The sequence below is a fragment of the Calyptranema fuscum S582 genome (genome assembly GCF_055793305.1).
Genome location: NZ_JBSLYH010000011.1, coordinates 1 through 115,343, shown reverse-complemented (window position 1 = coordinate 115,343; position 115,343 = coordinate 1). Strand labels below are relative to the sequence as shown.

At 48.6% G+C, this 115,343-nt stretch carries 95 protein-coding genes; 51 read left to right on the top strand and 44 right to left on the bottom strand.

The window, feature by feature from the left end:
* The first annotated feature begins 134 nt into the window (after positions 1 to 134).
* The 4 genes from ACR6Z4_RS10150 (at position 135) to ACR6Z4_RS10135 (ending at position 3,878) form a co-directional block, all read left to right on the top strand.
* Positions 135 to 530, top strand: coding sequence for a DUF4346 domain-containing protein (locus ACR6Z4_RS10150; protein WP_479717142.1), 396 nt, complete (start codon positions 135 to 137; stop codon positions 528 to 530).
* Between the two features lie 102 nt (positions 531 to 632).
* A complete protein-coding gene (locus tag ACR6Z4_RS10145) occupies positions 633 to 1,382 on the top strand; it encodes a precorrin-2 C(20)-methyltransferase (RefSeq protein ID WP_479717141.1) in 750 nt (249 codons plus the stop codon).
* A 270-nt stretch (positions 1,383 to 1,652) separates the two neighbouring features.
* Positions 1,653 to 2,786 (top strand): hypothetical protein, encoded by a 1,134-nt coding sequence (locus ACR6Z4_RS10140; protein WP_479717140.1) that lies wholly within the window; start codon positions 1,653 to 1,655, stop codon positions 2,784 to 2,786.
* A 60-nt stretch (positions 2,787 to 2,846) separates the two neighbouring features.
* The gene (locus ACR6Z4_RS10135; protein ID WP_479717139.1) at positions 2,847 to 3,878 is read left to right on the top strand and encodes a bifunctional heptose 7-phosphate kinase/heptose 1-phosphate adenyltransferase; all 1,032 of its coding nucleotides are present in this window, start codon (positions 2,847 to 2,849) and stop codon (positions 3,876 to 3,878) included.
* A gap of 1 nt (position 3,879) precedes the next feature.
* Here ACR6Z4_RS10135 and ACR6Z4_RS10130 read toward each other — a convergent pair whose 3' ends face one another.
* The 3 genes from ACR6Z4_RS10130 to ACR6Z4_RS10120 all read right to left on the bottom strand — a co-directional run bounded on the left by ACR6Z4_RS10130 (position 3,880) and on the right by ACR6Z4_RS10120 (position 11,514).
* Positions 3,880 to 4,530: a sugar transferase gene (locus tag ACR6Z4_RS10130; RefSeq protein WP_479717138.1), complete on the bottom strand. Its 651-nt coding sequence runs from the start codon at positions 4,528 to 4,530 to the stop codon at positions 3,880 to 3,882.
* A gap of 607 nt (positions 4,531 to 5,137) precedes the next feature.
* Entirely contained in the window at positions 5,138 to 7,198 is a 2,061-nt protein-coding gene (locus tag ACR6Z4_RS10125) for a hypothetical protein (RefSeq protein WP_479717137.1), read from the bottom strand.
* A gap of 149 nt (positions 7,199 to 7,347) precedes the next feature.
* Positions 7,348 to 11,514 carry a hypothetical protein gene (locus ACR6Z4_RS10120; RefSeq protein WP_479717136.1) on the bottom strand — a complete coding sequence of 1,389 codons (4,167 nt, stop codon included), beginning with the start codon at positions 11,512 to 11,514 and terminating at the stop codon, positions 7,348 to 7,350.
* A gap of 839 nt (positions 11,515 to 12,353) precedes the next feature.
* Here ACR6Z4_RS10120 and ACR6Z4_RS10115 point away from each other — a divergent pair.
* Together ACR6Z4_RS10115 and ACR6Z4_RS10110 are read left to right on the top strand one after the other, a co-directional pair.
* Positions 12,354 to 12,800 carry a type II toxin-antitoxin system VapC family toxin gene (locus tag ACR6Z4_RS10115; protein ID WP_479717135.1) on the top strand — a complete coding sequence of 149 codons (447 nt, stop codon included), beginning with the start codon at positions 12,354 to 12,356 and terminating at the stop codon, positions 12,798 to 12,800.
* A gap of 13 nt (positions 12,801 to 12,813) precedes the next feature.
* The gene (locus tag ACR6Z4_RS10110; RefSeq protein ID WP_479717134.1) at positions 12,814 to 13,365 is read left to right on the top strand and encodes a type II toxin-antitoxin system VapC family toxin; all 552 of its coding nucleotides are present in this window, start codon (positions 12,814 to 12,816) and stop codon (positions 13,363 to 13,365) included.
* A 194-nt stretch (positions 13,366 to 13,559) separates the two neighbouring features.
* On the opposite strand, the gene ACR6Z4_RS10105 is transcribed toward ACR6Z4_RS10110, so the two are convergent.
* The 5 genes from ACR6Z4_RS10105 to miaB form a co-directional block, all read right to left on the bottom strand.
* The gene (locus ACR6Z4_RS10105; protein ID WP_479717133.1) at positions 13,560 to 13,694 is read right to left on the bottom strand and encodes a hypothetical protein; all 135 of its coding nucleotides are present in this window, start codon (positions 13,692 to 13,694) and stop codon (positions 13,560 to 13,562) included.
* A gap of 274 nt (positions 13,695 to 13,968) precedes the next feature.
* On the bottom strand, positions 13,969 to 14,418 hold the full coding sequence (locus ACR6Z4_RS10100) for a DUF4383 domain-containing protein (RefSeq protein ID WP_479717132.1): 450 nt from the start codon (positions 14,416 to 14,418) through the stop codon (positions 13,969 to 13,971).
* Between the two features lie 494 nt (positions 14,419 to 14,912).
* Entirely contained in the window at positions 14,913 to 15,425 is a 513-nt protein-coding gene (locus ACR6Z4_RS10095; RefSeq protein ID WP_479717131.1) for a hypothetical protein, read from the bottom strand.
* Positions 15,426 to 15,956: 531 nt separating this feature from the next.
* Positions 15,957 to 17,078, bottom strand: coding sequence for a D-alanine--D-alanine ligase family protein (locus ACR6Z4_RS10090; protein ID WP_479717130.1), 1,122 nt, complete (start codon positions 17,076 to 17,078; stop codon positions 15,957 to 15,959).
* Positions 17,079 to 17,444: 366 nt separating this feature from the next.
* Positions 17,445 to 18,797: a tRNA (N6-isopentenyl adenosine(37)-C2)-methylthiotransferase MiaB gene (miaB, locus tag ACR6Z4_RS10085; protein ID WP_479717129.1), complete on the bottom strand. Its 1,353-nt coding sequence runs from the start codon at positions 18,795 to 18,797 to the stop codon at positions 17,445 to 17,447.
* Positions 18,798 to 19,318: 521 nt separating this feature from the next.
* Between miaB and ACR6Z4_RS10080 the strand changes: the two genes are divergently transcribed.
* From ACR6Z4_RS10080 to ACR6Z4_RS10065, 4 genes are all read left to right on the top strand, one after another.
* Entirely contained in the window at positions 19,319 to 20,413 is a 1,095-nt protein-coding gene (locus ACR6Z4_RS10080) for an amino acid ABC transporter substrate-binding protein (protein WP_479717186.1), read from the top strand.
* A 362-nt stretch (positions 20,414 to 20,775) separates the two neighbouring features.
* Complete coding sequence (locus ACR6Z4_RS10075) at positions 20,776 to 21,960, top strand: amino acid ABC transporter permease (protein ID WP_479717128.1); 1,185 nt, start codon at positions 20,776 to 20,778, stop codon at positions 21,958 to 21,960.
* 103 nt (positions 21,961 to 22,063) lie between these two features.
* The gene (locus ACR6Z4_RS10070; RefSeq protein WP_479717185.1) at positions 22,064 to 23,278 is read left to right on the top strand and encodes an amino acid ABC transporter permease; all 1,215 of its coding nucleotides are present in this window, start codon (positions 22,064 to 22,066) and stop codon (positions 23,276 to 23,278) included.
* A 186-nt stretch (positions 23,279 to 23,464) separates the two neighbouring features.
* A complete protein-coding gene (locus ACR6Z4_RS10065; RefSeq protein WP_479717127.1) occupies positions 23,465 to 24,244 on the top strand; it encodes an amino acid ABC transporter ATP-binding protein in 780 nt (259 codons plus the stop codon).
* A gap of 223 nt (positions 24,245 to 24,467) precedes the next feature.
* On the opposite strand, the gene ACR6Z4_RS10060 is transcribed toward ACR6Z4_RS10065, so the two are convergent.
* From ACR6Z4_RS10060 to ACR6Z4_RS10040, 5 genes are all read right to left on the bottom strand, one after another.
* A complete protein-coding gene (locus tag ACR6Z4_RS10060; RefSeq protein WP_479717126.1) occupies positions 24,468 to 25,292 on the bottom strand; it encodes a DUF3800 domain-containing protein in 825 nt (274 codons plus the stop codon).
* Between the two features lie 279 nt (positions 25,293 to 25,571).
* A complete protein-coding gene (locus ACR6Z4_RS10055; RefSeq protein WP_479717125.1) occupies positions 25,572 to 26,660 on the bottom strand; it encodes a HAMP domain-containing protein in 1,089 nt (362 codons plus the stop codon).
* A gap of 52 nt (positions 26,661 to 26,712) precedes the next feature.
* Positions 26,713 to 28,080: an SET domain-containing protein-lysine N-methyltransferase gene (locus tag ACR6Z4_RS10050; RefSeq protein WP_479717124.1), complete on the bottom strand. Its 1,368-nt coding sequence runs from the start codon at positions 28,078 to 28,080 to the stop codon at positions 26,713 to 26,715.
* Between the two features lie 39 nt (positions 28,081 to 28,119).
* The gene (locus ACR6Z4_RS10045; RefSeq protein ID WP_479717123.1) at positions 28,120 to 29,529 is read right to left on the bottom strand and encodes a hypothetical protein; all 1,410 of its coding nucleotides are present in this window, start codon (positions 29,527 to 29,529) and stop codon (positions 28,120 to 28,122) included.
* A gap of 460 nt (positions 29,530 to 29,989) precedes the next feature.
* Positions 29,990 to 31,123 (bottom strand): P-loop NTPase, encoded by a 1,134-nt coding sequence (locus ACR6Z4_RS10040; RefSeq protein WP_479717122.1) that lies wholly within the window; start codon positions 31,121 to 31,123, stop codon positions 29,990 to 29,992.
* 199 nt (positions 31,124 to 31,322) lie between these two features.
* On the opposite strand from ACR6Z4_RS10040, the gene ACR6Z4_RS10035 reads away from it, so the two are divergent.
* From ACR6Z4_RS10035 to purB, 3 genes are all read left to right on the top strand, one after another.
* Positions 31,323 to 33,086, top strand: a complete 1,764-nt coding sequence (locus ACR6Z4_RS10035; RefSeq protein ID WP_479717121.1) for an ABC-ATPase domain-containing protein — start codon at positions 31,323 to 31,325, stop codon at positions 33,084 to 33,086.
* A gap of 224 nt (positions 33,087 to 33,310) precedes the next feature.
* The gene (lipA, locus tag ACR6Z4_RS10030) at positions 33,311 to 34,198 is read left to right on the top strand and encodes a lipoyl synthase (RefSeq protein WP_479717120.1); all 888 of its coding nucleotides are present in this window, start codon (positions 33,311 to 33,313) and stop codon (positions 34,196 to 34,198) included.
* A gap of 264 nt (positions 34,199 to 34,462) precedes the next feature.
* Entirely contained in the window at positions 34,463 to 35,758 is a 1,296-nt protein-coding gene (gene purB / locus ACR6Z4_RS10025; protein ID WP_479717119.1) for an adenylosuccinate lyase, read from the top strand.
* 66 nt (positions 35,759 to 35,824) lie between these two features.
* Here the strand turns inward: purB and ACR6Z4_RS10020 are convergent, their stop codons facing one another.
* Positions 35,825 to 36,400 carry a TMEM175 family protein gene (locus ACR6Z4_RS10020; RefSeq protein WP_479717118.1) on the bottom strand — a complete coding sequence of 192 codons (576 nt, stop codon included), beginning with the start codon at positions 36,398 to 36,400 and terminating at the stop codon, positions 35,825 to 35,827.
* A 243-nt stretch (positions 36,401 to 36,643) separates the two neighbouring features.
* Between ACR6Z4_RS10020 and ACR6Z4_RS10015 the strand changes: the two genes are divergently transcribed.
* Both ACR6Z4_RS10015 and ACR6Z4_RS10010 read left to right on the top strand, forming a co-directional pair.
* Positions 36,644 to 37,282: a hypothetical protein gene (locus ACR6Z4_RS10015; protein ID WP_479717117.1), complete on the top strand. Its 639-nt coding sequence runs from the start codon at positions 36,644 to 36,646 to the stop codon at positions 37,280 to 37,282.
* A 12-nt stretch (positions 37,283 to 37,294) separates the two neighbouring features.
* Positions 37,295 to 38,071, top strand: a complete 777-nt coding sequence (locus tag ACR6Z4_RS10010) for a pentapeptide repeat-containing protein (RefSeq protein WP_479717116.1) — start codon at positions 37,295 to 37,297, stop codon at positions 38,069 to 38,071.
* Positions 38,072 to 38,154: 83 nt separating this feature from the next.
* Here ACR6Z4_RS10010 and ACR6Z4_RS10005 read toward each other — a convergent pair whose 3' ends face one another.
* The 5 genes from ACR6Z4_RS10005 to ACR6Z4_RS09985 form a co-directional block, all read right to left on the bottom strand.
* The gene (locus ACR6Z4_RS10005; RefSeq protein WP_479717115.1) at positions 38,155 to 38,565 is read right to left on the bottom strand and encodes a hypothetical protein; all 411 of its coding nucleotides are present in this window, start codon (positions 38,563 to 38,565) and stop codon (positions 38,155 to 38,157) included.
* 433 nt (positions 38,566 to 38,998) lie between these two features.
* Positions 38,999 to 40,666: an MBL fold metallo-hydrolase gene (locus tag ACR6Z4_RS10000; RefSeq protein ID WP_479717114.1), complete on the bottom strand. Its 1,668-nt coding sequence runs from the start codon at positions 40,664 to 40,666 to the stop codon at positions 38,999 to 39,001.
* Between the two features lie 556 nt (positions 40,667 to 41,222).
* Positions 41,223 to 42,965: an SBBP repeat-containing protein gene (locus ACR6Z4_RS09995; protein WP_479717113.1), complete on the bottom strand. Its 1,743-nt coding sequence runs from the start codon at positions 42,963 to 42,965 to the stop codon at positions 41,223 to 41,225.
* Between the two features lie 635 nt (positions 42,966 to 43,600).
* Entirely contained in the window at positions 43,601 to 44,356 is a 756-nt protein-coding gene (locus ACR6Z4_RS09990; RefSeq protein ID WP_479717112.1) for a hypothetical protein, read from the bottom strand.
* A gap of 356 nt (positions 44,357 to 44,712) precedes the next feature.
* On the bottom strand, positions 44,713 to 46,446 hold the full coding sequence (locus ACR6Z4_RS09985; protein WP_479717111.1) for a D-Ala-D-Ala carboxypeptidase family metallohydrolase: 1,734 nt from the start codon (positions 46,444 to 46,446) through the stop codon (positions 44,713 to 44,715).
* Positions 46,447 to 46,781: 335 nt separating this feature from the next.
* Between ACR6Z4_RS09985 and ACR6Z4_RS09980 the strand changes: the two genes are divergently transcribed.
* The 3 genes from ACR6Z4_RS09980 (at position 46,782) to ACR6Z4_RS09970 (ending at position 49,992) form a co-directional block, all read left to right on the top strand.
* A complete protein-coding gene (locus ACR6Z4_RS09980; RefSeq protein WP_479717110.1) occupies positions 46,782 to 47,564 on the top strand; it encodes an HAD family hydrolase in 783 nt (260 codons plus the stop codon).
* A 174-nt stretch (positions 47,565 to 47,738) separates the two neighbouring features.
* Complete coding sequence (locus ACR6Z4_RS09975) at positions 47,739 to 48,287, top strand: Uma2 family endonuclease (RefSeq protein WP_479717109.1); 549 nt, start codon at positions 47,739 to 47,741, stop codon at positions 48,285 to 48,287.
* A gap of 88 nt (positions 48,288 to 48,375) precedes the next feature.
* Positions 48,376 to 49,992: a DUF2079 domain-containing protein gene (locus tag ACR6Z4_RS09970; RefSeq protein WP_479717108.1), complete on the top strand. Its 1,617-nt coding sequence runs from the start codon at positions 48,376 to 48,378 to the stop codon at positions 49,990 to 49,992.
* A 132-nt stretch (positions 49,993 to 50,124) separates the two neighbouring features.
* Here the strand turns inward: ACR6Z4_RS09970 and ftsH4 are convergent, their stop codons facing one another.
* The 3 genes from ftsH4 to ACR6Z4_RS09955 all read right to left on the bottom strand — a co-directional run bounded on the left by ftsH4 (position 50,125) and on the right by ACR6Z4_RS09955 (position 53,442).
* A complete protein-coding gene (gene ftsH4 / locus ACR6Z4_RS09965) occupies positions 50,125 to 52,002 on the bottom strand; it encodes an ATP-dependent zinc metalloprotease FtsH4 (protein WP_479717107.1) in 1,878 nt (625 codons plus the stop codon).
* A 373-nt stretch (positions 52,003 to 52,375) separates the two neighbouring features.
* The gene (locus ACR6Z4_RS09960) at positions 52,376 to 52,567 is read right to left on the bottom strand and encodes a DUF2949 domain-containing protein (protein WP_479717106.1); all 192 of its coding nucleotides are present in this window, start codon (positions 52,565 to 52,567) and stop codon (positions 52,376 to 52,378) included.
* A 404-nt stretch (positions 52,568 to 52,971) separates the two neighbouring features.
* Positions 52,972 to 53,442, bottom strand: a complete 471-nt coding sequence (locus ACR6Z4_RS09955; RefSeq protein WP_479717105.1) for a hypothetical protein — start codon at positions 53,440 to 53,442, stop codon at positions 52,972 to 52,974.
* Between the two features lie 347 nt (positions 53,443 to 53,789).
* Between ACR6Z4_RS09955 and hetZ the strand changes: the two genes are divergently transcribed.
* The 3 genes from hetZ (at position 53,790) to ACR6Z4_RS09940 (ending at position 59,041) form a co-directional block, all read left to right on the top strand.
* Positions 53,790 to 54,932, top strand: coding sequence for a heterocyst differentiation protein HetZ (hetZ, locus tag ACR6Z4_RS09950; protein ID WP_479717104.1), 1,143 nt, complete (start codon positions 53,790 to 53,792; stop codon positions 54,930 to 54,932).
* A 250-nt stretch (positions 54,933 to 55,182) separates the two neighbouring features.
* The gene (locus ACR6Z4_RS09945) at positions 55,183 to 55,959 is read left to right on the top strand and encodes a PatU (RefSeq protein WP_479717103.1); all 777 of its coding nucleotides are present in this window, start codon (positions 55,183 to 55,185) and stop codon (positions 55,957 to 55,959) included.
* A gap of 790 nt (positions 55,960 to 56,749) precedes the next feature.
* Positions 56,750 to 59,041 (top strand): transglutaminase TgpA family protein, encoded by a 2,292-nt coding sequence (locus tag ACR6Z4_RS09940; RefSeq protein ID WP_479717102.1) that lies wholly within the window; start codon positions 56,750 to 56,752, stop codon positions 59,039 to 59,041.
* A gap of 109 nt (positions 59,042 to 59,150) precedes the next feature.
* Here ACR6Z4_RS09940 and ACR6Z4_RS09935 read toward each other — a convergent pair whose 3' ends face one another.
* Positions 59,151 to 59,645: a pentapeptide repeat-containing protein gene (locus ACR6Z4_RS09935; protein WP_479717101.1), complete on the bottom strand. Its 495-nt coding sequence runs from the start codon at positions 59,643 to 59,645 to the stop codon at positions 59,151 to 59,153.
* 145 nt (positions 59,646 to 59,790) lie between these two features.
* Entirely contained in the window at positions 59,791 to 61,464 is a 1,674-nt protein-coding gene (locus ACR6Z4_RS09930) for an ABC transporter permease (protein ID WP_479717100.1), read from the bottom strand.
* 109 nt (positions 61,465 to 61,573) lie between these two features.
* Here ACR6Z4_RS09930 and ACR6Z4_RS09925 point away from each other — a divergent pair, with 109 nt between their 5' ends.
* From ACR6Z4_RS09925 to ACR6Z4_RS09895, 7 genes are all read left to right on the top strand, one after another.
* On the top strand, positions 61,574 to 62,704 hold the full coding sequence (locus tag ACR6Z4_RS09925; protein ID WP_479717099.1) for an ABC transporter ATP-binding protein: 1,131 nt from the start codon (positions 61,574 to 61,576) through the stop codon (positions 62,702 to 62,704).
* Between the two features lie 239 nt (positions 62,705 to 62,943).
* A complete protein-coding gene (locus tag ACR6Z4_RS09920) occupies positions 62,944 to 64,665 on the top strand; it encodes a GAF domain-containing sensor histidine kinase (RefSeq protein ID WP_479717098.1) in 1,722 nt (573 codons plus the stop codon).
* Positions 64,666 to 64,768: 103 nt separating this feature from the next.
* Entirely contained in the window at positions 64,769 to 66,070 is a 1,302-nt protein-coding gene (locus ACR6Z4_RS09915; protein WP_479717097.1) for an FAD-dependent oxidoreductase, read from the top strand.
* A gap of 33 nt (positions 66,071 to 66,103) precedes the next feature.
* Positions 66,104 to 67,750, top strand: a complete 1,647-nt coding sequence (locus tag ACR6Z4_RS09910; protein WP_479717096.1) for an ATP-dependent nuclease — start codon at positions 66,104 to 66,106, stop codon at positions 67,748 to 67,750.
* Between the two features lie 72 nt (positions 67,751 to 67,822).
* Positions 67,823 to 69,241, top strand: coding sequence for a cytochrome P450 (locus ACR6Z4_RS09905; RefSeq protein ID WP_479717095.1), 1,419 nt, complete (start codon positions 67,823 to 67,825; stop codon positions 69,239 to 69,241).
* Between the two features lie 526 nt (positions 69,242 to 69,767).
* Positions 69,768 to 70,616, top strand: coding sequence for a hypothetical protein (locus ACR6Z4_RS09900; RefSeq protein WP_479717094.1), 849 nt, complete (start codon positions 69,768 to 69,770; stop codon positions 70,614 to 70,616).
* Complete coding sequence (locus ACR6Z4_RS09895) at positions 70,613 to 71,776, top strand: phosphotransferase (RefSeq protein WP_479717093.1); 1,164 nt, start codon at positions 70,613 to 70,615, stop codon at positions 71,774 to 71,776. Before ACR6Z4_RS09900 ends, ACR6Z4_RS09895 begins: the two co-directional genes overlap by 4 nt.
* Before the next feature lie 118 nt (positions 71,777 to 71,894).
* On the opposite strand, the gene ACR6Z4_RS09890 is transcribed toward ACR6Z4_RS09895, so the two are convergent.
* Entirely contained in the window at positions 71,895 to 72,779 is an 885-nt protein-coding gene (locus tag ACR6Z4_RS09890; RefSeq protein ID WP_479717092.1) for a tetratricopeptide repeat protein, read from the bottom strand.
* A gap of 334 nt (positions 72,780 to 73,113) precedes the next feature.
* Between ACR6Z4_RS09890 and ACR6Z4_RS09885 the strand changes: the two genes are divergently transcribed.
* A complete protein-coding gene (locus ACR6Z4_RS09885) occupies positions 73,114 to 74,553 on the top strand; it encodes a hypothetical protein (protein ID WP_479717091.1) in 1,440 nt (479 codons plus the stop codon).
* 392 nt (positions 74,554 to 74,945) lie between these two features.
* Here ACR6Z4_RS09885 and ACR6Z4_RS09880 read toward each other — a convergent pair whose 3' ends face one another.
* The 4 genes from ACR6Z4_RS09880 to ACR6Z4_RS09865 all read right to left on the bottom strand — a co-directional run bounded on the left by ACR6Z4_RS09880 (position 74,946) and on the right by ACR6Z4_RS09865 (position 76,425).
* Complete coding sequence (locus tag ACR6Z4_RS09880; protein ID WP_479717090.1) at positions 74,946 to 75,818, bottom strand: helix-turn-helix domain-containing protein; 873 nt, start codon at positions 75,816 to 75,818, stop codon at positions 74,946 to 74,948.
* A gap of 18 nt (positions 75,819 to 75,836) precedes the next feature.
* The gene (locus ACR6Z4_RS09875; RefSeq protein ID WP_479717089.1) at positions 75,837 to 75,980 is read right to left on the bottom strand and encodes a hypothetical protein; all 144 of its coding nucleotides are present in this window, start codon (positions 75,978 to 75,980) and stop codon (positions 75,837 to 75,839) included.
* A 142-nt stretch (positions 75,981 to 76,122) separates the two neighbouring features.
* Complete coding sequence (locus tag ACR6Z4_RS09870) at positions 76,123 to 76,245, bottom strand: hypothetical protein (RefSeq protein WP_479717088.1); 123 nt, start codon at positions 76,243 to 76,245, stop codon at positions 76,123 to 76,125.
* A gap of 9 nt (positions 76,246 to 76,254) precedes the next feature.
* A complete protein-coding gene (locus ACR6Z4_RS09865; protein WP_479717087.1) occupies positions 76,255 to 76,425 on the bottom strand; it encodes a hypothetical protein in 171 nt (56 codons plus the stop codon).
* A 241-nt stretch (positions 76,426 to 76,666) separates the two neighbouring features.
* Between ACR6Z4_RS09865 and ACR6Z4_RS09860 the strand changes: the two genes are divergently transcribed.
* Positions 76,667 to 76,834 carry a hypothetical protein gene (locus ACR6Z4_RS09860; protein ID WP_479717086.1) on the top strand — a complete coding sequence of 56 codons (168 nt, stop codon included), beginning with the start codon at positions 76,667 to 76,669 and terminating at the stop codon, positions 76,832 to 76,834.
* Here the strand turns inward: ACR6Z4_RS09860 and ACR6Z4_RS09855 are convergent.
* Positions 76,807 to 77,253: a cupin domain-containing protein gene (locus ACR6Z4_RS09855; protein ID WP_479717085.1), complete on the bottom strand. Its 447-nt coding sequence runs from the start codon at positions 77,251 to 77,253 to the stop codon at positions 76,807 to 76,809. The genes ACR6Z4_RS09860 and ACR6Z4_RS09855 overlap by 28 nt on opposite strands.
* Positions 77,254 to 77,454: 201 nt before the next feature.
* Positions 77,455 to 78,306, bottom strand: a complete 852-nt coding sequence (locus tag ACR6Z4_RS09850) for a tellurite resistance TerB family protein (protein WP_479717084.1) — start codon at positions 78,304 to 78,306, stop codon at positions 77,455 to 77,457.
* Positions 78,307 to 78,377: 71 nt separating this feature from the next.
* Here ACR6Z4_RS09850 and ACR6Z4_RS09845 point away from each other — a divergent pair, with 71 nt between their 5' ends.
* Entirely contained in the window at positions 78,378 to 79,490 is a 1,113-nt protein-coding gene (locus ACR6Z4_RS09845; RefSeq protein ID WP_479717083.1) for an AraC family transcriptional regulator, read from the top strand.
* Between the two features lie 182 nt (positions 79,491 to 79,672).
* Here ACR6Z4_RS09845 and ACR6Z4_RS09840 read toward each other — a convergent pair whose 3' ends face one another.
* On the bottom strand, positions 79,673 to 80,005 hold the full coding sequence (locus ACR6Z4_RS09840) for a hypothetical protein (protein ID WP_479717082.1): 333 nt from the start codon (positions 80,003 to 80,005) through the stop codon (positions 79,673 to 79,675).
* Between the two features lie 694 nt (positions 80,006 to 80,699).
* Here ACR6Z4_RS09840 and ACR6Z4_RS09835 point away from each other — a divergent pair.
* Positions 80,700 to 81,128 carry a response regulator gene (locus tag ACR6Z4_RS09835; RefSeq protein WP_479717081.1) on the top strand — a complete coding sequence of 143 codons (429 nt, stop codon included), beginning with the start codon at positions 80,700 to 80,702 and terminating at the stop codon, positions 81,126 to 81,128.
* Positions 81,129 to 81,204: 76 nt separating this feature from the next.
* Here the strand turns inward: ACR6Z4_RS09835 and trpA are convergent, their stop codons facing one another.
* The 4 genes from trpA to ACR6Z4_RS09815 form a co-directional block, all read right to left on the bottom strand.
* On the bottom strand, positions 81,205 to 82,002 hold the full coding sequence (gene trpA / locus ACR6Z4_RS09830) for a tryptophan synthase subunit alpha (RefSeq protein WP_479717080.1): 798 nt from the start codon (positions 82,000 to 82,002) through the stop codon (positions 81,205 to 81,207).
* Between the two features lie 107 nt (positions 82,003 to 82,109).
* A complete protein-coding gene (locus ACR6Z4_RS09825) occupies positions 82,110 to 82,415 on the bottom strand; it encodes a DUF3007 family protein (protein ID WP_479717184.1) in 306 nt (101 codons plus the stop codon).
* Positions 82,416 to 82,540: 125 nt separating this feature from the next.
* A complete protein-coding gene (ndhL, locus tag ACR6Z4_RS09820) occupies positions 82,541 to 82,768 on the bottom strand; it encodes an NAD(P)H-quinone oxidoreductase subunit L (RefSeq protein WP_479717079.1) in 228 nt (75 codons plus the stop codon).
* A gap of 87 nt (positions 82,769 to 82,855) precedes the next feature.
* Positions 82,856 to 83,665: a nuclear transport factor 2 family protein gene (locus ACR6Z4_RS09815; protein WP_479717078.1), complete on the bottom strand. Its 810-nt coding sequence runs from the start codon at positions 83,663 to 83,665 to the stop codon at positions 82,856 to 82,858.
* A gap of 145 nt (positions 83,666 to 83,810) precedes the next feature.
* Between ACR6Z4_RS09815 and murG the strand changes: the two genes are divergently transcribed.
* From murG to ACR6Z4_RS09730, 17 genes are all read left to right on the top strand, one after another.
* Positions 83,811 to 84,896, top strand: coding sequence for an undecaprenyldiphospho-muramoylpentapeptide beta-N-acetylglucosaminyltransferase (murG, locus tag ACR6Z4_RS09810; protein ID WP_479717077.1), 1,086 nt, complete (start codon positions 83,811 to 83,813; stop codon positions 84,894 to 84,896).
* A 156-nt stretch (positions 84,897 to 85,052) separates the two neighbouring features.
* On the top strand, positions 85,053 to 85,286 hold the full coding sequence (locus tag ACR6Z4_RS09805; RefSeq protein ID WP_479717076.1) for a hypothetical protein: 234 nt from the start codon (positions 85,053 to 85,055) through the stop codon (positions 85,284 to 85,286).
* A 551-nt stretch (positions 85,287 to 85,837) separates the two neighbouring features.
* Positions 85,838 to 88,399, top strand: coding sequence for a response regulator (locus ACR6Z4_RS09800; protein WP_479717075.1), 2,562 nt, complete (start codon positions 85,838 to 85,840; stop codon positions 88,397 to 88,399).
* Positions 88,400 to 88,491: 92 nt separating this feature from the next.
* Positions 88,492 to 90,204, top strand: coding sequence for a circadian clock protein KaiC (gene kaiC / locus ACR6Z4_RS09795; RefSeq protein ID WP_479717074.1), 1,713 nt, complete (start codon positions 88,492 to 88,494; stop codon positions 90,202 to 90,204).
* 58 nt (positions 90,205 to 90,262) lie between these two features.
* Positions 90,263 to 90,595 (top strand): circadian clock KaiB family protein, encoded by a 333-nt coding sequence (locus ACR6Z4_RS09790; protein ID WP_479717183.1) that lies wholly within the window; start codon positions 90,263 to 90,265, stop codon positions 90,593 to 90,595.
* 43 nt (positions 90,596 to 90,638) lie between these two features.
* On the top strand, positions 90,639 to 91,013 hold the full coding sequence (locus tag ACR6Z4_RS09785; RefSeq protein ID WP_479717073.1) for a circadian clock KaiB family protein: 375 nt from the start codon (positions 90,639 to 90,641) through the stop codon (positions 91,011 to 91,013).
* 250 nt (positions 91,014 to 91,263) lie between these two features.
* Positions 91,264 to 94,989 (top strand): PAS domain S-box protein, encoded by a 3,726-nt coding sequence (locus ACR6Z4_RS09780; RefSeq protein ID WP_479717072.1) that lies wholly within the window; start codon positions 91,264 to 91,266, stop codon positions 94,987 to 94,989.
* A gap of 121 nt (positions 94,990 to 95,110) precedes the next feature.
* On the top strand, positions 95,111 to 95,488 hold the full coding sequence (locus ACR6Z4_RS09775; protein ID WP_479717071.1) for a response regulator: 378 nt from the start codon (positions 95,111 to 95,113) through the stop codon (positions 95,486 to 95,488).
* Between the two features lie 657 nt (positions 95,489 to 96,145).
* Positions 96,146 to 97,870, top strand: coding sequence for a response regulator (locus tag ACR6Z4_RS09770; protein ID WP_479717070.1), 1,725 nt, complete (start codon positions 96,146 to 96,148; stop codon positions 97,868 to 97,870).
* A gap of 275 nt (positions 97,871 to 98,145) precedes the next feature.
* Positions 98,146 to 98,583, top strand: a complete 438-nt coding sequence (locus tag ACR6Z4_RS09765; protein WP_479717069.1) for an ATP synthase subunit I — start codon at positions 98,146 to 98,148, stop codon at positions 98,581 to 98,583.
* A gap of 58 nt (positions 98,584 to 98,641) precedes the next feature.
* Positions 98,642 to 99,406, top strand: coding sequence for a F0F1 ATP synthase subunit A (gene atpB / locus ACR6Z4_RS09760; RefSeq protein WP_479717068.1), 765 nt, complete (start codon positions 98,642 to 98,644; stop codon positions 99,404 to 99,406).
* A gap of 166 nt (positions 99,407 to 99,572) precedes the next feature.
* Positions 99,573 to 99,818, top strand: a complete 246-nt coding sequence (atpE, locus tag ACR6Z4_RS09755) for an ATP synthase F0 subunit C (RefSeq protein WP_479717067.1) — start codon at positions 99,573 to 99,575, stop codon at positions 99,816 to 99,818.
* A gap of 146 nt (positions 99,819 to 99,964) precedes the next feature.
* Positions 99,965 to 100,396: a F0F1 ATP synthase subunit B' gene (locus ACR6Z4_RS09750; RefSeq protein WP_479717066.1), complete on the top strand. Its 432-nt coding sequence runs from the start codon at positions 99,965 to 99,967 to the stop codon at positions 100,394 to 100,396.
* 38 nt (positions 100,397 to 100,434) lie between these two features.
* On the top strand, positions 100,435 to 101,004 hold the full coding sequence (locus tag ACR6Z4_RS09745; protein ID WP_479717065.1) for a F0F1 ATP synthase subunit B: 570 nt from the start codon (positions 100,435 to 100,437) through the stop codon (positions 101,002 to 101,004).
* Positions 101,004 to 101,558, top strand: coding sequence for an ATP synthase F1 subunit delta (gene atpH / locus ACR6Z4_RS09740; protein WP_479717064.1), 555 nt, complete (start codon positions 101,004 to 101,006; stop codon positions 101,556 to 101,558). Before ACR6Z4_RS09745 ends, atpH begins: the two co-directional genes overlap by 1 nt.
* Before the next feature lie 117 nt (positions 101,559 to 101,675).
* Positions 101,676 to 103,193, top strand: a complete 1,518-nt coding sequence (gene atpA / locus ACR6Z4_RS09735; protein ID WP_479717063.1) for a F0F1 ATP synthase subunit alpha — start codon at positions 101,676 to 101,678, stop codon at positions 103,191 to 103,193.
* Between the two features lie 84 nt (positions 103,194 to 103,277).
* Positions 103,278 to 104,228, top strand: a complete 951-nt coding sequence (locus ACR6Z4_RS09730; protein WP_479717062.1) for a F0F1 ATP synthase subunit gamma — start codon at positions 103,278 to 103,280, stop codon at positions 104,226 to 104,228.
* Positions 104,229 to 104,431: 203 nt separating this feature from the next.
* Here ACR6Z4_RS09730 and ACR6Z4_RS09725 read toward each other — a convergent pair whose 3' ends face one another.
* From ACR6Z4_RS09725 to ACR6Z4_RS09705, 5 genes are all read right to left on the bottom strand, one after another.
* Positions 104,432 to 105,385 (bottom strand): pentapeptide repeat-containing protein, encoded by a 954-nt coding sequence (locus ACR6Z4_RS09725; protein ID WP_479717061.1) that lies wholly within the window; start codon positions 105,383 to 105,385, stop codon positions 104,432 to 104,434.
* Positions 105,386 to 105,592: 207 nt separating this feature from the next.
* On the bottom strand, positions 105,593 to 106,009 hold the full coding sequence (locus tag ACR6Z4_RS09720) for a DUF1824 family protein (protein WP_479717060.1): 417 nt from the start codon (positions 106,007 to 106,009) through the stop codon (positions 105,593 to 105,595).
* A gap of 236 nt (positions 106,010 to 106,245) precedes the next feature.
* Complete coding sequence (gene ppk1 / locus ACR6Z4_RS09715) at positions 106,246 to 108,405, bottom strand: polyphosphate kinase 1 (RefSeq protein ID WP_479717059.1); 2,160 nt, start codon at positions 108,403 to 108,405, stop codon at positions 106,246 to 106,248.
* 54 nt (positions 108,406 to 108,459) lie between these two features.
* Complete coding sequence (locus ACR6Z4_RS09710; RefSeq protein WP_479717058.1) at positions 108,460 to 108,666, bottom strand: hypothetical protein; 207 nt, start codon at positions 108,664 to 108,666, stop codon at positions 108,460 to 108,462.
* 293 nt (positions 108,667 to 108,959) lie between these two features.
* On the bottom strand, positions 108,960 to 110,225 hold the full coding sequence (locus tag ACR6Z4_RS09705; RefSeq protein WP_479717057.1) for a lipid-A-disaccharide synthase-related protein: 1,266 nt from the start codon (positions 110,223 to 110,225) through the stop codon (positions 108,960 to 108,962).
* A gap of 558 nt (positions 110,226 to 110,783) precedes the next feature.
* Between ACR6Z4_RS09705 and ACR6Z4_RS09700 the strand changes: the two genes are divergently transcribed.
* On the top strand, positions 110,784 to 112,304 hold the full coding sequence (locus tag ACR6Z4_RS09700; protein ID WP_479717056.1) for an amidohydrolase family protein: 1,521 nt from the start codon (positions 110,784 to 110,786) through the stop codon (positions 112,302 to 112,304).
* 76 nt (positions 112,305 to 112,380) lie between these two features.
* Complete coding sequence (locus tag ACR6Z4_RS09695; protein WP_479717055.1) at positions 112,381 to 113,001, top strand: flavin reductase family protein; 621 nt, start codon at positions 112,381 to 112,383, stop codon at positions 112,999 to 113,001.
* 92 nt (positions 113,002 to 113,093) lie between these two features.
* On the opposite strand, the gene ACR6Z4_RS09690 is transcribed toward ACR6Z4_RS09695, so the two are convergent.
* The 3 genes from ACR6Z4_RS09690 to ACR6Z4_RS09680 all read right to left on the bottom strand — a co-directional run bounded on the left by ACR6Z4_RS09690 (position 113,094) and on the right by ACR6Z4_RS09680 (position 115,274).
* On the bottom strand, positions 113,094 to 113,759 hold the full coding sequence (locus tag ACR6Z4_RS09690; RefSeq protein WP_479717054.1) for a cobalt-precorrin-8X methylmutase: 666 nt from the start codon (positions 113,757 to 113,759) through the stop codon (positions 113,094 to 113,096).
* Positions 113,759 to 114,553 carry a DUF1868 domain-containing protein gene (locus ACR6Z4_RS09685; protein ID WP_479717053.1) on the bottom strand — a complete coding sequence of 265 codons (795 nt, stop codon included), beginning with the start codon at positions 114,551 to 114,553 and terminating at the stop codon, positions 113,759 to 113,761. Before ACR6Z4_RS09685 ends, ACR6Z4_RS09690 begins: the two co-directional genes overlap by 1 nt.
* Before the next feature lie 418 nt (positions 114,554 to 114,971).
* Positions 114,972 to 115,274, bottom strand: a complete 303-nt coding sequence (locus ACR6Z4_RS09680; RefSeq protein WP_479717052.1) for a DUF3288 family protein — start codon at positions 115,272 to 115,274, stop codon at positions 114,972 to 114,974.
* Positions 115,275 to 115,343 lie beyond the last annotated feature (69 nt).

Here is a 115,343-nt window from a genome sequence, read left to right as displayed (position 1 = left end):
CGGTTTTATTAAATCCACGATCCTTAGTATTCACACGACTAGATTGGTGAATAGGTTTGCACAGTTCCTAAAGGAACTGTGCAAACCTATTCAAAACCCGCTCATCGTCTACCGTTTGTCCATAGATTGCCGATATGAAACCGATTACACAGCCAACTGCTGCCGAATTAACCCAGCTGGATGATAAACTTTCCAACCGCTACATTGAGCTTGATCCAAACGGTTATTTCTTGATTTATCTCGATCGCGACGCCGGACTCATCTGCGCCAAACATTACAGCAACGTGATTAACGACAAAGGGCTGGCGTGTGATTCCGTCACCGGCGAACCCCTACCCTGCACCGGAAAAATCGAACGCACCCCCACCGCTAGTTTTTGTGGCAGAACAGCAAAAGAACTCTGCATCCAAATTTTTGAAGAAACCAAGCCCTGCCCCATCAGCTATCTCGACCATGCCGCATACCTCGGACGAGAATTCATCCGTGCCGAAATAGCCCTGCTGAATGGACAGGACTATATCCAGGATTAAGCCGTGGTATTCATGTGATGCATGTCATGATGTTTTGTTGCGCGGGCGACGCCCGCGCAACAAAACATCATGACTATTTTAGGATTACCCAGGATTTAAGCCATGCTAGGTACGCTCTATGGCATTGGGGTTGGACCCGGTGACCCAGAATTGATCACGGTTAAGGGGCTACGAATATTGCAACGTGTCCCCATTGTCGCATTCCCAGAAGGGCTGAACGGTCAACCCGGCATTGCCCAAAGGACGATCGCAGAATGGCTGCAACCCCACCAAAAACAATTGCCGCTCCAGTTTCCCTATGTTCACGATGAAACCGTTTTAACTCAGGCATGGCAGGTAGCTGCCGCAACGGTATGGCAACATTTAGCCGCAGGGGATGATGTTGCCTTTGTCTCCGAAGGCGATGTTAGTTTTTACAGCACCTTTACGTATCTCGCTCAAACCCTGCAACACCAGCATTCAGAAGCGATCGTGCAGACCATTCCGGGTATCTGTTCACCTCTAGCTGCCGCCGCTGTCTTAGGCATTCCGCTGACGATCCTGGCGCAACGATTGACCATTTTGCCCGCGCTTTACACGGTTACAGAATTGGAAACCGCGCTGAGTTATTCAGACGTAGTCGTTTTAATGAAAGTTAGCTCGGTTTATGAACAGGTGTGGCAGGTTTTAAACCGGCATCATCTCCTGCAAACGAGTTATGTGGTTGAGCGGGCAACCCAACCCCAGCAAAAAATCTATGCCGACCTGAGCGATCGCCCGCAACTGCAATTACCGTATTTCTCCATCCTGATTGTTCAGGTCAGCCCTGGTAAAAAATCGATAGACAGCACAGCAGCCCCTATGGCTAGATAAGCCTGCAACTTTTACCCTCTTGTCGTAGTCTTTAAATCAGATTATTGAACATGACAGGCTTGCTCAATACAGCGGTGTGCAAGTTCGTTAAGTACAGAATCCGTCCAGTACAGAAACAGTGTTGTGGGGCGCGAAGCGCCCCACAACACCGGACTGAATCAACCCCCAAAGCAGCAAATAGACTCGAAACCTGCTTTTAGTATCCTTTCCCCTCATGCTTCGCTATCCTGAGATAGAATTGCTGAGATTTGTCATTCACGTTGGGAGCCTATGTCCTACCCCCAGTTCGCCAAATCACTCCCTGCCAACCTGCGTCAAAACCTGCGCCAACCGACCTGGATTGCCACGATCGCATCCATCGGAATTCACGGGGGGTTGTGGGTCGTGATGCCGTTATTGCCGATCTCGGCGTCTCAGCTAGAAGAGCCAGACGTCCCTACGCCGGTTAGTTTGTTGGAGTTGACCCCCCAAGAAAAAAGTCAATTACCCGATATCTCAACGCCTGATTTTGTGCCACCCAGCGCCACCTCTGATTCCGACTTATTTTCGTTGAACCCTATTCCCAGCCCTTTTCCGCCCATTCCCACCCAACCCAACCCTTTCTCGACGATTCCCAGTCGTCCCCCGTCGTCGTACTATTCTTTTCCTCCCTACGTTCCCCCAGCACAAACGCGACCCCGCACCACGATTCCTACCAATCCATCCCCCAGCGCCACCCCTACAGTTAGACCATCGGCTTCAGCCACTCCCAGTCCCAGTCCTACTCCCACTCCCTCCACGACTCCCAGTCCGACAGACACTGTACAATCATCAGATTTAGATGGGCTAACGACGGGACGCACCTCCACTCCCAGTCCTAGCGCCACCCCCAGTCCTGGCGCTACGCCACAGCGATCGCCTGAAGAAGTCCAGGAAGAATTAGTCGCTAGACAAAACGAGATGCGCCAATTGCTGGCGTTAAACGAAGAAGGGAGTGGTGAAACCGAAGGCAGCTCTAGAGTAACCGTCTGGCTTCGAAGACTGCAAGAAGAAGAAATTTGGCAACCTACTGGAGACGAAAACAATCTGTATCCTGGGCCTCAGAGAAAGAGTTTACCCCCAGAAGTGTTCCCTGACCTTGCCTGCCAACTCCGCAATGTCAATAGTGCAGAAGTTTGGGTGGGTCTGATTTTGACGCCTGAGGGAGACCCTGTAGAAGCCCCCGATCTGACGAATCCTGAATTACTCAAGTCGTCTGGGTATGGCGTTTTTAATCAGAAAGCGATCGACCTGGTCTCCGATCTTGAAATCGATGTGGATGATGATCTGGCTCAGTACGGAACAAACATCCCCTATTGGATCAAAGTAGTTTTTCAGCGGCAAGATGGGTGTCGTCCAACGGGGTCTGGAGACTCCGCAGGCTAAACCAGCTACAATATAGCCTGTCAATTTCAAGCCACAGCGGGCAATGCTCTTGATTTACGCATGACCTTAGATACCACATTTGCGGCTGATCTTAAAACTCACGCTGACCAATTGCAGCAGTTACTCGATCGCTTTTCCCAGGCAAAAGTTCTGGTGGTGGGCGATCTGACCTTAGATGAATTTCTCACCGGGCAAGTTGAGCGGGTGTCGCGGGAAGCTCCCGTATTAATCTTGCGGCATGAAACTACTCGCCAAATTCCGGGGGGTGGAGCCAATGCTGTCTATAACCTGGCAAAGTTGGGGGCTCAGGTCAAAGCAGTCGGGCTATTGGGCAAAGACGAACAGGGTAACGCCCTGCGCAGCATTTTTGAGACGGCTGGCATTGATACGCAAGGAATTTTGGTAGATAGCGATCGCCCCACGGTTACCAAGACCCGGATTTCTGGGCATGCACGCCAATCTGTAACGCAACAAATTGTTCGCATCGATCGCAAATCAGACGACCTTCCCGACATAGACCTGCAACTGCAACTGGCTGACTATATCCAACACCATAGCCCAACGGTCGATGCCGTCGTCTGCTCGGATTACGGCGACGGTACACTGACCCAAGCGGTTATCCAGGCGGCGTTGAGCCACACTCGCACCATTGTAGATACACAAGTTGGGTTGGCGCGATATGTCGGAGCCACGCTGTTTACCCCCAACCTGCCAGAGGCAGAGAAAGCGGTAGGTTATCCGATCACCGATGCTCAGTCGCTGCACCAGGCGGGGAACGATTTGCTGGCATTGACTCAGGCAGACTATATTCTGATTACTCGCGGGGAAGATGGCATGAGCCTGTTTGCCAAAGATGGCTCGGAACAGGTGATCCCGGCTTTTAATCGCACCGATGTGTTTGATGTCACGGGTGCAGGCGATACGGTTGTGGCGGCGTTGACACTCAGTTTGATTGTTGGCGGTTCAGCTTGGCAGGCGGCAGTGTTGGGAAATTTAGCCGCCAGCATTGTTGTCCGTCAGTTTGGTACAGCAACGACGACGGTTGCCGACATGAAGACAGCGCTGCAATTGTTGTTAGACGACCTTGCGTAATCTAGTAAGCCCCGTCCTTAAACACAACAACTTTGATCGTTTTCAAAATCAGCACGATGTCATACAGGGTTGACCACTTTTCCTGGTACGCGACATCCATTTTGACGATATCTTCAAAGTCTTCGACGGTTGAACGTCCGTTTGCCTGCCATTCTCCGGTAATCCCAGGCTTCACCAGCAACCGCTTGAAGTGATGAGGCTTGTAACCCATAACTTCATCGACGGTGGGCGGACGGGTGCCAACCAGACTCATGTCTCCCTGCAATACGTTCCAAAATTGGGGCAGCTCGTCTAAGCTAGTGCGACGCAAAAACTTGCCAACTTTAGTAACACGGGGATCGTTACGATTCTTGAAAATATTGCCCTTTGCCTGATTGTGAACCAGATGTTTGAGGCGATCGGCTTCAACAACCATGGATCGGAATTTCCAGATGCGGAAGGTGCGCCCATTAAACCCACAGCGAACCTGACTGTAAAAAATCGGACCGGGGTTGTCGAACTGAACGGCGATCGCAACTGGGATTGCAACCAGAGCCGTCATCACAAGCCCCACTAATGCACCCACAATATCAACTAAGCGCTTAACTCTACTCGTCACTGAAGGGTGAACTGATTTCTCGTCGGGTGAGAACTCATGAGGACGAGCCAGCATAGGAGGAGAACTGAAAAATATAGGAGAAGAATTAGAGGTAATCATTGCGTTTCGCCATTGGCTCCTCTATGGATTAGGGAGTTTATGTATTAATAACCCCTTCCCTGCAACTATAAGTGTCAGTCTCTCGTAAAGATAGAGACAGGGCACGAGTTTGCTCAAACTTTCACCTGAGCAGGACTTTTATAAAGTTTCGATGTATTTCCGTATTAATACGGCATCCTGTAACAAATGTGCTAGGCAAAACAACGCATTACCTGTTCCAACGGCATAGCATGAGGCTATAAGTGTTACCAACTAAGCTATCTAGGTTTGCAGTCACGCTCATCATCCAGTATCACCTCGCTGCTGTGATACATCGGTATGGCACTACGGATACCAAAAGATCGGAGGATGGCTACATACGTTGATCTAGCTCTATGTACTCATAATCAAGCAGGAACCGTATGGAAAAGCGGCGCGCTGCGCCGCTTTTCCATACGGTTAAGTTCAGAAACAGTGTTGTGGGGCGCTCCGCGCCCCACAACACCGTACGGCATCAACCCATACAGTGCTATATATGCCTTTTTCATAAAGAGCGATCGCTCTGTAAAAACACAGACTCGTTTTATGAGGTTGAGAGTGGCTGAGGTTTACCAGTCTGAGTTTGACGAGCCGTAGTGAGCAGTGCAGCTAAATATCGCTCTAAATGGTGTCGCTGATTAGGATTGGGTAAATACGTTTGTTGATTTAATTTATAAAACAAGGGGGCAGCTAGTATTTTCTCGTAGTCAGGATTGTGTTGTGAATCTTGAGTCAAGAGTGCCATCTCAGTATCAGCAAATACGAGACCTGCGGGCAACTGTCCCTCTAGAAAAGCCATGATTCTAGACCGATCGACTGAGATATTAATGCCCTGTTGCTCCAGCTGATGCAAGATGCTGTCAACCGTCAGCGGCTGATCGGCAAAGACTTTGATTAACGCTAACAACAAACCATAGTCATTCTGGTGAGCGCGAGAACTTGCCAAAATCTGGGGATAAAACCACGCCACTGCCAGCCCATAGGCAGCTCGACTACAGGTCAAGAGACTATTGGAAGACATGGCATAAACCTGGGTATAGGTGTCTTGAATAATGGTGGCATTGGGGAGTTTTTGGCGTAACCAGCGGGCGATCGCGCCTAAAGATGCCGTCCCTCCAGTACATAAGACCTGTCGCACCTGTGAAATCGAGACACCCATGTGACTGAGCACCGCATTTAACTCTCGATTCAAGCGCTGCACATAGGGCAAAAACACGCGACTGCCCAAGTCTTGCCGAGTGATTGTGAGCGTTTGGTTCCCCATGCGCAAGGTAAAACGATCCTGGTGTTGCAAGCTCACTTTCAAATGTCGGGCTGCTTCTAATAATCCCTGTCCCAAAGGTGAACTATTTAAGCGCTGTTGCAACTGCTGGCGAATTGCCAGGTCGGGTTCACCCGGAGATGGGAAGGTCAGTTGGTCTAGCTTCAAGGCTTGCCATGCCAGATGTTGGGGTTCAAGAGTATTGGGTTGCCAGTGCCAACCATCCACAAATGTCCCAGATGTAGCAAATTGCCCAGTCCCAAAGGTATAGGTCAGATCCGTTACCTCTGCGTCTTTGGTTTCTAAAGACTGCGCCTGTTTCAACCAGGCAGGATAGATCAGTTGGCAAATGATGTCTTGATCGATAGCATGACCGGCGTAGTCAAAACTCCGGCTAAAAAAGTTTCGATCGGTCAACGATTGGAGGTGATCGGGCAGATCGACTATGACCATTTCCGTTACGGTAGCTCCGGCATCGATCACCAGAGTGACTCCGTGCCAATCAATATGAGGTAAGGGTTGCTTATGGGGAAGACCCGGTGGCAAGACCCAAGCCTGCCCTTGCTCGTCAGGAAAACCCGAAAGCAAAGCAGCGATCGCATCTTCTAAAAACACAATTTGTGTCGGCTGATCCACCAAATCTGCTGCCAAAATCGCTTCTCGTAAATTGAAGCGATAGGCATCTGACCAACCCACCGGACAACTGATTGCCACACCCGTCAGCGATCGCAACGCAGTTTGCAAGTCCTGTGGCGCTAGACCTACTGCATTACAGGCGATCGCGGATGACGCGCTACTATCTGCGCCCGTATTTGTGGGATCTGTATCTGTGGGATCTAGGGGATCTGTAGAGTGGGTAACGGGATTGAGGATTGGGTTAAGGGTCGCCACCAATCTTTGCACCACAGACTGCACGACCCAGAGAGGTAGTTGCATTTGCTCTGACCATTGCAAAATCGGCTGCCAACTTAGGGTTGGGCGCGAATAGTAAGGAATCCCTGCATTTAAATACGCTTTCCAGTTGCCGAGCGATAGCAGGGCAGAGGCAGTCTCGGGTTCCACATCCATCGGTGCTGCACCAGACTCTTCTGCTAATCCGGGCGGCTTAAGGGCGATCGCCAGATCCTCTGCTTTGGTTGCCAGCAAGGATTGCTCCGCAGGGATGCTAACTTCCGTTGGGAGGCGAAACCATTTGTCTGAAGAGATCTCTGAGGGTGCTTCACCTTGCTCAGCGTCAGCCGCAGCAATCCCTGTTGGCATAGACCAGTAAATCGGGTGTAGCTCATGCGTCTTAGCATTTAGCAAAACCGCCGAAACGCCTGTGGTGCCAATATCAACACCCAAATACCACAATGACTCACGCCCCGCTTGCGGCGCTTCAGACTGCGGTGGCAGCGCACCTGCATCAGAGATGTCTAATTGGTTTGAGCTATCGACTTCGGTTACTTCGTCTGCCAGGGCAATAGCCTCAGGCTCAGGCGCTACCGTCGCCGCTAGGGTGTTTTTTTTTGGGAACTGGGGTCGGATGCAGAGTCATCCTCTTCGGGCACAAACAGTTGCCCTTCAGGCGTAGTCGTAGGGCTCTCAGGAATATCTGCAAAGGCACTCTCTAAGGTGAACTCATCCGCGCCCTTGTCACCTGGGGCATCCGTTATGGGTGTAGTAGATGGATCGGCATCGGGAAGGGCTTCAAACAACCGATCCAAACCTTCTAATGTGAAGGCGTTAGTATCTTCTGAAGCGGGGGTTCCCAGGCTATCTAAACTGGCTAGCGTGCTGTTTTCGACTTCCGCAAATAAATCTTCAATCGTAGGGTTCGTAAATGCAGTTGCGTCTGCCTCTGAACTTGCTGAAGGTGCTTCAGGTAGATCAGCCATCAAATCATCTGCAAATAAACTGTCGGGTTCATCCGCTGCGAACAGATCGTCACCCGTTGCGCCCATAAACGATGCCTCAGACGCAGATGCATCTGCCCCGGTGGCAGCAGCAAAATCATCCAATGTCAAATCGACTGGCTCTGACACAGACGGAGCCGCAAATAATGAATTGGGCGATTCCGTAGCAAACAGGTCTTCGATCGTCGAACCGAGCGGATCTGAGGAGATTTCAGGCGAGGTTGAAATGGCATCGGCAAAGTCGCTCAATGGCGACTCAGGCGTTTCAGATACCATTTCTTCCGCAAACAGATCCTCTGTGTCACCCGTGGCAAACCAATCTGCGATCGTGGAACTGATTGTATCGGTAGGAGATGGGGGTTGTGGGGAGGGGAGTTGGGACGGGTCTAAAATGGCGGTCGGCTCATCATCAGCACTGGGTTGGGCGATCGCCGCAGGTTCTTCAAAGCCAAACAGCATCTCATCATAGTAAGAGTCATCTACATCAAACTCTTGTGAGATAAAAGCAGGGGCTTCTTCGGTATTTAATTCGGCATCCAGGAAGCCAGCCAGACTATCCTCTTCAGCCTCTAATGCAAATACCTCCGGTTCAGACTCCTCCGGTTGAGATGCCTCCGCTTCAGGTACCTCCAGTTCAAACATCTCCGCTTCAGGTGCCTCCGGCTCAAATGCTGCCGCTTCAGGTGCCTCGAATTCAGGAGCCCCTACTTCAGGTGCCTGCGATTCCAGCAGATCAAAGAAACCAGCTTCAGAATTTTCCTCAGCCTCCTCTCCAAACAGGTCTGCCGCTTTCAGCCCTTCTAGACCGGCTAAGGAATGATCGATATCATCTGATGACTCTGTGCCCAATGGGCTGGCATCCGGCGACAGGTCAAAATCTGATGGGCTTTCTGTTATCCCCAAAGACGCTAGATCTTGCGCCAAAGCTTCGCCTAGGAAATCTAAATTTTGCTCCAGTTCATCCGGCTCTACATCGGGTTGTGATCCCTCCAGGGAGTCCAACTCAGATGCCAGATTGGATGCGCCTACATCTTCCAGACCAGAGTCAAAGGTGGCGGCACCTGAGTCATCCGACTCTTCTTGCAAGAAAGCTTCAAGCGCCATGAATTCATCAATCGTAGACTCATCAACGGCTTCGGACTCATCAACGGCTTCGGACTTGTTAACAGCTTCGAACTCATCCGAGACGGCAAATACGTCAGCCAGGGCAGAGTCGTCTACAGCAGCAGTGTCAGCAATATCAAAGGTATCAGACAGGTCAGACGCGATCGCATCACTCTCCGCTTCGGGGCTTGCCGCTGGCTCATCCAGGTAAAGGGTTTCGCTGGAGTAATCACTTGGGTCTAAATCTTCAGACAGCAAGAATAATGCTGAATCCAGATCGCTCTCGTTGACCCGCTCGGTTAGAGACGCCTCGGTCGGTTCAATCGCGGGACTCAATGTATCCGCCGTCATCTCCAGATCGGCAGCTTCACTGGGAATTTCTTCTAATTCTAAAAGGGCATCCTCATCGTCATCGGCAGCAGTGCTTGCCGCATCCTCAGGGGTCGGTTGGGCAGGTTCTGCCATCGACCAATCTGACGCCGCCCACTCACTATCATCCACTAACGACGATTCTGGCGTATCAGAAAACAGTGCATCCTGCCAGCTTTCTAGACTAGACAAATCAGAGGTCAACTGTTGCAGCGCATCAGAGGGCAGACGCAACTCTCCGCGCCCCTCTTCTGGGGAGGCTTCTGTTTCCTCGATCAAGCTTTCGTCGGGTGATGCCGGAATGTAGTCTTCACCGTCAAGCCCAATATCCGTCTCAGACGAGTATTGCAAGGCTTCCATTAACTCAGCACTGGCTTCGGCTTCGGGATCAGGAATACCGATGAGTTCTGAAAGCGAGGTGACGGATTCAATTTCGTCTAGGGGAATGCCATCCGTCATGCCATCCTCTGCGGCGAGGGAGGGTGCTGCCCGTTCTGATGAGGCTTCCAGGTTCATCAACTCACCTGTATCGGCGATCGCGGTTGACCCTTCTTCAAACAAGAAGTTTTCTAAGGATTGCGCCATCACCTGGGAAACCTCGTCTAACGGCGCGATTTCTGCGGCTTGGGTGCTATCGGGAATGCCACCAAACAGGTCTGCTTCGGTAAAGATGTCGGCGTCCAGAGGGGGACTATCTGTTTGTGAAGGAACGTCGGTCAACTCTGGGGCAACGGCAGAAATGGCTTCGGCAATGTGTTGGTCAATCGGACTGGCGAGCGACTCGGTATCGGCATCGGCTCCTGAACCGGCAATGCCAAATAGACTTTGATACAGATCATCGAGTTCACTGGGAACCGCTTCTGTAGGGGCGATCGCCTGATTTTGGTTGGCAGTTGATGATGGAGCGGCATCATCTGCCTGCAAGTCATCGGTTAACTGATTCAGCAGATCAAAGGCGGAGTCTAAATCATCGGGCGACGATGGCGACAGCGGGCTGCCCTGAATGCTGGTGAGTTCTTCCAGATCCGTTTGAATTTGCGTCAGATCATTGTCGAACTGAAAGAAGGTGAGATCGTCATCATCACTGGGCAGGGTGGTGAACGGTTGGTTGGCTTGCAAGAACGTGAGATCGTCTTGCAAACTAGACGCGTCGATATCTGCGGGCGAACTTAACTCAAAATCACTCAGATCCAAATCTGCCATCTCGGCATCACTGATGATGCGGGGAATCGGGCCGGATGGCGGTTGCAGGATAGTTGCCGGACCACTATCGTCGATGTTGCTGATCGGGAAGGGTGGCTCTTTGAGGTTGCCAATTAACGGCAATGACGATTTAGCATCGTAGGGCGATGGCTTGGGTTCCGCCAGAGGTGGGGTGGGTTGCCAATCATCGGTTTCGATGGACGATTGCAGATAGGTCGAGGCTTCTCGTCCCAATTGTTGCGCCAAACGGTTGACCAGAGCAGCAAACATGGCTTCGCCTTGCTGACCCAGACTATGCATTTTGTCTAAGCCCTGACCCAGCGATTCTTGATAACTCTGGATATTGTTTTGCAACGAGTCAAAAATCACTGCCAGGGTTGAGTCTAGCTTGAGAACCAGTTGATCCGACTGTGCCTGGATCATTTGCAAATGTTCTAGCCGCTGCGATGGGCTGAGCATTGGCGGTTGGTAACCAGAAACGCCCTCTGTCAGTTGAGGAGCCGGATCGCCCATAAGAGAGCGATCGCGTAAGGACTGAGCTTCCAAATTAACTAACATTTGGGCAACTTGTCCCGTCAGATTTTCCTGCAATCTGCCCATCAACGACTGGAGAAAGTCAGTAATAATCTGTTGTTGATTAACCTGCTGCTGGGGCAACGAATAATGCTGTCGTTGGGCTTCTAACAGCCGAATTTCTTGTGCCAACGCTTCTCGCCGTTGCTGCATCACCTCAATATCTTGGCGCAGAGGCTGCATCACATTCGAGCGGAGGTAGTTCATTTCTTGCAAGACAGCTTGCAACACTTGCTGGGCAGACTCTGCCGCCGCTGCCGCCTGCATCGCTTGATATTGACCCGCCGATGGGGCTGACGGTGGGAAAAAACTGCTCCCAGGGCTGATTGCACCAAACCGCTCTGCCTCCGCCAATTGCTTTTCCAGGAGAGCCAGATAGCCGCGAGTTTGTTCTAAAACGTCTCGATGTTGTTCGAGCGCTTGAGACGTGACCCAAGGCATCCGAGGAATCGGTCTACCCAATACCTCGTTGATTTGGTCAATCATTGCTTGAATTTGGGCTTTCTGAGAGGTCACAGTAAAAATCCCCTGACAAGAAAGTTGTCGTTATAAAAGCTTGAAAGCGTAACTACTGCTACTGCATAAATATTAATTGAGATTTCCCCAGGAGCGCAGCAAATTTAACCCAAATCAGATAGATTTGCCGTGTTTTCAACGGGGGTTTCTCAAACAAACTCATCGCATTATCGCCTCATTAGACTCTATCGGAGATAGCAGGTTTGAGGTTTGAAATTATTGGGCGAGGTTATGATGCCGTGCCACAAAATAATTGACGATACCATCTTTTGAGAAGAGCGATTACAAGTTTAGTTGAAGATTGCTCCGATCAAGTCCCTGACACTGTCAGAATCAACCTTTTGCAATATTTTTTGACACAGACCAGAGAGACAGATTAGCAAGAAGATTTGACCATCAACAGCGTCTACCTACGGATATCTGGATTCGTATCCGGTAGGGATCAACAGAAAATTTTCAGGTGGAATTCGCCAACGGAATTCTATGGAGTCTTTGCTGAGGGTAGAGCACACAGACTTACGAATTTCCAATCTTCGACTATCTTCAGGAAAAGTGGGACTGAAGCAACAAAAATATACTTAGAGTCGTATGACTTGCGATCGCCTGCCGCATGTTACAGCCTATTCATCTAGTACACCAACTTAAAAGTTTTAGAGGGGGTGGAGGGGGTAAAACCCCCTCTTGGGGGCGCAGCCCCCAAACCCCCATGTTGCAAAATTTCGTGTTTGCAACACTAGCTCAAACTGTTTAGGAGAAACTGTTATAGAGCCGTCAAGTTTTGCTCTCTCATGCTTTTATGCTTAAACTGGAGGAAGGCTAGCTTATTAAAAGGCGCTAAAGTGCAAGAACTCAACGGCAAACCTCTCGTATTTCTAGATACGAATGTTGTAGCTTCTTATCTGCGTGGTGAGTCGCCCAGCTCGCATCTATTCTCTAGAGAGATAATCGAGAAAGTTCATCTTGCAATTAACCCGATAGTACTTCAGGAGCTTTTTTTCCTTGCTGAAGCTCGTAAACATCCTGAAGTGTTTAATGAGATTCAACAAGAGGTTAGGCTTTTACCCCTAAACTTTGAGAAAGCTGAAGAGTATCTTAAACAGGCAGCAAACCTTCGTAATCGAATTGCCCATTCCAATGATGTTTTGATTTTAAGTAGTGCGTCGGATTGCGACTATTTTGTAACTTATGATAAGGCATTAAAAAGTACACTGATTTCGCTGTCAACTGGTAAGCCTGAAGTTGTGACACCCGAACAGCTAATATCTCAACTTACAAGCAAGGTCTAAAGGTAGATCAGGCGTGAAGGTTTACATTGACACAGGTGTTTTTATAGACTATCTCAGCGCACAAGCAATCGCTGGTTCAAGCTTGCGATCTACAGATCGCCGAGGACGTACTCCCAAAAAGCTATTTGAAGATGCAGAAAATGTTCTTAAGAAAGTAGCTTCTTCACACATAGCAGCGACATCGAGTTTAACTTACTATGAAGTTGAAGAGGCTTTGTTTAAGCAACTTACCTCAGTTGCAACAGGTATGGCAAATGCAAGTACAATTCGAGTTCTTGCAGCCCGTTCTATCGTCCCGCAGACTATTACAGCAGTGCGTTTTTTTAGCATTGATGTTCTTGATCTAACTTCTACAACAGTAGAAGAACAGTTAAGTAATGTGGAGTTATATGTTCGGGGTATACGAGCTGCCGATGCACTTCATGTTGCAAGTGCTATTAACTTTGATGCGGAAGTTCTAATTTCTGTAGATGAGGATGTGCTTAAACTAGATGGTATTATTACCAACAAAAGTGGAGTCCCTATCAAGTTTTGTGATACAGACATTGCGCTAACAATTTTGTAACGGGCTAACGTAGACCCATGCACCCAACCGTTCGAAGGTTACCCGTTTGATGTTTAAATCAATCTGCGGTGGGTAATGGGTGATATTGGGATACTCAGGCTTTGATGAGAACAGCTCTCAGATTGCCAATTGACTTCAGCTTTAATTAGGCAACTGTGATCTGACGATGAACAAACTGCGATCGCTCTATTTCCTTACGTAAAGCGATCGCAGTGACAGAAAAACAGAAGGAATCGATCATCTGCCGTCAGCCATGCCATTACCTGACTGGTCTCGGCACGAGCCAAATGCAACGCATCAAATGTCCCCAACCCTCGCTGGACTAACATACCCGCTCGAACCTCAATGGCTTCATCTACCGCAATTTGCAGAGTTACTAAGGCAGCGAATGCCAGAGGCTGAGATTTCCGCTCCGAATCGCGAGTTTGATTAAGTTCGAGTGCGATCGCGAACCCAGACTTGCAAAGAAATCCATTTGATTTTTAGATAAACTTGTGCTCATCTACCAGGCTGCGATCGCGTATCGAACCGAGTTATGAAATTGCAAATCGTGCCTATACTCGACACCTCCTGCCTGATTTAAGCAAATTACTAGAGCAGTCTCTAGGGATTTCGCTGAGGGGTATCGCTAGCCAATTCCAAAAGTCCCGGTGAAGCAATGAATCCATAGTAGAAGGCTATAGCAGCGCTCAAACCATGCAATAAAACATCACTTCCGAAGATTGGCACTGTACCGAAAAGTGTGTTGGCATAGGGAATGAGCCCTAGTACAGCAAACAGCCCATAGAACACGGCGATCGCTCGACTATAGGTGCGAGCACTATCTAGCGAGAGGGATGCTGCGATTCCCAACAATCCAGCAACAATGCGAATGAAATTATGAATTCCATTGGTAGGAATAATTCCTGCAATGTAACCATATCCCATGCTGTAGGCATCACTTACTTCAGAGGTGGCTGCCGTATAGTGAACTAGTCCTGGAATAAGTCCCATAATTCCAAGTCCAACAAAAAAGATGCCCGCAATTAAGGAAAAATACTGTCCTGCTTTCATGGTCAAATTCTCCGTGTTTAGCTTAGGTTTAATCGTTCAAGATTTGAATATTCAAGATTCAAATCAGCTGCACTTTCGTCTGTACTTTAAGCTAATCGTTTGAATTTATTAGCTCCTCTGACTAGGGGGATAGATTACTGATGAAACACAGAACGGACTTAAGTTTGAAAGTGCTGAGGATCTCAATCGCCGTTTCAGGAGGTTGCCAATGAAGCCTTGCGGATTGGTAAATTTAGGATGGAAATATTCGCAGATTGGCTACACTTTTGAAGTAGCAAATACGTTGATGGCAGCAGTTAATTGACTCTACAAAGTGAACCTGGGTAGTGGTATTTAGGTAATGGTTTTTTGTTACGCAGGCAACACCCGCGTAACAAAAAAATCATTACTTTTTTATGACTGCTTGGATGAATAGGTAACTGCGATCGCTTTACTTGTTGGCGTAAGGCGATCGCAAGTTTGTTCATAGCTGGCTGATACCAAACGTAGAAGCATTAATTGACTGGCTCGATTTGACTATTGTGAATATAGCCATTTCTGCCACAGGCGTCGGTCAGCGCCCACTCACCCTCCCAGCGGTAGACATTAATGGTGGATCGGGCATGAAGCACACATTGTATTGCACCATTGGGGCTGACGCGGACATTCGAGGGTGGGGCAAACACACGCCAGGTGGAAGACGTGCTAGCGCCTCCAGCATTACAGACAATTCGCAGCATCTCGGCGGTCGTGTCTGATTGCGGACGATGTACAACATTATCTGCGAACGTCGTCCAGGTCATATCTTCGCAGTTTGCCTGACTGTAGCGTTCGTCGTTGCCCAGATAATAGACAAAATCAACGCTTCTGTAGCTTACGGGATTGATGGAGTTCATATCGACCGTGACGCTTTGCCCACCTACGGCTCGACCAATGTATCGCATTGAGCTTTGTGCCCAAGCATCTGAAGCAGACAAGGCGAGAGTACTGGCACCTAACACTGCAAAAAGCCATCGAGAAATTTTCATCGTACTCCTCCAGAACAATCACATAGGGGATGCCGATTCTCAACCATTCCACAACAGATTTTGAAAGGGGAGGTGTAGGGTTTTCTGAATCAACGTGAAATACGCGGAATCGGTCTATTTTTAGAATTCCCGTATTCCCAACCGAGCAATGCAACCGATAACATTACGTTTCATTAGGTAAATTTGCTGAGCAGGCTTCAGACTATCCACATTGAGATGCGATGAATCACATCGTGACCCAAAGGTAAATGGCTGATTTGCAAAGGAAAGAGGGGATTGATGATTCCTGCCCGAAGGGCAGGAATCATCAATCCCCCAAATCAGTGCTAAGGTTCGCGGATTGAATAAAACCCAATTCTTTTTGAGAGAGCGACGGCGGAGCCGTCGCTCTCTCAAAAAGAATTACGGGTTATTTAATTCGTGATCCTAGTACACCAACTTAAAAGTTGTAGAGGGGGTGAAGGGGGTGAAACCCCCTCTTGGGGGCTGCGCCCCCAAACCCCCATGTTGCAAAATTTAGTGTTTGTAATACTAGGAGTGTCTTTCGAGTGCTAGTTGGATCAGTTGATCGACCAACTCGCTGAAGGGGATGCCGCTGGCTGCCCACAGCATGGGATACATACTGGTTGCAGTAAACCCTGGCATGGTGTTGATTTCGTTGATCAGAACTTCTCCGGTAGCTTCCACATAGAAGAAGTCAACCCGGGCGATTCCGGCAGCATCAACGGCAGCGAAAGCGCGCAAAGACATGTCTTGAATCTGGGTGGCGATCGCATCGGGCACCTGAGCTGGGATCGCTAAATCTGCCAAGCCCTGAGTGTATTTGGTTTCATAGTCATAAAAATCGCTGGTGTAAGTGATCTCACCCACTACTGAGGCTTTGGGATGATCATTGCCTAACACGGCACATTCCAATTCTCTAACTTTGACCCCAGCTTCGACAATCAACCGGCGATCGTAACTGGCAGCACTGTCCAACGCCGCTTCTAACTCAGAGCGAGTGCGCGCTTTGGAAATGCCCACCGATGACCCCAGATTGGCGGGTTTAATAAAACAGGGATAGCCTAACTCCGCTTCAATCTGGTCGCACAATTTGGGAAAAATGCAGGCATTCGACCAAACCTGGGCACGCGTTACGGCAACATATTTAACTTGGGGCAATCCAGCCTGGGCAAACGCCATTTTCATGGCAATCTTATCCATCCCCAGAGCAGACCCCAAGACATCAGACCCCACAAACGGCACCTGCATCAGCCGCAACAACCCCTGCACGGTGCCATCTTCACCATTGGGACCATGCAAAATAGGAAACCAGACATCGACATCTGCTACTTGGGCAGGCGGTTGCCACCGATCGAGCTGACGAGGTTTGGAAGATGTCGCTTCAAGACTATTGGCGGTAGTGGTTAGGCTGCTTTGCTCACTCGGTTGCGATGGCAACTCTGCGGCAGAAACGGCTGCGGTTAAAACCTGTTGGGCAAGGTCGCCCATCTGCCATTGTCCATCTTTTTGGATGTAGACGGGCATCAACTCATATTTATCGATATTCTGGTCAGCGTTCAATGCCTGGGCGATCGCCCGCGCTGAACTAATCGAGACGTCATGCTCCCCAGAACATCCTCCAAACAACAGCCCAACACGTAGTTTTGGCATCTTGCATTCCTTTCGTGACCGTCCTCAAAGAGTAGTGATTTGTGTTGCACTGGGTTTGACAATGCAATATAAATCATTACCTTAATACCACTATTGCTCTCTTCACACCAGATTTTATAGCGCTTCGCACTTGGATAGAGTATGGGTTTTGAGAGAGAGCCGCGCTCTGCGTGGCTCTCTCAAAAACGCCTTTGAAGAATGGCTTCAGAAACGGTGTTGTGGGGCGCTCCGCGCCCCACAACACCGTTTCTGTAATGACTTTGCACACCGCTATAGGCAGGATTGAATCCAGCTATAACGTTAACGGCGAAACCTCCGGTTTCGCTGTTAACGTTATAGCCAAGTAACTCAGTCAATTGAATGACGTCAGGCGATCGCAAACACAGGTTCCCCGGTGAGGCTAAACGCTCGGATTTCGGTAATTTTGACGGGTACGATTTTACCCCTTAACTCGTTGATATCCCCTGTAAAAAAGGTGAGACGGTTGCCGGGAATTCGTCCCATCACCTGAGTCGGGTCTTTGGTATTTTGGTCTTCGACCAACACTTCTTCAATCCGTCCGTGATACCGTTGCGATCGCTCGGCAGCTTTGATGGAGACAAGATGATTCAGCCGTTGCAGGCGATCGCTCTTAACCGCTTCGGTTAACTGGTCGTGCCATACAGCGGCTGGAGTGCCGGGACGAGGCGAATAGGCTGCCGTATTCAATAGATCAAACCCAATCTCATCCACCAGACTTAACGTATTTTCAAATTGTGCTTCCGTCTCACCCGGAAAGCCGACAATGGCATCGGCACTAATCGAGGCATCGGGCATATAAGCTCGCACCATCTGAATAATCCGGCAATATTTTTCGCGGGTATAGCCCCGTGCCATCGCCTTGAGGATATCGTTATCACCCGATTGAAACGGGATATGAAAGTGCTCACAGACCTTTGGCAACTCGGCACAGGCACGAATCAACCGCTCGGTGAAATAGCGAGGATGGCTGGTGGCAAAGCGAATCCGCTCGATGCCAGGGATATCGTGAATAAAGTAAAGCAAATCGGTCAGGGTATGCTGCCGTCGCCCGGATGCTGCAATTCCAGGCAAGTCGCGCCCATAGGCATCAATATTTTGCCCCAACAAGGTGATCTCTTTATAACCCTGCTGCCCTAGGTGTTCAATTTCTGCGCGAATATCTTCAGGCGATCGCGACTGCTCTACTCCCCTAACATTGGGCACCACACAATAGGTACAGCGTTCATTGCACCCATAGATGACATTCACCCAGGCGGTAACCGTGCTATCGCGTCGAGGCTTGGTAATATCCTCAAAAATATGAACTGGCTCCGTGGCAATTACCTGATTGCCATTAAAAACTTGTTCCAACAAATCTTTCAGGCGATTGGCATGATGTGGTCCCATTACCAGATCGACTTCAGGGACTCGCCGCAACAGCGCTTCTCCTTCTTGCTGTGCCACACATCCAGCCACCACCAGCGTTAAGTTAGGCTGTTCGTGCTTTCGCTTTGCCTGCCTACCCAGGTAAGAATAGACTTTTTGTTCTGCATTATCGCGAATCGTGCAAGTGTTGTAGAGGATCAGATCGGCTTCATCGGCTGTGTCTGACCACTGGAACCCCATATCTTCCAGGATTCCAGCCATGCGTTCGGAATCTGCCTTGTTCATCTGGCATCCAAACGTCGTGATGTGATATCGGCGCGCAGAACTAGACATAACGTTTTTAGCTTGACTAAAACCTGAGAATATTTGGCAACTTCAACAGAGACGGAAATTCTAGTCTATACCCAAATGAAAAGGGCGAACCAATCGCCTATCAAGCAGGGCATATTTTGGGGCGATTACTACAAAATGCAAACTTAAATATTATGGCTCAAAAAAATGTGTAGTCTGATACAAACGGAAATCGCAAAGCAGTAGACTGTTAAAAAAGTTAAAAGCTCCAGGGTTTGGGTCATAGCATGACGATGGTTTGGGGTGAATTGATCAACCCCGAAATATGGTTTTGTTTGCACCTGAAGACGGTGATGTTTTAGATCGGTTGATCATTTTTTAGAACGGCATGCGGAGCGCGCCTTTTGAAAAAATGATCAACCCGTTTGAAATACGATCGCTAAAGACTTGACATGAGCTTAATATTTGCGGGGCAACGCTTGCAGAATTGCGCGTATAGAATGCCTCCCCGGTTAATACTGTGGTGATTTAAATTAGTTTGTTGAGAAGTGAGTGAGATGACTATGCGTAAATGGGGTCCTATACTGCTGGCTGTATCTCTTACAGTGACAGCGCTATCAGCTTGTACCACTGCCCCTACAGACTCTGCGGCTTCCCCATCGGGTGAGACTGCGTCTTCATCTGGCTCAGCCAGTCGTTTAGACGAAATTGTGTCTCGCGGCAAGCTAATTTGTGGAGTTGAGGGCACGATTCCTGGCTTTAGCTTTGTGGATTCTAGCGGTACCTATTCTGGTTTGGATGTTGATATTTGCCGTGCCGTGGCAGCAGCAATCTTCGGCACCTCAGAAAACATTGATGAGAAAATTGAATATCGTAACCTTGACTCTACGGCTCGTTTTCCGGCGTTGCAAAATGGTGAGGTTGATGTACTTTCTCGTAACACAACCTGGACGTCTAGCCGCGATGCAGCAGGTGGTAACGGGTTAGAATTTGCGCCGACGACTTTCTTTGATGGTCAAGGTTTGTTGGTCAGCAAAGCCAGCGGCATTCAAAGTATTGCAGATCTGGATGGTAAGTCAGTTTGTGTAGAAACCGGAACCACGACAGAGTTGAACTTAGCTAGCCGGACTAAAGAAGCTGGTGTCACCATTAGTGAAGTGAAGTTCCAGGACTCTAATGCAGCGATCGCCGCCTTCCAGGAAGGTCGATGTGAAGTCTTTACGTCTGACCGTTCACAGCTGGCAGCAAAACGGTCTGCACTACCGACCCCAGACGACTATGTACTGCTGGATGATGTCTTGTCTAAGGAACCCCTTGGCCCTGTTACCGTCAACGGCGATTCGCGACTCTATGATGTGGTGAAGTGGGTTACCTATGGGCTCATTCAAGCCGAAGAATTTGGCATCACGCAAGCCAACGTTGAAGAAAAACTGACCGATCCTAGCCCAGATATTCAGAACTTCTTGGGTGTACAAGGGGAGCTAGGTAAGCAGTTGGGGTTGCCTAACGACTACATGGTTCATGTGGTTAAAGCGGTCGGAAACTACGGCGAGGTCTATGAGCGCAATGTAGGCGAATCCTCAGACTTGCAGATTCCTCGTGGTCCCAATGAGCTGTGGACAAATGGCGGTCTGATGTACTCGCCACCGTTCCGTTAATAGAGAAATTGTGAAAGCAGGGGTCAGCGATCGCTCGCCCCTGTTTTTCATAACGTTAGCCTCAAATTTTGTAGAGGCACAGCGCTTAGGTCAAGATGTTTGAGATCAATCCAGGATCGTTCACCGAATCCTCAGCATCTACGCCAGGTCAACACACATAAGGATCGGGGATTTCATCAAACCCTGCTTTTTGGGAGAGAGACGGCGACGCCGTCTCTCTCCCAAAAAGAATTACAGGTTAGTTAAAGTCTAGACGTTTATTTTGGCAAGCGCGGCGTCGCCGCACTTCTGACGATAAATCGTTGATTTTACGAAATCCACGCTCCTGAGTCCCTCGTACATTATTTAGGGATGCGGGCACCATGCAGACGAGTGATAGCAGCGAAAAAATACCCCTTTGGCGAGACGAGCGGTTTTGGCGTATCGCGATTCAAGCCTTTGCGTTAATTGTGGTGGTGGTGATCGGTTCGATTTTGCTCGGCAATATGAACCGAAATCTGGCACAATTGGGACGCCAATTTAACTTCAGTTTTTTGCAAAACTCAGCCGGGTTTAACATTGGCGAAAGCATTCTTCCCTACAGCACAAACGATCGCTACTGGTGGGCGCTGGTTATTGGCTTTGTCAACACATTACGGCTGATTTTGGTTGGTTTTGTGGTTGCCACTGTGTTAGGGGTGGTTGCAGGGGTAGCTAGTTTTTCAGATAACTGGTTACTGCGTAAGCTCAATCGGGTGTATGTGGAAATTGTTCGCAACATCCCCTTATTGCTGCAACTCTTTTTCTGGATTTTTGTCGTTTTCTATGGGTTAGCCCCTCAAGCAACGCCTAACGATCCCCCTGCGTCTTTTCTTTGGGCTGGCTATATCAGTAAGAAAGGAATTGTTCTGCCCTGGCCGACCAACACTACAACGGCATGGTTAGGGCTGCTTGTCTTAGTGGTTGGAGCGATCGCTGCCATCGTCATTTGGCGTTGGCGTCTCAAAATCATGGAGTTGCAGGGGTCTTCGGGGAAGACTCAATTGGTGATTTTAATTGCGATCGCGATCGCATTCCTGGCGATTTTGATTTTTGGATTGGGCTGGGAATTTCCTCGTATCAACGAAGCACAAAACTCGGTAGAAGGCGGACTGCGGCTATCCATGGAATATGCAGCTGTTCTATCAGGGCTTTCTGTTTACACCGGCGCATTCATTGCCGAAATCGTTCGAGCCGGGATCCAGTCTGTTTCCAAAGGACAGTGGGAAGCTGCCAGAGCGCTAGGCCTGCACACCGGGTTGTCGATGCAACTGGTCGTTTTGCCGCAAGCCTTGCGGGTGATTATCCCCTCGCTCAATAGCCAGTATATGAACCTGGCAAAGAACTCGACCCTGGCACTGGCGATCGGCTATCCCGATTTCTTTTCCACGTTTCAAACAACGCAAAACCAGACTGGGCGAGCCGTTGAGATGATTCTCATCCTCATGGGGCTGTATCTCATCCTTAACTTGATCATTTCGTTGATTATGAACCAGCTCAATCGCATGGTTCAGCTCAAAGAAAGGTAAGTCTAACCCGTTCCATTATCGCTTTTGCTACGGATTTTCGATCCCAATGGTTAGCACGAGCGATCGCCGTTTAATCCATCGACCCAACACGTCAGGTTTGGCTATGGCTACCACATTTACCCCCACATCGAGTTCTCCACCCCCCATCGCCCAATTGGGACCCGTCGCCTGGTTACGAAAAAATCTGTTCAGCAATTGGTTCAACAGCATTCTTACCCTGGTGATTGTTGCCATTGTCGGAAACGGTGCTATTAATTTGCTGCGGTGGTCATTCACAACGGCGAAATGGGAAGTCATTCCGGCTAACCTGCCGCTTTATTTCGTCGGTCGGTTTCCTGCCGCACAATATTGGCGATTGTGGATTCTTTTGGGGATCCTTGCTGTTTTATCAGGATTATCGTGGGGTATTTTGGCGAAAGCGGCACCCCGCCTGTTTAGCCGACCAATTTTAGTCGGAGTGGCGATCGCGGCGTTGATTTCGGTCATTGCTCCTATTCCCATAGCCTATCGGCTTTTGTTGCTTGCCGTTGAAGCCGCCTTGATTGCAGGAGCATGGGCAGGAAAACAAGCCGCAGACACGGTTCCTGGTCTGGGCAAATGGATGTCGTTGGCGTGGACGTTAGCGTTTGTGATTGGGTTATGGCTATTACTCGGTGGGTTGGGCTTAAGACCCGTCAGCACCAACGATTGGGGTGGCATGTTGCTGACCGTATTCATGTCCCTGATCAGCATTGCAATTTCATTCCCGTTGGGAATTATGCTGGCGTTGGGACGACAAAGCCACCTACCCGTGATTCGCTGGCTCTCTACTACGTATATTGAAGTAGTGCGAGGGCTGCCGTTGCTGTCGATCTTGTTTTTTGCAGCCGTGATGGTGCCTTTGTTTTTACCCAGCAACGTCAGGCTAGATCTGGTGTTACGGGCAGTCATTGGTCTAACGTTATTTACCGCTGCCTACTTAGCTGAGACTATTCGGGGCGGGTTGCAATCGATTTCTCGGGGGCAAAGCGAAGCAGCCAGAGCATTGGGGCTAAGTACACCCCTGACGATCGCTCTGGTTGTTTTGCCTCAGGCATTGAAAATTTCAATTCCGGCGATCGTGGGTTTGTTTATCAGCCTGTTGCAAGATACTACGCTCGTTTTAATCATTGGGCTATTTGAGCTATTGGGCATTAGCCGCGCCATTCTAGCCAATCCTCAATTTATCGGACGGTATGCAGAAGTTTATCTGTTTATTGGATTGATCTATTGGGTGTTGTGTTATGCCATGTCCTGGGGCAGTCGTCGTCTAGAAGACCATCTGAGCACAACTCGATAGCTACGTAGCAGAGCGCACGGAAGCTGCCCCTAGTGTAGACCTTACAATTTAGAAACTAGCACCGTCAATATTGTAAGAACCGCGCTCCGCAGGGTTCTTACACAACAACCATCATCTATCCAGTCGCGAAGCGCTATCAATAAGTCGTACGATAAAATCTACTAGAGTCAATGGGAAAATCTAGCAATGACACATATTCAGACTGATGCCATGACGACAGAACAGGTTGATACTGAGCCGGTAATTATTGCTGAGAATGTTGAGAAGTGGTATGACAACAACTTCCATGTTCTTCGGGGCGTCAGTCTGACGGTGCAAAAGGGTGAAGTTGTCGTGGTAATGGGCCCCTCTGGTTCTGGCAAATCGACCTTCATCCGAACGTTTAATGCCCTGGAAACTTATCAAAAAGGTCGAATCGTGATTGATGGGATTCACCTTTCCTATGACTTAAAAAATATTGATGCAATTCGCCGAGAAGTTGGGATGGTGTTTCAGCAATTCAACCTATTCCCTCATCTCTCTGTTTTACAAAATGTGACTCTGGCTCCGATCTGGGTGCGTCGCTGGACAAAGGCTCGGGCAGAAGAAGTTGCCCTTCAGTTATTGGAACGAGTTGGCATTTTAGAACAGGCGAAAAAATTTCCAGGGCAATTATCGGGTGGGCAGCAACAACGGGTGGCGATCGCTCGTGCCTTAGCAATGCAGCCCAAAATTATGTTATTTGATGAACCGACCTCTGCTCTTGACCCTGAAATGGTGCGCGAGGTTTTGGACGTAATGCGAACTCTGGCAGGTTCGGGGATGACGATGGTTGTGGTGACGCACGAAGTTGGCTTTGCCCGCGAAGTTGCCGATCGGGTGGTGTTAATGGCAGATGGCTTGCTAGTTGAAGAAGGCACCCCAGACGAATTCTTCACGAATCCTAAAGAAGAAAGAACTCAGAAATTCCTCTCCCAAATTCTCTAAGCATCGGAGATCGAATCAGTTAATTGTTATTGGGAGAGTGCGGCTCCGCCGCACTCTCCCAATAACAATTATTCAAGTTATTTTTATGAGAATCCTAAGCAATTGAAATAATACTGCTTTTTTTACGACCCGTAGGTAGCTTATGGAATTTTTTGATCCGTAATGTAGACTGATATTCAGGGGGGTGAACGTCGGCTTCATGCCGTGTGTCCAGGTAGTGACCCTACTTAGACCTAGCCCCTCTTAGTTTCTCAAGCGTTAATGGATTGCGATCGCCATACCACTCCCCATAAGGTTTATTGCGTCTGTCATCTAGATCCATGATTAACCGATATTTTTTAGCAAGCGGTTGAAAAAAATGAGCGTCTTCTCGCTCATAGAGCCGCTGCACTGCCCATAGGTAATAGTCAATGACTTGCAATCCAGCAACTTGCGATGGATAGGCAGGTTCTATAATAATTGAACTGTTTGAGCTAATTTTCCATTGAGCCTCAAAATTTTGCTGAGCTTGATTAATTGCTTGCTCTAGCGCTTCTTCACGGGCTTCTTTTCCTCGTCTGGCGATCGCAATTTGGATCACATCTGCTTTGTGAAGCATTCCTTTAAACAAGCGTTTGATCAGATCGTCGTAAATTGCATTTTGCTGAAGCTTTCTACCCAGGCTCTTAAAATTTGCCTTTGCTGCTTCAGCAATTTCAGCCTTGCTACGAATTGCTACAAAAACTTTGATATCAAAAGATTGAATTAACTCAAAAACTTTTTCCCGAACCTCTGCGTAGTCATCTTTTGCATGGAAGGCAACGGCTGTCTTTTTGGCGTCTGGTTGCATTGAAGGAATGTTTTTATATCGTGGGTGAGTCATCAGACTAGAGCGAAGCGCCTCTAGCTCCCAAGCAACTTGTTGTGGATCAGCAATTTGAGCAACACCCATCATGAAGAATTTTGATACACCCGATTGTCCTACGATGATGCGACCCTTTTTATCAAAGAATGAGAGATCACCTGCTTCATCAACAAAGTAATGGCGAAACTGAATGTCTTCTGACATGCAAAGGGGAGCAGAATACGTTTGCACTATTTTACATCAGTCTGAAATCGTAGCCTCTAATTCTGCAATCGCTTTACCCTCAATAGCATTAGATTCTTCCCGAAGCTCACAATACCAATCAAAAATGAAGCTGCAACTTTTTAAGAAGGGGTGGGGAGTAAAACATCCAAGAAGAGGGCAACGCCCCCTTCACCCCCAACTCGTAATATCTGTACAAAAAGTGGATCGTTCGTGATTTTGGGTACAAACGATCCACCTTTTAGCCCTTTAAGGGTTTGTTTATTCGCTTAGTTCAGCTGGAATAATGGGTTCGGCTGGGATAATGGGTTCAGATGGACTGCCCAGATCTGTCTGAAGTGGCTCGCGTCCGCGTTTGCGAATTCCTTTGGCTTTAGCCTGTAAATCCTGGAAAAAGTCTGTCTCGACAATTTCTTTGACTTGCCGTTGCCGTTTGGTTTGGTCAATTTCAATCTTGAGTTCAGCAACCTGCTGCTTTAAGGTTTCTTCCCGTTTCCGGACTTTACCCACCATCATTTCAAAGACTTCAGCCAGGGTACTGATTTCATCGCGCAGTCGTCTGGTCTGAAAATAGCCCAGGTCTTGATCATAGTGACCTTCGCCAATTTGCTGTGCCGCTTTGGTCAACCCGACAATCGGTTTAGTTAAAATTCCAGAGGTAATGTAAACCAGGATAAACAACGACCCATAGGTGATGGCAAAGGCAATCACCATGCTGTCGCGAATCCCTTTTTGCACGTCATAGACGTAATCGGCTCGAAAATCGATGCCAAAGCCACCGACGACCCGCCCTTGAGAGTTGCGAATTGGACCATACGCCGATACCCAACGTCCCCAGTTGTCTGTGTAGGGGTTCATATTGACCGTCAAGCCGGTTAAACCATCGTATAACTTGGTCTCACTTGGGTCTGCAATATAAGATTCTCGAAATTTCGTTTGGCTTTGAGGGCGAATGATTCTAAAGATATCGCCAATCCACAAGATTTCGTAGGGCTCGTTTCCTTTGATGAAGGTGTAAGGAATGGAACGGGGTTCAATTTGATAGACGTGATTTAACCACTCTTGATGGTCCTGGTAAAGCGGATCGGTTGCAGGAACAGGTTGACCCGGCGGAACGGTTTCGGCTGCCAAACGACTAAAGTCGTCTCCATCGATTCCAGCGATCGCCCCTTTGAGGGTATCAATCAGGTCATCCTGAATGCGCTGCATGGCTTTGTTGGTGGCATAGCTATAGAACCAATAGTATGCTCCGGCAAAAACCAGACTGAAAATCATGGTGAAACCGAACAATAGCTTGACCCGCAGGCTAATCGATCGACCGTTGTGTCCCTCCGCCTTTTTTAAGATCATCTCAGGTTTACCACCTAGCCACTATATGTTGTGCTGCGACAGCATCGGTTTACTAAAACAATTGCGCCTGATCCCAGTCGATCAGATAGTCGGAAATGAATCCCCTATACTTTTTCTTCAAATCGTCGTGGAGTTCAGAGTAGTATCCTAGTTTACCTCTACAGTTTTTCATCCCACATTGGCAAATCAAATCAAATTCTAAAGCAGGGTTTTGTCGGGGTTGATGGATGAACTCAGTCATGGCGTAGTCGAAGGTGAGTTCCTCGTCGGGTTGGATATCCCGTAATGCGAAAAAGTCAGGCACTCCCTGGGTATTGGTTTTAACGCCTAAATTGGGGTCACAGGAATGGTTGACCAATCGCATCGGGGCATCGGGTTCAAAGTGTTTGTCCCAGCCAATTTGCAGTGAATGTTCTGTCTGATGTGCGATCGCCTTTCCGGTGGTTTTAAGAACTAGAGTGCCCTGAGTTATTGCGTTTCTAGCAAAAACGGCTCGCCCCCTTAATGTTTCTTTCACATAAACTGGCAGTACGGCTCCCAGCGATTGAGAAATAACGGGGCGACGGTAAGAATAAGGTGGGGTTTTTGAGATGCTATAAGACTCCAAAAAAGCAGCTTCATCTGTTACTACCAATAACAGATCAGTTGTCTCGACAAACTCTTTTCGCGTTGTCAAATTGAGAATTTCATCAAAGATGTAACTTGAGGGAATTTTAGATGAAAAAATCGGTGCCAGAGTCAGATGTTGGCTGGAAGATGTTGACTCAGGGATATCATTGGTGTCCAACCATTCTTCTAGATAAATTCGGTAACTCTGAGCGGCAGACCGATGAAGGTTGCTTTGATCTGGGTCGTTAGGATTGGGGATATCGTTTGATGCGATCGCCGCTTTGGAGACGAGTTCAAGACGAGGTATCGGATCTACCGCCCTGCCACCATTGCCACCCGTTTGACGTTTGCACCCCAGCAGATCTATCGCGATCGCTTCAGGATAGTGATCCCTGAGAGCTTGAACCCTATTTTGGCGAAGAGCGGCAGCAGAGGCGATCGCAGTAGGGAGAATGGATGGTTGGATCAGATCGCTATAGTCTTGAAAAGGAATATGTGAGAATACTCCCCAATGATGATTGTTGTAGAAATTAATAAAGCAATGGATCGCGGGAAATTGGGTCAATAAGAGTTTCAAGAAAAGATCGGTTTGATGGGGTTGATTCTTGGATTCTGTGGATAAATCAATGACCTCAAACTGTCCTCGAATATCATCTATTTCTCGCTTCAACTGGATCAATCGATCAACATCAGAACCGATCGCGATTACTTGTGCCCCTTCGAGGGCTAGATTCAAGCAAATTTGGGTTGAGAGTAAGTCATCAACACCCAATACAAGAATCGTTTGATTGTGTAATAACGGATCGGACATAGTACTCAGTTCAAACTTACCCTTGCTGGTTAAAAATTTCTAAAAATCGAGCTTATCTAACACACTTTTACCGCGTTGACGGCGCTTTAATCGCCAGTTAAATAGACTGGTTTCATAAACAGAACGCATTTTAAAAATAGACCCAATTGCAACCAGAGCAGCGATCGCCGCAACCGCTAAATAAATATAAAAATAAGCCTTCAATTGCAATAGATTACCGATTAAAACGATCGTCCCGGTAATCAGACAGCCCAGAATGGCACCTCCTGCATAGAGATAGTTTTCAATAAACATACTGACTCTACCCCTACGCTCCTCAGGAACCAGAGCTTGAAACGCTTTTCGGGCAGATTCATCGATACTGTATTGGGGAATTTTTTGTAATAATACGCCCCCTAAACTGCTCCCCACCCCCGGCATGGCTAGCATCCAGGTTACACCTGTTAACACACAAAACGGAAAGATTAAAAACGTATTTTTAAGACTAATTTTTTCAATGATTTTACTGGTTAAAAATGTTTGAACAGCGATCGATGTGAGGATACGAATTAGATAATAAATACTATAAAATCTTTGGTAGCTAGCTGGATCTTTAAAAACAGAATCGGATACAACTAAAAAGCGGAATTCAACAACAGTATCACATAAGATTAATGCAATAATGGCAAACATTAAATACCGAAATGAAGGAACGTCTCGAACAAAATCCCATCCTTCGGTTAATGTTTCTTTGAGTGGTTCTGGTTTGTAGGTCGTTTTGCGCAATCGAAATCGCTTAAATCCCCAGGTGGTTAATCCATAAAGAGAGGCATAGATCAACACATTGAGGGTTAATAACTCTTCAGGTTTCCAGCCAAAATAGCTGAGAATAGACGGGAATAGAGCGGCAACACCGATGCCAAATAGCTTGCCCCACAAGCCCCAACTGGCGATCATGGGAAATAACCGCTTGGTTTGAGCGATGTCGCAAATATCAGTGGCAAGAATCCAAAAAATTAACGGGAAGAGTAAAAGCTGTTGCCCCACTAATAAATAGAGCAACGAATAGTTTAGCCATGCCGGGGTTTGCACAATAAACATCAGGCGCAATGCCACAAATGCCATGGCAAAACAGAGTGTCATCCCCCGCATGAGTTTGACCCGATCAAATCGATCGATGATCAACGATTGCAACCCCGTCATGATGATGGCTAAGGTCGCGTCCATCATCCACACCAGCAAAATTTGGTTAACCCCACCTGTGCTCAAGAAGTTGCTGATGGCTGCAATCTCAGACATTTGCATTGCCAAAGAGTTACACAGCAATAGCACACCCAAAAGTATGACGATGTTGGCTTCTCCGGAGCGAAAACGAAATAATTGGGTCAGTAAGGATTGCATAAAGATGATTAAATCAGCACGCCAGATGGATGGGAATGGGGTGGCGATCGCCCGGTCACGGTGGCACACAGACGAGGGTTTTCAGGGCAAATGACCCACGTTGAAGATGTTGAGGTACTGATCCCCATTGATGCCCTGGCAATCGTCGAGATCGTTCTAAGAGGATGTTTGAAAAGTGGTCGATTGTGATTTTCGACACCGGCTGATCCCCCCTAGCCCCCCTTCAAAAGGGGGGAACTGGTTCTAAAGTCCCCCTTATGAAGGGGGATTTAGGGGGATCTGAAACAGGTTGCTACCAACAATAGGACTTTTAAAACACCCTCTAAGGTAATTTCTGAAAAAGAGGTTACCCCTGCGAGGGCGAAGCATTCGTTCGATCGTCTTTGGTCAATGGCGAACATCATGATTCGAATGCTTCGCCCCTACGATTTTCTGGTTCGCTTAAGCCCTGTGGTAGTGGCAAACCATTCTCGGATTAAAACGGTCGATCTGGATCTATCGAAAAGTGAAAAGCATCCAGGGGTAGCTTTTATTCCGGTTTATCGTCTTGCAGCGGATGCCAGATCTTTTCGGAAAGCTGACGGTTTTGTTTGGTTGTAAAACGTAATCTGAAACATTGTTGCCCCTGGATATCGATCGATTCAATAAAGCCCTGTTCTGTTAGGGTTCCCAAAATTGCAGAAACGTTGGTTTCTGGTTGCCCTACAGACCTGGCAATCTCTGGCAGGGATGCAGCTCCCTGGCGCATGACCCAGTTCACAATTTGACGATGGGAATCGGGTAGATTGAGGGCTTCAAACATCGTAAGTCCAACGTGAATGTTATTTGCTGTTTGTTGCAACACCTCACTGTTAAATAAACTGGGCACAGTATGGGGCATCGAAAAGTCTAGATGCATGAGACGGTAAGCGATCGCCTGCATTTCTAGACTGAGAGCGTGTTGAGGGTATTGCAACGAAAACACCCCTCGACCCGCTAATTGCAACATCTCTTCGCTAAAAGGCAGCACTCCGGCAACCGACTCTCCAAAGGTTTCCTCAAGTTGGTGTTGCACCTCGTCTGCATTAAACACGGAGGGGAGTTGATTAACCACCAAGAGGGTTTTGGGAACCCCCAATCGACGGGCAATATCGACGGTGACGGCAATACCCTGAAACGTCTGATCATCCAAACAGAGAACCAGCATCAACACATCGGCGATCGCCATGTAGAACAGGTTCTCTTCATTAATTTCAGGCCGCGAATCGATTAATAAATAGTCGAGCTTCAGCCGCTCCATGAGCGCAAAAAAATCTTGGCTCAGGGCTGTGATATCACAATCTTTTTGCAGATAGTTGCTCAAGTCACTGAGGTTGGCATTAATTGACGCTAAATGAACTTGTCCGCCAATTACAATAACCTGTCCGTTGCCAATTTTGTACGCCAGTTTGTCGGAGATGGGTAGAGAGTTTGGCGCGTCATCGTTTCGCAGGTAAGCATTTAGAGCAGAATCGGTTTGGTCATCATCTAAACCAAATATGGAATGAATACCAGGAGGTCTGACCCCCGTATCAATAATGCCGACCTGCCATCCTTCCTGAGCCAGGCTGACTGCCAGATTGGATACCAGATTCGATTTACCTGTACCGTGACGAAGCGATTGGACAGAAATGATTTGGGGCATGGTGAACTTCAGTGAAGCGAATCCCGAATCGGCAAGAATTCCGTTCGCAATTTCCAGAAAGATGTATTGATGATTCCCTGACGAACCACTAGACTGACTGACTTAGCCTCACGAGCCTAGCTTATTCAGACGACGCAAAGAAAGATGTCTTAATAGAAATTTCAAAGCAACAATCATTGTGTGCAATTTTAGGGTTGATATGCAAGATTTACGGCAATTGCTTCTACAAATCGATCAACGAAGCTACAAAGCCTATAAGCAAATTCAAGGAACGTATGATTTTTCAGGATTTCGCTTGATGATCGATTATGTGCAGGGTGATCCGTTTGCGGCTCCCAGTCAGGTACGCGTTCTGGTACCGCAACGGTCGGTGGCAGATCTGTCAGGTTCACAAGCGCTACAAACCCCTGGTGAACCAGAAGAACCGCAGGGGGCTGCTTTTCCGCAGGCGTTGTATGCATCTGCCAGTCGAGAAATTGCCCTGAGAGATTATCTCAATCGTCAATTTGCTAAGGTTGCAGCCACGATTAGAGGTCGTCGCGGCAGTGGCAAAAGTGGTTTAATTGCGATCGCCCATACGGGGCAACAAATTTTGGAACGCAGTGCCACTTTTATTACAGATGAAGCCGTTGAAGCCCGGTTTGCCGTAGGGTTACCTGCACGGGGACGGCAAATTTTGGCGCAGGAAGCGATCGCCCTGTTGTGTGAAGACATTCCTCAAATCGTCTATCGGGCATTACGCTATGCCAGCTTAGATGCCGTAGCGCTTCAGCATCATGTCGAAGTGGCAGAGGATACGGATTGGTTGCGGCAACAGTTGTCGCCGCGAGGGTTGATCAGCTTTATTCCAGATGGCGCTATTTTGCCGCGTCAGAGTGGTGTACTCGATCTGCCCCTGACGCAAGGAGTGTTGCCATTTCAGTCGCCTGATGCCTTGCGCGTTGAGTTTGACTGTCCCAATCGCGGCACGATCAGCGGCATGGGAATTCCAGCCGGAGTCTCGCTGATTGTCGGGGGTGGCTATCATGGCAAATCGACGGTGTTAAGGGCGATCGCCCTGGGTGTGTATAACCATATTCCGGGTGATGGACGGGAGTATGTGGTCACCGATCCCCAGGCGGTCAAAATTCGCGCAGAAGATGGACGCAGCATTGCCAGTGTCGATATTTCGCCGTTTATTAACCATCTGCCGCAAAATCGTTCGACTACCCACTTTTCCACCGCCAATGCCAGTGGTAGCACGTCTCAAGCTGCCAATATTATGGAAGCGCTGGAAGCCGGAGCTAAGGTGTTGTTGGTCGATGAAGATACATCGGCAACCAACTTTATGATTCGCGATCGCCGGATGCAGGCATTGATCGCCAAAGAGAAAGAACCCATCACTCCGTTTATCGATAAAATTCAGCAACTCTATCGCGATCGCGGCGTTTCAACCGTACTCGTCATGGGTGGCAGTGGCGACTATTTTGATGTGGCAGATACGGTGATTGCCATGACCGAGTTTCAACCGCAAGAGGTGACGGCTCAAGCTAAGGCGATCGCTCACCAATACGCTACACAGCGGATTACCGAAGGTGGATCTGAATTTGGATCGATCACGCCGCGCATTCCTCTGCGCAAACGGCTTGATGCTGGGGATGATCGACGCACTCCTAAGATCAAAGCGAGGGCAGTGGATGAATTAGTCTTTGGTGCAGAAGTGGTCGATCTATCTGGGGTCGAGCAACTGGTAGAAGCAGGTCAAGTGAAAGCGATCGGTGCGGCGATCGCCTATTTGCAAGATTATTATCTCGACGAACGCACGTGTTTACGAGATGGGATCGAGCAGGTCATGGCAGATATCCGCGCCGGTGGATGGGATGCGATCACTCCCTATCCTGAGTCAGATCTGGTTCTGTTTCGTCCCTTAGAGCTGGCAGCTGTCATAAATCGGTTGCGCTCATTGGCGATCGCCAATGATTGATCCATGCGGGAATCGACCTCTGAAACCCTCGGCGTCTGAAAAACTGCTGGGGTAGAATTGTGCATTTGTGTCTACACAGTAGCCCTTTTGCAGGGGGGCGAGGGGAGATCCTGTTAGAGGCGAGGGGGAGATCATTTGCTCTCACCTCAATACTATCCGTTGCCCAACATGCGATCGCGGGCTGTACTAAAATGAATCTTTGACCTTCACCCCTATACCTCACCGTGACCGTTACTCCCCAAAAACCAGACTGGCTCCGCGTCAAAGCGCCCCAATGGGAGCGTGTCGGCACGGTCAAAGAAATTTTGCGTGACCTGCAACTCAATACGGTTTGCGAAGAAGCCTCCTGCCCCAATATTGGCGAATGCTTCAATCAGGGTACTGCTACCTTTTTGATCATGGGCCCTGCCTGCACCCGTGCCTGCCCCTATTGCGATATCGACTTTGAGAAACAACCCAAAGCCCTCGACCCAACCGAACCGGAACGGTTAGCCGAAGCGGTGCGGCGGATGAACCTCAACCATGTGGTGATCACCTCCGTCAATCGCGATGATTTGCCTGATGGTGGTGCGGCTCAGTTTGTCTTGTGCATCCAGGCAATCCGACAACTTTCGCCCAAAACCACGATCGAAGTTCTCATCCCCGATCTCTGCGGCAACTGGGATGCCCTGGCAACGCTTCTTGATGCAAATCCAGATGTGCTCAACCACAATACCGAAACGGTACCCCGACTCTATCGCCGAGTTCGCCCTCAAGGGAGCTATGAGCGATCGCTAGAATTACTCAAACGCTCTCGCCAACTGGCACCCTGGGTTTATACCAAATCGGGCATTATGGTCGGTCTGGGTGAAACCGATGCCGAAGTGCAACAGGTGATGCACGACCTGCGCGCCGTCGATTGCGACATCCTCACCATTGGGCAATACCTCCAGCCCAGCCCCAAACACCTCGCCCTGCAAACCTTCGTCACCCCAGAGCAATTTGATCAATGGCGATCGCACGGAGAGGCGATCGGGTTTCTCCAGGTCGTCTCTTCACCCCTGACCCGCAGTTCTTACCATGCCGAAGAAGTCAGACGCCTGATGCAGCAATATCCCCGTAGTAAACAGTAGATAGCAGGTTATTTCAGAGCTAATTTATCAAGTAAATCTTAAGCATTGAGATGAATACTATAGCTTGATCCCCCCTTACCCCCCTTAAAAAGGGGGGAATTTGCTCACATATTCAAGTCCCCCTTTTTAAGGGGGATTTAGGGGGATCGAAATTCTCGTTTGCAAATCAATTCTCAACCGTTCTCTAAGAATTGCTGAATTAGCCAATAGCTAAAAACCACCAAACGCCTTAAAATATATCGGTTGTATTCTGCGACACGAACCTTGATTGAACGCTACACTCTGCCCGAAATGGGGGATCTCTGGACAGAGACCTACAAACTACAGACCTGGCTTCAGGTCGAGATTGCGGTCTGCGAAGCCCAAGCTGAATTAGGCTATATTCCAGCTGAAGCCGTTGAAGAAATTAAAGCAAAAGCCAATTTTGATCCCCAGCGGGTTCTGGAGATTGAGGCAGAAGTGCGGCATGACGTGATCGCGTTTCTTACCAACGTCAATGAATATGTGGGTGATGCAGGGCGTTATATCCATCTGGGATTGACCAGCTCTGATGTTTTAGACACCGCTCTGGCGTTGCAATTGGTTGCCAGCGTCAATGTGATTTTGTCGCAACTCGAAGCCCTGATCCAGGCGATTCGCTATCAGGCGCAACAACACCGCATGACGGTGATGGTCGGGCGATCGCATGGTATTCACGCCGAACCGATTACCTTTGGCTTTAAATTGGCAGGCTGGTTAGCCGAAGTATTGCGCCATCGCGATCGCCTTTGTCAGCTGCAAACCCAAATTGCAGTCGGCAAAATTTCTGGTGCGGTCGGCACCTATGCCAACATCGACCCCCAGGTAGAAGCGATCGCCTGTCAAAAACTTGGCTTAGAACCTGATACGGCTTCCACCCAGGTGATTTCTCGCGATCGCCATGCCGAATTTATCCAGGTGCTGGCACTCCTGACAGCGTCGATCGAACGGTTTGCCGTCGAAATTCGCAACCTGCAACGCACCGACGTGTTAGAAGTTGAAGAGTTTTTTGCCAAGGGACAAAAAGGCTCCTCTGCCATGCCCCACAAACGCAACCCGATTCGGTCTGAACGCCTGACCGGGATGGCACGCATTGTCCGAGGTCATGCCGTTGCTGCCTTAGAAAATGTTGCCCTGTGGCACGAACGCGACATCTCTCATAGCTCTGTTGAGCGGGTGATGTTTCCCGATGCCTGCATCCTCACCCACTTCATGTTGGTCGAAACCACCGACCTGATCAAGCATCTGCTGGTCTATCCCGAAAACATGAAGCGCAATATGAACTGCTACGGCGGTGTGATTTTCAGCCAGCGAGTGTTACTCACCCTGGTTGCCAAAGGCATGAGTCGAGAAGATGCCTATCGTGTGGTGCAATCGTGCGCCCATACTGCCTGGAATAACCCCGATGGCAACTTCCGCACCCTGATCGAACACGATGCTCAGGTGACTCAACACCTCTCGTCAGAAGACATTGCAGATTGCTTCGACCCACAAACGCACCTGAAGAATCTCGATGTCATTTACCAACGGTTGAATATTTAAGATCACGGTTTTGAGAGAGCGACGGCAAAGCCGTTGCTCTCTCAAAAAGCATGAGGTTCATTCGTCTCAGGAACTCAGAATCTTTTCAATCCGGCGATCGGGAATCAACCACATTACGGCAACTAATACATATAACAAAAACGCAAGCCACGAATTTGCAAAGGCAAGCATAATGGCGATCGCATAGATAACGACCGAGAGCTTGCCCTTCCAGTCTCGCCCGATCGCCAGGGCTAACGTAGACTCTTGACCATGATGAGAAATTAACACCCGACTGAGAATGAAGTAGGCAATCCCAGAAAGCAACAGCACGATGCCATACACCGCCACAGGCAACGCTGCAAAGTGATTTTCACCCGTCCATCCCGTGACAAACGGAATCAAAGATAGCCAAAACAGCAGATGCAAATTTGCCCACAACACCTTACCATTAACCTGTTGTGCGGCTTGAAATAAGTGATGGTGGTTATTCCAGTAAATTCCTAAATAAATAAAACTCAGAACATAACTCAGGAATACTGGAAATAGCAGACGCAACGCCGCTAAATCAGCTTCATGGGGCACCTTCAATTCCAATACCATAATGGTGATGATAATCGCCATCACACCATCACTAAACGCTTCTAACCTCCCTTTGCCCATGTCGATCAATGCTCCTTTTCGGCTTACACCAGAGTTAGCTTTAGGATTGGGGATGTAATAAACTCTAATTGTTTTTGAGAGAGTGACGGCTCCGCCGTCACTCTCTCAAAAACAATACATTCGCTATGTTGTACTTTACCGCGTTGGCAACGTGAATCTATTCGGGGTGTAATTCCGCAATCTAGTAGCCATGGGTGAACGCTTCACCGTATACTAGGCTAGTTTTTTACCAGTGACTCAATCTTGGGTGTAGAGCTTCGTAGCTACGTTTATCTAGATCGATTGCAATCCCAGCATGCCGCTTATCTGGGAACTGTAGCACTGGGCTTTTTGCCCTTGCCCGGAGATGCATCGTTGTGGATTGAAATCTCACCGGGGATTGAAATTAACCGGATTACGGATGTTGCCCTAAAAGCCGCCGTTGTCCGTCCGGGAGTGCTTGTTGTGGAACGATTATATGGCTTGCTAGAAGTTCATTCCAGCAAACAAGGAGAGACAAAAGCCGCCGGTCGCGCCATCTTAGATGCCTTGGGTGTCGATCAACGAGACTGTCTCAAACCTCGAATTTTATCCAGCCAGATTATCCGTAATATCGATGCCCACCATGCCCAGATGATCAATCGCAATCGTCGGGGTCAGATGATCTTGGCAGGGCAAACCCTGTACGTGTTTGAAGTAGAACCGGCTGCCTATGCTGCCCTAGCTGCCAATGAGGCAGAAAAAGCGGCACTGATTAATATTCTGCAAGTGTCAGCGGTGGGTAGCTTTGGGCGACTTTACCTGGGTGGCGAAGAACGAGATATCTTAGCTGCCGAAGGAGCTGTTTTGGCAGCGATGGACAGTGTTGTGGGTCGCAACCCCAATGACATCCGCAAGGAGTGAGGAATAGTTAAGATGGCAAACTTAGAGCATCTTGCACTGCTTCAGCAGGGTGCGAAGCGGTGGCAAGTCTGGCGTAGCAACAATCCCGACATCACTCCAGATTTAAGTGCTGCCCAGCTATCAGGGTGGGATTTGACGGAAATCAACCTCTCTGGAGCAAACTTGCGGGGTGCTGACCTGAGTCAAGCTCAGTTAACCGCTGCCAATCTTGAGAACGCTATCTTAAGCAAGGCGAATCTGGGACAGGCGAATTTGGTTCGGGCAAATTTGCGCCACGTAGAAGGTGTGATCGCCAATCTCGCTGAAGCAAACGGTACCCAGGCTGATATGAGCGGGGCAAACCTGATTGGAGCCAATCTGCAACAGATTAACTTGACTCAGGCAGATCTGAGTGAGGCAAACCTGATTGGCACAGATTTAAGTGGGGCGTGTTTGCGACAGGCTTTGTTGATTCGGGCGCAACTCCACCGCACCAGTCTCAATCTGGCAAATTTGCATAGCGCGCTTTTGAATGAGGCTGACTTAAGTAATGCCAACTTATATGGCGCAGATCTGGTCGGTGCGGTGTTATGCAAGGCAAATTTATCGGGTAGTAATTTAAGTCAGGCGTATTTGGCTCATGTGCTGGCGATCGAAGCCAACTTTAGCCATGCGAATCTGCTAGGTACAGATCTGAGGTGGGCACATCTGAGTAAAGCAGTGCTGTTGGGAGTCGATCTGACCCATACCTTACTCATGGGAGCCAATCTGACGAAAACTGAGTGTGTTGCTACAGATCCATCGCTATAAATCAAAACCCACAACTTTTTTGGGAGAGTGCGGCTCCGCCGCACTCTCCCAAAAAATTATTCAAGTTATTTTGATGAGGAGCTTTAGAATTGGCGATGGAGCTGGCGATATTTCCAGATGCCTGCGCCGATCAGGCTGCCGGAGAGCGCACCGATCGCCAGTCCCATAGGTGCCAGAGCTATAAAACTCAGATCTGCCTGACTGCCTTGAGGATAGCCACCCCAGATGACAATACTCTTAAAGCCAACACTTGCACCTACAATCGAACCGATCAGCATCCAGGGCATAACGGCGTGCGATCTAACCCAGGTCGAGGTCAAAATTGCCGCTGCGCCAATGACAATTCCGGCTAAGATTCCGGCGATCGCCCCATAAATCACAACCTGTATAACCCAGGTATAACTGAGGATCACGGCACTGAAGCCGCCAATGATTGCCCCAAAGCCCAACCAGAGAAAGAGACCCAGAAGAAAAAAGAAAAGTTTGCTGCGCATCTGTAATAAGAGTTGAGAGTATAGCGCTTTGGAATTGGAATTAAATAACGCCGATGATGTGTTGTACGGGCGAACGGCTGTTTGCCCCTCCGAACGATTCAATCGTTGATCTTATTTAATCCACGATCCTTTGCACCCGAATAGATGACGGAGTTTGAGAGAGTGCCGCGCGGCACTCTCGACCCTTGCATTTGATTAAACTCAAAAATCGGGTAGAACTCGGGAACAAAGGTATATAGCAATTGAGTAGATGGTTAGGCTTGTGGGGGTGGGGGGGCTGCGCCCCCAGCAGGGGTGGAACCCCTGCACCCCATTCAACCAGCCTCTCGGCTGCTATACCAGTTTCAAACAATAGCTCTCCAGATGACCGTCTGTAGGGGCGTACTGCCGTACGCCCCTACGAGGATGTGTAAATGAATTCAGAGAATTGGTATTAGGTCAAAGAGTCTTCTGAAATCATCGGTAAGGCTTCATAAGCAGGGCAATAGCCTTCCGGCGTGACCCTAAATCCATACAATGGCGACGCTTGATTCCAACACCGTTGCCCCCGGTAATGGATACAGCTTTCACAACATTCGATTGTGCTGGGAGTGCCCGTGCTGGTTGCCTGATTCAGCAATTCTCGTTGCGTGCGCCCGCGCAATACCAATTCATCACCCTGCCAACGCGCTTCAACTAACCCCGTATCGGCAAAGTTTTGCCAGCGGCGATCGGCAGTGACAGCATTAGAAAGGCTAATAATAATATTCGACTCCAGTTCTGTGACTTCGCCGTTGTAGTTACTGTCTGGGGCAGCGGGTTGCAAAAATGTTTCACCAAGGGGCAATTCTACCAGCGTTCCCATGTTTGGAGAATGGAGCTGATAGCGGTTTTGCAATTCTTCCAGGCTGGTTAGATCTGCCAGATAGTCAGGCGATCCATGGATAAACACAACGTGCTGGGGACGTAGATTGTGGATCAGTTGGGTGGTGCCGGGCCCGTCGCAGTGATCACCAAGTAAATAAGTATCAATGGTCAAACGCCCAGATTGCAGCTGTTTTTGTAAAGCGGTAGAGGTTTCTAATTGCTGGTAGATGGCAGCTTCGATCGCCCCAGGATGTCCGGGTTGCTGCGGTAACAGAAGCAACCAGGGGTCGATGCCGGGTTGCAAATATTGGTTCAGGTCGGTGCCGTGGTCGGTGAGGATGACACACGTCCCCTGAGCCGATAACACCTGAGCACGTTGTTCGGCATCAGTGGGCAACCGTCTGACTTTAGGGCGAATGCGATCGTCCCAAAATAGGGGTTGATGGCGGGCAAAATTTTGTACGGTACTGGGGAAGTGGGGCAGCAGTTCTAAATAGACATCGCAGCCTTCGGCAACCGCGCCATCTACCCAGATATCAATATTGCGCCCGGTGAAGTGATGGTGGCTACGCAGTAGCATCAACAATTCTTGCCCTAACCCCAGCGTTGGTGTGGTGAGCAAAATCGATTGCTGCTCTGCGATCGCCTGATTGATCCGATCTGCCAGTCGGTTTTCTTGTTGCCGTCGATGGGGATAGCGTGCCGTGCCATAACTGCCTTCTGCAATCAAGACATCTGGTTTTAAGCCACGCAATTCTTCCAGCGGCAAGCCTTCGACCAACCGAGAGCTAGATAAGAGAAAATCGCCGGTATAAAAGACGGTATAAGTTCGCTGAGGAGTCGTGTAGGTGAGCAAAAAGCAAGCGGCACCGGGTAGATGTCCGGCAGGAAACAACTCGGCACTTAGACCATCGCCAAATTCAACAGGCGATCGCCAGGGTAACGCCTGACAAAAGAAGGGCACTTTTTGCAAATGCCAGTTCAACGGCAACAACTGGGTTGTTACCTCACTCGCATAGATCGGTAGTTTGGGATATGCCTGATGTAAGGCAAGCAAACCTTTCGCATGGTCGGGGTGAGCATGCGAACACAGCACTAAGTCTGCCGGAGGAGGCTGATCTGACTCGGCAACCAGGCTTGATATGTCATCCAAGCCACAATCTAAAAGAACCTTATAAGGTCCCATTCGTAATAAGAGACAGACACCCTCATCCGCATGACCCACACCATAGGGTAAACATTGCAGTTCAGTCACAGCTGCGATTTCTCTGCATGTATTTCGGTCAATTATGTAGGGACAAAGTATTGCTGATTGTTGGGATAGGGTTGAAGGTTAAACCGTTGGTTTAACGTTTGCCCCTGTCTTGTGATTCAGCAATCTTAGGGACAATGCTAAGAAGCATAAATTCAATAATCCCCGGAAGATTATTTGGCAGTGCGGCGTCGCCGCGCTGCCAAATAATCTTCAGTTTTATTAAATCTACGATGCTAAGGGGCGGATCTAGTGGGCAGAGCCGTTGCCGTGGTAGTTATCAGAATCGTAGTATCCGTTACGAGTTCCAAAAAATAAGCATGCCAGGATAAATACAGGAGTCAACGCGGCTATAACGAGCTTTACATCCATGCTTTTACACTCTCTTTAATCCGTATAAGATGCTGTAAATCTATTTTTTACAGATTCTATCAGATGAATTGTTGGGTGAGTGGCGATCGCACACTCCCTCCGCATAATCCCATCTGTTGAGGAACAACAACCGCTGCTACTCCTGTAAAAAATCTAAAACTTTCGTATTTTTGAAACTTTCCTCAATCTAGGTGTATTTGGCAACCCAGACATCATAGTTCCCCAGATTGGTGCCATCTAAGTTGCCTACAGTTTGCCCGACCAAATACACAGCCGAATCGTCTGTTGCAATGCCATAGGCTTCGTCATCTGTTGCCGTGCCAATCAATGTACTGCGCAACACTACACCTGTGGCAGGATTAAACTCAGCCAACCAGGCATCGGAGCCACCCAGGGCAGTCTTGCCAAATAAGCCTCCGTTGGTTTCACCCGTGGCAAAGACCTGCCCGGAGCTGTTGACCGTAATTCCCTGACCTGCATCTAGCGCAGCCGTGCCCAACTGGTTGACCCAAATCAGCGTGCCATCTGCGTCGTACTTGGCGACAAATCCATCCGTTCCCCCGCCAGCGGTTTCACCCGAAAGTGTGCCATCGGTTTGCCCGGTGATGTATACATTGCCATTGCCATCTACTGCAATACTGCGGGCATAGTCCTGGACATCCCCTGCTTCAGTTGCCCCTAAGGTCTTTGACCAGACCTGGGCACCACTGCTGGAGTTGAATTGGGCGACAAACGCATCGCCACCCGTAAACGGATTATTAATGTCTAGTGCTGGATTAATCGTTGCATTTGTAATTCCAGCAACGTAGAGATTGTCCGATCCATCGATCGCCATACTGGTTACGGAATCAGATGCAGTACTACCAAATTCACTCACACCACCTACACCAAAATTGGTATCGAGTTGCCCCGTTGCATCAAATTTGGCAATAAAGGCTTGACTATTCTGTGTAGGAGCAACTCGTCGAAATCCAGCGATATAAATATTGCCAGCACTATCCAACACCACACTGGAAGCAGCATCTCCCAAAGCTACACCGAAGAAAGAAGTTCCAAGTGAATCATCAAGAAATTGTTGGTTGCCACTATCGGTTGCATACTTACCGATAAAGGGATCATTCCCTGTAGCCCCAACCGTAGATGTAATTTGATCTACACCTGCAATGTAATAGTTGCCACTACCATCTACAGCGATATCAAAGGCAATGTCTGAGCCAGTTATGGTGGGGTTTCTATACCAATTTTGGGTGCCGTCACTCTTGGCGTAGTTGGCAGCAAAGCTGGTGTAAGAGTCATCAAGAGTCGATTTCGTGGTTCCCGACAGATAGACGTTGGTATCATCCACGCTAATGCCATAGCCATAATCATTTTCTGAGGTGCCAAACTGAGTCAGCCACCCTTGCGTAAAGTTGGTTGGCGGCGAGATGGGTGGTGGGGTTGGATCGGGATTGGGATCGGGATTGGGATCGGGTTTAGGCCCTGGAACCGGACTGGGACTGGGCACAGCACTCGCCGTCAGGTTCAGACGATAGCGAGATTCGCCTTTGCGCCAGTAAACCCGCAGGAAATATTCGCCAGACCCTAAGGTGAGATTAAACTTTTCGGTGCGGTTACCCGATAGGGCAGACCGTTTGACTAGTTTGAGGTTGCGGTTAATTTGCGATCGCGTCAGGTCATTAAAATCTTTTCCGCCAATTCGCTTTAAAACAGCGGCTTTAGCTCCTTTAAGGCTATAAAGAACCACATCAATATTGGCACCTTTGACAATGCGAGAAAGCCGCAGTGTGAGGTTGCTACTGCTAGAAAATTTCAGGCGATAAATATCGTTTTTATCGGTGGGGCTGATGCCGTCGCTAAACGTGTACTTGCCGGATGTAAAGCGGGAAAACCGTGCGCCTTTGAGAGTGTTTTTGACGCGATCGCTAACCATACAGTTTCCTATTAATACGGAATTGAGCCGGAGCGTGGTCGTTGCTGAGGACTATTTGCAAGGAGTTAGACGTACAAGTATTACTCTATTGAGAAATTTTATAGAAATCAGCCTTGCTCTAGGGTGATCTACGGAGGAAAGCGATCGCAAGCGTATCACACAGCTTTTATGTAAATTTTATACAACTACCTACTCAGGTAAATTTGTTAGCCACGCAATATCCCTCAGTTAAGCACTATCAGCTTTTGCCAATTATTCTCGTAAAGATAAGGTAAATCGCGTCTTGACACTGAGGGAAAGCGTGTCTGAGACTCATGGATTGGTCATAAGGCGATCGCCTATACCGTTTTATATAAGGCTGCGCCTGATTTACCCCCGGCTGTCGCCGTCCCCCTCGGCAAGGAGAACTACAGGGAGTCATCGGTTTGGCGCGTCTTCATAAAAAATTGGTATTAATAGTTCAACAATCAAAGAACGCGCCCATCGGTTGGATGGGCGCGTTCTCTAAGGATTGAGGCTCTTGATTTATAGCGCTTTGCACCTGGATCAATGACGGTTGTCGAGAGAGCCTCGCTCCGCGAGGCTCTCTCTCAACAACGGGTACGTTACGCGATTGAGAATGCTGGATAAACGGATTAACTGGCGGTCATGCGGTTGGTTCGGAAGGTGACATTGACGCCCTCCGTAGTTTGTTCTAACACCAATAATGGCGTTGGTTTTGCTTTCTGATCCCAGTGCATATAAGCAATCCGCCCTTGAATCGTGGGTTGCCAATGCTCGTCTTCCGACACCTGACTCATAAATTTCTGCATACACTCAATAATTTGAGTGATGGTGACGGAGGTCGGCTGGGTGGGTAGCTTGGCTAATTTAATCTGAACACGGAATAAGACTCGTTTTGCTTTTTGTTCGCCAGACAGGTCGTATTCCACATCAAAAATTTCGTCAATCTGCCGTGCCGAACTGGCAATGCCCAATAACCCTTGCTCGGCTTGTCCGGGGCGGAGGGCAACGGTAATTTTTTCTTTGACTTTAATTTTGATCTGGTTGACGATCGCAAAATGAAACTGCGCTTCTTCCATTCGCATTCGCAAATAGTCGAGGTTGAACTCCCGCGAGTGGATCAGATCGGGGTTCTTTTCCATTTTGCTAATCGTTGCCAGGGCTAGCTTGAGTTTGCTTTGCAACTCACGATTTTTATATTCTTCGAAGCGTTTTTGCTTCTGCAATTTGTCGGTGGCAAACTTGGTATAGGCTCCCGCCGCAATCAGCGCCAGCAAAAGGATACCCGTCGTGATCATCCAAACTTGGCTAGGACGAGCCTGCTCAGCCGATGCGGGAGGATTGGTCTGAGCCAAACTAGGCTCAACTAGGATGATGTTGGCTGACATGGTAGATGAAATCTAAATAAAGAACTTAGTTTCTAACTTAAAGGATGCCCCCCAGAGGAAAAATTTCATCATCTATTTAGAGATGTTTCGTGCTCTTAGAAAATGATACAGAAGTTAGTATTGCAAACATTGAATGTTGCAACCAGGGGTGTGGAGCTGTGCCCCCACGCAGGGGTTCCACCCCTGCACCCCTGGTATAAAAACGTTTAATTGGGTCTACTCATTCATCTTTACGGGTTTTAAGATGACAACTCCGGTAAAAATTCCATATTTTCTGTAATTTTAAGTGTGCGATCGCTCACGTTAGAGGCACAAAAACAAAAGATACACAAACCATGATTCAGCTCATTACCCGGTTAATGCGTCCAACGGGCGCGATAACTCCGGGCATCAATATGGCTCAGCGTTGGATATTTGGTATATCGTCCCAAACCACCTGTCCACCACGGATCGAGCGCATGATAGATCTGGTCGCCGGTTAACCCGTCGCAGTAAAAATCGATCGCATCTCCCACAATATGGCGACTGTTAGAAGCACCCCCCACTCTGGCGTTAACCTCAGGTGGACGATACCAACTGGTGATCCGAAATGGACGACCAATGCGATCGCGAGCTTGTTGCGCCAGTTTAGCAATGCGAATAATGGCATCGACAGTTGCCTGATTGGGCGGCATCCGAGAGCCTCCCTGGGTGGCTTCTGCCCAGGTAAAGTTGCCGTTGGCAATGATGGCAGCATGAAGCTGAATGTTGTCGGGTGTCCAACTGCTAGGACGAGGCGGTAAGGGTTGCGGTTCGGGTTTGGGCGGTGCATCAACCGAATCTCGGCGGGCACGCTCCATCCGTTGCAAATCTTCGAGTAAAGACTGCACCGTTTTATCGCGCATCTCAAACCCGCGCCAGAGTTGCACCAGACGAATCAGGGCTTCCCGTTGTTCATCCGTTTCGCTGTAGTAGGCTGGAATCCGACGAATAAAGGTCAGCAGTTGTCGGTCAAGCTGGCTGGCTGCATCAACCAGAGCGGTTTGATCTAAGCTTTTTGAGGTCAGCACTTTGGCATCGACCCCCAATTCTTTAATGGCAGTTGCCCGTGAGTCTAGCCCGCGCCACAGCCGAAATGCCTCGGTTAACGCATTACGCTGTTCGCCTTTGCCCTGGTAGTACTGGGGCACCCGCTGAACAAAGGCAACCAGTGCCGGGTCGATGATTTGGATATTGGTATTGGCGTTGGTGCCATCTTCCAAAGAGGCGATCGCTTCTTCGCGGGAGTCCAGTTGTCGCCAGAGTTGCACCAATCGCAACAGGGCTTCACGCTGATGAGGATAGCCCGAATAATAGGGCGAAATATTTTGAACAAATCGCAGTAAAGCTTGATTTAACTCCGCTTCGTCCAACTCCGTATCCGTCGATGCTGCCGGGGAATTAGTAGGAGTAGCGGGATTTGCAGGATTCGTCGGACTGGGGGTGTTGGGTGCAGCCGTAGAACTTGCCGTATTTAGAGACTCAATGGCTCGTTGCCGAGTATCAAGCTTGCGCCAAATCCGCAACGATTCTATCAACGCATCATGCTGATGAGCAAGCCCGACATAATAGTGGGGCACACGTTCGACAAAATCTAGCAAAGCCCGATCTAAAAACGCCAGACTTTGGGGCAACCCTTCTGCCTTATAGTCAAACGTCAGATCTGCCTGATATGCCTTGACCAATTGATCGCCATCCACGGGTTCCAATCGTGCCGCAGCGGCATCGTTGGATGGAGGAGAATAGCCTTCTGCGATCGCTTTAACAAACTGGTTGGTATAGCGTCCCTGATCGGGATCCCACAGGTCACTGCCTTTCCAACCCTGAGCCGTCAGGCGATCGGTAATACTGCGCACCGTATTTGCCGCAAACTGTACCTGTTCTGGAAACGAATTGACCTGTGTCAGGGAAATGCGATTAGCCGGAGCAATACCCAACCCAACTTCCTGATCAACCAGGCTGGGGTTTTGATGAACCTGATAGAGGGCAGCCAAAATTGGCTTATGGATTCCGGTGCGTTCTGCTTCGAGCAGATAGTAATAGTTACGCTGGTCTGCGGTTAAGTTTCCCATAGCCAACCCTATGATTTGATCATCCTCAGTGATTTTCCGATGCTACACAATGCCAGATGATAGCAGCATTACTAAGGATCACAAATTAATTAAAACCTGGACGTTTATTTTTGGAAGCGCGGCTCCGCCGCGCTTCCAAAAATAAATCTTCGGTTTTATTAAATCCACGATCCTAAGTCGGTAGCTTTAATTAATCGTAAGCAGGGGGTTTGGAAGCTACGCCCTCAGGCAGGGGGTTTCACCCCCTCCATCCCCAAAATCATCTTCAGTTTAATTACGCCCATCCACTTATATAGCGAGAAAATGTAAAAGCACATTCCTTAAACACCAAGTTTATGTCTTTTGAGCCACTCTCTCAGGGTTTTTGCTCAAATTCCTTCAAAGATGTCCAGTTAATTGCCACCGATATGGATGGAACGCTGACCCGATCAGGGCAATTTTCTGCCCCGCTGCTACAAGCCTTGACCGATTTGGAATCTGCGGGGATACAGGTGGTGATAGTTACGGGTCGATCGGCAGGCTGGGTGAGTGGATTGGTTCACTATCTGCCCGTAGCAGGGGCGATCGCCGAAAATGGAGGGATTTTCTTTCCCGGTGCCGATAGTGAACCAGAACGATTAGTTGCGATCGCCGATAGTTCCCAGCATCGGCAGCAGTTAGCCGAGATGTTTGCTCAACTCCAGACCGAGTTTCCCCAGATCCGAGAATCCACGGATAACCGCTTTCGCCTGACCGATTGGACGTTTGATGTCCACGGGCTGAGTCTAGACGATTTGACCACAATGGGCGACCGCTGTCTGCAACAGGGGTGGGGATTTACCTATAGCACGGTGCAATGTCATATTTCTGCGTTAGCACAGGACAAAGCCAATGGTCTGAAATCGGTTTTGCACGCTCATTTTCCCCACTACACTCCCGCTCAGATCGTCACAGTTGGCGATAGCCCTAACGACGAAAGCTTATTTAATCCAACCCAGTTTCCCCGATCCGTTGGTGTTGCCAATGTGCGGCACTATGCCGACCAACTTACCCATCAACCTGTTTACATTACGCAAGCGGCTGAGGTCGAAGGGTTTTGTGAACTGGTGCGATCGCTCTTAGGGCTTGTCAAGAAATAATTCCATGGTTTTGGCTGGCTGTTAGCTATTAGCTATTAGCCAACAGCCCAGCTCATGTTATTTCTTCACAGATCCTTAGCCTAGTTCGTTCATCTTCATCCCTGCTCATCCATCACCCGTGCCACAATAAACCCATAGCATTGCACTGGCTCAACGACTCTGGGAGCAACGGTTATGACGATCACCCACTATCACTGGACGTGCGATCGCTACCATCGGGCGATTGATGCGGGGCTATTTGATGATCAAGCGGTGGAACTGCTACAGGGAGAGATTATCGTCATGACACCGGAGCGAGAACCCCATGCCTGCTATAGCAGTGAAGGAGCTGAGTATCTGCGGCAGCTTTTAGGCGATCGCGCAGCAGTGCGTGAAACCAAACCTGTGACGTTGCCAGGAGATTCTGAACCTGTGCCCGATCTGGCAATTGTGCGATCGCCGTTGCGCCGCTATTTGGATCATCATCCCTATCCCACTGATATTTTTTGGCTCGTCGAATATTCTAATACCACTCTGGCAAAGGATTTGGGTGAAAAGAAACAGATATATGCGATCGCCGGAATTGTAGAGTATTGGGTTTCAGATTTGAAACATGATCGATTGGTAGTGTTTCGAGATTTGGTTCACGGGAGTTATCAAACAGAATTAACGCTGACCGCAGGAACCATTACACCTCTAATATTTCCAGAGGTTGTTGTAGAGGTAAGGCGGTTATTTAGTTAGCGTTGGAGCAATGTGAGCATGATTAAACACTTGAGCGATCGCCCACTGACATGAGAGAGTGAAGCCTGAATGTTGTGGAGCGGTGTGCATGGTGACCTGGCAGAAATATCCCTGGCTGCGCTTGGTGGTTGGCTTAGCCCTGCTGTTTTGGGTGATCTGCAATATCCTGGTGCTGCATCGCTATTACAGTTTTTACTCTTCCTATGCCAACTACAACCAGGGTATTTTTGACCAGTTGTATTGGAATAGTTGGCATGGCAATTTTTTTGAAAGTTCGCTATCGTCGGCATTGTCCAGTGCGGTCGTGCATGACAAACAATTGCCGGAGGTGACGTATCAACGGTTGGGGCAACACTTTACCCCGTCGTTGTTGCTGTGGCTGCCTTTTTATTGGTTGTATCCTTCGCCTGCCGGATTGTCGGTATTGCAAACCACCTTGATGGCAGCGGCAGGATTGGTGTTGTATGCACTGGCACGACAGTACCATCCACCCCATATGTCGGCGTTGATTGCGGCGAGTTTTTATGCGGCGAGTGCGGTGGTCAGTCCAACCCTGGCAGATTTTCGCGATTTTAGTCAGCTTCCCTTGTTTATATTTGGCTTGTTGCTGGCATTTGAAAAACGTCAGTGGTGGCTGATGTGGCTGTTGGCAGGGTTGACGTTAGCCATTCGAGAAGATGTCGGCATCATCTTATTTGGCATCGGGTTTTATTGGATTGCCAGCCGTCGCCATATTGGGATTGGCGCAGGCTTGTGTGGGCTGAGTCTGGGCTATGTGTTGTTGGTGACCAATGTGGTGATGCCACTGTTTTCCGATGACATCTCCAAACGGTTCATGATTGAGCAGTTTGGGCAGTTTGTTGAAGATGACAATGCCTCAACTCTGGAGGTAATTTGGGGAATTGTGCGCAATCCCTGGCGGTTGGCGGTAGAGATCGTCACGCCTATTGATCGAACGGTAGGTTATTTGCTGGCGCAGTGGTTGCCGTTAGCCTTTGTTCCGGCGATCGCCCCCAGTGCATGGCTGTTGGCAGGGATTCCGACCCTACAAGTCCTGATTCGCAAAGCACCCGATGCGTTGTCGATCAGCTTGCGCTATGCGCTGACGCTGGTGCCCGGTTTATTTTATGGTGCGATCCTCTGGTGGGCACAGCACCGCGATCGCTTTCAACCGCGAATTCAGAAATTTTGGCTAGTGTGCATTGGTTTATCATTGACAACTGCTCTACTGGCGAACCCCAACCGGGCATTGTCGTTTGTCATCCCCGACTCGTTTCAACCCTGGGTCTACGTGGCTCCGGCACGGCAGTGGCAGCACGCGACAGCCATTCGGTCATTTTTAAACCAAATTCCAGCCGATGCCAGTGTGTCTGCGACCGTTCATATTGCCGGACATGTATCAAACCGCCGCGAATTGTTGATTTTTCCCCTGTTAAAACTGCGCGATGATGCGGGGGCAGAAGTCTGGATGGATTATGCCGTGGTGGATCTGTGGGGATTTGAGCAATACCAGGCGGCATTCGATGACGATCGCGCCAAGCTACAACAATCGATTCGCACCCTGAAGCGACTGCTACAACGGCAAACGTATGGATTGATTGGGTTTGCAGATGGTATTGCATTTTTGCAGCATGGACAGGAGTCAAATCCAGCAGCGATCGCTGCCTGGCAAACCTATGCCAATCAAATTTCGCTAGAGCCATAAACACCAGGAATGGGATGAAACGCGGCGCAGAGCGCCGCGTTTCATCCCATTACCCCAGTTTCAAAAATAGCACTACAGATGACCGTCTGTAGGGGCGTACGGCTGTACGCCCCTACGAGGACTATCCTGCTTCTAAGCGATCGCTACTCGCTCAGCTACCGTCGTTTGCACCTGTTTCAACAATTCCTGCAACACATCACCTTCAATCACTTCAGATTGCAGTAGTTTTTGAGAAATCGTTTCTAACAGATCGCGATTTTTGTTGAGAATATCAAGGGCGTGTTGGTGGGCTTCTTCCACAATGCTCTTGACTTCTTGGTCGATCGCTTCAGCGGTTTGAGGACTGACCAGGCGGCGGGGATTCATGTCTGCCCCCAGGAAATTACCCTGTTGTCCTTGCTGATAGGCGAGCGGACCTAACACTTTGCTCATGCCATAGGTTGTTACCATCCGTTCTGCCAGGTCGGTTGCCCGTTGCAGGTCATTGGATGCGCCCGTGGTGATGCTGTTAAAGACAATTTCTTCCGCCGATCGCCCGCCCAGCAGGGTAGCAATCTGGCCGCGCAGTTCTGATTCACTCATCAAAAAGCGATCTTCGGTCGGCAGTTGCAAGGTATACCCCAACGCTGCCATACCGCGAGGAATAATCGAGATCTTTTCAACCCGACCGCTTCCGGGCATCAATGCGCCGACTAGGGCATGACCGACTTCATGATAAGCGACGATTGTTTTTTCTTTATCATTTAACACCCGGCTCTTTTTCTCTAATCCGGCAACCAGGCGTTCGATCGCTTCCGCGAAATCTTCTTGAGCCACGGCGGTTCTGCCATTGCGTGCCGCTAATAGAGCTGCTTCATTTACCAGGTTAGCTAGATCTGCACCGGCAAAACCGGGCGTACGAGTGGCGATCGCCTTCAGATCAACATCGGGACCCAATTTCACTTCTTGGGCATGGATATTGAGAATCGCTTCCCGCCCTATTAAATCAGGGCGATCGACTAAGACCTGGCGATCGAAACGACCGGGACGGAGCAAGGCAGGGTCAAGGGTTTCAGGACGGTTGGTCGCTGCCAACACAATCACCGTTTGCTCCCCGGCACTAAACCCATCCATTTCTGTTAACAATTGGTTGAGCGTCTGTTCGCGCTCGTCATTGCCACCATAGAATCCATTGGACGCTCGCGACTTACCGATTGCATCCAATTCATCAATAAAAATGATGCACGGAGCTTGCTTTTTAGCTTGTTCGAATAAGTCACGCACTCGGGATGAACCGACCCCGACAAACATCTCAACAAATTCAGATCCAGAGATGCTGAAGAAAGGAACGCCTGCCTCACCTGCCACGGCTTTAGCCAGCAAGGTTTTACCCGTACCCGGAGGACCGACTAGCAACACACCTTTAGGGATACGTGCGCCAATTTGGGTAAACCGCTTGGGATTTTTTAAGAAATCGACGATCTCGACAAGTTCAGTCTTTGCCTCTTCGACCCCTGCCACGTCCGCAAAAGTGACTTTGCCGGAATCTCCTTCGACATAAACTTTCGCTTTACTCTTACCAATAGAAAGGACACCCTGTCCGCCGCCACCGCCACCTCGGCTGATAAAAAATTGCCAGATGGCAACAAAAATCAGCGGCGGAATCACCCAACCCAGCAGACTGCTAAACCAACTATTTTTGGGTGGAGGTGCTGCCGCGAACTCAACACCTTGAGATTCTAATAATTTGGGTAATTCTAGATCAAAAATTGGCGTGGTCGATAGAACCTGTTCAGGTTGCTCTGCTTCCGTTTTTAATTGATAGCGAATCTGATCTTGTGCCACATAGACCCGCGAGACATCCCCTTCTTGTATCTGATGGATAAACAAGCTATAGGGAACCTGGGGAATACGAGGTCCGAAAAGATTCGGCAAAAATAAGTTGGTTAGTAGAAACAAACCTGACACCACCAGCAAAATGTTGCCGATAATGCGAGAACGAGGCGGTTTTGGTTGTTCTTTAATCGCCATTGGCTATTGCTCCTTTATGAGCCTGATTCACTCAAATCGCTAATAACAGTCGGTTCAAGCTAATACGCTAGGTCGAACCCGACCGAATCAATAGAAAAGCGACAGAAATGCTTTATGTAAACTATTCTAAAGTGTTCACCCTGAACGGCAGACTGGGTGAAATCCGAACTTTCAATCGTGTGAGAGCGACAGCTATGCCGTCGCTCTCACAAAACGAATCGGGGAGGTGAATTCCTGATCCAAACCTTTCGCTCATACGAGAACGGGAGTTTTGCCTTGGGCAAAACTCCCGTTCCCGTTATACAGATTGAGTTTCATCGTCGTTTTATCGTTGTCGATTAACCGGATTGCTCGATCGATAGAACCCTTTTGTTCAGGCAGTTTCCATCCAATCAAAAATCTGATCGAGTTGCTCCAGGGTAATCAGCCCATATTGCCATAGCACCATCGGCAGAGGATTGACATTTTCATTTTGATGGCGTAGAGCAAACGCAATTGAGGCAGACGGAACCGATAGCTCTTCCTTGAGAAACTTAATTAATCGAGTCTGAGTAGTCATTTCCATTGCCCCTGAGCCACCTGATATAAAAAATAGAGTCGAATCTGTTAACTTTTGTAAACGTCTTTCAGATTTTATTTAGGCTGATTATAGCGGCAATGTAGCGATGTGGAACGTCGTAAAAACCCAACCTATGCAAATTTTTTTGACGTTTAATATTCCTATACATAGATTCTCGACGGATTAACTCGGCAATTATGAGAAAGGGGCGATCGCCATTTGGTTGACAGTCTCCAAAATATCTGTCTAAAGATCACTGACTAAAGATCACTGATCATCGAACCTGCCATGACGATTTGAGGGTGCGACGGCAGAGCTGTCGCACCCTCAGCTTGAATATTTTTTTGGGAAAGTGCGGCAGAGCCGCACTTTCCCCAAGAAAGGTGTGGGTCTTTAAACTTGTCAGGATATTAAGCAATATCGGGCGGAATAGATGCCTTCTGAGTGCCTTGCAGTTGTAACTTGATCAAATCCTGGAAACTTTGCCGCGTCACTTCAAGCGCAGTTCTAGCATCGCCAGGAACTTCAAAGAAAACCAGACTATCTACCGTCTGCATGGCAATCAACTGGAACAAAATATGGGTGACGGGTACCGGAATCGCCAGGATATCTGGATCTTTGAGCGATTGGGCGTCCGAGGAAACGTCTTTCAAACTGGGAAAGGCGTAAATCACCTGTTTATTCACACCCGCCTGGTTGAGATGGTTTAAGGTTGTCACAACCCACTGCTGTTGCAGATTTTGTAGTACATAATACTGAGGATGCTTGAGTTGCGCTGCGATACCCTTAAGAACGGGTGCGATCGCCTCAATTGCAGCAGGGGTTCTACCATCTTGAGGAGCATCGTCAATCAGGGCTTGAATTTGCTGATCTATATCCATGAGTTGACTGCGATAAGCTTTAGTGTTTTCAGTTTAGACTAGCCGTCCGTTAAAGTGAGTCTAGCTAACAGCTAATAGCTAACAGCTAATAGCTAATAGCTAACAGCCAACAGCCAACAGCTAACAGCTGAGCGTTAATTAACGTGAGTCTAGCCAATTGCTAACAGCTAACAGCTAACAGCTAACAGCTAATCGCCAACCCGTAGATTTACTGATGTGGTTTCAGTAGATTTGCGTGCCTTAATTGTAAGGACTCTGTAGGAAGTCAAAGATTATGCTTGCGATCGCTGCTGAGTGTGTTAGCTTTGTAGCGGCTATTAACCGTCAGGGGGGAGACTGTACAGGGCGTGGAAGCCATTCTTCAATTATTGTTCAACGAACTAAGGCAGGCCACTCGATCGTCTGAACGGAATTGTCGGGATATTGCTAGTCGCTTGGCGGCAGAAGTAACCCGAATCTGTTCGGAAAGTAAGCGCATTCAATCGTCTGGGGAAGTCAGTGTTTGGTCAATGACCTTAGCACGACATCGCCTGAAGCAATGCCTGAAATACTATCAGCTAGGCTCACATCGAGGGCGAGTAGAATTGCACAGCACTCTGAGTGCGGTAGTTTACCGATACATCACGCCACCTCAGGTGCAGTCGAGCTATCAAGCCCGCCTGACATTGATTGAAGACTTCTTACAAGGGTTTTATATTGAAGCAATTAATGCCTTTAGAAGAGAAAATCAATTACCTCCCACTTACAGCCCCCGCACATTGCTGGAACTTGCCGAATACATGGCATTTACCGAGCGCTATGGCAAACGGCGAATTCCATTGCCGGGTCGGCGAAGTCAGCAGTTGATTATTTTACGGGCACAAACATTTTCGCAACAACAGCCCCCTGAAACTGCCGTTGATATCGAACAGGCAGCAGAGGGTAGTGTTGGCGAATCGGATGATGTGCGCAACATGGCTCCGGTGCAGCAAGTGCGCGAACAGATGGTGGCTCAGGAGGTCGAACCAGCCGAAGATTCGCTGCGAACGTCAGTGGTTAAAGAACTGATGGCATATTTAGAAGAAAAGCAGCAGAATGACTGTGCAGACTATTTTGCCCTGCGTCTGCAAGATTTGCCTGCCAATGAAATTGAGGCGATTTTGGGATTGTCGCCCCGACAGCGAGATTATTTACAGCAACGGTTTAAATATCACTTGATCCGATTTGCCCTTTCCCATCATTGGGAACTGGTGCATCAGTGGTTAGAGGCAGATCTAGAGCGCAATTTTGGCTTGACGCCCCAGCAATGGAAACTATTGCTCCAGCGGATTAATCCTCAACAAGAAGAATTGTTGCATTTAAAGAAATCTGCGCTCCCTGATGCGGCGATCGCCCAAACATTGGGTTGCAGTGTGAATCAAGTTCAGAAACAATGGTCGAAACTACTGGAACAAGCTTGGGAAATTCGCAACAATTTAGTATCCGGAGCAGGGGCAGCAACCGATGAATAGTGATTCAGAAGCCATTAATCAGTTCCTAACGTGGCTGCTACAAGAGGCTAAACCTCCTGTTTCAGAACCATCAGGGGATCATTTTAGAATTGGAACTGAGCCGGATCATTCCGGGGCGGGAACGCCACCCTTGCATCATTTAGATCCATTGGATTCTGAGGAGTTAGACGAGCTAATCGCAGACCTCTCGGATTCAAACCATTTCTTTGTTGAGGACATCCCCTTATTTAATCCAGGAGTTATACCCACTGTGCAAGATCGTTTTCACACGTTATTAAAACGTCGGCTGCGAACTGAGATTGAGCAAAAACCACCTTTATTTCCTTGGGAAACCCAAATCAGCGACTATGAGTCTGAGGTTTCAGATTGGAACACTCGTCAATTAGTTCCTGCACACTTTTGGAACACCCAGCTACAAAGTCTCAATCTTCCTGTTCCCATGCCAGAAGTCCTCTTGGCGGAACTGTTTAGTCGTTGTCAAGAATTTGTCCAGACATCTCTTCAAGAAGGGGTCAAACTCGTTCGGGTGGTAGAAGAGTTTTTTCCAGGCAACTCTCAAGCCCTGAATCAGTTAGCAGGTCTGGTGTTAGCATCTCCTTTACGGTCTGGAAATGCCGTTCTATCCAGCACTATTTCCCATTACGAAGCGGCGACCCAACCTCAAAAAATGGCGTTGTCGTTAATTGCTACCCGCGAAATCTTTAATGCCATGACATTGAAGGTTTCTCCAACTCAGCCCAGGGTCGAGCGCCAATGGCAAACGGCTTCCGGCGTATTGACGTTGCAGGCAGAGGCAGTATCTCAATCGGGTCACTTACGGCTCCAGGGTCAACTCCCTTGTCCGGGCAGTTTGCACTTTACCAGTGAAGCCGTTCAGGCATCGACGCAACGGACGAATCCGGGGCATTTGATGATCGAGGTGTTTGATTTAGAACCCAACCAGGTCTATTCCTTAGAAGTTCAGTTGGCTGATAGTAATGAACCGTTGCTGTTTGCCGTGTGTTCTACCGACGCTGTAGACGCGTAGTCCTCTTTAAAAATGAACCTATTAATGGGTGCGACCATACGCTAAACTCTTTAGCGCCAACCATAACCTCGCAACAAACTCAGAATAAGATCCAATATCGAACGAAGGGCGCAGGTATCTACCATCTGCGGTCATTGTTGTTTTTTTTAGCATCTATAGCCAATTTCGCTAGGGTTCTCATATCCATCAGATCTCCTAGCAGATTAATCAGGGAGGGTGGGGCACACTCTCAGCCAAGGGGCTTTGTCCTCTGCCCTCCCGTCTGCTTTTTTTACTCTTCAAATTCACTCTGAAAATGCCATTTTCATGATTTGGGGTAAGGCGTTGGGGCATGTTGTGTCCCCAAGCATTGTCAGAGATAGATATGACCTAGTTGGTCTAGAAATTGGCTCAGTCTGTGCAGATGGTTTTAAGATACCCTGGACTTTGTTCAAAACGAGCAGGGGTCTCATACCAATTCTTCAAAATCTTGTCATCTTTTTTGAGAGCGACGGCGCTGCCGTAGCTCTCTCAAAAAGAACTTGGAGTCAATTCGACACCATCAACCACTCGTGGCTTCTGCACGATACAGGGGTCATGATTTTAGTCGATTTCAACCATTCATGATTTCGGTGAAATCTACGGGTCGATTCACACTAATTGGGATGAGTTTGTGGTTACGATGGGGGCTAGGGTCTGTTTTAAAGTTGTTTTTTCGTGCGCGAAGCGCACGAAAAAACACCCCTCTTAGCGAGCTTTAAAACACACCCTAAGTATAAAAGGACTGACGTTAGCCCCTTGATTAACTGCCATGGCAAATGCTTCAACGCGATCAGAGAAATTGCCCACGCTTTTGGTGCAACTGCGGCAGCGACTGGAGTCTCAGCCGTTACCTGAACCAGAAGATTCGGTATGGTTGCGGATTTTGGTTCAGGTCTTAGCCGCCATTGGCATTATCTCGATTGATTTAGCTGCCGCAGATGTGGCAGATCCGCTATGGATTAGTGTTTGGGCAGTACCAGTCAGTGCCTTAGGAGCCGTCTGGAGTTGGCATCGTCGGCGTCATCGCAATATTCCGGTTAAGTTTTGCATTGCGATCGCCATGTTGCTGGCTCTGGCTGCTTTCTTTTTACAACTTTTGAGTTCAAGCAACGACACCCGGTTGGCACTGGCTCAGTTATTAATTCAGTTGCAAGTCTTTCACAGTTTTGATTTGCCACGACGCAAAGACCTGGGTTATTCCATTGTCATTGGGCTGATCTTACTAGGGGTGTCGGCAACGTTGAGTCAAACGTTAGCCTTTGCGCCATTATTACTATTATTTCTGGCGATCGCCATTCCCACCCTGATTCTCGACTATCGCTCTCGGTTGGGGTTAGCACCACGGAGTTGGAAACAGATTGGGACGGATTTATCGCTCCGACGATTGGGGTTTGTCTTACTCATCACGCTTGCCCTGGGATTGCTGATCTTTGCGTTTTTGCCGCGTTTACCGGGCTATCAACTGCGCACGTTTCCGGTCAGTGCAGCGATTGAGTTTGAAGGGCAGTTTGATAGCAGTACGATTATTAATCCAGGATACGTACGAGAAGGCAGAGCCCCAGAGGGGTTTGGCAGTGGCGGTGAGGGCACTGTTGAGGGGGGCGACTCGGAAGAATTTAACGAAAATTCCTATTACGGCTTTAGCAGCCGGATGAACCAAAATTTGCGCGGGGAACTGCTGCCTAAAATTGTCATGCGAGTGCGATCGCAAGCCCCAGGATTTTGGCGGGTGATGGCATTTGATCGGTATACCGGACAAGGCTGGGAAGTTTCGCGCAACGAAGAGGAGCAGATTGAGAAAATCGAACGCCCAACCTGGACGTTTCGGTTTAACTTACCCTGGTCAGTCAGCCTCAGTCGGACGGAAGAGGTGGTGCAGTCTTATACGGTTGTCTCCGACTTACCCAACTTGCTCCCCGTTCTATATGAGCCGAAGGAGTTATATTTTCCTACGCGGCAAGTAGGCATCGATTTAGAAGGAGCAGTGCGATCGCCCATTCCTCTCTCGGAAGGTTTGACCTACACCGTAGTATCTGAGGTGCCCTATCGCGATCGCACCATACTACGCCAGTCGATGACGGCTTATCCCACGACCATCGATCAGTACTATCTGACTGTACCAACAGCGATCGCAGATCGAGTTCGGCAAAAAACCGAAGAAATTTTTTCTGATGCGCCCAACGTGCTGATCGACCCTTACGAAAAGGCATTGTATCTGGCGCAATATCTCAAGCAAAACTACACGATTCAACCCGATTTACCGCCCCTCGCGCCGGGTGAGGATCTGGTAGACGCGTTTTTGTTTAAGCAACAGGGTGGTTATCCAGACCATTTCTCCACAGTCTTAACGATGATGTTGCGATCGGTGGGTATTCCGGCGCGATTGGTGGTGGGCTTTGGCACAGGTGAATTTAACCCCTTCACAGGCTATTACATTGTCCGCAACACCGATGCCTATGCCATGACAGAGGTATTTTTCACAAAATATGGCTGGTTTTCCTTTAATCCGATTCCTGGCTTTGATACTTTGCCACCCGAAATTTCGGAATCGCAGACGTTTAGCGTATTACGTCAGTTTTGGAACTGGATTGCAGGCTGGTTGCCTTCGCCGATTACCGGGGCAATCAACCAGATCTTTGAGTGGATTACAGGTGTCGTGGGATGGGCGATCGCCTGGATCTCAAATCTTTTTTCTCAAGGCTGGGTCGGTTTGCTCTTAGGCTCAGGCATCATTTGCCTGCTCAGTTTTGTTGGATGGTTGCTCTGGAGTGGTTGGCAAAGCTGGCGCTACCAGTATTGGTTATCTCGACTACCGCCCACAGAAGCGCTGTATCAACAATTGCTGAAAGGCTTAGCCGCTCAGGGATTTCATAAAACTCCAGCGCAAACACCATTGGAATATGCCGAACAATTGCGCGACCAATGTTCTCCCGTACATGCAGACGTGATTACGGAAATTTCGCAAGCCTATGTTTACTGGCGTTACGGTCGGCAAGAGGCAAATTTGGCGTACCTCAATCAACAATTGAAACGTCTACAAAAACCTCCATCTAAGCGCTAAAAAAAGAGAGTGTGACGCATCCGTGACACTGAGGTACACAGCGTTGTGAGAGAGCCGCGCTCCGCGCGGCTCTCTCACGATATCCATAATCTATCCAGGTGCGATTTTCTTATTGTTTGACGCTGCCATCGGGCATGATCACCCCTTGCATATTGGTTCCGTCCAATTTGGCTCCGGTGAGGTTGGCTCCGCTCAGGTCGGCATTGGTGAGATTGGCTCCGCTTAAGTTGGCATTGCTCAGGTCGGCATTTCTCAGATATGCGCCTTCTAAGTTGGCACCACTGAGGTTAGCTCCGTTGAGTTTAGCCGAGGCAAGTCCTGTACCACTTAAGTTGGCATTGCTCAGGTCAGCCTCACTCAGGTCGGCTGAATCGAGCAGGGCACTTTCGAAGTTGGTGCCACTTAAGTTGGCGTTTGTGAGTTTGGTGCGGTTGAGGGTTGCCTGACTCAGGTCTTTCTGACTGAAGTTTACCCCCGTCAGGTCACAATCCAGGCATTTTTTGGTTTCCAACACCTGAGCGGTCGGTTCGGGCTGAGTGCAGCCGATAAACCCGACGCTTGCCATGATCAGGCTGGATAATATGAGCGATCGCTTCACCATCATGTTGTTTATATCCTTGAGTATCTGGTTAGTAGTTGGGCATTGCTTAATGGCGGGATGAATGTGAACGCGAACCCTTTGGGTTCACGTCCGCATTCATCTCCCAAATCAACAACGCCAGTAGTTGGACACGATTAAAAACTTGATTTCAATAACCCGCTTGCCGGTGTCGGATTTGCCGACTCAAGACAATGACAGGAATAATCCCCACCACCACAATTGCCAGGGCAGGTGCGGCTGCTTCTGCCAGACGTTCATCTGCTGCCAGTTGGTAGACCCGTACCGCTAAAGTATCGAAGTTGAACGGACGAATAATCAGAGTCGCGGGTAACTCTTTCATCACGTCCACAAATACCAAGAGGACTGCCGTGAGCAAGCCACTGTTCAACAGCGGCACATGAATGTGTGTCAGTACCCGACGAGGTCGATATCCCAGCGATCGCGCTGCTTCATCCAGGCTGGGTTTGATGCGGCTGAGGCTGGTTTCTACCGTGCCATAAGACAGTGCCAGAAAGCGCACCAGGTAGGCAAAAACCAGGGCAATAACAGTGCCACTCAGCAACAAGCCCGTTGAGATACCCACGGTGGCATTCATCCAGGCATCGAGAGCATTATCAAACCGTCCCATCGGCACCATCACCCCTACGGCAATCACCGATCCGGGTATGGCATAGCCCATCGCGGCTAATCGAATTGCCAGGGTCATGCCCAAGTTGGGATGCAGCCGCAGTCCATATGCCATCACCAGCGCGATCGCCACCCCCATCAGCGCGGTGATGCCTGCCAGTATCAAGCTATGATTGGCAAAATCCCAGAACTGCCGATCGACCGTGCGACTCCAATTTGCCAGGGTCATCTGTACCAGCGTCAGGGCAGGGACAAGGAAACCCAATGCAATCGGCAAACCACAGACAACAAGGGCGATCGCGGCGTGGACGTTGGACAAGTCATACTGGGAAACCGGCTGTTGACGAGCGTGAGATTGGTAGTACTTTGCCTGCCCACGAAACCAGCGTTCTACCAGCATCAACGCCAACACAAATAACATCAGCACGGCGGCTAATTGCGATGCAGCAGCGCGATCGCCCATGCCAAACCAGGTGCGATAGATCCCCGTCGTAAACGTCTCGACCCCAAAATATTGCACGGTGCCAAAGTCGCTGAGCGTTTCCATTAATGCCAGAGCAGTGCCAGCGGCGATCGCCGGTCTTGCCAGCGGCAATGCCACCTTCCAAACGCTTTGCCAGGGCGTGCAACCGAGAGATCGACTGGCTTCCAGGGTACAGGTCGATTGTTCTAAAAATGCCACCCGCGCCAGCATATAGACGTAGGGATACAGCACCAGAGTCAACAGAGCGATCGCCCCCCAGAGTGATCGGACATTGGGAAACCAATAGTCAGTCAGGCTTTGCCAGCCAAACAGCCAACGCAAGCTGCGCTGGACAGGCCCGTAAAATTCCAACAATTCCGTATAGACATACGCCAGGATATAGGCAGGTGCTGCCATCGGTAGCAGCAGTGCCCATTCTAAAACGGAACGACCTGGAAAGCGGCAGAGGGTCACCAGCCAAGCCGTGCTCACCCCTAACCCGATCACGCCCAGCCCGACCCCCAACATCAGCCCAAACGAATTAAGGATATATCGCAATAACACTGTACTGGCAAGATGCTGCCAGACAGCTTCAGCAGGGGTGAGGAGGCTCAGGGCAATAAACAGTACAGGGATGGCTAAGAGCAGGGCGATCGCCACTACTATTAACGTCCAGCTATGGTCGAGCAACCTCAATCGATTGAACCAATGGACTCGTCGAATGGCAGACAAACAGGTGTACTCCGAGAATCAAATTCCAGCTTAATGAGAATTACTGTCAAAATACCGTACCATATAATCTGAGGAAATCGATAAAATATTGTCACAATCAAAAACGGTTATGGATTCATCGGCTCTGTTGCATCTGGAGCACGTTACTCGGCACTTTTCCCAGACCCAGACTCCGGCAGTTGCGGATATTACCCTGAGTCTCAGGGCGGGGGAGATTTTGGCGCTATTGGGTCCCTCAGGTTGTGGCAAAACGACATTGTTGCGGTTGATTGCTGGGTTTGAGCGTCCCCAAGCCGGACACATTAGTCTGGCAGGGCAGGCGATCGCTGGCAAGGGGCATTGGGTGGCACCCGAAGCCCGCAATATGGGGATGGTGTTTCAAGACTATGCCTTGTTTCCCCATCTCACGGTGGTTGAGAATGTCGCCTTTGGGCTGCAATACCTGAATCATCGCCAAACATTGCCGGGAACGGTGGTGAAACAACGCGTCGCAGAGGCGATCGCTCTGGTAAATTTATCAGGGCTAGAAAACCGCTATCCCCATGAACTGTCGGGTGGGCAGCAGCAACGAGTTGCCCTGGCTCGTGCCCTGGCTCCACGTCCGGCACTGGTGCTGTTAGATGAACCGTTGAGTAACTTAGATGTGCAGGTGCGGCTCTATTTGCGGCGGGAAATCCGCGATATTCTCAAAGCCACCCACACCACGGCTATCTTTGTCACCCACGACCAGGAAGAAGCCCTATCCATTGCCGATCGCGTTGCGGTTATGCGTCGGGGCCAGATCGAACAACTCGATACACCCGAAGAGCTTTATCGGGAGCCAACCTCCCGGTTTGTGGCAGAGTTTGTCACCCAGGCTAATTTTATTCCGGCAGAGCGTCAAGGCTCGGTCTGGCTGACAGAAGTCGGGCAGTTTCCAATCAATCCCGTTCACTGTACCTGTAAGGCAGATTGGGAACGGTGCCAGACTGAGCTGGCTACAGGTGAACTGATGCTGCGTCAGGAAGAGATTCGGCTGCAATTGGACGACAATGGGAGCGTGTGGGTGCGCGATCGCCAATTTCTGGGTCGAGATTATTGCTATCGCTTACAAACTGCTTCCGGGTTGGAATTGCAAGCTCGCACGGCTTGCACCAGTGCGCTGGAGATTGGGTCGCGAGTCAGCCTTCAGATTGCCCCCCAAACCCTACGATTTTTTGTCAATTCCCATGCCAACCTCGCCCTGGCAACGGAGCGATAGAGCCTGGGTGGAGGAAATCCTGTCGATGATTGGGCAGGCGACGCCTGCCCAATCCATCATTACTTTCTGTCACGGATCACTATCTCAGAGGCAAAGATATTCCTGGATAGCACTCCAAGATTGGCTCGATTACGGGTGTTGTGTGAGAGCCGCGCGGAGCGCGGCTCTCACACAACAACTTGTACTTTATGCCATTGAGAATTGCTATAGAATAAATTGCATTCTTTCCTCCTCCTCCCATGTCAACTATTTGGACGCTTTTGATTACCGATGATTGTGCGGAGGATCGGGAGATTTATCGGGAATATCTGCTCAACGATCCGCATCAGTCATACCAAATCTTAGAAGCAGCGTCTGCCGAAGTCGGGCTGGAACTGTTTCAAAAACGGCATTGCGACGCAATTTTGCTGGACTTTTGTTTGCCCGACATGAATGGCTTGGAATTTTTAGATGCCCTGCGGCAACAGGGTGTGGACTCTCCCTTTCCGGTGATCATGCTGACGGGACAAGGGAATGAGCAGGTTGCCGTGCAGGCGCTAAAACGGGGCGCTCAAGATTATCTGGTCAAGCAACAATTAGTGGCGAGTGAGTTGCAAACGGCAGTTCGCAACGTGATTCAGCATTCTCATTTGCAGCAGCCCCTGGATTCAACATCGGGGCAGCACGCGTTGATTGCAGACATTGCCCTGCGGATACGGCGATCGCTTAACTTAGAGCAGGTGTTACAAACGGCGGTAACGGAAATCCGGCAATTGCTAGAGTGCGATCGCATCGTGATTTATCAAGGGATGCCGTCTAGCCAGCCATCTGTGGCGACGACAGAATTTTCTCTGACTCCGCTGTATGAAGCGGGTTCGATGACAACGGCTGACCCAATCCAACAATTGGCTACGTTTGCAGCGGATTATGCGCAACAAGTATTAACGGATCGGGTTGGGGATGAGGGGCTACCGCCCGGAAAAGTATCGGCTCTGGTATCTCGCAGTCGCAAGAAAACTCCAGATGCCTATTTACTCGCGCCGATTTTGATTGAACGGCAGGGGCAACGGTCTGGGGCGCAGCAGCCCACGCAGCCGGGAGTAGATGGGGATGCCGATTTGCCAACCGCATTTCATCTCTGGGGGTTATTGGTTGCCTGCAAAAATGCTCCACAACAGCAGTGGCGATCAGATCAGGTTGATTTGCTAAATCAGTTAGTGGGACATTTGGCGATCGCCATTCAGCAGGCAGAACAACTCAACCATGCCTTAATTGCTCTGGAAAATGAAAAGCAACTGAATACATTCAAGTCGCATTTTGTAGCAACCGTTTCTCGCAGCTATCGCAGTCCGCTGGCAACAGTTTTAGCGGCTGTCAATACGCTCAAACGCCATCGCGATCAACTCCAGGAAGCCAAACAACAACATTTTTTGCAACTGATCGAAGACAAAGCCCGACAAATGGCGCAGATTGTGGACGATTTGCTGGTGCTGGAGACTTTTGATGCGGGAAAGACCAGTTTTACACCGCTTCCATTTGAGGTATTGCAATTTTTCTCCGATATTATTGCCGAACAACAAGAAGCGGTGGGCGATCGCTACGAACTGTCGTTTAAAATTACGGGCAACACTCGCGGGTTTTGGGGCGATCAGAAATTGTTGCGGCAAATCCTCACCCATCTTCTAGCCAATGCCATGCAGGCATCGCCAGAGGGCAGTGAGGTCGAGGTGTTGCTAAAAGGCGATCGCTCGCATATTCACTGTTCCGTACGCGATCGCGGTATAGGCATCTCCCCGGCAGATCACAGCAAGCTATTTCAGTTTTTTAACCGGGGAACGTCGGTAGATCCCTTTCCTGGCATAGGGTTGGGATTGCTGATTGTCAAAACCTGTGTGGAGTTGCACAGGGGCGAGATTCAAGTAGAAAGTCAGCCCGACGAGGGGACGATGGTGACAGTTCACTTGCCAAAGCAACCGCTTTGAGATACAGGTGGTATTGCCAATGGTCTGAGAATCGGTTGTAGCGTTTGCTGGCAAACGCTACAACCGATTCTCAGACTGTCTCAAGCATTTTTAAGCCCGTATTATGTCTCAAACCATTGTGATTATTGGGGCAGGACCGGCAGGGTTGCTGCTGGCGCATTACTTGCTCCGTCGGGGTCACTACCGCATTGAACTCTATGAGCGTCGCACCGATCCACGATTACAAGATGTCTCCAGCGATCGCACCTTCCCGATTTCGCTACAAGAACGAGGACGACGAGCCTTACGAGCAATCCCAGGGTTAGAAACGGCGATCGCTGCCCAGAGTACGTTTTGTCAGGGTACAGTCATCCATCGCAAAACTGGCAAAGCCCGTCACATTCCTCGCAAAAATCCAATTCTTTCAGTCGATCGCAATCGGTTGGTGGCAGTGCTGTTAGAGCAATTGACCCAGGCGGATACAGATCAACGGGTTCACGTCCAGTTTGACTGTCAATGCATCCAGATCGAGGGCACTGCCAAAACAGTGACGGTGCAACCGACTACGGGTGAGTCCTTTCAAGTTAACTATGATGTCCTGGTCGGAGCCGATGGGGCGCGATCGCGTATTCGAGAGTATTGGGTAGAAACGGGTGCGATAGGTTGCGAGCAAGAGTATATTGCAGATGCCTATAAATCGATTTTTCTCAGTCGGCAGAATCCGGCTACAGGCTTTGAATTAGAGCCTAACAAAATCCATACCTGGAATCTTGATAATAAAACGCGCCTGATCCTGGTGTCTCAACCGGGCGATCGCCTCAACGGCACCCTTATTTTTGAAGCCCAACACAATCCCCTCGCACCTCTAACCACGGCTGAGGAAACACTGGCATTTTTTCAGACCCATTTTCCAGAAGTCGGGCAATTGATTACACGGGCAGAAGCCGAAGCCTTCTTGCAACGTCCCGTAGCCCGAGTATTGACTGTGAAGTGCGATCGCTTTCATCAGGGCGATAGTATGGTGCTATTGGGAGATGCTGCTCATGCCGTATCGCCTTCGATCGGTCAAGGCTGCAATGCGTCGTTAGAGGATGTCTGGATCTTGAATCAACTGCTCGATCACCATGGCGATCAATGGGACGTTGCCCTGCCCGCATTCTCACAACAACGGGTACCCGATGCTCACGCACTGAGAGCGTTATCCGATTATTCCTTTCCGCGTAACCGTTGGTTAGTATTTGAGTTTTTCTTACGTCTAACGGTAGGGCGACAGTTACACCAATGGTTTCCTCAATGGGTGAAACCGTTTGTGTTTGATTTAATCCTGGATACAGATCTGTCCTACGCTCAGGTTCTAGACATGAGTCGAGGTTGGATTACTAAAGTTGAGCGATCGATGCCTAGAAAAGCTAATAAATCAATATAATTTTTCCCCACATTGAGCTATCTGAATCATCCTATGAAAGTTAGATTGACTCTGAAGAATTACAGATGCTTCACTGATTCAAAACCTGCGAGGGTAACTATTGGCAAGGGGTTTACTGCACTTATAGGAATCAACAACTCTGGAAAAACCGCTCTACTCAAATTTTTCTATGAATTTCGCCTTCTTTTAAGCTCGATTTCTGATTTGAGAACATGGCAAGATTTTTTTAATGGTAACGAAAAAATCCTCAAACTGCCCAAGGAACTTTTGAACGCTCAAGAAGTATTTTGCAATTTCAATGATCGACCATTAACAATAGAGTTTGAATTTTTAGAAGACAGTGAGTCAGAATTTGAAGGAATCTTAATTCCTAGAAAACTATCAATTGTAATTCGGAGACAGAGAACTTACGTTGGAAGTATTTTTATAAAAAATGATATTGAATTATCAAAATCTCAAGGGACATCTTTTATTGAGAATAAGATTATTAAAGGAGGGTTGACTGTAATAATATCACCTGATTTTTTGAATTCCTTGAAGTTTTTAGGCGAAACTTTATATATTGGTCCATTTAGAAATGCGATAAATCTTTTCCCAACTCAAATTCTAGATGAGGTGGAAAAAATACAATCACTCCATGCTGAATATTTTGACATACACGTTGGATTATCAATCATTAAAAAGTGGCGTGAATCAAAAACAGGTACTGACAAGGATTTAATCAAAAAAACATATGCTTTGCAAAATGATATAAAACGAATCTTCGGTTTTAAGAGTGTAGATATTAATGCTTCAGTTAATGATCAAACAATTCAATTTGTTATTAATGAAGAAGTTTATAAACTCTCAGAAATTGGTTCGGGTCTTACTCAGTTCTTTGTAATTCTTGCAAATGTTATAACTCAGAAACCATCCTATATTCTTATCGACGAACCTGAGTTAAATCTTCATCCTTCATTACAGCTTGATTTTTTAACCACGCTTGGGAGTTACGCTAGTCATGGAATTCTATTCAGCACTCATAGTATGGGACTAGCAAGAGCTAGTGCTGAGCAAATTTATGTAGTTCATAGAAAACAAGGAGAGGAAGGCAGTGAGATTATTGAATTCGATAGCACGAAAAAAACAAATTACTTATCAGAATTACTTGGGGAATTAAGTTTTTCGACTTATAGAGAGTTTGGTTTTAATAAAGTTCTTCTGGTTGAAGGTGCCACCGATATTAAAACTATTCAGCAATTTCTTCGTAAATATGGAAAGGATCATGAGATCCTTTTGTTATCTCTAGGAGGTAGCAGCTTGATTAATGCATCCTTTAGAGATGAGTTACGGGAAATCAAACGCATCTCTGAAAACATATATGTCTTAATTGACAGTGAGAAAGGATCTATTAATGAAAAACTAGATTCTGATAGAAAAAATTTCGCAGATATGTGTCAAGAAATTGGTATTGAATGTCATATTCTCAAGTATCGAGCCACTGAAAATTATTTTCCAGAACGTGTAGTACAAGCCGTTAAAGGAACCAATTTTTCAGCATTAAAGCCATATGAAAGCCTTAAAAAAAGATCTCAATTAGGGTGGAATAAGACAGATAATTGGCGAATGGCGAAAGAAATGACGTGTGAAGAGTTAGAAGCAACAGACCTGGGGGATTTTATTAAGAGACTGATCAGTTAGCTAAGTTTTAAGAACCATTCCAAAGGTCTTTGAAAATTAAACAATCCCATCAACAATTCACACGGAGTGCGTATGGTTCAGCAACTCAGCGATATCCAGATCTTAGCCGCAGGACAAATGCCACCACCCAATACGGTAACTCCACCGCGATCGCCAAAATGGTCAGATACGTTTGCCTATATTGCCGATCCAGATCAGTTTTGTCGTCGCAATCTGGCGCGCTATGGCGCGATTTTTAAGACCAGTGTGTTTGGTGGCACAACGGTGTTTGTCGGTTCGGCGCGTGCTAACCAGATGGTATTTAATGGCGACCTTAGCTATACAGAAATTGGCTTGCCCCCGACCACAATGGCAATGTTTGGTGAACATAGCCTGTTTCAACGTCCCGATTTGCATCGTCAACGCAAAAGTGCGCTAACCCCAGGGTTTACGGGTCGGATGTTGGCGGGGTATTTACCCACAATGCATCGGGTGATAGCCCAGCATCTCGAAACCTGGGAGACAACACAGCCGATGGCATTGGTACCCAAAGTAGAGCAAGTTTGCTTTGATGTGCTGGCACCGTTGTTATTAGGCATCCAACTCGACCCAGACGATACTGCTTTTTCAGGTTTACCCATTACGTCTAAAGCAGACCTGAAGCGACTATATAAAACCTTTTTTGATGGGTTTTATGGATTAGTAAATTGGAAATCTCCGCTGACTACGTTTGGTCGAGGATGGCAAGCACGAGAGCGGTTACTTCAATTTATGCGAGGGGTGATTCAACGGCGGCGATCGCAGCGTGAACCAATGGATCCAACTACCGACTTCTTATCGATGATGTTGGTCAATCAACAGCAAGATCCAGCCAGCATTTTTAGTGATGCCTTGATTGAAAATCAATGCTTGCTGCAACTCTGGGCATCGCATTACGAAATCATGGGACTGATTTCATCCTGGATCTATCAACTCGGACGTCACCCTCACCTGATTCCTCGCTTACGGACGGAGCAATCAATGGGACAAGCGGATCTACACGCCGTTGAAATGATAGATCTAGAGTCGTTGAAACACCTACCATTTCTAGACGCCACCATCAAAGAAACCTTACGCACCTTGCCACCTTCCTCGACTGCCAACCGTCGCCTGACGCAATCCGTCGTGTTAGATGGCGTGTTGTATCAAAAAGGTTGGACACTGATTGCAGAACCCCGCATTGCCCATGCCATGGAGTCTCACTTTAGCCATCCCGATCGCTTTGACCCCGATCGCTTTTTATCCGATCGAGGTGAGGGCAAGATGTATGAATTTATTCCCTTTGGGGGCGGAGTTCATGCTTGCTTAGGGGCACAACTGGCAATGACCCTGACCAAAGTCTTCATCTGCCATTTTTTACGCCGATTTGACTGGGATTTGTTAGGAGAAGCAAAATTTGTCCAGTTTCCGCTAAAAAAAATCCACGATGATTACCAAATTCAGCTTCGACCCGTTGATGTAACCCTCATTTGAACCAAGTTTCCTCAGTGCTATAAAACTAATGCTTGACTCGCACCGCATCGCGCACCTGGTCGAGTAGCTTTCGAGGACGAGATTCCAACATCGAATTGCACAACACCCTTGTATAAAACACACCTAAATAGTGCAAATACACTACCAAGATTACCAGGGCGGATATGCGGAACTTTGCTGTGTATCCACCCTGATTGAGGTGAACATACAGCAAAGTTGCTGTAGATCCCGCTCTTTAGGGTGGATCTACAGCAATGAGTTCGTTGATTCACCTGACATTGGCGGATCAACAGAATTACTCTGTACAATAAATTGTTCCACAGGACTGGTATTAAATGTTACTCCTTGGGAACCCTTAGCAGGGCAGTCCTGTAGAACAACCTCGCTGGAGCCGACGAACACCGCTAGCCCGACGACGTCGTACTCGACGGCGTTCGCGGCTCAGCTCGAATGTTAGACTGTTTTCTACTTTCTCATCTGTAGAAGAGCAGTCAGTCAAGAATAATTTCTTACTTACCAAATACTTATGAGAACGGAGCAAGAGTTTTTCGACGAACTCATGAGCAGAGTAGACATACTACATTCATCTCCTCAAAGAGATAATGAGGCAAGTCGTCATGATCTGCTTATTTATCCTTTATTGACAAGTCCTTTTGGTTTAGGATGGGATGCTAAAGATTTGGTTTCTCAGTCCACTATCAAAGTGCCAAAAGAAGCAAGTAGTAGTCATATTTTCCGTAATGGGGAACCTAAAATTAGAAAACCTGACATCTTAATTTCACCAGTCAATTCAAACAAAAATATTGCAGTCATCGAAGAGAAGGAATACCAGTCGAGTATTGAGAAACTCAATAACTACAGACTTCAAGTGGCAGAATATCAGGCTTTATATGAATGTACTTGGGGAGTGATTTCCGATGGTGAAAAGTGGTTGCTTAAGAAGAACTTTGAGACTTTCCACCAATTTGACTCTTTGAACGAACTTCGTCTGGGAATTACTGATCTGAGGAATTGTATAGGTAAAGAGCAGGTGACAGAGAGATTAATTTATCATGGAACATGCGACCTTATAGTCGTTGTTCCACTTTTTGCGCTAACTCAAAATGTTTTAAATCTACAATCAGATCTCACGCAATTAGATTTTTACTTCAAGATTCCCGTTATAGTTGTTGGAGTAGAATCAGGGATACCTACTTCAGATGGTGAAGGGTTTGAAGAGTTTACAAACTTAAATGCAGCACTAAAGAGATATCCAGATTTAGATCCAAACAAAGGTACTAAGAGATTTACATTGGCTATGAAAGAAGTGAGGGGAGGGAGAATTAACAGATTAAGATTTGAAACTTGGGCTGCTAACGATTTATATTCAAGATGAATACGAGCAAGTCTAACAATTCGGGTGCAGCGGATTGCCCGAAGCTCTTTGGGTTAGATGCAAGGATGTTGGCAACCGCAGACCCGACCCGTTATGCCGCTGGGTTATCGGTTGGGGCAATAACAAAAACAGAAAACATGATTGCTCCACAGCTTTATCGATTACTTGAAGAATGCTATCCAATCGGAAGTATTCAAAATGTAGATGCTTTAACTGGTGGGGAGACGAACCAAGTATTTCGTCTTTACTGTGATAAAAGCACTTTTGCCCTGCGAATCAGCCATTCAACCAATACCGCAGCATCACTTGCCTATGAACATCGGCTGCTGCAATTCATGAGCCAACGGGTTCCAGAAGTTCCATCCCCGATTGTCACTCATGATGGTTTGACTTATCTTCAGCATGATGGTTTGCTGATTACCCTACTTCCCTTTATGCCAGGGCGAATGCTTGACGATGAAAATGAGGCAGAATGCATGATGGCGGCTCAAATGTTTGCTCGATTGCAGCGGGTCGGGCTGGAATATCCAGATTTAAGTCCAAGACCTAATAAGCCACGGTTTTGTGAACTGGATTGGGAGAATAATCGTTGGTGGCGATGGAATGAGGTCGAAAATCTACTGTTTCATCGGGCAGATGCATTTCTCGAAACAGTCAATGACCCATATAAGCGTGCCCTCACTGAGCAGGTTTTTGCCAAACGGATGTTCATTGCTCAGGAAAGAGAGGTATTGCGAGATTGGGTCGCTATGTTGCGAGATTCAGGGCAACCGCTACTCTTTGCACCTACCCATTGTGATTACTGGTGCAATAACATTCTAGTCAAAGATGGACAGATCAGTGCAGTGGTGGACTGGGATGGATGCAAAGCCGAGTGGTTATTCTATGCTCTGGGTCGCGCAACATGGGATTTCTGCAAGGATAAACGTCAGCATCGGCTGGATTATCAAAAGGCTGTGAGATTTCTGCAAGCCTATCAAGCAGCCGATGGTCCTATTCCCTCTACAGAGTTTGATCTACTCATTCCAGTCATGCGATGTGTTTGTATTATAGAAGTCTTGCTTGGGTTACAAGACGCAGCAGAGGTTGGCTTAAATGACCATGCGTTGCACTGTCTACTTTCGTTGGAGAACTTGCAGAATGTTGAGTTGATCGTTTGAGCGATCGCGGCATAACCCGGCTGGAGCGGACTGTTGAGAGATCTTGGTAGCGTTGTAGAGGTTACTTGCAGCCGCTCAGTCGGAACGTTAGGATGCTTAGCCAGTAGTAGGGAAGACGTTACAGAATGATTAGTGAGGCGATCGCAGGTTGGTTCACCTGTTCATAGGCAGCAATCAATCGACCATATTCAGAATCCTCTGGATTGATAAAACCCTCAAGCATCGTATCCAGGTAGGGCTGGGCCTGATCAAGACGATTGAGCTGGACGTAGGTTGTGACCATCCCTGTCTGGACAATGCTGGCGCTATCTGATGGATGAGCCAGGCGATCGAGCCAGGCTAAGGCTTTTGCAGAATTCCCTACGGCTTGATAGTTTTGAGCGATCGCCAGCATCGATAGCGGATCTGCTGTCTCGTTGATTGCAGTTTCAATTTGCGGTAGTTTTGTGGCGATTGTTTCACTGTGTCCCAGTTCTAAAACCATGCGTAACAAAACCGAAAACCGTTGATGATTCACTGGAGCTTGTAACTCCATTTGAATCGCCCGATCGAGCAATGCCGCTGCCCGATCGCGTTGTCCCAATTGCTGATAGTACTTCGCCAAGTTTGCAATTAAAACGTCTCGATTGGGTTCATCAGAGAGGGTTTCGATTTTAGCGGCGAGGCGATCGAAAATGGCGATGAGTTGGGGGTGCTGACCAGCGGGTAAATCGTTGAGCAATTGCTCTACTTCTGCGGTGTAAGGAGCGTCGGGTGGGCGAGCATCTGGATAGCTGACCAACAGGCGAAATAGGCGATATCGATCCGCCGGATCAGCCGAGTTGGGTAACGCGGCGATCGCGCTCAGCTCATCCAGGAGCCGTGCCGTGGGGTCGATGGCTGTAGCTTGCGGTAGCGGTTGAGCCGGATACCACTGAAGAGCGGCGCGATCGGTTGCCTGGTAATCTTGACAGCTCAGGGTTTGAGCTTGAACAGGGATTAAAGAAATTGCAATTTGACTCAATAGAGGCAGTGCAAAAAACAGCGAAAGTTTTTTTATGGAAAGCATTTCAATTCGGGAATATTTTTTTTATACAAAGGAGATGAATGTCCTATTGGACAAATTTCACTTGCTTTAAAATCAGTCAGTGGCTGTGAAGCCATTAGCTGATCTTTACTTTAATTCTTAAAGTGGTTGTCCCCCATTCAAACGCTCTTTCCAGAAGAACAGCGATCGCTGCCAACCCTCTACAGGAAAGCTACTTGCCGAGTGTCCCATCATAGGGTTTTGCCACAGGTCTGAACTGACATTCTCACCTTAACCAGGACATTAGAGGTTGTCTTGTCTGGTTACAGTTTTGGCAACTAAAACCAGGCAACAACCGTTTCTATTTACAGTAGCAATAGGTTCAGGCGCATTCTCTGGCAAATCGTTTATAGCAGGATGTGTGGTGATCAAGATTCAACAATTCATCTATGTGGCAATTGGGGTATGGATTGCGATTGCCAGCAACAGCCTTGCCCATTTTCTGCCCTTGTCCTCAGTTTTCACGATTGGACGCTCAGCGATCGCGTCCTCCCATCCCACCGTTGCATTGGAGCGATTAGGATTACCTCGTTCCGTTGCAAATACTGTGCAACGTACCTTTCAGCGAGACTATCAAAATCGCATCGATAACATTCGCATTGTCCATGTCGAACCGGCCACCTGGGAGGATTGCGACCCCGACTTGCCTCACGGACGCTTCTCCTACGCTCCCTGTGAGTCTAGATCTCGTACAGGTTGGCGAGTCATTGTCATGGGTGAGTTTCCCACTATTCACCAAACCATGATGCGAACCTATTATGTCGATTGGCGATCGTGGGCTGTTGCCTCTCCCATTCAAGATGTGTCGGAAGAGATGCGGTCTCAAATTGCCAGTACCCTTCAGGTTGCACCATCCGATTTGCAAATTCTGGCCGCGCCCGAAGAATCTTTTCTCCCCGCCACTGCCTGCCCAGACGAGGAGTTTTGCCCAATTGCACCCACCTATCTGGGATGGCGGATCTTAGCCGTTGCCAATGGTCGCGATCGCATTGTTCGCCTGCGGGGTTTCGGCTCTCCCATCCATACAGACATTAGATTTGAGGAAAATGATGAGGTAACGCTGGGCACCCTTCCAGTTACTCTGGTCAATGCGGTGATGCAAGATGCCCAGGAGCGGTTCAACACCTCTGAACTGATGCTTGAGATGTCCGCAGACGCACCAGCAAATCTCGGTTCCCAGGTTGAATCGATTGAGTCTGTAACCTGGAACGAGTGTGGTGGCGGTTCTGGCCCATCTCTGCCAATGCGCGGCATTTGCCCTGATGTCAGTGTGTCTGGATGGCGCGTGATCGTTACAGGAGGGGTGCGTTCAGATCCGCTTCGCCTGGTTTACTACATCCCACAAGGGTCTGATGCTGATTCCTGGACTCCCCAACCGGATGGGTTGCAAAGTCTATCCGAAGCCGTACAGCGTCGAATGCTTGCCCAAGTCGCAGAACATGCCGGAATTCCTGCATCCAGCTTGCGTCTGTTCTGGGCAGAAGCCCGCTTCTTTGATCGCTGTTTGAATACCCATCCAGGTTCTCCCAGCTGTGGTATGGATATTCGTCCAGGGTGGGCGGTGCAAATCTTGGTCGATCAGGCAACCTCCGACACGCCGATGCAACAATCCATGTGGGTCTACCACACCAATGTCACAGGCACCGATGTCCGTCTGGTTAGCCGGGGTCATTGGATGCCACCGCCGATGGCTTTGCCAGGAGTGCCGTAGCGATCGGTTGTGGCACTGAAGTGAGAACTAGCCAACATAACCGGGGAAGGGTTGATGCTGATTGACTGGCGAATCTTTGTAAGGGCAGGTTTAGCACATTCCTGATCGGTTTGCAGTCAGCGTTTCGGCAAAACCTGCCCCTACGGTAGAATGCGCCTGAATTCTTTAACAGACCTTAATCCCTGGGCTCAAAGCTTAATTGGAGTAGTTCAGCTAGGTACAAAAGAGCCTACAGAGTCCTATGTGGACAACCTGGAGGAGAAATACAGTTGAGGCGGGTATTGTTTGACAGTGATGTTTTGCTTGATGTTCTAGCTCAGCAGCAATCGTTTAGTTATCTGTGTCCAGTGAGCGAAACCGTTATACTGCTTACTGTACAAAGGCATGATTGTTTAATTGGTTCTATAGGCTGTGGGTGTCATGCCTGTTAATTGCCGAAACTGTTTACTCAAATGACTATGGCTGTTGAACCCACACAGAAAGGCAATATCTATAATCGATTGGTCTGTTTGTTTCAACAATTGCTTTGCCCTTTCTACCCGTTGCTGAAGCAGGTATTGGTAGGGCGCTATCCCGATCGACTGCTTAAATAGATGGCTGAAATGAAATTGGCTCATGCTCAGCAACTGAGCTAAATCTGCCAGCTTGATGTCTTGATCTAGATGGGTGTCAATGTAGTCCAAGATGTGTAGAAGTTGGCGTTTGGGTAATCCACCCTGATAAACCGTGAGACGAGGCTTGCTAGCAGCATACTGTCTGAGCAAATGGACTGCTAAAACATTTGTCAGTGATTCAATATAGAGCCTGCCGCCTAAGTTCTCCTGTTTGAGTTCGGCGAGTAGCATCATACCAATCGCTTCAAGCTGAGGGTCGCGAGTCCGAAATTCCGGGAGTAATTCTAACCGTTCAGGATTTTTATCAAGGGTTTCTCTGGCAACGCTTTGGAACAAATGAGACGCAATCCGAATTTGCAAGAAGCGATCGTCGCTATCCCAACGGGCAAAAAGTGGCATCTGGGCAGGTGTGATACCAATGTCGCCCTTCGCGTATAATTCGGTACGGGTCTTGTCACCCTGAGTGAGTAGTAAACCGACTGGGCGTGGGGCAAGAGACAAACAAATCGAATGCTCATCACTGTAATACGTTTTCCCCTCCCCCGCAGGGTGTTGAAATTGCTCGACCAGAATGTTTCTCCAACCCTGGTTTCGACTAGACAACATGGGCAAACTGGTACATTCAATTTGACGGTTAGCAGAAGTCTTCATAATGCAAACCCAATTTGTCTAGTTCCCATTGTATTCATTCTCGTATGCTAAACCCCTACCGTCTGTATGACTTGCGATCGCCTCTTGTAAAGGTGTCATGCGATCGCCTCCCGCCACACGTAAGGGTTCGGCATTTCGGTTGGATTTTACCAGGACTAACATCTTGACCAAAACCTCGGAGGTTTCAGCCACAGTATTAGGTACATTACTGGATGCTGGTTTAAAACCTCCGAGGTTTGCGATCGCCTATCGCCACACGTAAGGGTTTAGCATTTCGGTTGGATTTTTTGGTCAATTCCCGTATCTATGGGCGAAATGCCAAACCCCTACCGTTTGTATGACTTGCGATCGCCTCTTGTAAAGGTGTCATGCGATCGCCTCTCGCCACATGTAAGGGTTCGGCATTTCGGTTAAATTTTTTGGTCAATTCCCGTATCTATGGGCGAAATGCCAAACCCCTACCGTCTGTATGACTTGCGATCGCCTCTTGTAAAGGTGTCATGCGATCGCCTCTTGCCACACGTAAAGGTTCGGCATTGCGGTTGGATTTTTCTAGGACTAACATTTTGACCAAAACCTCGGAGGTTTCAGCTGCAATATCAGGCACAATGATGGATGCTGGTTTAAAACCTCCGAGGTTTGCGATCGCCTATCGCCACACGTAAGGGTTTAGCGTTTCGGTTGAATTTTACCAGGACTGACATTTTGACCAAAACCTCGGAGGTTTCAGCCACAGTCTTAGGCACGATGGTAGCTGATGGGTTAAAACCTCCGAGGTTTGCGATCGCCTCTCGCCACACGTAAGGGTTCGGCATTTCGGTTGGATTTTTTGGTCAATTCCCGTATCTATGAGCAAAATGCCAAACCCCTACCGTTTGTATGACTTGCGATCGCCTCTTGTAAAGGTGTCATGCGATCGCCTATCGATGCTCCGACCTCAAAGCAAGACGCTACCAATGATGTTGACGCGGATGGCAGGGTGTAACGTCTACGTCATGGACGGTTCAACCATTTGAATACCATATTTCTGAAGAATTTCAGGCATTTTAGGTAGATCATCAGGGATCTCTCGAACTTTTTCTGCCATTTCAGTGAAAAATTCGTCAATGGCTCCGCCAATACTCCATGCCAGAAAGCGAGCGCATTGATTGGACTGGTTCTTGTAAGCATGTATCGTTCGTGCGGGCACATGAACAAAATCACCCGGTTCGATCGAAAATTCCTGGTTGCCTAATTGCACGATCATTATTCCTTCCAGCATAAAGTAGCTTTCTTCTTCTTTGGCATGAGTATGCGGCGGAACAAAACCACCCGGCGGAACCTCCACGGTCATTACTGCCATGTGGTTGGGTGAGGCAGCCGATTGTAATTTGATACAGATCCGATCGCTTAATACTTGTAGGGTTTGACCTGCTTGACTGCGTAATACCGTCATTTCTCAACGTCCTCTCTAAACTCTGTGTGAATGTAAAAATTTTCTACTGTGCTATCGGGTGATTACAGCTTTCAAAGGGATTGCTGTTCTCTTATGCTGCGACCAGTGAGGCAGGGCTGAGGGGAGGAATATGATAGCGATCGCGCACCACCTCTAACGGCAGATCCATCACCTCCCAAAAGTTCCAGTGATTGGATAAATCTACGCTACAAGCCGCTCCTCGCTGCAACGCATGGATAACGAGCGGGATATCAAATAAACCCTGAGCAGAATCAGCAATGGGAGTGATTTTGATGTTCCAGTGAAACTGCAAAATGACAAACAACAGAAATGCAAACCCATCTTTGCGAATAAAACCAGCTTGAAATGCACCCTGCTGAATTTCATCTTTTGGGGTGGTATCGTAACCCGAAAGGATATGCCCCAAGTCATGGAATACAAGACGTTCTGGGATGCCACCCGCTTCGCCCGGAAAGGGAAAACCATTTTGGTGTAGTGTTGCCAAAAGGTATGACCCAGTGTTCCGTGGGGTAAGTGACCAAGTTGGTGATAGTTTCGAGCGATCGCTGGATCGTCACCGGCTTTAAAGAACAGTGGCGCAACAATCTTGGTTACTCCCGCAATCCCTTCTTCATGCAATGCAGGCATCACGATCTGGCTCATCATGCGCCGCATCATCTGGAACTGCACCAGCCGTTGATGACCGTTTGCCGACTCCTGGAGCACTCGTAACCCTTGCTCATGCACTGAGAGTGCCTCAGACAGTAGCCTCAGAGCTTGCTGCTGTTGGGGAGCCGTTTCACCATCAACCATTGCCATCACGATCGCCATTTGCAAGAGCCGCCTGCGGTGGTGCTCCTGGGGAATCGATTGTGCCACCTGGCAGGGCGTAACTGATAGTGCTGCCACCTCTCGATTGCCGTGGTGCAGCGCCGTAACAGTCTCTAAAAATTGCTGTTCGCGTGGGGTTAACGCTTTAGGGTTAGCCGCCACTGCTATGAGCGATCGCAACACTAACGGTAATTCTCGCGAAGAAAAAACTGCAATGTCCATCACGACCTCTAACTTTAAAGGAGTGAAATTGTTGATAGATTCAGACTACTGGCTACCCCACTGGCAAAGCAGTGACTAAAAACGTCGAAAAAATTGACTTAAAATGTCACTGTGCCAAACGTGCCACTCTGCAACCTCTGCCCATGTCCATGAATCATCCTGAGAGCGTGGAGCCGCATCTCATACAAAATTCCGTCTCCGTTAGACTCGTGCAAGCGATTTTGGACGCTGCTACCCACTGTGGACTGAATGCCGCTGATCTCCTGGCTGCCCTAAAGCTTGCCCCCCACTGTTTAGAGGATGTGGATGGGCGGATTTCTCACGAACGGTTTTGTGCGCTCTGGCAAGCCATTACTCAGCGATCGCCAAACAGAAGCATTGGCTTGCAGATGGCGACCGCCGCCAAACCGAAAACCTGGGATGTATTGGGTTATGCGATGCACAGCAGCGCCAATTTAGGGGAAGCATTTGAACGGTTAGTGCGTTACTCGCGGCTCAGGCATACGGGAGCTGAATTTACCTTCGAGGTTGAGGGAAATGTTGCCCGGATTACGATGGCAATTCCCAGTACACCCCTGCCACCCAATGATGCGATGGATGAATGGGTAGGAGCTAACTTTGTGCTGTTGAGTCGTCAGTTAACGGGGCTGGATTTGGTGCCGTTACAGATGGGGTTCCAGCATCCCAAACCACGGGACTTGTCTGCGTACCATCACTTGTTTCAATCTGCTTTAGCGTTCGATCAGCCCGTGAACGAAATGAAGTTGGATGCGGCACTGATCCAACGCCCTCTGGCACAAGCCGATCCGGGGCTTTCCTCCATTCTCGATCGCCATGCCGAAGAACTGTTGGCTCGATTACCACAGTCTGAACGCCTGCTTGATAGCGTCAATCGCTTGATCAGCGAGGGATTGCGAGGAGGTAATCCCAGCTTAGGGGCGATCGCTCAGCAACTTGGCTATGCCCCCCGTACTCTCCAACGAAAGCTAGAAGAAGCAGGCACGTCTTACCATACGTTACTCGACGACATGAGGCGGGAGCTTTCGGTCTACTATTTGCGGGAAGCACAAATTGCGGTGAGTGAGGTCGCTTTTTTATTAGGATTTTCGGAAACCAGCGCATTTCACCGTGCGTTTCGACGTTGGATGGGCGTTTCTCCAAGTGAGTTTCGCCGCAGTGCCTAACCGTGTGAGTGTGCTTTGCACCGGCTTCGCCAACGCCTTGTTGGGTGGGTGGGAGACGCGGGGTGATGTCCTGGATCTGTTGTTAATTGTTTGGGAAGATGCGCGCGCACCTTTCCAAACAATTAATGACGGATTTGAAACACTACCGAGATACAGCATTGGGGGGCTTATTGGGCGAAGGCTTATTGGGCGAAAGGTTCTAAGGCTTTGGCAATTTCTTCTAGAGTGGCATCCTCCAACAAAATTCTGCCTCTGGAGGTAATAATCAGGACGTTGTCGATATGTTTGCCATCTTTGTCGGCACGATACTCCTGATACCACGTACGCATCTGCTCAGCGATCGCCAGTGTGCCCCCGACAATTCCTATAATTGTGGCGATCGCGGCGGTCATGCCTTCGCGATAGATATCCTCTGAGATCAGTTGATAGTCGCCTGTGATCCCTGGAATTTCCAACAGTGCCTCTGTCGCGGCGATCGCGCCTTCACCCTCAACTGCCAATTGGATTTCAGCCATCGTCACATTCCTCTAGACCATTTGCTTGGAGACTGTATCACCCTAGCCATTTTTTATAGCTCATGCCATCTTTAATCGCACCTGGCCAGGGAGTTAATGTTTTATGTCTTTCAGGCACAAAATATAAGTTTTGCTCATCATCTAAAGGGATATTTGAAATGTCTTGGTGGGGGTAAAAACCTGTTTTAGATCTCCCTCAGTCCCCTTTGCAGGGAAACTTTAGACCTGATCCCCTGCTTGTGTCTAGCGCATCGGTAGCACAGCGACGCCGTGCTGCCAACAATAGATCTTCGGTGATCTTAAGAATCGTGGATTAAATCCGCTATTGTGACTCGACGATTCTTGAATTTCTTAAATGTTTGCTGCAAATAGTTACGTCTTCGTTACGTGGTAATGTGCCTCTTAAGATGATATTAAGAATCGTGGATTTAACAAAACCGAAGATTTATTTTTGGAAACGCGGCGGAGCCGCGTTTCCAAAAATAAACTTCTGGATTTTAATTAATTTGTGATCCTAAGGATTACAGATCAATGAACTTGTTATTTATTTGCAGAGGGTGATAGCTCGGGCATCGCTCTTTTAGAAAGAATGGGGGTTATTCAATCCGCGATTCTAAGGGTGTAACTGAAGTCATGCCTCATCCCAGTTCGGTAGGGACAGGAAGTGTTCAAATTGTGCCATCCCATCTAAACAATGACAGATTCACAAAAGCCGGATACTCTTTCATCTCATGCGGCGACAACGTGCCCTACCCCTTTCAAAGTATTAGTGGTAGAAGATGATTTGAGTAATAATGCCTTGTTTAGCCTGTTGCTGAGCAATCTGGGCTATTGCGTCGAGGGTGCCAGAAATGGGCATGAAGCTTTAACAAAGTTAGAGCAAACCACCTACGACATTATTTTTATGGATTGTCGGATGCCGGAAATGGATGGCTACCAAACGACCTGTTCGATTCGCCAAAAGGAAGGCAGCGAAAGGCATACGGTTATTATTGGGCTAACGGCGTATGCCATGGCAGGCGATCGCGAACGGTGTTTGGCAGCAGGCATGGATGATTTTTTGAGCAAGCCTGTTTCGGGGCGCAACTTGCAACAAATTATTAACCAATGGCTTCGGTCTTAAGTCTCTAAACATATGAGGGAGCATGCGCCAAAGGCGCGCACTCCCTAAAAATTTGCCGTACCCTGCGGCTACACCATTATTGAGTAATGGCAATTTTCAAACTATGGCAATACGTTTCGATCGCCTGTAACCCCTGAGCCGGGGTTCCTTCTGCCAATCGTTTGACAAAGGCACTGCCAACAATTACAGCATCAGCTCCCCATTCCATAACTTGATGGGCATGCTCTGGTTGTGAAATGCCAAAGCCAACCCCGATCGCTTTATCGGTCGAGGTGCGCAGCTTCATTAGCAAATCTTGCACCCGATTTTCCACCTGCGATCGCATCCCCGTCACGCCGACCACACTCACCAGATAGATAAATCCCTGAGATTGAGTGGCGATCGCCTTAATCCGGTCTTCTGGACTGGTGGGTGCAACCAACAAAATCACATCAATCCCATGGTCTGCCGCTGGTTTCAGCAACACATCCATTTCTTCGAGCGGTAAATCGGGCACCACCAACCCCTTGACCCCAGCCTCAGCAATCTGCTGCAAAAATGTCTCAATGCCGCGCTTGAGAATCGGGTTGTAGTAAGTAAATAAAATAATCGGAGCCTGAATCGTCGGGCTGACTTCTTTTACCAGATGCAACACATCTTCTAACCGCACCCCTCGTTGAAGTGCCCGTGTTGCCGCCGCCTGAATAATGGGACCATCTGCCAACGGATCCGAATAGGGAACCCCCAGTTCGATCAGATCTGCACCACTGCGATCGAGCGCTTGCAGTGCCGCTTTCGTCGTCTCTAAATCGGGATCACCCGCTGTAATGAAGGGAATCAGCGCACACTGACCGCGATCGCGCAATTTATCTATGCAGTCGGAAACAGAAGCCATTGTTCAGGGTTAAAAGTTAAGGGTGATATCAGGGGATCTAAACCAGTTTGCTAACAGTGTCCGTACCTGAAGTTGCCGATCTAATGGAATTGCTGAATACGCAACCCCTATTCCGCTCTCTCGGCGTCGATCTCAGCTTGTAGTTGGGCTAGTTCTTCAGGGGTCATTTCGTCCAAACGCTTTTGCAAGATGGCATCTTCGTAGTCTTTGAGTTGCTGATTGTAAGTCATGGTTTTGGTTACAGCCCGATATAGGTAGGTCACGATCCAACCCATCAGACCGCCCACCAATAGGGTCTGCGCCCATATGCCAGCATCAATACCATTGAGACCCAGCGATCGCAGGATCAGATAAGCAATGCCACCTGCGGCAAAAATGCCAATACCAATACCAATTACATCAATCCGCCGCATTCGTAGCAACCCAAAAATAGTCAAAACACGGCTTGCTGTCTTTGCGCTCCGCCAGACCTCCGAGGTTTTAAACCTCGGAGGTCTAATGCCTTGCCGACCCCTCAGATTTGAGTGTTGACAAGATATTAGGGCTGCAATTGCCGTTTCTGCGGACGAAAGTTGAGAAACGGGCTAAAGAGTAGCAAGCCAGGAAACAGAAGAAAAACCATGAAGTACATGAACACACGTTCGATAGAAACGGCTATGTACCATCGTTGCTTGAGATAGAGATATGCGATCGCCGGAAGCACGATCAGATAAGCACCGCCCAAGGCAGCGTAGAGAAGCAAAGAGAAGGGGATAGGCAAATTCATGATGATAAAAATTAAGTCACCAATGCCGTTGATCACTCTCTATCTTACAGGTAGAGGGCACGAATGCAAGGCAGGAATGGGTCAGGCTTACTCGGCAATACGCAATCGGCGGCTAGTCACGGTAATGCCATCTTGTCGAACAATGGCAGACGAAATCCAGCGATCGCCCGTTGTATCCGGCGCAACACCGACCTTAAACAATCCACCGGCAGTCAATAACTCCAGATCGATCGACGCCGGGTTAGCAACAGCATCGGTGCTGGCGAGTTCATCAACCGCTGCCCCCATGAGATATTGATTGCCCAGAGGTTCCTGGACAATGGCATCAAATGCAAATTCTTCACCCGGTCGAACCTGCTCTGGCAAATTGACCGTCACCGTCGGCGGATTATTGCCACTGGTCAACTGGCTCTGTTCAGACAACACATCTTGATGAACAATTTGCCCACCCTCAAACCGTTGGCGAGAGACGATCGTCGCATTGAGTTCAAAATCCCGTTCCTCAGTCGTTTGGGTTGCCGTAATAGTGGTTGTGGTTTCGGCAATCAGTGCCTCTCCTTCTTGCTGCCACTGGGTCAACTCAGTGGTGTAAGAGATTTGCTCAAATCGATCCCAAAACTGCTTCAGTGACTCTTCTAAGGTGTCATAGGTTAGCCCATCATCACTGGTAAAGTCGGGGCTATAAAACTCCATCACGACATCCACGTCTCTGCCTGTTGCAGCAGCATCAATCTGTGTCAGGGTATCGGTCAGTTCCACAGGTGGTGGTGCAGCAGGTTCGGTTTGGGCAGTTGCAATGCCAGCCCAGCCCAAGACTAACCCAGCGGCTAAAGAGGTCAGGGCAACCGAAATTTGCCGGGGTAGGTGACTGTGCGACGACGTAAAGGATTTGAGCATATTGGCAAAATTTTGTAAGAAACAGTTTCCGATGAGGGAGAATGACGATGTAAGTGGTCTTTGCTTAAACAACTAGGTTAGCCTGAACTCTGTTTGCGCTGCCAGGTCTTCATTGTTCATACTCCAGACTTCAATTTCTCGACTGATGACAGATGGATCTAAAAGAATTCTAATTGCAGCCAGCGGTACAGGGGGGCATTTATTCCCCGCGATCGCCACAGCCGAGCAATTATCAGACTATCAAATCGAGTGGTTGGGTGTTCCCGATCGCCTGGAAACCCAATTGGTTGCCCAGCGTTACCCACTCCATACGATTGATATTGAAGGATTTCAGCAACGATTTGGGCTAGGAACGCTGAAAATTTTTAGTCGGATTTTCGCCTCGATTTTTCAAGTTAGGGCATTACTGCGGCGGGGAAATTTTCAAGGGGTGTTCACTACCGGGGGCTACATCGCGGCACCTGCCATCATTGCTGCCCGTACCCTGGGGTTGCCTGCAATTTTACATGAATCCAATGTCTTACCCGGAAAAGTGACGCGCTGGCTCAGTCCGTGGTGCAGCACAGTTGCTCTTGGGTTTGAGGCAGCCGCTCCCTATCTCCCTCGTGCCCAAAAAATTTGTGTAGGCACCCCTGTGCGATCGCAGTTTTTAGATGCTCTAACGACCTCCCCAACACTGCCCAATTTACCGATTCCAGCTGATGTGCCGTTGATTATCGTCGTCGGTGGCAGTCAGGGGGCATTGGCGGTCAATCAACTCATCCGCAAATGTGTCTTGGATTGGGTTGACGCGGGTGTATGGATTGTTCATTTAACGGGAGACAACGATCCCGATGCCCAAAGTTTGACCCATCCCCATTATTTTGCCTTGCCCTTTTATCACGACATGGCAGCGTTGTTGCAGCGTGCAAACCTGGCAATTAGTCGAGCCGGAGCGGGAACCCTAACCGAGTTAGCGGTCACGCATACGCCATCGATTTTAATTCCCTATCCCTATGCGGCAGAAGACCACCAAACCTATAATGCTGCCGTATTTGCTGCCGCAGGTGCCGCCCTGGTCTATCAGCAAGCCGAACTCACGCCAGAACGACTGACCGATAAGGTGTTGCATCTCTTGCGATCGCCTCGTTTGTCTGAGATGGCAGACGCCGCTGAAAAATTGGCAATTACCGACAGTGCCGAACGACTGGCAACCCTGATCCGTCAGACCCTTCACCCAGGCATGCATTAACGTATAAAGTTTTCTGTGCGTTTAACAACATTTTTGTCTGTTTTAAACCGAGAGTTGAAGTTGATGTCAATTTGAAAGTAGGGATCACAGTGAGCCGAAGCAAAACCTATTTGACAATCACACATTGACACCATTACACATCTAACGGTTAAAGCCATGACGACAGAAGACCTCGCCAGAAAAAATCTGACTCAGCAACGGCAACACGACGAACACCTCCACGATGCCATGTTGAACCGGACAGAAGCTGAACTGCATACGGAAGACAAAGGAGATGCGATCGCCGCTGAACACGCTCGCGAAACGCTAACCCATGGACGGCAAAAAGAAGAGCATGTGAAAGACACGATGCTGCACCGAGCCGAAGAAGAAATAGCCCAAAAACCTTGACGGAGTTCCATTTAGATATCAAACGATCGCATACCTGGAAAAGTACCTGGTAGGGATGACCGGGCGAGCGCCAACTCTAGCAATTCTCGATAGCGTCAAGCATATAGAGCTGTACGGGTTGATTCAGTCCGGTGTTGTGAGGCGCTCCGCGCCCCATACTATCGTTTCTGCACTTAGGATCGTGGATTTAATCAAACCCAATTCTTTTTGAGAGAGCGACGGCTCCGCCGTCGCTCTCTCAAAAAGAATTACAGGTTATTTGATTTGTGATCTTTAGGATCGTGGATTTAATCAAACCAAACATAAACTTCCGGGTTTTAATCAATTTGGTCAAACAAGAGCCGCGCTTTGCGCGGCTCTTGTTTGACGGCAGCAATTTATCCAGGTGCAAAGTGCTATATTGACCCAGGCAACGAATCGCCGCTGTTACGCTTGGTAACTATTCATAAATCCTTCATAAATTTTTCATAGTTTTTGATTATCAGGAAATGAGTAAACCTCATTAAATTCCACTAAAACTCCAGCAGGAATAGTTGCTCAAGTATTGAACTGTGAAAATCCTATGTGTAGAAGATGATCAAAGTCTAGCCGTACTGCTGCATCGAACCTTGACCAAGCATCACTATCAAGTCGATCTCGCAACAGACGGGCAGATGGGCTGGAACTTAGCCGAAACAAATACCTATGACCTGATTTTGTTGGACTGGACGTTGCCAGAATTAACGGGCATTGAATTCTGTCAGCAGTTACGGATGAAAACAAATTCACCGCTGAGTCCTAACCGGAATACCCCTATTCTGCTAATGACCGGGCTGGATGCAACTACGAATAAAGTGCTCGGCTTAGATGCAGGTGCCGATGATTATGTGGTCAAACCGTTTGACCTGGATGAGCTACTGGCACGCATTCGGGCACTACTGCGACGCAACCAGGGAATGCGATCGCCCCAACTTCAATGGGGTGGGTTGTCTCTTAATCCAAGTAACTGTGAGGTCATGTATCAAAATCAGCCAATTTTATTGGCTGCTAAAGAATATGAACTTCTCGAACTTTTTCTGCGTCATCCCGATCAAATTTTTAGCCTCGATCGCCTGCTGATTGCGCTGTGGGGCGTTGAGGAAATGCCGAGTCAGGGCGCAGTGCGAGCGCACATCAAAGGATTGCGGCAAAAATTGAAGCAAGCCGGATCGACAGACCCGATTGAAACAATTTACAAACTAGGCTATCGTCTCAGACCCTGGCAGCTCATCGGTGCAGGAGTACGACCAGAGGAAAGGAGAGATGGGGGAGATGGGGGAGATGGGAGAGATAGGGGAGGTAAGGGAGATGGGGGAGATAGGGGTGATGGGGGAGGTAGGGGAGATAGGGGAGGTAGGGGAATTGGCGAGGTTATCGGGGAGAATGTAGACTTATTACCTCAATCTGTACCATCGGCTCTGTCATTGGTCTTGCCGGAGTTGCAGGACGTATGGCAGCAGGCACGCCAGTCTTATTGCGATCGCCTCTCAAGGATTCAGCAAGCGGTCGAGGCAATGCAAAATGGCTCTCTGACACCAGCACAGCAGCAGCAAGCAGAGCGAGAAGCCCATACCTTAGTTGGCTCATTGGGCAGTTTTGGCTTAGATGAAGCCTCCCTGATTTCACGCCAAATTCAGCAACTTCTAAAGCAGCAAGCCACTTTAGAAAAATCTGAAATAGACCAACTCACTCACCTGATCGCCACATTAGGGTTATATCTACAGGATTCAGAGACAGAAAACCCAACAGAAACAGTCAACACCTGGCAACGTTTTCCCTCTACGTCCTATGAGATGACGGTGCTGATCGTAGATGCTGACGAATCATTGGCGCAGGTGCTAGCTAAAGAAGCCTTATCGTGGGGCTTGCGCAGCGAAACGGCAACTGATTTAGAAACAGCTCAACAGATTTTACGGAATCGCTCTATCCATGCCATTTTGCTAGATCTTAATTTCTCAGGTGCTGCAAACGGTTTAGAGTTTTTAGCTACCGCTCATCGCCAATATCCTGATATACCCGTCGTCACGTTAAGCGCCGAAGAAACGTTTGAAAAGCGAGTGGAAGCAGCTCGCTTAGGCATCCGATGCTTTTTGCAAAAGCCGATCGCGCCCACGCAAGTCTTTACAGCCATTACTCAAGTGCTGCAACAAATCAATCGATCTGCTGCTCGCATCCTGATCGTAGATGATGATTTAGGCTTGCTCAATCTTCTCAGCAATCTATTGACACCCTGTGGCTATCAAGTCGCATTGCTCAGTGATCCCCATCAATTTTGGCAGGTATTGGAGCAGACAGAGCCTGACTTGCTTATTCTAGATATCGAGTTATGCCAACCAACTCGACGCGATCGCTCTCCCTATAAAGCAACAATTCCTCCCCTCAGTGGCATTGAACTTTGCCAGGTAATTCGCAGCGATTTACGCTGGAATCGTCTACCTGTGCTGTTTTTATCAGCTCATGCCGATGTTGAAACAGTTCAACGCAGTTTTGCTGTTGGAGCTGATGATTTTCTGAGCAAACCTGTGGTTGCCCAAGAGCTTCTAACCCGTGTAAGAACTCGACTAGACCAACGACATCTCTGGGAAACCATTGACCTGGATGAGTTGACAGGTGTGAGCCTGCGACGAAAAGCACAGCAAGACCTGATCCGCTTAATGCGGTTAGCTGGACGCCAACAACAACCCTTCAGCCTGGCCATATTAGATTTAGACCATTTCAAACAGGTCAATGATCGGTATGGGCATGATGCCGGGGATCAAGTATTAAATTATTTTGGCAAGCTGCTTCACCAGGCGTTTCGGCAAGAAGACATTGTTGGACGATGGGGCGGTGAAGAGTTTATTGTTGGCATGTATGGCACAACGGCGCAAACTGGTGTAGATCGGCTCAATCAAGTGCTTCACCAGTTAGAGCAGTATGTATTTCTTTCAGCCACTGGAGATTCCTTTCAAATCACTTGCAGTGCAGGCATTGCCCAATTACCTGAGCACGAAACTGACTTGCGACGGCTCTATTGTCTTGCAGACCAGGCACTTTACCGCGCTAAGGCAAGCGGGCGCAATCGAGTGCAAGTACATGAACCTGCTCAATCCTGAGCGGCTCAATCGGTTGTTGCGATATGGACTCGATCGGCTAAAAGTCAACCTTGGAAAAAATAAATTTCGCCTCTTTAAAAAAGCCATTATTTATGATTCAATCTCATACCCCAATTAATGCTCCCAATCTCAAATTAGCTAAGTGCCCAACGGGCATCCAGGGATTAGATGAAATTACGGGAGGAGGTCTGCCCAAAGGACGCCCCACGCTGGTTTGTGGTGCTGCGGGCTGCGGTAAAACATTGCTAGGAATGGAGTTTTTAGTCCACGGAGCTACCCAATATGGTGAACCAGGGGTGTTTATTTCGTTTGAAGAAACGGCTGATGAACTGGCTCAAAATGTTGCCTCATTAGGGTGGGATCTGGCACAGTTAATATCGCAACAGCAACTTGCGATTGATTGTTTTTATATTGATCCCAGCGAAATTCAAGAAACAGGGGATTATGACCTGGAAGGGGTGTTTATTCGTCTGGGCAATGCGATCGATCAAATTGGTGCCAAACGGATCGTGTTAGATACGATTGAAGTGTTGTTTTCTGGTTTTTCCAATGCCTCCATTATTCGGGCAGAACTGCGGCGGTTGTTTCGGTGGCTGAAAACGAAAGGGGTAACGGCTATTATCACCGGAGAGCGGGGTGACAAGATGCTGACCCGTCAAGGCTTAGAAGAATATGTCTCAGATTGTGTAATTCGGTTAGATCAACGCATTCAAGATGAATTGTCTACCCGACGGCTCCAGATTTTGAAATACCGGGGGTCTCAACATGGCAGCAATGAATATCCGTTTTTAATTGAAGCGGACGGCATTTCGGTTTTACCCATTACCTCGGTTGGTCTCAACCACAGTATTTCTAGCGATCGCATCTCTAGTGGCATTCCTCGGCTCGATACCATGTTGTCAGAGCAGGGTTACTATCGGGGTAGCAGCATTTTGATCACAGGCATGGCAGGCACAGGCAAAAGCTCGATCGCAGCCCATTTTGCCAAAGCGACCTGTCAGCGAGGAGAACGCTGTTTATATCTGGCGTTTGAAGAAGCTCCCCAGCAGATTCTCCGCAATATGCGATCCATCGGCGTCGATTTAGCGCCTTATCTGGAGCAAAACTTGCTTCAGATCCAATCGTTACGCCCCACTGCTTATGGGTTAGAACTGCACCTGGTGCAGATTCATCGCTGGCTCAACCAGGTGAAACCCAGTACCCTGGTCATCGATCCGGTCAGCAATTTTTATCTGACGGGCAGCCTCCTGCAAATCAAAATCTTCTTTATGCGCCTGATTGATTATTTGAAAGCGCAACAGATCACCGTCTTATTAACCAATCTGGTAACCGGAGACAGCCCGTTAGAACATACCGAGATCGGCATTTCGTCGCTTATGGATACCTGGCTTGATGTTCGCGTGATTGAAGGCAACGGTGAGCGCAATCGGCTTCTGCAAGTCGTCAAATCTCGGGGGATGGATCACTCCAACCAAGTCCGAGAATTTCGGCTAACCAATCAAGGGATAGAACTCATCGATGTCTATCTGGGGCAAAAGCAGGTACTCACCGGAACAGCGCGCGCTATCCAGGAATCTGCCGACCGTCAGGCACAATTGCAACAACAACAGCTAATTGCCACTCGTCGCCGCGAATTGGAGCAACAACAGCAAGTGGCGGAGGCACAAATTGCAGCCTTGCAAATGCAAATAGCGGCAGAACAAGCAGAACTCGAACAGCTCAATCAGACAAACGCCTTGTATGAATCAAGTATCCGTCAAGATAACGAGAGGATGGCGCAGTTTCGTCGGGCAGATCAATGGTAAGCCAATGATTCAGCATGGTGGTTTAGTACTGGTATTGGGATATATAGAGACAACAGCCATGAATCAACATCATCAACAAAATCCAATCCCATCACCCCATATTTCTACATCAGAACAGTGGGAACTACGGTTATACGTTGCCGGACAAACACCCAAGTCGGTAGCCGCTTTCGCTAACCTGAAAAAACTCTGCGAAGACTATCTCCAGGGACAATATCGCATTGAAGTAATTGATTTATTGCAAAACCCAGACCTGGCAAAGCAAGACAGCATTCTGGCAATTCCGACCCTAGTACGAAAATTGCCTCATCCTATCCGGCAGATTATTGGTGATTTATCAAATCAAGAAAAAATTCTAGTAGGGCTGGATATCCGACCCATCAGCCAATGAAAAATCCGTCTATATCATCAATACCCGTTGTTAGGAAGGCATCATGGTAAACAAAGCACCGGAGGAGGGCAACCAAAGCTCTCAGAGCGCAAACGATGCTGTAACCGCAAACTTTGAAGCCGCGATCGCACAACCAGAGCAGCAACACTACCGTCTGCGGCTTTATGTTGCGGGTACAACGTCCCGTTCAATGTTGGCATTACAACGACTCAACTCTATTTGTGAAACTCATTTGCAAGGGCGGTATGAGTTAGAAGTCATCGATGTTTACCAAACTGAAATTTCTTTGCTAACGGATAATATTGTGGCAATTCCGACCTTGGTCAAGCAACTGCCATCTCCCATCCGACGAATTATTGGGGATCTGTCGAACACTGAAAAGGTCTTGCTCGGATTAGACTTGATCCCAAAGGTCTAGTGTTGCAAACACCAAATTTTGCAACATGGGGGGTTGGGGGCGCAGCCCCCAAGAGGGGGCTTTACCCCCTCCACCCCCTCTAAAACTTTTAAGTTGGTGTACTAGTGTTGCAAACACCAAATTTTGCAACATGGGGGGTTGGGGGCTGCGCCCCCAATAAGGGGTTCCACCCCTTCACCCCTTACAAAACTTTCGTTTTGCTGTACTAGACATAACATCCCCTTGGGATCGTATTCGGTAATAGCGATTTATGGATGATGCTAAGAAATCCAAACCAGAATTAATCGCAGAACTGCAACGCCTGCGCGATCGCCTAGCGACCAGCGAGGAAACGCTAAAAGCGATCCAACACGGTGAGGTAGATGCATTAGTGGTCTCCACACCTCAGGGCGATCGCATCTTCACGCTCCAGAGTGCCGATCGGTCATACCGCTTACTGGTAGAAGAAATGCAGCAGGGTGCGGCGACTCTTTCCCGCGACGGGCTGATTTTGTCGGGCAACCGCAGTTTTGCCAACTTACTAAAGCAACCTTTAGAAAAGCTCCTTGGCTCCCAGTTTCAACGACTCCTTCTCGCAGACGATTTACTTCTGTTTCAAAGTCTGGTGCAGCAAGCCGAACAGGGTAAGCAACCCAGCGCCGAGCTATTTTTGATCGCTCAGGATAACACAACCGTTCCTGTCTCTCTGGCTATCAGCCATCTCAACCTGGGTGACACTGCCATCAATTGCCTGATCCTGACCGATTTAACCGAACAAAAGCGCTACGAGAAAACCCTTGCCTCAGAACGACTGGGGCACTTAATCTTAGAGCAAGCAGGGGAAGCCATTCTGGTCTGCGATGATACTGGGCAAATTATTCAAGCCAGCCAGGTTGCCAGCCAAGTGTTTGGTCAAGGTCTGCTGCATCAAGTATTCGATAGAGTCTGTCCGCTGACCTGGGCAGTTTCCAGTTTTCCCGAGACAGAGCAAGCAGAGGCGATCGCCACCCCTCCTTTGGAACCAGCCCATCGTGCCAGAGATCGGTTTTCTATAATGTCGGTATTGCAAGGTGTGTGGTATCAGGGGTTAGAAGTTGAGTTAGACCGACCAGACGGACAAGTTTTTAATCTGGTCTTAAATGCGCGTCCTCTCACCGATCAGAAAAACCACTTTAAAGGCGCAGTCGTCATTTTGACCGATATCACCCGGCGTCGGCAGGTAGAAGCCGCGCTTCAGCACAGTCAGCTTCAGCTCCAGCAACAATTAGCAGAAATTGAAGCGATTTACCAATCTGCACCCATTGGCTTGAACTTTTTGGATGCAGATTTGCGCTTTGTCCGCATTAACCAACGTCTGGCGGCGATCAATGGACTTTCTGTGGAAGCCCACTTAGGTCATACGATTCGTGAACTACTGCCCGAAATGGCAGACGAAGCTGAAACATTGCTGCGCTCCATTTTGGCGACGGGTGAACCGTTGATCAATATAGAAATTAGTGGAGAAACTCCGGCTCAACCAGGGGTACAACGTACCTGGTTAGAGAGCTTTTTACCCCTCAAGGATGGCGATCGCGTCATCGGCATTAGTACCGTATGTGAAGAAATTACTGAGCGCAAACAGGCTGAAACAGCGTTAAGACATGCCAAAGAAGAACTAGAGATCCGTGTGGCAGAGCGAACTTTGGAACTGCAACAGGCAAACGATCGCCTGCAACAAGAGCTGTTTCAACGAGCACGGGCAGAGCAACAACTGCGCCAGAGCGAAGCCCGCTACCGAGCCATTGTTGAAGACCAAACCGAACTCATCGTTCGCTTTTCACCCAACAGCACCATCTTATTTGCCAACGATGCTTACTGTCGTTACTTTAACGTCACCCAGGCTGACATCTTAGGTAAGAGTTATAACCCCATCATCTATGAAGCAGATCGAGAAAAGGTGGCTCAATTAGTCCACGGTATCAGTGCGGCAAACCCCATGTTAATCATTGAAAATCGGGTGATTGACGGTCAAGGAGAGGTTCGCTGGACGCAATGGGTCAATCGACTGCTGTTTGATGCGGAGGGAAATGTCGTTGAACTTCAGGCGGTGGGGCGAGATATCACTGAGCTAAAACAGATCGAGCAAGCCTTGCGCAAAAGTGAAGAACGCTTGCATCTGGCACTGGAGGCGTCTGGCGATGGTATCTGGGACTGGAATATTGCAACAGGTGAGATTTATTACAGTCCTCAATATTTTCAGATGTTGGGCTATGAAGCCGATGCATTACCTCAATCGGTCAGTACGTGGGAGCACCTGGTACATCCTGACGATATGGTTTGGGTGAGAGCGCTGTTAGCCAATCATTTGCAAGACAGGTCAGTACGCTACGAATTTGACTATCGTTTGCAAACCCGATCTGGCGAGTGGAAATGGGTTGCCGATTATGGAAAAGTTGTTGCCTGGGATGAGCAGGGTCACCCATCCCGGATGATTGGCACGCACCGAGACGTGAACGATCGCAAAATTATGGAAGCAGCACTGCGGCAAAGTGAAGAACAACGCCGACTGGCACTTGATTTAACGCACCTCGGCTTTTGGGATTTGCACCTTCCCAGTGGCGATTTAACCTGGAACGACAACCACTTTGCCCTCCTGGGTCTACCTGCTAGTCTAACGGCACCCCGATATGAAGAGTGGATCGCTCGGATTCATCCTGACGATGTCGAGCGGATCGAGCAGCTTTTTCTTAACTCGATCGAAACTCACACGGACTACGATACTGAATATCGCGTCGTTTATCCCGATGGCTCAAGCCATTGGGTAATGGCACGGGGTCGAGCAATTTATGACCAACAGAATCAACCCTTGCGATCGCTGGGTGTAATTTTAGATATTAACGATCGCAAACAGACTGAAGCCGCCTTGCAAGAATCAAACAGACGCTGGCGATCGCTGCTGGATAACGTCCAACTGGCAGTTGTTGAATTAGATAGTAACGAAGATATCAAATATGCCAATCCATTCTTTTTAAAACTGACCGAGTACAGTGCAGAAGAAATTCTCAATCGCAACTGGTTTGATATGTTTTTAGTCCCCAGTCAAAAGCAAGCGGCTGAAGCACATTTTCACCAGGCTTTTGTAGAAAACTTATCGACGCATTATCAAAACAGCATTCTGACAAAATCTGGGAAGGAGTGCATCTTCGCCTGGAACAATACCATCCTACGAGATGGCACAGGTCAAGCGATCGGTAACGTCAGTATTGGTGAAGACATCACAGAACGGTACAAGATAGAACGGATGAAAGCCGAGTTCATTTCGGTTGTCAGTCACGAACTGCGCACGCCGCTGACCTCGATGCAAGCTGCCCTGAGCCTTTTGAGCGAAAAAATCGTGGACCCCACCTCTGAAGAGGGTGAAGCCACCATCCAAATTGCCACGGAAGGCACCGATCGCTTGGTGCGACTGGTCAATGACATCCTTGATCTAGAGCGCTTAGAATCGGGCAAAGTCCGCTTAGACAAACATCTCTGCATAGTTGATCACCTGGTTGATACGGCGATCGCACAGATGCAAGAAATGGCAAAACAATCAGACATCACCCTCGAAGCCAGTCCTTGCGCCTTCCAGGTCGAGGCAGATAGCGATCGCCTGCTTCAAGTCCTCACCAATCTCCTCAGCAACGCCATTAAGTTTTCTCCCAATCGCTCTGTCATCCGGCTATCCGTTGAGCAACAGCACCTGAAAGACCACCACTCCCAGCTCCTCTTTTCCGTCCGTGACGAGGGGCGTGGCATTCCTGCGGATAATCTAGAAAGCATTTTCGATCGCTTTCATCAGGTAGATGCATCCGACTCGCGCGACAAGGGCGGTACCGGGTTAGGGTTGGCAATTTGCCGTAGCATTATTCAGCAGCATGGAGGAGAAATTTGGGTAGAAAGCACCTTAGCTCAAGGCAGCACGTTTTACTTTACACTGCCCATCAGCCTTGGCAAGGGGGACCACAGGGGGTTCTAGTTTGGCGCAACTTCATAAAAGATTGCTATTAAAACTTGCGTGAAGTCCTGACAGGCGCGAAGTGCTAAAATCTTTGGTTTTATCAAAGCTACGCTCCCTATGACGGTGAAGGAAGGCAACTATGGCAAAGCGGGTTCTGATTATTGATGACGAAATCGGTATTCGCAAAATCATCCAAATCTCTCTCAACGCGATCGCCGGTTGGGAGGTACTGGCAGCGGCATCAGGTCAAGAGGGACTGGCGATCGCCCAGACAGAACACCTCGATGCCATTCTCTTAGACATCATGATGCCTGGAATGGATGGCATCGCAACCTTCCATCAACTTCAGGCAACAGCTCGCACCCAAACAATTCCCGTCATTTTATTAACCGCCAAAGCCCAAATTTCTGAGCAGCAAGAATTTGTCAAACTCCCGGTGCTGGGCTTGATTACAAAACCCTTTAAAGCTCCAGATTTAGTCAGGCAAATGCGTTTGTTGCTCAATTGGGCTGAATAGCTGAATAATTGACATTGCTTTTCACATTCACAAATTATTCACAAATTTTTTATAGATTTAGGCTAGATTCTGGTTGATGAACAAGACCCATTGACACCGACTTAAATCAATTTTCATGTCATATGCGTGCGCTATAGGCTCAAACTGCGTTTGTATTAACGTCTCCAATCGGAACACTCGGTGCTACACACCATTTGTCAAATTCTCACTTTAACCAACAACCAAATTTAGTCTACTTGACCTTTATTTTTGATTCATGGTTGAAACGTCTTAACTGTGCGTAGCAACGTGATTCAGCGGCGCAAAATTTCGTGTTTGCAACACTAGTCTATAGCAGTTTTCAATGGCGTGAAGTACACAGTGTAGTGAGAGAGCCGCACGGAGCGTAGCCCTCTCACAACAACCTCAATCGCTCCAGACGCGAAGCACTATATAGCAGCCGAATAACTGGTGAGGAGAAGGGTGCGGGGCTGTGTCCCCGGATGGGAGTTCTACCCCTGCACCTGTCCCCATAAACCATTCAATTGCTATGCATCGAAAAAAAGCATTACAGCTATTACTGCCTCATCTCATGAACGAATTACAGGTAAATACCAAAGCCTTTATCAACCACCTATAAACATCATTCTTGTGGTTACAGAAAACCTCATAAATGTCATGAACGTGAATCTTAGAACACCCCAAAATCAGGTAAAAACAGACGCAACACAGACTGATGGGGCGATGGTATTGGTTGTAGATGATGATCTAGGAATGCGATGCGTACTGCGACATTTACTAGAGCAAGAAGGGCTACAGGTAATTGAAGCCGCCGATGGTCACGAAGCATTAGCACTCTACAACGACTATGCTCCTGATCTCGTTCTTCTAGATGCCGTCATGCCGACCATGGATGGATTTACCTGTTGTCGTCAGTTGCACAAGGCTCGTCAGCCATTCCCGGTTCCTATTCTCATGGTGACGACGTTAGATGACGAACTGTCAATTAAACGTGCATTTGAGTCAGGTGCCATTGACTATGCGACAAAACCTATTAACCGCGTCGTTTTGCAGCAACGTGTTCATCGGTTGATCCAGCAGTCTCGCCTGATGAAGCAAGTGCAACAGATGAATGAAGATCTGGATCGCTACGCGCAAACGTTGAATGTTGCAATTCGAGAACGAACGTCAGAACTTGAGCGATCGCTAGAGTTTGAATCGTCACTCAAATATATTAGCGATCGCGTTCGAGATTCTCTAGATGAAGAGAAAATTTTGCAAGCCGTTGTTAAAGAACTAGCCTGTGCGCTAGACCTATTTCGCTGCAATGTCGCGATTTACGATCCGGAATACCGAGTCGCGCATGTTCGGTATGAATATATTGCATCTGGCTCGTGCTACCAAAACCGAGACATTCACATGGATGCCTATCCGGAGATTTATCAACAACTGCTGCAAGGAAAATCGGTGCGGTTTTGCCCGTTAACGCAGCCCTCAGAGGGCAATCAATACGCTCTGTTCGCCTTCCCAATCGACACCGGAGAAATCAAAGGCGATATCTGGCTGACAAGTTTTTCCGATCGCATATTAGATGATTTAGAAATTCGCCTCGTCCAACAAGTAACCAACCAGTGCGTCATTGCGTTGCGTCAGTCTCGCCTCTATCAAGCGTCTCAGGCACAGGTGCAGGAACTAGAACGGCTCAATCAACTCAAAGATGATTTTCTCAGCACCGTTTCCCATGAACTGCGATCGCCCATTACCAACATGAAAATCGCAACTCATATGTTAGAGATCAGCTTAAATCGGTTGGGCATCCTTTCAGATGAATCTAGCTCGATGAAACGTTACTTCAAGGTGCTACGAGAGGAAGAACAACGAGAACTTAATCTGATCAATGATTTGCTCGATCTAACCCGTCTGGATGCAGACGCTGAACGGATCGAGTTGACTGATGTCGATCTACACGATTATCTTCCCCAATTGGCAGATGCTTTTAAGGAACGAATGCAGATGCATCAGCAACACTTCGTTTTACACGTTCCGGCAAGCCTGCCCGCCTTAACCACCGATTTGCCGTCCCTGGAGCGGATGTTGACCGAGCTGTTGCACAATGCTTGCAAATACACACCCGACGGGGAAACGATTACCCTATCTGCTCAGGTGACACCCAATGCCATGGAAATTGGCGTTAGCAATACGGGAGTTGAAATTGTGGCATCCGAATGCGATCGCGTTTTCGACAAATTCTACCGCATCCCCAACAATGACCCCTGGAAACATGGGGGCACAGGTCTAGGGTTGACCCTGGTAAAAAAGCTAATCGAACGGCTGGGCGGTCAAATTTACATTAAAAGTGGAGCAGGACAAACCACCTTTATATTGGAGTTTAAGGTGTCCTAATATTTTTCACCTGAGATTTCTCAACAGTCCTGAATTCAGATCTAAAATTTGGTGCGAGTGCCGCGCGGCACTCGCACCAAATTTTGCCACCCCAATCAGCACCGCTAGTTTAAAAATCAGGGTCATCCAATTGACGCTCCAGGGGGTTTAAAAAATAGCCTGCATGTTTAATAGTTCTCGTCGTTAAACATTACAAGATTGTTACCTGTCGATGATATGATCTTCTATGGTCAATCGACCCTACGCCAACTCTCTGAGCCAGATTCTAAATTACTGTGAACTCGCCAGAATCTTCTCTTGAACCCACTCCCTTAGACGGGAGCAATTCGCCTGACAACGTATTACCAGAGCCAAACGCCTCTATGTCGGAGTATTACAACCTCCAACGAGAGTTGTTATTGGTCACTTTGGCGATCGCGGCGATTATTTTTGCCTTTGTCTGGTTTTTCTACTCCCTTAACATCGCTCTCAATTACCTGATTGGGGCGTGCACAGGTGTGGTTTACTTGAAAATGTTGGCTAGAAATGTCGAGCAGCTCGGCAGGCAGAAACAGAAGTTGGGGAAGACCCACCTCGTTCTTTTTATAGGGCTGATTGTAATAGCATCCCGGTGGGATCAGCTAGAAATCCTCCCTATAATTTTAGGATTTCTGACCTTTAAGGCTGCAATTATCGTTCACATGCTGCGGACTTTGTCTGCCTCCAACTCTTAAGGCTGGACTCAGCTCTTCTAGATGCTTTGTGTCCATAGTCTCTGGACGACCTCACTGAATGAAAATGCTAAGTTTTCTAGATGTCTTTAATACCCTTCCGCTAGCTGAGCTGGAAGTTGGTCATCACTTTTACTGGCAAATAGGCAATCTCAAGCTTCACGGGCAGGTTTTGATTACCACCTGGGTTGTTGTTGGTTTGCTTCTGACTGCCTCGATCCTTGCCACTCGAAATATTCAGAGGGTTCCGCAAGGGCTACAAAATTTCATGGAATATGCCCTGGAATTTGTTCGAGAAATCGCCAGAAACCAGCTTGGTGAAAAGGAATATCGCCCCTGGGTACCCTTTATCGGCACCTTGTTTCTGTTTATCTTTGTCTCGAACTGGTCAGGTGCTCTGTTTCCCTGGAAGTTGATCCATCTGCCTGAAGGCGAATTAGCCGCCCCTACCAGTGACATCAACACAACCGTAGCTCTGGCACTTCTAACCTCTCTCGCTTATTTCTACGCAGGTTTTAGTAAACGGGGTCTGGGTTACTTTTCCAAATATATTGAGCCGACTCCGGTATTGTTGCCGATTGCGATCTTAGAAGATTTCACCAAGCCACTCTCCCTCAGCTTCCGACTTTTCGGGAATATTCTGGCAGACGAATTGGTGGTGGCAGTGTTAGTGCTGTTGGTTCCCCTATTCGTACCCATCCCGGTCATGATGTTGGGTCTGTTTACGAGCGCCATTCAAGCTCTGGTGTTTTCCACCCTGGCAGGAGCTTATATTCATGAAGCCATGGCAGGGCATGGTGGTGAAGAGCATGAGGAGCACGCCTGAAGCCCTCTGTTAGGGGCATATACTGGATGTCTCCATCTACAGTTGTCCAGATTCGGTGCAGGTGTTTACGTTTGGTAACACGTTGTGTCTAGAATTCTGGTGAAGCGTGAGTAACGCATTCTAGTTAACATTTTAGTTCTGTACTTAAACCGAAAGGAAAATTATCATGGATCCCATCGTTGCTGCTGCTTCAGTTATCGCTGCTGCTCTAGCTATTGGTTTAGCTGCAATTGGTCCTGGCATTGGTCAAGGAAACGCTTCCGGACAAGCAGTAGAAGGTATTGCTCGCCAACCAGAAGCTGAAGGCAAAATTCGCGGTACCTTGCTTCTGACTCTGGCATTCATGGAGTCCCTTACGATTTATGGTCTGGTTATCGCACTAGTCTTGCTGTTTGCCAACCCTTTTGCGTAAGCATTGTCAATTGTGTAGAGGTGTGAGGTTTCACATCTCTACAACGTTAATTTTAGGTGTTTTAGTTTATAGAGTCTTTGAGACTATGGCGCGTTGGATAGAATTGCCCACTGTTAAAGCTACGGTCGAAGTCAAGGAGTTTAAACATGTTTGATTTCGACGCTACTTTACCGCTGATGGCATTGCAGTTCTTGTTGTTGATGGTTATCCTTAATCTGGTTTTCTTCAAACCCCTGACGAAGGCACTAGATGAACGAGACACCTACATCCGCACAAATCAAACGGATGCCCGCGAGCGATTGGCAAAGGCAGAGAGCTTGGCAAAGCAGTATGAACAAGAGCTAGCAGAAGCTCGCCGCCAATCTCAAGCGGTCATTGTTGCTGCTCAGGCTGATGCCCAAAAAATTACAGCCCAACAGATTGCCGATGCTCAGCGAGAAGCGCAGGCTCAGCGAGAACAGGCTCAACGGGAACTGGATCAGCAAAAGATGGAAGCGATGCAGTCTTTAGAACAACAAGTTGGTGCCCTTAGCCATCAGATTTTAGATAAACTCCTCGCTGGAGTTTCAATCAGTTAGTCAATTCAGTTGAGCAGGGCAGTTATGTAGGTATAGGTATGGGGACTTTATTATCATTCACCGTTAGAGCGGGAGAGATTTTACAACCTCTGCTCTTGCAGGAGCATGGAGCCGAAGGGCATGGGTTTGGTCTGAATTTCGATATCTTTGAAACCAACCTGATCAACCTTTCGATCGTAATTGGCGTACTGGTTTACTTTGGGCGAGGGTTTTTAGGCAAAGCTTTGTCAGAACGGCGATCGCAGATTGAATCGGCGATCCAGGAAGCTGAGCAACGCAAGAAAGAAGCTGCTGCTGCGTTGGCAGACCAACAGCAAAAACTCGCTCAAGCTCAGGCAGAAGCAACCCGCATCAAGGCGAGCGCTGAAGAAAACGCTAAGACCGCCCGAGAAGAGATTTTAGCTCAGGCAGCACTCGAAGTCGAACGCATGAAAGCGGCAGCGGCTCAAGATCTTGAATCTCAGCAAGAACGGGTGATTCGTGAGCTTCGACAACAGGTTGCAGCAATGGCAATACAGCGGGTTGAAGCCCAGTTGAAATCGGGGTTGGATGACAACGCTCAGCAACAGTTAATCGATCGCAGCATTGCAATGCTAGGAGGGCAGTGATGAGTACTGTAGTTTCATCTGAAGTTATGGAACCCTATGCCCAGGCACTCATGTCTATTGCCCAATCTAGTGATCTGGTCGATCAGTTTGGCGAGAACGTTGAGTTTTTGCTCGGTCTTTTAGAGTCATCTGAGGATCTGAGGCAGTTTTTAGCCAATCCCTTACTCAAGCCTGACGTTAAGAAAGATGTCATCAGACAGCTTGCAGGTGAGCAGGTTCATCCCTACATGTTGAACTTCCTCATGTTGTTAGTCGATCGCAAACGCATTGCGTTTTTGGCAGGTGTGTGTCAGCAGTATCGAGCGTTACTCCGTCGCTTGCGTAAGACCGCTCTGGCAGAAGTGGTGTCCGCTGTTGCCCTAACGGATGACCAAAAAGAAGCGGTTCGCCAAAAAGTAATTCAGATGGTCGGTGCCCAGCAAGTTGAGCTAGATGCTCGGATTGACCCAGATTTGATTGGGGGTGTGGTGATTAAGGTCGGTTCTCAGATCGTGGATGCAAGTCTTCGAGGTCAGATCCGACGCATCGGTTTGAAACTAGCCAATGCGACCTAATGACTGTCACGTAACGTTTTGAGTTGCCAGTGCATCCAAAAAATATTATTCGTGTTTTGACCCCATAGGCTTCGTTCTTAACCCTTTACCTTTCGTCCCTTAACAGAGAGAACAACGATGGTAGCTATCAGACCCGACGAAATTAGCAGTATTATTCGACAGCAGATTGAGCAATACGACCAAGGTGTTAAAGTTTCCAACGTAGGAACCGTACTCCAGGTCGGTGATGGTATCGCCCGTATTTACGGTCTAGAAAATGTAATGGCTGGCGAGCTTCTAGAATTTGAAGATGGAACCGTAGGCATTGCCCAAAACTTAGAAGAAGACAACGTCGGTGCGGTGTTGTTTGGTCAGGGTCTTGGCATTCAGGAAGGCAGCTCGGTCGCTGCAACCGGCAAAATCGCCTCGATTCCTGTCGGCGACGCGATGGTCGGTCGTATCGTGGATGCGTTGGCGCGTCCGATCGATGGCAAAGGCGATGTTCACACCTCAGACTCTCGCTTGCTTGAGTCGATGGCACCTGGAATTATTGCCAGGAAATCGGTGTATGAGCCGATGCAAACCGGGATTACGGCAATCGATGCCATGATTCCCATTGGTCGGGGACAACGAGAGCTGATCATTGGCGATCGCCAAACCGGAAAAACCACCATTGCAGTTGACACCATCCTCAGCCAAAAAGGACAGGACGTGATTTGCGTCTATGTCGCGATCGGTCAGAAGGCATCGACCGTGGCTCAGGTAGCTCAAACCTTGTTGGAACGGGGCGCGTTGGATTACACCATCGTGGTTGCGGCTAACGCCAGTGACCCTGCGGCATTGCAATACCTGGCTCCATACACAGGTGCAACCCTGGCAGAGTACTTTATGTACAAAGGCAAGGCGACTCTGGTCATTTATGATGACTTAACCAAGCAAGCACAAGCCTATCGTCAGATGTCGTTGCTCCTGCGTCGCCCACCCGGACGTGAAGCCTATCCCGGCGACGTGTTTTACCTCCACTCTCGTTTGTTGGAACGGGCAGCAAAACTCAGCCCTGAGTTGGGTGAAGGCAGCATGACCGCTCTGCCGATTATTGAAACCCAGGCGGGTGACGTATCGGCGTACATTCCCACCAACGTTATTTCGATTACGGATGGTCAGATCTTCCTGTCCTCTGACTTGTTTAACTCAGGTGTGCGTCCGGCAATCAACGCGGGTATCTCTGTATCCCGAGTCGGTTCTGCGGCACAAACCAAGGCTATGAAACAGGTTGCAGGTAAGCTCAAGCTAGAATTGGCTCAGTACGAAGAATTGAAAGCCTTTTCTCAGTTTGCGTCTGACTTGGATAAAGCCACCCAAAACCAATTGGCACGGGGTCAACGTCTGCAAGAACTGCTGAAGCAAGCTCCTTCTTCTCCTCTGCCGTTGGAAGACCAGGTTGCCATCATTTATGCAGGCACCAATGGCTATCTAGACGATCTACCCGTTGAACAAGTCGTGGGCTATGTCAAGGCATTGCGAGACTATTTGAAAACCAGCAAGCCTAAGTATGGCGAAATGATTCGCACTGAGAAGAAGCTTTCGGATGAAGCCGCCGCTGTTTTGAAGGACGCGATCGCTGAATCTAAGAAGACCTTCCTGGCAACGGTATAGCAGGTATTAGCGGTCAGTGATTCGGCTTTGCTGGTGGGCAAATAGCGAGTGGCTGACCGCTCAACGCGATTAGAGGTAAGAACTATGGCTAATTTAAAAGCAATTCGCGATCGCATTCAGTCTGTTAAGAACACCCGCAAGATCACTGAAGCGATGCGTCTGGTCGCGGCAGCAAAGGTGCGTCGTGCTCAAGAACAAGTATTAGCAACCCGTCCCTTTGCCGACCGTCTGGCACAAGTGCTCTATGGTTTGCAAACTCGGCTTCGGTTTGAAGATGCCAACCTGCCTCTGTTAAAGCGTCGGGATGTGCAAACCGTTGGGATTCTGGTAATTTCGGGCGATCGCGGTCTGTGTGGTGGCTACAACGGCAACATCATCAAACGAGCAGAGATGCGCACGAAGGAGCTAAAAGCTGAAGGCGTAGATTACAAAATGGTGTTGGTTGGACGCAAAGCGATCCAATATTTCCAACGGAGAGAACAACCCATCAGTGCCACCTTCACCAATTTAGAGCAGGTGCCCACAGCGGCAGAAGCCTCTCAAATTGCGGATGAGCTACTGTCTTTGTTTTTGTCGGAAGAAGTAGATCGGGTGGAATTGGTTTATACCAAATTCGTTTCCCTTGTGAGTTCTCGTCCTGTGGTTCAAACCCTGTTGCCCCTTGATCCACAAGGTCTGGAACCCCATGATGACGAAATTTTCCGCCTAACCACTCGTGGCGGTGAATTTGAAGTCGAGCGGCAGACCGTTCCGTCTTCAGCGCCAACCCCCTTGCCTCAAGACATGATCTTCGAACAAGATCCCGTCCAAATTCTAGATGCACTGTTGCCGTTGTACTTGAATAACCAGCTCTTACGGGCACTTCAAGAATCGGCAGCGAGTGAACTGGCAGCGAGAATGACCGCGATGAACAACGCCAGTGATAATGCCTCTGAGCTAGTCTCTAGCCTGACATTGACCTATAACAAAGCCCGTCAGGCAGCTATCACTCAGGAACTGTTGGAAGTGGTGGGTGGTGCCGAAGCACTCGGCTAGTCAAATCATCACTTAACGTAACCTAATGAAAATGGTCTATTGCGCGGGCGTTGCCTGCGCAATAGACCATTTATGTTTTACATTAAAGCTATAGCCGTCAAAAGATCGATGAGGACAACGGTTGTGTGAGAACTCGCGCTCCGCGCGAGTTCTCACACAACCGTCTGATTTAGCCGTCTCGACGGTTGCTATAGGGTAATGGGTTAGATGAGTTCTTCCAAAATCGGATCGGGAACAGGCGGTCTGGGCGACGATAACTCCTGCGATAGTAAATCCTGATGTTGTTCTATATCAATCGATGGGTCTGGGCTGATCTCTGCATCTTGACCCATTTCAACCTGGCTGAAATCAACCCCATCCAGAATAGTTCCTTCTAAATTGGTCTCTTTCAGGCTAGCGTTATTTAAAATCGCATTGCTCAGGTTAGCGCCACTTAAATTTACGTGGTTGAGGTTGACCTGACTGAGGTTTGCCGATTTTAGTTTGGCACCCAACAAATTCGCATGGCTGAGGTTAGCCGTACTCAAGTTTGCCCCACTCAAGTCCGATCGGTTCAACCGACTTCCTTCTAATAAAGCTCCTTCTAAGTTGGCTCCGGTCAGGAGAGAACGGTTGAGACGGGCACCACTTAAATTGGCATTGTTGAAATTAGCACCCTCTAACTTGGCATTTTCTAAACTGGCACGACTGAGGTCAGCTTCAGAAAAATTAGTTTCATTCAGGTTGGCTCGGTTCAATTCTGCCCCTAAAAGTGTTGCCTGACACAGGGTTGCACCCTGGAGATTGGCTTCATTTAAGTCAGCACGATTGAGAACAGCACCGTTGAGATTTGCACCCTTCAAATCGGCACCGGAGATATAGGCACCCAGTAAATTGGCTTCACTCAAATTGGCACCTTGTAAATTGGCGCTATTGAGATCGACGCCACTCAGATCGGCTCCCTTAAGATTGACATTTTGCAAATTTGCCTGCTTTAGGGTCGCGCCAAAAAGACTGGCACCGCACAAATTAACACTACTCAAATTGATCTGATTCAGGGCGCTTTTGCTGATATCAGCGTAGCTGAGATCGGGTTGGATATTCGGAGTTGACTCTCTCCATTGATTCCAATGGGCTACCCCCTGTTTGAGCAGAGAGAGATGATCTTCACTCGCCATAACTGTCTTCTTATCTCGAAACTACGCAAAAGTTCTAGTTTGGGAACGGGAAGTTTATCCTAAAGGATCATAAATTAAATAAAACCCGGACATTTATCTTAGGAAGTGTGGCAGAGCCACGCTTCTAAAATAAATCTTCAGTTTTATTAAATCCACAGTTCTAAGTCAAATTCCAGTTTCTAAATTAGATAGGGTTCAAAACAGATTTTAGTCTTTAAACAAATCGAGTGGTAGATGTCCATACATATCATTAATGCCGGAGTCGTAGGCAGATTGGCAAGCGACTAACACCCCTCGATAGGCTCCTGTATAAGAATCAACGTAGCAAATGCCTGATTTGGGATTGAATTTGAGGTAAACGGCTCCCTCGATAGGGCTGAGTTCATCATCGGGACTATATCCCAATGCTTTAGCATAGTGCTCAAGGGCGTTCCATGCCTGTACAAAGGTGTCGGCACAAATGCCAAGAATTTGATAGTCGGAATGTTGCGCTACTAACAGCAAAGCCTGACGCAGGCGTTCGGGATCTGCGATCGCCTCAGAATCGGGGTGTTGGCAGTTAAACTGCTTGAGACGCGTTGCCGCTTCCACAACCGTCAAGGGTGTATTAACCTCGGTAGACATAGCAATACCCATGAAACTTCTAAGAGGATAATAAGGCTGAACCGCCCTCTATAGCGCTTTGCACCGGGAAGATTACGGTTGTTATGAGAGCCGCACTCTGCGCGGCTCTCATAACAACTTGTACTGCACACGATTAAGAATTGCCATAGGGATCCGTTAATTTATCATAGACGGGCTTTATGGCTGGGAAGCGGCACTTTGTGCCGCTTCCCAGCCATAAAGCGGCTAGACTCACCCTAGTTAGGACTGGCAGAATGAAGTGCCATATCCATTAAATTTTTCTGAGAGCTATTTTCAGACGCATTGGCATCGGGATGACGTTGCACATAGTGACCATCGGGCTGCAACTCCCATGCCTGTCGATTATCTGCCAGCATTACCCCCAGAATTTCTTGTAAATCTTTGGCAATATCTGGATCTTCGACAGGGGCGATCGCTTCGACTCGACGGTCGAGATTGCGAGGCATCCAGTCGGCACTGCCAATAAAGGTTTCCTCATTGCCATTGTTGTGAAAGTAAATGATGCGAGAGTGTTCTAAAAAGCGTCCGATGATGCTGATCACGCGGATATTGTCGCTGACGTCGGGGATGCCGGGTCGCAGACAACAAATTCCCCGGATGATCAAATCAATCTTGACACCTGCGCGAGAGGCTTCATAGAGCGCCACGATTAGCTTTGAATCGACCAGGGCATTCATCTTGGCAACAATGCGACCGTGACGCCCCTGCTGACAATGGTCGATTTCTCGCCGGATCAGTGCCAACATGCGATCGCGCATATTCACGGGAGCCACTAACAGCTTGCGATAGGCATTTTGCCGAGAATAGCCTGTGAGATAGTTAAACAAATCCGTCAGGTCAGCACCCAACTCTTCCCGGCAACTCAATAAGCCAAAGTCGGTGTAGAGTCGGGCAGTTTTAGGATTGTAGTTGCCCGTGCCAATATGCACATAACGACGGATGCGATTGTCTTCTCGTCGCACCACCAGCATGATCTTGGTGTGGGTTTTAAGCCCAACCAAACCATAGACCACATGGACGCCGACCTTTTCTAGCTTACGTGCCCAGTTAATATTATTTTCTTCGTCAAACCGAGCTTTTAATTCCACCAAGACTGCCACTTGTTTACCATTTTCAGCCGCTGTGATTAGCGCGTTGATAATGGGAGAATCGCCGGAGGTGCGGTACAGCGTCATTTTGATCGCCAGCACCTTGGGATCATGAGCAGCTTCGGTAATAAACCGTTCGACGGTTGCCGAAAACGAATGATAGGGATGATGTACCAGTAAATCGCGCTTGCGAATAATCGAGAAAAAATCGGTTTCAGGTTCCAGCGTTGCCCCTTCTTCCCCCAAGGGTCCTAACTTTTTCAGGCGTGGATGGATGACCGCAGACCACGGGGCATCTTTGAGCTGAGGCAACGGCAGATCGATCAATGCCATTAAATCTCTCAGGCACAGCAACCCCTCTACCGCATACACATCATTGCTACTCAGTTCTAGTTCTTCGAGCAGGGTTGCCCGAATGATTTCGGGCATGGAGGTGTTAATTTCCATGCGTACTGCCGAGCCACCGACCCGCCGTTTGCGCAATTCTTGTTCAATTGCCAGCATTAGATCATCGGCTTCATCTTCTGCCAGTGCCAGGTCGTTGTTGCGGGTAATGCGAAAAGGATGGTATTCCTGAATATCCATTCCCGGAAACAAAGCCGCCAGATTATGTGCAATGACTTGCTCTAAGGCAATGCCCGCCCAGACGGAAATGGAATTGTGTTGCTTGGGGCACAACGTTGGGGGCAGCACCACAAAACGAGGCAGAACGCTGGGAACTTTGATCCGGGCAAAGTGTTCTTCCTCCGTTTGGGGATCGCGGACAACGACCGCTAGATTAAGGCTGAGATTAGAAATATGAGGGAAAGGATGACCGGGATCAACCGCTAACGGCGTGAGCACGGGGAAAATTTGCTCATCAAAATACCCTTGCAGATACAACCGTTGCTCCTGGTTGAGATCGACGTAATCCAATAAGTGGATGCCCTGAGCTGCCATTTGTGGGCGCAATGCCTGCTCAAAATGGCGATGCTGCCTCGTAATCATGGGACGCAACTGTTCGCTGATCGCATTTATTTGCGCTTGCGGGGTGCGTCCGTCGGGCGATCGCTTATCAATGCCAACTTCGACCTGTTGTTTGAGTGCAGCAACGCGCACCATGAAATATTCATCCAGGTTGCTGCTAAAAATGGCAATGAATTTCAGACGCTCCAATAAAGGAGTGCGTGGATCAATGGCTTCGTGCAGCACTCGGTGGTTAAATTCCAACCAACTCAGTTCGCGGTTGAAATAATAGTCAGTACTGCTCAAATCCAGATCGCGATCGCTCTTTTCGAGACTCGGCATAGTTTCGCCAGGGATGGAACACTATCCATCGATTGTAGAGGCTCTAGGGGGTTGCTAAAACACCTCATCCTCAATGCCCTTCCACCATTCTCCCAGTTTCTTCAGATCTTCAATCTGATCGGCTAATTCAGCTTCATACTCTCCCGGTGAGATGGAGTCTCGACGTTCTTGTAATTTCTTGAGTCGCAACTGTGCTAACAGCCAAGGTTTTTGAAATCCATTCGTTGCAGTAATATAGCGTCCTAAATCTTGACTATCCATAACTCTGTCCGGCTTAATGTTATGTAACAATTCTAAGCGCATTATTAAAAAATCGTGTCTTAAATCGACCATAATTCTCATAAATTAAATGAAATGATAGAGTGTTTTGCACTCAGAAGCAGGATGGTGAGGTGAGGGAGAGCCGCGCTCTCCCTCACCAACGGGTATTTCACACCATTGAGGATTGATATAGCGATTCTATTGGATTCGTGAAAAAGATCCGTTGCGAAAGCGCCTGCCCGAAGGGCAGGCGCTTTCGCAACAGATTGAGGATCGCGATATGGTGCCCCGATTTAATCGCCAGTCTGATCCGCCAATCGGTCTAGTAAACAGGTTGCAATCCGTTGAGCGGCACCGGGTTGTCCCATACGGCGATCGCCGTTGGCAGCAATCAATTGCAGGCGATCGGGATCTTGCAAAAGAGCTTGCACGACAGTTGCGGCTTGGGTGGGTTGTTTCACCAAAATGGCAGAGGGCCCGAGCAAGCGAGTTTGGGCTTCGGCAAAGGCAGGGGTAAATTGAGGTCCGTTGCCCGGAAAGATCAGCGCCGGTTTACCCAATCCGACAAATTGTTCAGTGGCGGTACCTGCCATTGCCAGGGCAAAGTCTGCCTGATGCAGGCAATCGGTAAATGCCGTTTGGGTCAACACCAGGGTGGCACTATTTTGTTGAAACTGAAGTGAGGGATCAACCCGTAAGGTACTGTCTGTCTGCGATCGCCACCGTTGATCGGCTAATGATTGCAAAAAAGGAGCCAGGTCTAGACTGGGGGCGATCGCGGTTAAAAATAGGACTTTGCGTTGCCAAAATTCGCGACAGAGGCTACTTACCGCTTGCAGAATGATCTGCCAATTTTCATAGGCTTCTGGGGCTCTCGAACCGGGCAGAATGACAAATGTTAAGGGATGCTCGGTAACTGGATTGTCATCCGGGGCAGCCAATAAGGTGCCTGTGGGTTCCAACCCATCCATCATCGGGTTGCCTAAATCAAATGCTGGGATCTTCCACTTTTGCAAAATCGCTGTGGTCAAATGATCTCTGGGAAACACCGCCTGACAACGAGGTTGGCTGATCAACCAGCGCTCCCAGGGTAAATAGACCGATCCCGACCAGCTTTCCATGCGTTCAAACCAGGTAGGACGGGGCAATAGCCCCACTTCATCGCGCAGATAATAGTCTGATTTCGCTGTGCCCACAAAGGCATAGGGTGCGCCACTTAACCAGGCAAACAGCAATGGCACAATATCACCCACCGCCAAGATCGAGCCGCCCGACTTTGCCCAATGCCGTACGGTTTTCAGTTGCGCCAGCGTCAATTGCAGCAAGCCACCTTTGACATCGCGAACCAGCTGGCGACTGTCCATATAAATAAAACCACCCGATGGCATTTGCTTGACCGGACCTGCCAATGGGATGCCACTATGGGCAAAGGCATGTCCTTCACCGACCAACGGCAATGCTGCCAGTTTTGGATAACTGGGGTGTTTTTGGAGTTCTTGCAAAATGCGCAGGGCGATCGCATCTTCTCCATGACCATTGCTCAGGCACAGTAGCTTCATCGTTTTTCCCAGGTTGGTTAGCACGCTGACGCAGAGAGAACATGATAGAAGGGAATGGTCACAATGGCAAAGGATTGGGTTAAAAAATCTGTCTGAGGGCGTAGAGTCGTTGACATCTGGTCTGTGAGCATACAAAACGAATAGAGCGAATGCGCTCTGATAGAGCAATAGATCGGAACCATGAATGGATAATAGGTTTGCAATCTCTACTCAGTAAGGTTGCAAACCTATAGCGATCCTGAGTCAGTTGTGAAAGCGCCCGCCCTTCGGGCGGGTGCTTTCACAACTGATCATTTTCATAAATCAAATAGGATTGCTATATTATCCATTCAAACTAAAACTAAACACTAAGGAATGGGAATTCAATAACTCCGATGATTTGTTGTACGGGCGAACGGCCGTTCGCCCCTCCAAACGATTCAATATTCAATCTTATTTAATCCACGATCCTAAGCGTTCTGGTTTGGGGCTGAATGGGGATGGAAAACCTTCGGTTTTCCATCCCCATTCAGCCCCAAAACCAGCAGTGTTACCAAAACCTGTGAGTTGCTTGACAGTATGACAACGTTAATTCGCAATGCAACAGTATTGCCGTTCACCTTGGGTGGCGATCGCCCGCTCGATCTCAGTCCTCACACGCTGGATGTATTGGTGGAAGCCGATCGGATTGTGCAGGTGGCACCAGCGATTGAAACCACGGCAGATTGGGTAATTGATGCCACACACCACTTGTTGTTGCCGGGGTTTGTTGATGCCCATACCCATACCGTTGTCGGCGTGTTGGAAAAGTGCGCCTATGAAGCATTGCCGCTAGAACTCTGGATGCTCTATTTGCCACCCGACCAAAAGCTAGAACCCCGAATGCATTATTTGTGTGCGGCGATCGCAGCTTTAGAAGCGGTTAAAAATGGCACCACAACAATTCAAGATGATCTCTACGCGTTGCCCTTTACCACTCCTGAAATTTTTGACGCAACGGCTCAAGCCTATGTGGATGTAGGTTTACGTGCCAGTTTGTCACTCCACGCGATTAACAAACCCCTGCATCACACCATTGCCTATCTGGAAGACTTGCTACCAGACGCGATGAAACACGCCTTTTGGCAACCCGTTCAGGATTTTTCGATTGAAGAGTGGGCAGCTTTATTTGGCGAACTGTACCGCAACTGGCAGGGCAAAGCCGGACGCATTACCACGATGCTGGCTCCCTCTGCGGCTCAACGGGTAACCCCCGCCCTGATGCATCGTATTGCTGAGTTATCCGCAGAGTATGATGTCCCGATTCATGCTCACCTGTTAGAAACTCGCACCCAGGCGGTGACTGGACTAGAGCTATTGGGAGAATCGGTAATTCAGTTTGCTAAACGGCATGGCATTTTGACCCATCGGACGGCGATCGCCCATGGCATTTGGCTGACTCCAGAGGATATTGAAGCGGTTGCCGCTGCCGATGCCACGATTGTCCACAATCCCGTCAGTAACTATCGCCTGTGTAGTGGCATTGCCTCGATCCAGGCATTACAAGCTGCCGGGGTAAATATTGCGTTGGGCACCGATGGCATGGATTCCTTTAACCTGTTTCATGTGATTCGTGCCGCTGGACTCACCCATTCTGTCATCGATTCAAACTACGATCGCTACCCCCATGCCGCCGATGTATTGAAATGGGCAACCTATGGCGGCGCACGCTCAGCGATGCTGCACGATCACATCGGGGCGATCGCTCCTGGGATGAAAGCCGATTTTGTCTTGTATGACCTGAATACGCTCAGTTTTACCCCCTGTCACCACATCCCGATCCATCTCGTTTATGCCGAGCAGGGGCAGTCAATTCGTAAAGTCTTCGTCAATGGTGAGTTGATTGTGCAAGACGGTCAGGTGATGACGGTCAACGAAGCCGACATTTTGGCAGAGTTTCGCGATCGCCTACCTGACTATCGCGATCGCCGAGAGCTCTTTCATCAACAGGGTCGCCAGTTACGCCCGATGATGGATGAAGTCTATCGACGAGCCATGGCAAAACCGTTACCCATCAACAACTTCAGTCGCGCTGGCGTGCCTCCCGTTCAACCAACCTGACCTATTTGGATAGTTTGCTAAACGCAAACTATCCAACGGCTCAAATTCAGACATTTGTTTTTTAGGACATCCACCTATGCTGTCTTTTGTCCCCGAAGAGATGGGAGATCCGGCTCCTTACCATTTGCTCACCAGCATTGTTGCACCTCGCCCCATCGCCTGGGTATCGACCATCAGTGCCAGCGGCTTGCCCAATATTGCTCCGTTCTCTTTTTTCAATGCAGTGGCTGGATTTCCGCCCACCATCATGTTTTCGGTGTCTTATCGCCGCCAAGAACCCAAAGAAAAAGATACCTTACGCAATGTCCGTGAGGTCGATGAATTCGTTTGTCATGTGGTCGATGAAGCCCTGGCAGATGCCATGATTCAAACCGCCATGGACGTGCCCTACGACATCAACGAATTTGAAATGGCGCAATTGCCGACGTTGCCATCTACCGATGTCCGTCCGTTACGGCTGGCTGATGCGCCTGTGGCAATGGAATGCAACGTCACGCAAATCATCCCGGTTGAAGGCGCAACCAACGTTATGGTATTGGGGCGCGTTCTACGATTTCATATCCGAGAAGATTTGTATCGACCTGAGCTGGGGTTGGTCAACACGATCGACATGAAACCCGTAACTCGCCTGGGCGGCCCGGTCGAATATACAAAAATTGGGTCTTTATTGCTTTTGGGATTGCCCGATGCCCATTAGCGATCGCCCTTGCGTGAAATACAAATTTGGAGGGAGAGCCGCGCTCTGCGCGGCTCTCCCTCCAAAACTGTCTCTATCCGGTGGTTTAGAGACTAGGACTCCCATGCCAAAACAATCAGCGCATTCAAAATGGCGGCGGCGACCGCTGACCCTCCTTTGCGCCCCTCCACCCAAATTTTGGGCACATCGGTTTGAGCCAGCACCGCTTTGGACTCAACCACCGACACAAAGCCTACGGGCGCACCAATCACCACAGCTGGCTGTTTTGACCGATGCGGCTCGGAAGCAGGTGAGCCTAAACTAGATTGATCTGGCATTGGTTGAGACGCCGATGGCAACGTATGGCACAGTGCCAGCAACGCGGTTGGGGCATTGCCAATCACATAAATGGCATGGGGATACTCTACCTGACAGCGCAACATTCCAGTCTCAGTGCGAGTCTTACCCGGTAATGCGATCGCCGCCTGTTCAACCGCTGAAATGATCGGGTTGTTAAAGGTTTTAGAAACCAGAGTAAGAATGCCCTGTTTCACCATACTGACATCGGTAACGATGGGGGTCTGTTGACGCAGGGCTGCGATCGCCCCGGCAATGGCTCCTGGGCTAAAGCGAAGTAATTGCTTAAACTCAAAGTCGGCAGTGCTATGGATCACACGCCGTACGATCGCATATTCTTCGGTGCTAAACGTGTGTGCCCCAACTTCCTGGTCAATGACCGCAAAGCTTTGCTCCACAATAGGATGGTTGAGAGACGCCATTAAAACACCAACTGGGGCCAATCTGGCTCACGATAATAGCGCGTCATATCATCAAATTTGCGCAGGTCAGCCTGATGCACCAAAAACAGCTTGGGACAATCTAACGACAGCCATTGCAGATTCAGTTCGCTAAAGGTGTCTCCTAGTTTTTCGCGATCTACCTCCGCAATCGAGCGATCGCCAAAATATCCCAGCGTAATGTGGGCATTGAGATAATATTGCTGCTCAATCCCTAACGCCATTAACGACGAATTTTGATAGATCGAGCGCCGCAGTTCTAAGATGCGGTTATAGGAATCTTCATCTTTGGGGGTCAGACAAACGCCCACGGCACGGGTCATCACCGTTAACCCCATCACCTGCCAGGAAGCCGGTTGCCCTGTCTGCACCACCGATCGGCACTGGCTGAAGCTTTGCCGAATAGAGTCGCGCAACTGGGGCTGAAAATCGGGGTTAGTATCTGCGTGGCGATACGCACCGTCCCAAATCAAATCAGCCAGCGTCATGTGAAAGCTATCGGGCGGCAGCGGCACCAACAAATCAGCCGGAAGGCTCTCTACTAATTGTTGTTGCAGAATTTGCAATTGCTCATAGAGTTCAGTATTTTCTGTTTCCTCGATCCAGGGGGGCGTAATGACGGAATAACCTGGGAAAGATGCCGTCTGGTATTGCCCCTCTGACGCTTGATAGACAAATTTAGGTGACGGCTGAATATACTGCACCTGAGACTTGTAGGATTCGGGAAGCATCATTTTTGCCACCCGGTTGCTATAGATCTGATAAGAATCGTCCAATGTCAGTCGCCTCGTTGTTTCAAGGGTGAGGAAAAGATTGAAAGGTTGAGTTCACTCCTCTACTGTAGCGGGTATAAACCTTATAAGGAGAGCTTAACATCAATCAGAGAAAACTCTGAAGCCAGCTTATAGAGATGATCCCCAGCAATCGCAAAGATATTTTACCGATTCTCTGTCGAAAGATCTTCAACTCTAAATAGAGAGGTGGAGTGTGAATCAACAGACTCTTAGAGAATGGCAGAGTTTGCTGCTTTTTTCAGTTTTTTAGGCTGCTTTCTTGAGGATTATATAGCTTTGCCTAATCAAATTTGCTTCGCTTGATTAAATTAACCGTGGTTGCGATCTGAATGACCTGATTTTTCAAGACAGGATGTTTAGAACAGAGGTCATGGGCAGAGTCAGCGATCGCATGACAGGGCTAACTCCAGTCTTCGCGCTGAGTGCCTCGTCCTTTGTAAACTTGCCCGATTTGATGGATTTGCCGAGTTTTGGCAAACAGATCTGCTTCACTTAACTGCCACTGTTGCAACACTTTTTCTAAATCTGCCTGGATATCTCTGGCACCTGGAAATCCTTTATAGCGAATCCGTAACCGAGCCAACTCTGCCAGATTATACTCCGTTGCTTCACCATTGAGTAAAGCGTTAACAATCTGGCGATCGCTGCCATAAAGGGGATGCTGTTGATCTTTCTGACTCGTATTTTCTGGGGCTTTAGACATAGATTCTGTGAATGGGGAATGAGCAGTGGGAAGGTTTAAGGTTTGAATGGCTGTTAGCTGTTAGCTGTT

Coding starts and splice junctions, on each gene's coding strand:
- ACR6Z4_RS09680 (WP_479717052.1), bottom strand. CDS start 115,274: ATGTCTAAAGCCCCAGAAAATACGAGTCAGAAAGATCAACAGCATCCC.
- ACR6Z4_RS09990 (WP_479717112.1), bottom strand. CDS start 44,356: ATGTCAGCCAACATCATCCTAGTTGAGCCTAGTTTGGCTCAGACCAAT.
- ACR6Z4_RS10095 (WP_479717131.1), bottom strand. CDS start 15,425: ATGAAAATTTCTCGATGGCTTTTTGCAGTGTTAGGTGCCAGTACTCTC.
- ACR6Z4_RS09780 (WP_479717072.1), top strand. CDS start 91,264: ATGGATGATGCTAAGAAATCCAAACCAGAATTAATCGCAGAACTGCAA.
- ACR6Z4_RS10150 (WP_479717142.1), top strand. CDS start 135: ATGAAACCGATTACACAGCCAACTGCTGCCGAATTAACCCAGCTGGAT.
- ACR6Z4_RS10140 (WP_479717140.1), top strand. CDS start 1,653: ATGTCCTACCCCCAGTTCGCCAAATCACTCCCTGCCAACCTGCGTCAA.
- ACR6Z4_RS09790 (WP_479717183.1), top strand. CDS start 90,263: ATGAATCAACATCATCAACAAAATCCAATCCCATCACCCCATATTTCT.
- ACR6Z4_RS10090 (WP_479717130.1), bottom strand. CDS start 17,078: ATGCCAAAACTACGTGTTGGGCTGTTGTTTGGAGGATGTTCTGGGGAG.
- kaiC (WP_479717074.1), top strand. CDS start 88,492: ATGATTCAATCTCATACCCCAATTAATGCTCCCAATCTCAAATTAGCT.
- ftsH4 (WP_479717107.1), bottom strand. CDS start 52,002: ATGGCGATTAAAGAACAACCAAAACCGCCTCGTTCTCGCATTATCGGC.
- ACR6Z4_RS09975 (WP_479717109.1), top strand. CDS start 47,739: ATGACGATCACCCACTATCACTGGACGTGCGATCGCTACCATCGGGCG.
- ACR6Z4_RS09750 (WP_479717066.1), top strand. CDS start 99,965: ATGTTTGATTTCGACGCTACTTTACCGCTGATGGCATTGCAGTTCTTG.
- trpA (WP_479717080.1), bottom strand. CDS start 82,002: ATGGCTTCTGTTTCCGACTGCATAGATAAATTGCGCGATCGCGGTCAG.
- ACR6Z4_RS09985 (WP_479717111.1), bottom strand. CDS start 46,446: ATGGGAAACTTAACCGCAGACCAGCGTAACTATTACTATCTGCTCGAA.
- ACR6Z4_RS10070 (WP_479717185.1), top strand. CDS start 22,064: ATGGCTACCACATTTACCCCCACATCGAGTTCTCCACCCCCCATCGCC.
- ACR6Z4_RS10020 (WP_479717118.1), bottom strand. CDS start 36,400: ATGGGCAAAGGGAGGTTAGAAGCGTTTAGTGATGGTGTGATGGCGATT.
- ACR6Z4_RS09785 (WP_479717073.1), top strand. CDS start 90,639: ATGGTAAACAAAGCACCGGAGGAGGGCAACCAAAGCTCTCAGAGCGCA.
- ACR6Z4_RS09935 (WP_479717101.1), bottom strand. CDS start 59,645: ATGATGGTGAAGCGATCGCTCATATTATCCAGCCTGATCATGGCAAGC.
- ACR6Z4_RS09905 (WP_479717095.1), top strand. CDS start 67,823: ATGGTTCAGCAACTCAGCGATATCCAGATCTTAGCCGCAGGACAAATG.
- ACR6Z4_RS09825 (WP_479717184.1), bottom strand. CDS start 82,415: ATGCGGCGGATTGATGTAATTGGTATTGGTATTGGCATTTTTGCCGCA.
- ACR6Z4_RS09855 (WP_479717085.1), bottom strand. CDS start 77,253: ATGACGGTATTACGCAGTCAAGCAGGTCAAACCCTACAAGTATTAAGC.
- ACR6Z4_RS10135 (WP_479717139.1), top strand. CDS start 2,847: ATGACCTTAGATACCACATTTGCGGCTGATCTTAAAACTCACGCTGAC.
- ACR6Z4_RS09875 (WP_479717089.1), bottom strand. CDS start 75,980: ATGTTAGTCCTGGTAAAATCCAACCGAAATGCCGAACCCTTACGTGTG.
- atpE (WP_479717067.1), top strand. CDS start 99,573: ATGGATCCCATCGTTGCTGCTGCTTCAGTTATCGCTGCTGCTCTAGCT.
- ACR6Z4_RS09900 (WP_479717094.1), top strand. CDS start 69,768: ATGAGAACGGAGCAAGAGTTTTTCGACGAACTCATGAGCAGAGTAGAC.
- ACR6Z4_RS09835 (WP_479717081.1), top strand. CDS start 80,700: ATGACAGATTCACAAAAGCCGGATACTCTTTCATCTCATGCGGCGACA.
- ACR6Z4_RS10080 (WP_479717186.1), top strand. CDS start 19,319: ATGCGTAAATGGGGTCCTATACTGCTGGCTGTATCTCTTACAGTGACA.
- ACR6Z4_RS09880 (WP_479717090.1), bottom strand. CDS start 75,818: ATGAAGACTTCTGCTAACCGTCAAATTGAATGTACCAGTTTGCCCATG.
- ACR6Z4_RS09860 (WP_479717086.1), top strand. CDS start 76,667: ATGAGCAAAATGCCAAACCCCTACCGTTTGTATGACTTGCGATCGCCT.
- ACR6Z4_RS10100 (WP_479717132.1), bottom strand. CDS start 14,418: ATGAAAGCAGGACAGTATTTTTCCTTAATTGCGGGCATCTTTTTTGTT.
- ACR6Z4_RS10145 (WP_479717141.1), top strand. CDS start 633: ATGCTAGGTACGCTCTATGGCATTGGGGTTGGACCCGGTGACCCAGAA.
- murG (WP_479717077.1), top strand. CDS start 83,811: ATGACAGATGGATCTAAAAGAATTCTAATTGCAGCCAGCGGTACAGGG.
- ACR6Z4_RS09690 (WP_479717054.1), bottom strand. CDS start 113,759: ATGGCGTCTCTCAACCATCCTATTGTGGAGCAAAGCTTTGCGGTCATT.
- ACR6Z4_RS09775 (WP_479717071.1), top strand. CDS start 95,111: ATGGCAAAGCGGGTTCTGATTATTGATGACGAAATCGGTATTCGCAAA.
- ACR6Z4_RS09700 (WP_479717056.1), top strand. CDS start 110,784: ATGACAACGTTAATTCGCAATGCAACAGTATTGCCGTTCACCTTGGGT.
- ACR6Z4_RS09720 (WP_479717060.1), bottom strand. CDS start 106,009: ATGTCTACCGAGGTTAATACACCCTTGACGGTTGTGGAAGCGGCAACG.
- ACR6Z4_RS10055 (WP_479717125.1), bottom strand. CDS start 26,660: ATGATCTTAAAAAAGGCGGAGGGACACAACGGTCGATCGATTAGCCTG.
- ACR6Z4_RS09805 (WP_479717076.1), top strand. CDS start 85,053: ATGACGACAGAAGACCTCGCCAGAAAAAATCTGACTCAGCAACGGCAA.
- ACR6Z4_RS09925 (WP_479717099.1), top strand. CDS start 61,574: ATGGATTCATCGGCTCTGTTGCATCTGGAGCACGTTACTCGGCACTTT.
- atpH (WP_479717064.1), top strand. CDS start 101,004: ATGAGTACTGTAGTTTCATCTGAAGTTATGGAACCCTATGCCCAGGCA.
- ACR6Z4_RS09960 (WP_479717106.1), bottom strand. CDS start 52,567: ATGGAAATGACTACTCAGACTCGATTAATTAAGTTTCTCAAGGAAGAG.
- atpB (WP_479717068.1), top strand. CDS start 98,642: ATGAAAATGCTAAGTTTTCTAGATGTCTTTAATACCCTTCCGCTAGCT.
- ACR6Z4_RS09745 (WP_479717065.1), top strand. CDS start 100,435: ATGGGGACTTTATTATCATTCACCGTTAGAGCGGGAGAGATTTTACAA.
- ACR6Z4_RS10010 (WP_479717116.1), top strand. CDS start 37,295: ATGGCAAACTTAGAGCATCTTGCACTGCTTCAGCAGGGTGCGAAGCGG.
- ACR6Z4_RS09895 (WP_479717093.1), top strand. CDS start 70,613: ATGAATACGAGCAAGTCTAACAATTCGGGTGCAGCGGATTGCCCGAAG.
- ACR6Z4_RS09850 (WP_479717084.1), bottom strand. CDS start 78,306: ATGGACATTGCAGTTTTTTCTTCGCGAGAATTACCGTTAGTGTTGCGA.
- ppk1 (WP_479717059.1), bottom strand. CDS start 108,405: ATGCCGAGTCTCGAAAAGAGCGATCGCGATCTGGATTTGAGCAGTACT.
- ACR6Z4_RS09915 (WP_479717097.1), top strand. CDS start 64,769: ATGTCTCAAACCATTGTGATTATTGGGGCAGGACCGGCAGGGTTGCTG.
- ACR6Z4_RS09705 (WP_479717057.1), bottom strand. CDS start 110,225: ATGAAGCTACTGTGCCTGAGCAATGGTCATGGAGAAGATGCGATCGCC.
- ACR6Z4_RS09970 (WP_479717108.1), top strand. CDS start 48,376: ATGGTGACCTGGCAGAAATATCCCTGGCTGCGCTTGGTGGTTGGCTTA.
- ACR6Z4_RS09695 (WP_479717055.1), top strand. CDS start 112,381: ATGCTGTCTTTTGTCCCCGAAGAGATGGGAGATCCGGCTCCTTACCAT.
- ACR6Z4_RS10130 (WP_479717138.1), bottom strand. CDS start 4,530: ATGCTGGCTCGTCCTCATGAGTTCTCACCCGACGAGAAATCAGTTCAC.
- ACR6Z4_RS09910 (WP_479717096.1), top strand. CDS start 66,104: ATGAAAGTTAGATTGACTCTGAAGAATTACAGATGCTTCACTGATTCA.
- ACR6Z4_RS09710 (WP_479717058.1), bottom strand. CDS start 108,666: ATGGATAGTCAAGATTTAGGACGCTATATTACTGCAACGAATGGATTT.
- ACR6Z4_RS09940 (WP_479717102.1), top strand. CDS start 56,750: ATGGCAAATGCTTCAACGCGATCAGAGAAATTGCCCACGCTTTTGGTG.
- ACR6Z4_RS10040 (WP_479717122.1), bottom strand. CDS start 31,123: ATGCCCCAAATCATTTCTGTCCAATCGCTTCGTCACGGTACAGGTAAA.
- ACR6Z4_RS10005 (WP_479717115.1), bottom strand. CDS start 38,565: ATGCGCAGCAAACTTTTCTTTTTTCTTCTGGGTCTCTTTCTCTGGTTG.
- ACR6Z4_RS09730 (WP_479717062.1), top strand. CDS start 103,278: ATGGCTAATTTAAAAGCAATTCGCGATCGCATTCAGTCTGTTAAGAAC.
- ACR6Z4_RS09955 (WP_479717105.1), bottom strand. CDS start 53,442: ATGGATATAGATCAGCAAATTCAAGCCCTGATTGACGATGCTCCTCAA.
- ACR6Z4_RS09725 (WP_479717061.1), bottom strand. CDS start 105,385: ATGGCGAGTGAAGATCATCTCTCTCTGCTCAAACAGGGGGTAGCCCAT.
- ACR6Z4_RS09840 (WP_479717082.1), bottom strand. CDS start 80,005: ATGGCTGAAATCCAATTGGCAGTTGAGGGTGAAGGCGCGATCGCCGCG.
- ACR6Z4_RS10050 (WP_479717124.1), bottom strand. CDS start 28,080: ATGTCCGATCCGTTATTACACAATCAAACGATTCTTGTATTGGGTGTT.
- ACR6Z4_RS10075 (WP_479717128.1), top strand. CDS start 20,776: ATGCAGACGAGTGATAGCAGCGAAAAAATACCCCTTTGGCGAGACGAG.
- ACR6Z4_RS09920 (WP_479717098.1), top strand. CDS start 62,944: ATGTCAACTATTTGGACGCTTTTGATTACCGATGATTGTGCGGAGGAT.
- ACR6Z4_RS09770 (WP_479717070.1), top strand. CDS start 96,146: ATGAACGTGAATCTTAGAACACCCCAAAATCAGGTAAAAACAGACGCA.
- ndhL (WP_479717079.1), bottom strand. CDS start 82,768: ATGAATTTGCCTATCCCCTTCTCTTTGCTTCTCTACGCTGCCTTGGGC.
- ACR6Z4_RS09995 (WP_479717113.1), bottom strand. CDS start 42,965: ATGGTTAGCGATCGCGTCAAAAACACTCTCAAAGGCGCACGGTTTTCC.
- ACR6Z4_RS10035 (WP_479717121.1), top strand. CDS start 31,323: ATGCAAGATTTACGGCAATTGCTTCTACAAATCGATCAACGAAGCTAC.
- ACR6Z4_RS10060 (WP_479717126.1), bottom strand. CDS start 25,292: ATGTCAGAAGACATTCAGTTTCGCCATTACTTTGTTGATGAAGCAGGT.
- miaB (WP_479717129.1), bottom strand. CDS start 18,797: ATGTCTAGTTCTGCGCGCCGATATCACATCACGACGTTTGGATGCCAG.
- atpA (WP_479717063.1), top strand. CDS start 101,676: ATGGTAGCTATCAGACCCGACGAAATTAGCAGTATTATTCGACAGCAG.
- ACR6Z4_RS09980 (WP_479717110.1), top strand. CDS start 46,782: ATGTCTTTTGAGCCACTCTCTCAGGGTTTTTGCTCAAATTCCTTCAAA.
- ACR6Z4_RS09815 (WP_479717078.1), bottom strand. CDS start 83,665: ATGCTCAAATCCTTTACGTCGTCGCACAGTCACCTACCCCGGCAAATT.
- ACR6Z4_RS10065 (WP_479717127.1), top strand. CDS start 23,465: ATGACACATATTCAGACTGATGCCATGACGACAGAACAGGTTGATACT.
- ACR6Z4_RS10105 (WP_479717133.1), bottom strand. CDS start 13,694: ATGTTAGTCCAGCGAGGGTTGGGGACATTTGATGCGTTGCATTTGGCT.